Genomic DNA, 102,475 nt, shown 5'->3' on the forward strand with positions numbered 1-102,475 from the left:
AAAAGTATGCACAGCACCAGCAGCAGAAACTGGAAGATATTGACAGGTATGAAGAACGTTTCGAGGAAGCAAGACAAAATCTGACAAAGTCTCAAAAAAATCTGGAGGAAGTTTCGAATGTTCTTTCAGAAATCAGGAAAGAATACAGTAAGACTCTCACAGAGAAGATCATTGAGGGATTGAAAGACTTGAATTTCCTTGATGTACAGTTTGGAATTGATTTCAGACGCAGGGAAGAATATACTTCGGGTGGATTTGATGAAATTGAATATAAAATTTCCACAAACCCCGGAGAATCCATGAAACCACTGGGAAGAATTGTATCTGGCGGTGAGCTTTCAAGAATCATGCTGGCACTTAAGGCAATTCTTGCAGACCGTGACCAGATTGAAACGCTGATCTTTGATGAGATTGATACCGGTATCAGTGGAAGAACTGCACAGAAAGTATCCGAAAAAATGGCGGTCATCGGGAAGCATCATCAGGTACTCTGCATTACACATCTGCCGCAGATCGCAGCAATGGCGGATATTCATTTTGAGATTGAAAAACATCAGCGGGGAACGGAAACCATAACAGAAATACATTCGCTGGAGGGTGAGGATTCTGTGAGGGAACTTGCCAGACTGCTTGGCGGAGCAGAGATCACCCAGGCTGTTTATCAGAATGCAAAAGAAATGAAAGAATTGGCACAGGTACATAAAAATACAAGAGTCAAATAAAGTGAATCAAAGCATAATAAGAGAAGAAGGTCTGACAGAGATCTCTTCTCTTTTTTTACTTTAATGTTCCATAAAGTAAAAATATTACAAAAGAAAGGATGTGGCAGGGTGAACAGAAAAAGAAAGTATAGAATATGGATTCTGTGGTGTCTCGGACTGGATCTCCTGGTAATAGGGTGTATGGGATATCGATATCTGGATCGCAGGATCCCTGATGAGATTCATGTACAGAAAGAACAGGAAATAAAGCTTGAGCAGATTCTGGAACATCCTCTGCTGACTTTTGAGGATGCAGTTTCAGTCTCAGGAACAGGAAGTTATACGATAGGATGCAGTATTATGGGAGTGATCCCATTTAAAGAGATCAGAGTCATACCTTCTGAAAGCAGATCGGTATATGTCAGCGGAAGCACTGTGGGAATTTATATGGAAACAGATGGGGTACTTATTATAGACACAGGCGAGATTTTGTCAGAAGAGGGAATTTCCAAAGAACCGGCCAAAAACGTTGTAAAACCAGGAGACTACATTGTGGCATTTAATTCGCAGGTCATACATTCCAAGAGAGAATTGATTGAAGATATCAGGGCACTGGATGGTCAGGATGTAGAAGTAGAAGTGCTGAGAAACGACAAGATCATTCCGCTCACCCTCACTCCGGTGAAAGATGTGCAGGGGGCATATAAGCTTGGAATCTGGGTGAGAGATAATACGCAGGGAATCGGTACTCTGACTTTTGTAGATGAGGACGGAAGATACGGAGCACTGGGACATGGAATCAGCGATATAGATACAGGAAAGCTTTTGAAGATAGAAAGCGGAGCACTTTATCAGGCCGAGATTCTGGGAGTTCAGAAAGGAAGCAATGGAAATCCGGGAGAACTTGCGGGACTGATCCGTTACGATTCTGACAGGGTGATAGGTTCCATAAAAAAGAACGGGGAAAACGGAATTTATGGAAATTTCACCGGTCCGCTGGATCAGATCACGCTTATGAGAATGCCGATGGCTTATAAGCAGGAACTTGAAATCGGACCGGCACAGATATTGTGCTGTGTGGATGGACAGGTATCGGCGTATGATGCGGAAATTGTAAAGATCGATCTGAATCATGAAGATACAAATAAAAGTTTTGTCATCCATGTTACAGATCAGGAACTGATTGACAAAACAGGAGGAATTGTACAGGGAATGAGTGGAAGTCCGGTGATACAGAACGAGAAATTTGCAGGAGCTGTCACGCATGTATTTGTGCAGGATTCTACGAGTGGTTATGGGATATTTGCAGAAACTATGCTGGAGAATAGTGGAAAAAATCAGCAATGAGAGTCGATATAGAGATAAACTGTCTTCAAAACAGGGCAGAAAAATAAAAAAACTGATGGCATAAAAAGTCATCGGGAATGCCGCAGAAAAAAGGAAAAACAGAGATGTTTTATGCAGGCAGAGGCCGAAACAGGTAGATTTAATGTGAACGAAAATCCAGGCTTTCTCCCTGTTTCGGCTTGATTTCGCGGGGAAGTTTACACTATAATATGACCTGTTAACATATAAGGGTTTTTGATGAGCAAAGTCGAATGACAATAGGTTAGGAGGAAACGGACCTCATGGAAAAGTTAAATGTAGCAATTGCAGATGATAATGAAAAAATGGTAGAAATACTGGGTCGTATGATTGAAGAGGATAAGGATCTTACGCTGGTAGGTAAGGCACATAACGGAGAAGAAATCTGTAATATCATAAAAGAAAGACAGCCGGATGTTGTTGTTCTTGATATTATCATGCCGAAGATGGATGGACTTACCGTTATGGAAAACTGTAATCATGATCCAGGACTTAAGAAAACACCGGCGTTTATTGTAGTATCTGCTGTTGGACAGGAGAGAATTACAGAGGATGCATTTAATCTCGGTGCAGAGTATTATATGCTTAAGCCATTTGATAATCAGGTTCTTCTTAATCGCATTAAGAATTTAAGAAGAGGCAGTGACCGCAGAATCCGCGAAAATGTTCATCAGAATATTGTAAAAGAAGATACAGCAGCTTATATGACAAGAAATCTGGAAAGCGATGTCACCAATATCATTCACGAAATTGGTGTTCCGGCACATATTAAAGGTTATCAGTACTTAAGAGATGCGATCATCCTGTCAGTAAATGATATTGAGATGCTGAATTCTATTACAAAAATCCTGTATCCGACAATCGCAAAGAAATATCAGACCACGCCAAGCCGTGTGGAACGGGCAATCCGTCATGCGATTGAGGTGGCATGGAGCAGAGGCAAGATGGATACCATCGATGCGTTGTTTGGATATACTGTGAGTACGGGCAAGGGCAAGCCGACAAATTCAGAATTCATTGCACTGATTGCTGACAAAATTCGTCTGGAATATAAAAAACGCTCTTTCCAATAAGTGCATTATAGGGTATAATAAACAAAAAAAGCTGTTTCAGAATCGACTTATCTGTACAGCTTTTATAGAGATGGGAGCAAGGAGGGCCATTACAGATGAAAAATATTTTATTTGCAACATCAGAAGCAGTGCCATTTATTAAGACAGGAGGACTTGCCGATGTAGCAGGAGCACTTCCGAAATGCTTTGACAAGCGTTATTTTGACGTCAGGGTTATTCTGCCGAAATATGCCTGCATGAAACAGGAATGGAAAGACAGAATGGAGTATATCACTCATTTTTATATGGATCTGGGATATAAGAACTGTTATGTAGGAATCATGCATCTGGAGTATGAGGGAATTCACTTCTACTTTATTGACAATGAATACTATTTCAGCGGACCGAAACCATATGACAGTGCACCATGGGATCTTGAGAAATTTGCATTTTTCTCCAAAGCGGTTCTGTCTGTGCTTCCGGTAATCAATTTCCGTCCGGATGTGATTCACTGTCATGACTGGCAGACGGGTCTTGTACCGGTTTATCTGCATGATTCTTTCCAGCAGAACGAATTCTTCTGGGGTATTAAGTCAATCATGACAATCCATAATCTTAAATTCCAGGGCGTATGGGATGTAAAGACTGTGCAGGGAATCACTGGTCTTTCTGATTACTACTTTGCACCGGACAAACTGGAGGCTTATAAGGACGCAAACTTCTTAAAGGGCGGTATCGTTTTTGCAGATGCGGTGACTACTGTCAGCAATACTTATGCAGAAGAGATCAAAACACCGTTCTATGGAGAAAGACTGGATGGACTTCTCTGTGCAAGATCACATGATCTTCGTGGTATCGTCAATGGAATTGATTATGACGTATTTAATCCGGAGACAGATACATGCATTACTCAGAATTATAATGCCAAGACCTTCCGCAAAGAAAAGGTTAAGAACAAACTTCAGCTCCAGAGAGATCTCGGACTGAATGAGGATCCGAATGCAATGCTGATCGGTATTGTTTCCCGACTGACAGATCAGAAAGGATTTGACCTGATCGCATATGTTATGGATGAACTCTGTCAGGATGCTGTACAGCTGGTTGTTCTTGGTACCGGAGAAGAACGCTATGAAAATATGTTCCGTCATTTTGACTGGAAATATCATGGCAAGGTATCTGCACAGATTTATTATGATGAACCACTGTCACATCGTATTTATGCGGCATCTGATGCATTCCTCATGCCTTCATTATTTGAGCCATGCGGCTTAAGCCAGCTTATGAGCCTTCGTTACGGAACTCTTCCGATCGTTCGTGAGACAGGCGGTCTTAAGGATACGGTACAGCCATATAATGAGTTTGAGGGAACAGGAACAGGATTCAGCTTTACCAATTACAATGCACATGAAATGCTTGCCACTGTCCGTAACGCAGAGCGCGTATTCTATGACAACAAGCGTGAGTGGAACAAGATGGTAGATCGTGCGATGGCAGCTGATTTCTCATGGAACCATTCAGCAAAACAGTATGAAGAAATGTACAACTGGCTGATCGGAGACAAATAAAACGGATCAGTGCCGGAAAGCAATAAACGAATAGCTTTTTTTCGGGGGATACCAGATATAATGGTATCCCCCTTTGTCTGCAAAAAGGCGAAAAACGAAGAAGAATGGCGAAAAGTTTTCCTTGACATTAAAGGGGATTTATAATAGCATATAAGAAGAAAATACGAACATAGGTTTGCGAAACATAAGTTCGCATCAAACATATATTTATAAAAAGGAGATCCACAGATATGATGAACGAAGAGAAACAGAAAGCACTGGAAGCGGCACTTGGACATATTGAGAAGCAGTATGGCAAGGGCTCGGTGATGAAGCTTGGAGATTCCAGTGCGCATATGCAGATAGAGGCAGTTCCGACAGGTTCTCTTGGTCTGGATATAGCACTCGGAGTAGGCGGAGTGCCGAAGGGACGTATTGTTGAGATCTATGGACCTGAATCCAGTGGTAAGACAACCGTTGCCCTGCACATGGTAGCAGAGGTTCAGAAACGCGGAGGAATTGCAGGATTTATTGATGCAGAGCATGCACTTGATCCGGTTTATGCCAAGAATATCGGTGTGGATATTGATAATCTTTATATTTCACAGCCGGATAATGGTGAGCAGGCGCTGGAGATCACAGAAACTATGGTGCGTTCTGGTGCAGTGGATATTGTGATCGTGGACTCTGTTGCAGCCCTTGTCCCGAAGGCAGAAATCGAGGGAGATATGGGAGACAGCCATGTCGGACTTCATGCAAGACTGATGTCACAGGCTCTGAGGAAGCTTACAGCAGCAATCAGCAGATCCAATTGTGTAGTTATTTTTATCAACCAGCTTCGTGAGAAGGTTGGAGTTATGTTTGGCAACCCTGAGACCACTACAGGCGGACGTGCCCTTAAGTTTTATGCATCTGTTCGCATGGATGTAAGAAGAACAGAGACATTGAAACAGGGCGGCGAGATGGTTGGTAACCATACCAAGGTCAAGGTTGTCAAGAATAAGGTTGCACCGCCGTTTAAGCAGGCGGAATTTGATATCATGTTCGGTACCGGTATCTCCAGAGAAGGCGAGATCCTTGATCTTGCAGCGGAGTGCAACGTAGTAAATAAGAGTGGAGCATGGTATTCATACAATGGAGAGCGAATCGGACAGGGACGTGAGAATGTTAAGGTTTACCTCAAGGATCATCCGGAGATCTGTGAGGAGATTGAGAAGCAGGTAAGAATTCAGTATCATCTTCTTCCGGAGGAAGAAGGCACAACTCAGGCATCAGGCAAGGCAGCAACACCGGAAATTGAGACAGAAGAATAAGACATATGACAGATCATTATCAGGAACAGCAGCAGGCACGCAGGAAGGCACTCCGTCTTCTGGAACATATGGACAGGACGGAGCGTGGTCTTGCCGACAGACTGAAGCAGGCAGGCTTCTCTGAGAAAGCGACAGAGGACGCGGTATCTTATGTAAGAGAACTGGGGTATATCAATGATGAGAGATATGCATTTCATTACATTATGTATCGGATCCATAATAAGAGCCGTCAGAAGATCTTTCAGGAACTGCAGCAGAAGGGAGTAGACAGACAGACAATACAGTCAGCATGGGAAGAGGCAGAAGAACTGGAGACACCGGATGAGCATGCACTTCTTGTCAGTCTTATAGAAAAGAAATATCCTGCGGATTCAGAATTGGATGAGCGAGAGATGCGCCGCCTTATGGGATACTTTGCAAGACGCGGGTTCAGACAGGGTGAGATCAGTTCTGCACTGGAAGAATTAAATATTACATTCTGCGTAACTGCTCGCAGGTAATATTCCGCGAAAATATTCAAACAATATAGATAGAAAAACTTGACATAATTCTTAAAAACAGCTAAACTTGTATTGTTGTATTTGTACAATGAAAACTAAATAAGGAGGTGCTCCTGTGGCAAGCACAATTATTGTTGCAATTGTCGCTGTAGTGGTCGCACTGCTTATTGCGGTTCCTGTTACTTGCAAGGTTGCTGTCAATAACAAAGCTCAGAAAGATGCGGAAGTTGTTGGCACAGCAGAAGACAGAGCAAGAAGCATCATAGATGAAGCTTTAAAAACTGCTGAAACGAAAAAAAGAGAAGCATTATTGGAAGTAAAGGAAGAATCTCTCAGAACGAAAAACGAACTGGAGAAGGAAACCAAAGAACGTAGAAACGAACTGCAGAAGTATGAAAGGCGTGTATTATCAAAGGAAGAATCTGTTGATAAGAAGGCTGATGCAGTTGAGAAGCGTGAGGCAGAGTGTACAGCAAAGGTTGCTGAATTACAAAAGAGAGAAAAGAAAGTAGAAGAACTTGAACAAAAAGGAGTACAGGAACTGGAAAGAATTTCCGGTCTGACCTCCGACCAGGCAAAAGACGAGTTACTCAGAAGTGTAGAAGACGATGTCAAGGTAGACGTAGCCAGACTCTACAAGGAATTAGAGAACAGAGCAAAAGATGAAGCAGACAAGAAAGCAAAAGAATATGTGGTCAATGCCATTCAGAAATGTGCAGTAGATCATGTAGCTGAAACTACAATTTCAGTTGTGCAGCTTCCAAGTGATGAGATGAAGGGAAGGATCATCGGACGTGAAGGACGTAACATCCGTACACTGGAGACACTGACAGGTGTGGATCTCATCATCGATGATACTCCGGAAGCAGTTGTTTTATCAGCGTTTGATCCGATTCGCCGTGAGATTGCGCGAGTTGCTCTGGAGAAGCTTATTGTGGATGGACGTATCCATCCGGCAAGAATTGAAGAAATGGTAGAGAAAGCACAGAAAGAAGTAGAAGCACAGATCCGAGAGGATGGAGAGAATGCTGCAATGGATGTTGGTGTTCATGGTATTCATCCGGAGCTTCTGAAACTTCTTGGACGTATGAAGTTCCGTTCTAGCTATGGACAGAATGCACTGAAGCATTCTATCGAAGTGGCACAGCTTTCCGGACTTCTTGCAGGAGAAATCGGCGTGGATGTCCGTATGGCGAAGCGTGCAGGTCTGCTTCATGATATTGGCAAATCCATTGACCATGAAGTAGAGGGTTCCCATATCCAGATTGGTGTGGATCTTTGTAAGAAGTACAAAGAAGGACCGATCGTCATCAATACAGTGGCGTCACATCATGGAGATGTTGAACCAGAGTCTCTTATTGCATGTATTGTTCAGGCGGCTGATGCAATTTCAGCAGCAAGACCAGGTGCAAGAAGAGAGACACTTGAGACATATACAAACCGTTTGAAACAGTTGGAAGACATTACCAATGAATTCAAAGGTGTAGACAAGTCCTTTGCTATACAGGCGGGCAGAGAGATTCGTGTAATGGTAGTACCGGAACATGTGACAGATGCAGATATGGTTCTGCTGGCAAGAGATATTGCCAAACAGATTGAGGCTGAGCTTGAATATCCGGGTCAGATCAAGGTAAACGTTATACGAGAGAGCAGAGCAGTAGATTACGCTAAGTAATTATAGAAATACCCAGAAAGAGTGTGATACATATAAGTGTCATGCTCTTTTTTTGTTCTACTTTTTATAATAAATCCGTAGAATTGTACAGGGTGAAGCTATGAGAAAACATTCAGACTGGCACAGGACGAAAGGCTTTCCGGTACAGAGTCTGTTTATGGCCGGACTTGTTATAGGAATAGTCCTTCCGGATATTCTCTGGAGAATGGAGTGGCATCAGCAGACACTTTCGACAATGTATCTTTTGAGAACATTTGCAGCGGGGAGTGAAGATCAGACAGAATATTTGCTGCAGGTAGTTAAGATGAGAGGCAGTGTGTATCTTCTTGGAATGGGATGTGGGATTTCTGTATTTGGAGTACCATTTGCAGTGGCAGGAAGCGTTTATCTCGGAATGAAGTTGGGGTTACTTCTGACAATGTCTGTTCTGCAGTTTGGCTTGCAGGGCGGACTGGTTGGAGCAGGACTGTTATTTCCGCAGTATCTGTTTTATATTCCATCTGTTTTTTATCTCTGTGATCAAAGTTACAGGCAGTCTATGAAAATCTGGAAAAATAAAGGAATGATAACAGGCAGTGTATCGAGGTATTTTTTGCAGGTTATTCTGAGTGGAATCTTTTATCTGCTTGGTATGCTGACAGAGGTATATTGTAATCCGATCGTGCTGGAATGGCTGCTGGAAAAAGTTGGAATTTTCTGAAAAACAAGATATAGTATGGTTTACCATAATCTGAACAATATTTTGTATTCGACGTTGAAAACGTTGATTTTACATGAAAATTTGGAAAAAAACAAATTGATTTTATGTAAAATAGAAAGTATAATCAGAGTACATCAGATGTGGTGTGAACAGTGATCACCTGATAGAAAACATGAACTGACAGAAGTTGCTGTCGGACAGTGAAAGACATAGTACAAGGTTAGACAGGAAATAAAAGGAATGGAAAGAACACTCGCAGAATTTATCGCATATTTACATACGACTAAGAATACATCGGCTAATACAGAAATTTCATACCAGAGAGATTTACGGAAACTGATCCGATATCTGCAGGAACAGGATATCTGTGATTTTGTGGAGGTGACAAGTCTGGATCTCAAGGCATATCTCAGTGAACTTAAGAATGAGAATCTGGCATCCTCAACAATCTCCAGAAATATAGCGTCTATCCGTGCAATGTTTCAGTATCTTTTTAAAGAGGGAAGAATCAAAGCGGATCCTTCCGAGGATCTGAAGCCGCCTAAGGTAGAGAAGAAAATGCCGGAAATATTATCTGTTCAGGAGGTAGACCGCCTTTTGAAGCAGCCGAATATCAATACAGCAAAGGGACTTCGCGACAGAGCAATGCTGGAACTGCTTTATGCTACAGGCATGCGTGTAAGTGAACTGATTCATCTTCAGGTCTCGGATCTGAATCTTCAGTTTGGATATGTGATCTGTCATGATACAGACAGGGAGAGGATCATCCCGATTGGAAATGTCAGCAAGAGAGCACTTGTAGATTACATGGAGCATGGAAGAGGATATTTTGTAAAGAATAAGGCAGAAAATGCCCTGTTCACAAACTGTTCCGGCAGATCCATGAGCAGACAGGGATTCTGGAAAGTTCTCAAGAGCTATGCGGAAGCAGCGGGTATTTACCGAGACATTACACCACATACATTGAGACATTCTTTTGCAGTACATATGCTTCAGAATGGAGCTGATATCAAGAGCGTACAGGAAATGCTCGGACATTCGGATATCTCTTCCACCCAGATTTATCTCGGGATGAATGTAGCCAGGATGAGAGATGTTTATATGAAAGCACATCCGCGTCATTAAGTGGATCGTCAATAAAACAGAAAGACCGTGAATACAGAACTTATATAAAGAAGAGTCTGTATTACGGTCTTTTTACTTTAATAATAAAGCCAAAAATGAATTCAGTTTTAGCAGAGCTCTGCGATGGTGTAGAGAAGTTTCTCGGATTCTTCCCATCCGAGACATGGATCGGTAATGGATTTACCATAAATATGATCACAGCCAATCTTCTGATTACCTGGTTCAATATAGCTTTCAATCATCAGTCCTTTGACCAGCTTGTGAAGTTCTGGATCAACAATGCGGCTGTGCAGGATTTCTTTGGCAATACGAACCTGCTGTTCATACTGTTTGTTGGAGTTGGAATGGTTGGTATCTACAATGACAGCAGGATTTTTGAGATCTTTTTCCTGATATTTGTCAAGAAGAAGACGAAGATCCTCATAATGATAGTTTGGCATTGCCTCACCATGTTTGTTGACAGCACCACGCAGAATTGTATGTGCGAGGGGATTTCCGTCTGTCTCTACTTCCCAGCTTCTGTAGATGAAACGATGAGAAGCCTGAGCTGCAACAACAGAATTTATCATAACGCTGAAATCACCGCTGGTAGGATTTTTCATTCCGGCAGGGATATCCATACCGCTGACAGTCAGACGATGCTGCTGATCCTCAACAGAACGTGCACCCACTGCAACGTAGGAAAGAATGTCGGAGAGATAACGATAGTTTTCAGGATAGAGCATCTCATCCGCACAGGTAAAACCACTTTCCTGAATTGCATGAATATGCATCTTGCGGATTGCTATCAGTCCTGCCAGCATATCAGGTGCCTTTTCTGGATCAGGCTGATGGACCATACCTTTGTAACCCTCGCCTGTAGTACGTGGTTTATTCGTATAAACGCGAGGAATGATCAGAACCTTATCTGCTATTTTGTCCTGTACTTTGCGAAGGCGAAGAAGATAATCGCAGACCGCATCCTCATTATCAGCAGAACATGGACCAATGATCGCAAGAAATTTATCTGATTTCCCGGTAAAGACATCACGGATTTCCTGATCACGTTTCTCTTTTAAGGCCTGGATCTCAGCATCGATAGGGTACTGATTGCGAATCTCAGCAGGCGTAGGTAATTTTTTGATAAAATTAAATGCCATGTGTTCCTCCTTTGTGTGTTTTTATGCAACACCTTGTAATACAATACTCCAGTATCAGTGGAGAACCGGAGTTCTTTTGTTTAAAATTAAAGTATACAACGCTTTATTATAAACGATTCAAAACTTCTTGTCGATAGGAAATGCTTTGGAATTTTGCATAAGCAACGCATAAATATGAAGCCCGCTTAAAAGAATCTCGCTGAAGAGGATTCCGTACAGATAGCCGCGGATCCCGTAAACCGGAATTGCAAATACTACAAAAAGAATACGGGTCAAAATCCCGGCGGCACTATGAACAAGGCTTCGTCCGGTCTGCCCAAGCCCATGTAGGATGCTTGTCAGAGTTGTATTCAGGTACAAAAAGGGGCAGATAAAAGAGAGGGTCTGTATATAAGCTCCGGCAGTCGGACTTTGAAAAAGAAGATCCCCTATAAAGGCTCCGGCACAATAAAAAATAAGAGTACAGATGCAGCCGAGCAGCAGGCTGGCCCGAAGTGTCTGAACAGTAATATAATGTATCCTTTTTTTGTACCCAAGAGCCTGCATTTCTGCGACAGAAGGCATGAGCATTACGGAGGCAGAGTTGGTGATCGTGGCAGGAAACAGGATACAGGGAAGTGCGAGTCCGGTAAAAATACCGTAGATGCTGAGTGCTTCGCTGGAAGAAACTCCATACATCTGAAGCCTTTGCGGAATCAAAACGACTTCAATAGCGGCAAGCACGGAGAGAAGAAGCCGATTCACCGTAACAGGAAAGGCAGTACGGAGGATTTCATGTAAATCCGAAAAAGGTTTTGTAATCTGAAAAATCCTGTGCGAGCAGCTGCGAAAGTGAAGTGAGAGAACAAGCAGCGAAAGGATAGAGGCGGCGAGCTCTGAAGCAAGTGTGCCGCCGACAGCAATCATGGCGGTCACGGGAAGATTATTGGAAACACAGATCAGATACAGAAGGAAAGAAGAACCGACACGCACAAGCTGCTCAACAAACTGCATGCCGGATGGAAAAGCGGCTTTTTTGCGGGCAAAATAATAACTGTTGATACAGGAATGAAGAACAGCCAAAGGCAGGCTGAAAGCAAGAATGCGCAGGAGCTCTTCTGTACGTACTTCTCTGAGAATCTGTACAGCAAAAAAATCGGCTTTCAGAAACAACAGGGAAGAAGCCACACAGGAGAATAAAAAAGCAAGAAGCGTTCCAAGACAGAAGAAATCACGGGCTTTTTTGTGTTCTCCGGTTGCAAAGTGAGCGGCGATCAGACGCGAAAGGGCGGTCTGTATACCAGAAGAGGTTATGGCGAGCAGGAGAGTCTGGAGAGGGAGAACAAGCTGAAACAGGCCAATTCCCTCTGCACCAATTGTATGAGACAGGAATATCCTATAAAAAAAGCCCATAATGCGGCTTAAAAGTCCGGCGCAGGTGAGAAGAAAAGTTCCCCTGAAAAAAGTTTTTTTCGACATACAGAATACCTGGAGCTTTTTTGTCAGTATATGCGTAAAACTACCTTGACAGAACAAATGTATTCTGTTAAAGTAGGTTTTGAAATAAATCCGACTAAAACACTGGGAATTATGAAGAGGTGAGTGGATGAAACTGTCAACAAGAGCAAGATACGGTCTCAAAGCTTTGATTGATCTGGGTCTGCATTGTGAAACAGAAGCCGTTTCCATTCAGAGTATTGCGGTCAGACAGAATATCTCCGACAGTTATCTTGAGCAGCTTATGGCGAAACTCAAGAAGGCAGGTCTGGTAGAGAGCACCAGGGGAGCTGGCGGAGGCTACAGGCTTGGACGTCCGGCAGCAGAGATTTCTGTGGGTGATGTCCTGAGAGTGCTGGAGGGAAGTCTGGAGGCAGCACAGTGTTCCGGAATGGAAGATGAGAGCACCTGTGAGAATCATGACATCTGCGTGACGAAATATGTGTGGAAACGGATCAATGACAGTATCACACAGGCAGTGGATACCATGATGCTGGATCAGTTGATAGATGAAAGCCGGAAAAAACAAAAGGAAAAGATCTAAAATTCATTTTTTATCAGGAGGAAAAAACATGAATAAATTAATATATCTGGATAATGCGGCAACAACCAAAACTGCACCGGAAGTTCTTGAGGCAATGCTTCCGTATTTTTCCGAGTACTATGGAAACCCGTCCAGTATTTATGATTTTGGACAGAAGAGCAAAGAGGCAGTGACAAGAGGAAGACAGCAGATAGCGGATGTCCTGAATGCAAGGAAAGAAGACATCTACTTTACAGCAGGCGGAAGCGAGGCTGACAACTGGGCACTCAAGGCAACCTTTGAAGCATATAAATCCAAAGGAAATCATATCATCACAACCAAGATCGAGCATCATGCGATCCTGCACACCTGTGAATATCTTGAGAAGGAAAGAGGAGCAAAGATCACCTATCTCGATGTAGATGAAAATGGTATTGTACGTCTTGATGAACTGGAGAAAGCGATCACACCGGAGACAATTCTGATTTCTGTTATGTTTGCAAACAACGAGATCGGTTCTATTCAGCCGATCAAAGAAATCGGCCGCATTGCCAGAGAACATGGCATCCTGTTCCACACAGATGCAGTTCAGGCATTCTGTCAGGTTCCGATCGATGTAGAAGAGTGTAATATTGATATGTTAAGTTCCAGTGGTCACAAGATCAACGGACCAAAGGGAATCGGCTTCCTTTATATCCGTAAGGGCGTTAAGATCAGATCCTTTGTACATGGCGGAGCACAGGAGCGTAAACGCCGTGCAGGTACAGAGAATGTTCCGGGAATCGTAGGATACGGTGCAGCAGCAGAGCGGGCAATGAAAAACATGAAAGAGCGTACAGACAGAGAAATCGAACTGAGAGATTATCTGATCGGACGTATCACCAGTGAAATCCCATATGTAAGACTGAATGGTGACAGAGTAAGACGTCTTCCGAATAACGTAAATGTAAGCTTCCAGTTTATCGAAGGTGAGTCCATGCTCCTGATGCTTGATCAGAACGGTATCTGCGGTTCAAGTGGGTCTGCATGTACATCAGGTTCTCTGGATCCATCTCATGTACTTCTTGCTATCGGACTGCCTCATGAGATCGCACACGGTTCTCTGAGACTTACCCTGAGTGAGGAGACAACAAAAGAAGATCTTGACTTCACAGTAGATAAACTGAAAGAAATCGTACAGAATCTGAGAAGTATGTCTCCACTGTATGAAGATTTTATCAAAAATCAGAAATAATAATTAATGAAAAACAGAAACAGGAGGAATAAATATTATGTACAGCGAAAAAGTTATGGATCATTTTCAGCATCCAAGAAATGTAGGAGAAATTGAGGGCGCAAGCGGTGTAGGAACTGTCGGTAACGCAAAATGCGGTGATATCATGAGAATGTTCCTTGATATCGATGATGAGACACATATCATCAAAGAATGCAAATTTAAAACATTTGGCTGTGGTGCGGCAGTTGCAACCAGCAGTATGGCAACAGAAATGGTCAAAGGCAAAACTATTGAAGAAGCAATGCAGATCACAAACAAAGCCGTTATGGAAGCACTTGACGGACTTCCGCCGGTCAAAGTACACTGTTCTCTTCTTGCAGAGGAAGCAATTCACGCAGCACTGTGGGATTACGCTGAGAAACATGGTATTGTGATCGAAGGTCTGGATAAACCAAAGTCAGACATCAGCGAAGGCGAGGAAGAAGAAGAGTACTAAGAAACAACGGCTGTGAGGGGGAAACATAAATTTGAGGCTGCTGTCTGCAGGAAATGTCCCAAGAGGTGTTTTTGTATGCAGATAAATTGTGAGGTGAAATGTTGACAGGACTTACAGACGAACAGGTAAATGAGCGGATCGAGCAGGGCAAGGTTAATGCGGATGAAAATCCAAACACCAGGACATATAAACAGATCGTCAGAGAGAATACGCTGACCTTCTTTAACTTTTTGAACCTGGTACTTCTGGTACTTGTACTGCTGGTCGGTTCATATAAGAATGCATTTTTTGTATGTATCATTATTATCAATACACTGATTGGAATTGCACAGGAAATCCGTGCAAAGAAGACCATTGACAAGCTGGCGATTCTGACCGCGAAGAAATCAATTGTCATTCGTGAGGGAAAGAAGTGGACTGTCCCGACAGAGGAACTGGTTCTTGATGATCTGGTCTGTCTTAAGACCGGTGATCAGGTTCCGGCAGATGCAAAGGTACTGGAAGGCAGTGTAGAGGTAAACGAATCACTTCTGACAGGTGAATCAGATAACCTTCCAAAGAATGTAGGAGATGAACTTTTTTCAGGAAGCTTTGTAACAGCAGGAGAGGCCTGCTGTCAGATCATTCATGTCGGCAAGGATAACTATGCGGCACAGATCACCAGCGAAGCAAAGGAATTCAAGCGTCACAATTCAGAACTTAAGAATTCTCTGAATGCGATTCTGAAAGTGATCAGTATCATTATCGTGCCGCTGGGAGCACTGCTGTTTTATAAACAGTACTATATTGTAGGAAATACGTTCAAGGCTTCTGTTGTGAGTATGGTCGCAGGTGTTCTGGGAATGATTCCGGAAGGTCTGGTACTCCTCACCAGTGTGGCATTGACACTGGGAGCACTGGTTCTGGCCAATAAGAAGACTCTTGTACAGGAGTTATACTGTATTGAGACTCTGGCAAGAGTTGATACACTCTGTCTGGACAAGACCGGAACAATCACTGAAGGAACCATGTGTGTAGAGCGTGTGGAGTCGTGGTGTGAGAGTCTTCTCAGAAATCTGACAGAAGACAAAGAAGAGCCGGACGAAGGCAGAATGCTCCAGGATCAGGAAATACAGCCGGAAAATGCTGAAACACAGAATCCAGATACCGGTTCGCAAACGGAAGCGGATCAGGCAGAAACCATAGACGAAACGGCAGCTCTGCAGGATATTCATGAAATTGAGGACATGATGGGAAATCTCATGTATGTTCTTAAAGATCAGAATGCGACGATTGATGCCCTGCGTAAACGCTTTCCAACCAAAACATCTATGACGCCGGAGCATATTATTCCGTTTTCTTCCGACAGAAAATACAGTGGAGCTGTATTTGAGGATAGAGGAACTTATCTTATGGGAGCGGCACAGTTTCTTTTTCCAGAGGGAAGAGAAGAAATCCTGGATGTCTGCCAGAAATATGCACAGGAAGGACTTCGAGTCCTTACACTGGCACACAGCAGTCAGATGGCAGAAGGTACAGAACTTCCGGCCGATCTTGAACCGGTGGCACTTCTTCTTCTGACAGATGTGATCCGAGAAGAAGCTCCGGACACACTGAAATTCTTTGACAGCCAGGAAGTTGACCTCAAGGTGATCTCGGGAGATGATCCTGTCACCGTTTCTGCGATCGCGAAGCGGGCAGGTCTTAAGAATGCAGAAAGCTATGTGGATGCGACAACACTGGAAACAGAGGAAGATTTAGAAGAGGCTGTTTCGAAATACAGTGTTTTTGGTCGAGTGACACCGCAGCAGAAAAAAGAAATGGTACAGGCTCTTCAGAAACAGGGACATACCGTTGCCATGACAGGAGATGGCGTCAACGATGTTCTTGCTCTCAAAGAAGCAGACTGCAGTATTGCCATGGCACAGGGAAGTGATGCGGCAAAGAATATTGCCAACGTAGTTCTTCTGGATTCAAATTTTGCATCCATGCCACATATCGTGAATCAGGGACGAAGAGTCGTGAACAATATCCGTACAGCGGCATCCATGTTTCTGATCAAGACTATGTTTTCTGTCATGCTGTCACTTCTGACAATCTTTTTTGGAAACACGTATCCGTTCGAACCGATCCAGATGTCACTGATCAGTGCCTGCGCAGTCGGGATTCCAACCTTCCTTCTTGCACAGGAAAACAATTATGACAAGATCGATCATACGTTTCTCCGACATGTGTTCCTGAATGCGTTTCCGGCAGCAATCACTATTTCATCCTGTGTGTTTGCAATCATGCTTGTCTGCCAGAATGTATATCATTCCAATGCCATGCTGAGTACGGCCTGTGTACTGGTCACAGGATGGAACTATATGGCAGCATTAAAAACGGTTTATGCACCATTGAATACCTACCGTAAGGTAATCATTTATGGAATGCAGTTTATTTTCTTTGCCGCGGCAGTCATATTTCAGAAACTGCTGGCCCTTGGTTCCCTGGACTTCGGACTGATCATACTGGTATTTATCCTGATGACATTTGCACCGGTTCTGATCGATGTGATCACAAGCTGGCTCAAAGGGATTTATGCAAAGTCTCTGGATCAGGAAAAACCGGGAAAGTTTACAGGATTTGTGAATAAACTCAGCAGAAAAAAATAAATAACGATAAGTGAGAAAACAGCATTGCAGCGTGAAGCTATGATGCTGTTTTTTTTGCAAAATTTCGGCAGAATAGCTTTTGAAAAAACAAATTTGTGTAAAACCTATGCTAAGATGCTGAATATCAAAGAAAAGGAGGTGGAAAGAACAGAGGGATTTTTGAGGAAGATAGGACGAAAGACGATTACTGGAATTTAATCTGGGTTTCTACAATTGTATTTTGCGGAAACCCAGTTGAAATCCATGAAAACAGACCTGATACAAAAAAAGATGCCGAAAGTAAAAAGCTGTTTCTATTTAATGTATCACTTCATTTTTTTGGTTTCATTGATTGCATCAATCGTACATCGCAGATTAGATTCAAGCAGTGGATGATACTTGGGATCGACAGAATCCATAAGCAACATAAAATTATTTTTATGGACAGAATCATCATCAATACCCATAAGAATAAAATCGGAAGACACTCCCAAAACTTGGCAGAGTTTCTGGAGTGTGGATAAAGACATCCCTTTTTGACCGCATTCAATATACCCAAGAAAAAGAGTGGATATGTCCAGCTTTTCGGCAAGGGCTTCCCGGGAAAGATGAGCCTGTTTTCGTGCGAATCTGACCCGCTGCCCAATTTGAACGTTTAAGTCTTTTTTCAGCAGGAATCCCTCCTTTGAAATAATTATAAGATGATTATTCTTAATATTGTAAAAGGAATATAATTGACAAACAATTTACCGTCGGTAATAGAAAAAAATTACTAATAGTTGAATTGGTGGGAAAAATTCAAAGTATAAGTAATATATCAGAAGTCTTTTTATTTAACCAAAAAAATGAAATGTCATGTTTGTTTAATAATATTACTGTTAGTAATATGAAATAGTTACTATAAGGTTGATTTAAACGCACTAAAATTGTATAATAAACAAAAAAGAGAAACATATCTATTGCTTGTCCAAAAGATCGAAATCGGGCAATGTGTCTTCCGAATTGTATTACAAAAATCCTTTTACAAATAAGGAGTGAAAAAGAGAAATGTTTGACTTCAACAATAATTATCAGAAAATTCAAGAATTAATAAGAAATTATCGTGCAATAAAGAGAAGAGCAACGGAATTATTTGATGAAAGAGAAATCTATAACCATCAGAAAGCAGAACTTTTTGCACGTTTTGGAAATAGATATGGAAATGTTGCAGACAGTGAAGCCAGAATCTATACAGAGCAGGAATTAACACAGTTAAGACTTGAACTGGCGAACAGTGCAGGATTATGGCCTCTTATTAAGAGTATGCTTGGATTTGGGAAAAGTCAGAGAGAGGTTTACCGGGAGTTAATGGGGAAACTGACGGGGCTTCTTAACTTTATGGAAGACCAGATTCGGGACTGTCGAAGTGAGGCTGATGCAATCTGGTATAAGCTTCAGCAGATATCCGAGGAATATACACAGGCATATAAAAGTGCCATGTGTTATGGAGGATGTACCAGTGATTCTGACTGGACCAGTTATGTTATACCAGAAACTCTCGAGAATCCAAGAATTTTTCTGGGAGATCTCCTGAAACCTTTTATGACAGAAGAAGAACAGCGGGAACTGTCTGGTGATGGAAAGATTTTATTTAATCTGTGCAGGGATGGTGAGAAAATTGCTGTACCGTGGGGATTTTTATTGTCAGCACCGATACAGCTTAGCATTGACTATGGAACAAGGACCACAGACAGGGCAAGACAGATCCTTCAGTCAATCATTTATCAGACATTGCGCAGTATACCGCAGTACTATATGGAATTTCATTTTATGGATGCAGTTACATCCGGAAATGATTTCAGAGATTTTATCCGTTTACAGCAGGTAAAAAAGAACGATATTGTTATGCTGAACAGAAAGGTAACAGGTGGTTCCTATCATCTTGCACAGTCTTACCTTAAAAGTGAGGATATCAGCCGGGGACTGACAGCACTGGTGCAGAGGATGACAGCGGTTATTAATGAAAAGGCCGCCTATACAACTGTAACGGAATACAATGCGGAACAGGGAATGGACGCATGGATTCCATATCAGATGATAATCGTGCAGAATCTTCACGAAGGATATTCTGACAGTGATTTTAAGAATATCCAGTATCTGATCGAAAATGGAAGAAATCTGGGTGTCTTTGTAGTTATATTAAATAATGTAGACCGTTGGGAAAACGAATCCACACACAGCAGAAAACAAGATCTTGAGAGCTGTTTTTCAGCAGAGGCAATACAGAATCTTTTTCGGATTGATGTAGGGACAGATATTTCGTCAACATGTGTGAGGGGAGTCGAAAGTGATTTCCGACACTGGCAGACCGGTGGTTCTCATCTGGAATTTATCGAAAATATCGTAGAGCAGCTTGTGGCAGAAAAGAAGCTGGACAATGAATTTCAGCGTATTTTTGACATAAATGCTCCTTTCGGACAGATGGATTCCACAAATGGTCTTCATATTCCATTTGCAATCAACCAGAGAGGAGATATTATTTCATATTCACTTGGACAGGCATTGAATGCGCATGGTCTGATCTGCGGTGGTACCGGATCTGGTAAGAGTTCGCTTTTACATATGCTGATCAGTTCTATTGTGATGAATTATACTCCGGAAGACGTGGAAATCTGGCTGTCTGACTATAAGATTACAGAATTTTATTCTTACAAGACCAATACACCTCCACATATACGGTTTATTGGATTGTCAAAGACATCTGATTTTTCATACGCTTTTCTGGATAAGATCATAGACGAGATGAACCGCAGACAGACAATCATTGCACAGGCAGATTACGATTACAAAGCCGGAGGCGGTAAAAGCAATATTACTTCATTTGGTGATTACAGGAAAGTATATGGCAAGAACTCCATGACAAGACTGCTCATCATTGTAGATGAATTTCATGTGATGAGTCAGCATGCACAGCTGGAAACAGAATACAAGACAAAGCTGGAGAATATTCTGTCAGAGGCGAGAGCTCTTGGAATTATCCTGCTGCTTTCAGATCAGGCAATCGTAGATGGCCTGAGAGGACTTTCGGATAAGGGAAAGAAACAGATAAAAGCTAGAATCGCACTCTCTAATTACAAGGATGAACTAGAAGAAACTCTGAATGAAAAAGAAGCAGATAAAATTCGTTCTTTCATACATATGAAAGTCGGAGAGGTTGCGGTCCAGACGATTCAGGAAAATGAAGATCGTGAAGAGGTTCCGACAATCGAACGTGCCATGGCAATTTATATTAATGGAACGTGTCGTTATAATGTGAATGAGAAGGCAAGAACAATTTATCATGCAGAGGACTATGTGGCAGATGTTTTTGATGATCGTGTTGTGGATCCTATGAAAATCGAAGAGATCGATCAGTGGGAGAAGGAAAATGTGATTTCTCACAGAGATGGCAGCAAAGATTTTCATATTTATCTGGGACGACCTGTGAATCTCGGATTTGCACTTCATTTTCCACTGCTTCAGCGGAAGGGAAATAATATCATGTGTGCTTCTGGAACGGAAGAACAGCAGATGCGTATTCTGAGAGCAATTATTTCAAGCTTCGCACGACAGTCCGACTTTTCAGTTGATATTATGGCAGACAGTTATGCAAGTGTATATCGTGAATACAAACCGGAAATTCTGGAATTTGAAAAAAATTATCCGGAGATAAGGGTGCATGATGATCTGGAAGATATCTGTTACAAAATCGTTGAAACATTAGAAATCATAAAAGACAGGAGTAATACCAGAAAACAACTGATCGTATGGCTTGGGCTGGATTCTATGGCAGACATTCTGGCAGATGAAAGAAACAAAAGAACACCTGTACTAAAAAAAGCAGAAGAGAAAGCAACGCAGTCGGAAGTATCGGAGAGCGTTTCTGAGGAAGAATCAGAAAAAACAGATTTTAATGACTCGGCACTGGACGAATTCAGTGCTCTGTTTGGTGATATGGATCTGTTTGGAGAAGAAGATATTAATGAAGAAGAGCCGGAAACCGGGAAAGAAGCACAGACTTCTTATTTATATGATGCCAGAAATGATATAGCCAGAATTATACATCTGGGACCTACATGTAATGTATTTAATCTGGTGATCTACGATTCAGCTTCCGCACTGAGAGATTTCAGAGAAGTAAAGACACTGGATTTCAATCACAAAATTGCATTTCCGATGAGTGATTATGAAGCGGGAGAATTTCTTGATCAGCCAAGACTGATAAGAGAACTTTCCGGACAGCTTGCATACTATCATAATGGAAGAGCCGGAAACCGATTCGTTCCATACAAATTATAAACAGAAGAGGAAGGGGAAACAAAATGGTAGATATTGATCTTGAGACCGTCATCAACTTTTGTGATAAATTCGAAAAAGAATATCTGGAAATTCTGCATCAAAACGCACAAAGATTAAAGGTTGCTGCATCAAGTGTAACAGAAACTCTTAAAGGAACGGAAATGGCAACCAAGTCTTCTGTGAAGCTTGAAATGATTGCAGATGCATTGTATAAAGCCACACAAACAGGTGAGGAACGGATTTTGGAACTGAAAAAGAGAGCTCAAAGAGAACTTGATGAAAAAGAACGTATAGAAGGTCGAATCAGATAGGAGAGAATTGACATGGCTGGAAAGGTATTTGGAAATGCTTCAGAAGTAAGAAGCCTGGCGAAAATCACAAAGATGTGCATGGATGCAATTTCAGAAAACAATAACAGAGGAAGTACACTGTTGTCAACGATTGAAGGTGCTGAGTCTGATAAACTCTATGAGCAGGCAAAAGAGATTGTAGAGTATACAAAGAAAGTAGTAGAACTGGGCAAAGAACCTCTGGAGGATGTGAGTGGGGCTCTTGAGGAATATGCAGAATTTCTTGAGTCACATGGGAAACCCTGAAAATACATACAGATAGCAGGCTGATACAAAATGAGTGATGGAGTTTTAAAGTCAGATCCGGATGCAGTCTGGAATTATGTGGTTTCATTAAATGAGAATAAGGAATACGTTGATGAAGCTGTCAAAGGTGCAAAAGATGCACTGGAATCTCTGCTGCAGCGGCTGAACCAGAAACGGTCTTCTATTGCAGATAAGAGATCAGAGTGGGAAAATCAGATTCGTTTTTATGCAGATGAAAGCGAATCTGAGCAGGATCCGAAAAAACAGGAAGATTACAGGAAAAAAATAGAAGAAGCCAAAGCCAGGATAAGAAAGCTGGATATACAGGATGAAGAAATCATATCCATCATAAAAAAAATTCCTGACTATGTGGATCTGCTTACAAACGCACAAAGGAGAACTGGACGTTCATTTACAAAATCCAAAAGAATTCTGAATGCCTATCTCAAGATGGTAGAAGAATATAATGTAATGACCAGAATGAGGGAATGTGGATATAGTGGAACACCGGGAAAATACGGAGTAATGCAGTTTCGAGGAACTACATTTTACTGCAGTGGAAGTGCTTATGCACCAACAGAAGATAATCTGAAGCGAATGGAAAAGGGAAGAGCCCCGATAGGATACGATGGTGATCCGATAGAACTGCACCATCTGATTCAGTCCGAGAGCGGCAGTGTCGTAGAAATTTCAGGGAGCATGCACAGAGAGAATCATAAAACATTACATATTAATACGTCAGATATACCATCTGGAATTAACCGTTCCAGCTTTCAGATGCTCCGAAGTGCATACTGGAAGCGGCGGGCACAGACACTGAGGAAAGAAATGAGAAAATAAGATATGGACACAACAGTTTCTTATTATGTGAGAAAAAAAGTAAAAGATGATTTTGACAAGTGCAATTGGACAGACGGTGTGGGTAAGAAGTTTGAGGATGTTGCACTGACAGAAATGCTGAAAGCACTGGATGAACTGGAAACAGCACTGGAAGAAACAGAGAAGTTTTTTACAAACGCAGAAAGTATTCTGGCAGACACAAGACCGGAATAAGTGGGGAAAGACGAATGAAAGTAGTTCAGGGAAATTACCGACAATATCAGCTGGTAGATAAAACCAGAAAAAAGGATATAGATGGTATCAGATATCTTATTGCCGGTGAAAGAAACTTATGGGCAAAGCTGCTGAGAGATAAATCAGAGACCAAAAAAGCAGAAATTTATAACCTGATAACCAGAAATGGTTCTACAGGATTTGAGAGACCAATTGAATTACTGACAGATGAAAAAGGCAAATTTGTCGGATATACCTTTTATGGACCGGATATGGACATTGTCCCGGAAAAGAAACAGGATACGGGGATTCCGCCTGTTAATAATCCAGATATTCCGGACTTTTCGAAGCCGCCGGTTTCGACATCAGGATCAACGTCAGGAGTAACACAATTGATAATTCTTGTGGTTATAGGCGTTTTGATGCTTTTTATTATGAAAAATCTGCTGAACAGATATCTCCTGATTTTTATTTACGAGAATATTTCACAGGTGGCAGGTGAAGGATGTGCGAGACTTTCCTTTGATGGAATACTTCCGGGGGCTGTTGGAATTGCGGCACTGGTGCTGTATCAGCGCAAAACCGGAGGAGATATGGATACCATTCAGAAATACTGTTTAATGGCAGTATTAAGTTTTGCAGCAGGGGTTCTGATTACCTATGTGGTTATTGGTATAATCTGTGTTCTGGTAATTGGGATTTTCGGAGTGGTAAAAACCTATCAGTCGGTAATTTTTACAGTAATCATAGCGGCTGTGCTTATCAAAATGTTTTTGCCGGGTCGGAGAAGATAAAATATAATAACGAAATTCCTCTGTACAGAGGTTTCAATATAAAATTTACAAAAAAGGGGAAAAGAGTATGAGACACATGAAAAAAATTCTGACTGTTTTACTGGCAGCAGTGATGCTTATCTGTATGTCAGTAAGTGCAGTTTGGGCAGAAGGTGAAGAAGTGGCGCAGCAGACGACTGCGGATAACATGAGTTTTGATGTTATTTTTGCCATTGATGGAAGTGGCTCCATGAAAAAGTCAGATGCGTTGAAATTGAGGCTGACAGCAGGACGGCTGTTCACGGAAATGACATATTCTAACACATCAAGAGCTGGATTTGTGCAGTTCACTAATATTATTATGGATAGCCAGGGACTGACAGACCTGTCTACAGAAGACAGTAAAGCTTCATTCAGAGACCGCCTGTCAGGACTGCAGGATTCTGTAAAAGGAAGCTGGGATACAGATATTTCTCTGGGACTGACACAGGCTTTAAATCTGTTAAAAGAGGGTGATTCCTTCAATGGAGACAGAAATCCTATGATTATTCTTCTCAGTGATGGAAACACAGACCTTCCAAATGGACCGAGAACCGTAGAGGAATCCAATGCAGAATTGACAGGAACTCTTAGTGAGGCAGCTTCTCTTGGTGTTCCGATTTATTCTATTGGCCTTAACTATGATGGAAAACTGGATGTAGATTACATGCAGAATATTGCCAATCAGACAGGTGGAGCCTTTTATAATATCACTACCGCAACAGATTTCAACAAATATATGACAGATATTTTTGGAAATGTTGCAGATGGTGATCTGACAGGTCTGAATCCAGCGTATATAGATGGAAGATTTGTAACAGATTTTGTGATTGACAATGGCAGTGTACTGATGGCCAATATTGTTATTCTTACAGATAAAGGCGTAAGTGATCCGCAGCTTATAGATCCAACCGGAGCGGTGGTTCCTCTGGATGCAGACCATGGAGTGATTGTTTCGACGGATACTTCGGATGAGAATAAAGTATCGACGTATACGATCCTCAAAATCATGTATCCTGTACAGGGAGCATGGAAAGTCAGTGTAAAGGGTGAAGCCGACGATGCAGTACAGGTAAACCTTCTGACTACATATGATATTTCTTTTAAACTTCTCAACAGCAGGGATCCGATTGCAGGAAATGATATCAATATTTACGGAAAGCTTGTACGTGGAGATGAAAATATCACAGATTCAAACCTGCTTTCGGGAGCTATGGCAATCTGTACTATTATGGATAACAAGGGAAATATTGTCGGAGAGAATCTTCCGATGACTTACAATGAAGAAAAACATGTCTTCATTTGTAAAACGAATCTTGAAAAATCAGGAAACTACTATGTGACAGCACATCTGGAAGGCAAAGATGGAAGCTTCTCGAAAGAAGCTGCACAGTATCAGTTATCCATAGGAAGAGCCAAACTGACCGTATCTGGAAGACCAGATGTCAGCATGTGGTGCAATCCAATCAAAACAAAGGCCTCGGTTGATATCAGCCAGCATGTAAAGAGCGAGTCTCTTGCAGAACTGAACTGCAGTATAGAGGATAATGGAAATAATATTGTAACAGCAGATTACAACAAAGACACAGGAATGCTTAATATCACGCCACTGAGAACCGGCACAGGATATCTGAAGTTGATTTTTTCTGATGCATATGGTCAGAGTGCAGAGCTTACGGTATTCGTCACTGTAAAACCATCCTGGATCTGGTTTGTTGCAGCAATCGTAATTCTGGCAGTGATTGTGGCACTGATTGCTGGTATTATGAAAGCAACAAAACCGGTGCTTAAGGATTCGGTAACCGTAGAACTTTCTTTACCGCCGATGCTTGCAAATCTTACACCGTCACCGGCAACACTGGCAATGCCGGCTAAGAAATCAGAGGTAATTCTCGGAAAACTGATTCAGGGTGATACATTTGCACAGAGCACCCTGGGAAATCCGATCATGCAGGCAGGACTGACAACACTTGTAAATAAGATCAAACTGGTTGCATGCAAAGGAGACGCAGTTACAGTAAAAATCTTACCGAAAACACCGGGAATGATCATGATCAACAACCAGAATGTGGACAATGCAAAAGGAATTTCTTATCCAATGAACAAGGGAGACAGAATTGCAATTCAATTCTCAACAGATGGAAATTCAATCAGTACAGTAACATTACAGCTTGGCGGAGAAGGTGGATGGGATGGCAACTTTGAACCTGGCGGTGACATATTTGGTGGTGGTCAGAGTGGAAATCCATTTGGAAATAATGATTTTGGAAGCCCGTTTGGTGGCGGTGGTGCAGGCAATTTTGGTGATCCATTTGGTGGAAACACTGGAAATTTCGGAAATCCATTCGGCGGTGCCGGAGGATCTTATGGAAGTCAGCCAGGAGGCAGCAACATGGGTGGATTTGATGGAGGTCAGCCAGGAAACAACGGCATGGGTGGATTTGACGGAAACCAGCCGGGAAACAACAGTGCAGATGATTTTGGCACAGGAAATATGGCGGGAAATCCGAATGATTTTGGAAATTCATCACAGGATGACTTCGGCAGTGCAAACGATAATGCCGAAGAAAACAATAACTTCGATTTCGGTGGCGACAGTTCTGATAATGGTTTCGGGGGATTCATCTAAAATCCCCCTCCCTAAAGGGAGACTCTAATCAGAATATGAAGCAAACATCGCCTGAAAAGGATACAGAAAATCTACTTCAAAGTTTATTGAAAGAAGCATCTTTGATATATAGTTCCAGGAACTATAGTTACGATAGGAAGGCTGTTATATTGTATGTTCCTGCATCTGTGGGGAAACTCTATGATGTCACAAAAATTTCTTGAAAAGAAGAATTGAAGAAATAAAAGCAACAGCTGTTTCAGTTGGAATTGATTTGCAGCCAGAGCGCAAAGATATCCTGTTCGATGATGATATCGGAACAGACAGATCTGGAAAATAAAAAAATAATTACAATTACGATAAAAAGACAAGAAAGGAAAGTAAGGACATGGCAGAAGAAGTAAAGGTAAGCTTATTAGAAAAGTCATTAAGTCTTTCAAAAAATGGTGGCATCTATTATGGAGGGGCACGAGTAGAGGCTGACGAACGGACAGCGGTTTTGTTTGTTGGTCTTGGAGGAAGTGGCGCGGATGCTCTGCTTCGTATTAAAGATCAGGTAAAAACCAGAATGATCCTTCCGGCAGATAAGACAGGTGCTCCGGTTGCAGATCAGCCAAAAAATATTGGATATTTGGAAATCGATACAGACAACAGTGGTCAGGCAGCCACTTATGGAACTGCTCATTTTGATCAGTTTGGAAAAGAATTCTGTGATATTTCAGTAAAATCAACACCAGATGTAATCGCAGACATCAAAAAAGCAAAAGCCGCAGGTGAGGAATGCTGGCAGTGGTTTGATGATGATGTAAATCAGGTTGCAGGTTCCAAAGGAGCCGGTGGAATACGCCAGATTGGTAGAATGCTTCTGATGAACAATATTGCAAAGGTGATTAATTCTGTTTCAGGAAAGATTGATCTTCTGACTCAGAATAACCCGGATATTGAGAGATTGCTGGTTTATGTATTTTCAGGTATCTCAGGCGGAACTGGTGCAGGTACATTTCTGGATATGGCATATATTCTGAGAAAGATAGCCAAAGCCAAAAATCCAAATGTAAATATTATGGGATATCTGTTAATGACAGATGTGAATGAACTGAATGGCGGTAAAAAAGAGGCTTTGAGAACCAATGGATTTTCCTGTCTGAAAGAACTGGATTACTGGATGAATTCAGGAGAGCATGAAGACCGCTATTATCAGAAATTTCCAAATGGTTTTGAATTAAATGAGCACGATTGCCCATTTGATTTCTGTCATTTGCTGGATGCATCTGATGTTGGCGGACATAATTTCAACTATGACAAAATTTTAAGATCTGTAGCAGAAAATGTATTTGCCTATATTGCAGGCGAGGCAGGCGGCGATACTTCCACAAGCACGATGGCTTCTCTGTATGATAATATTCAGGGATATATTACAACACTTACTGCATCTGCAAAATATCCGGCAGGCTACAAGTTTCTCTCACTGGGAGCCTCCAAAATAGAAATTCCATATACTGAAATTTCAACATTGGTTGCTGCCAGAGTATTTCAGCGGCTTAATGCAGGAATGTTCAAAAACAGACCGACAGAAAATCAGTTTAATGTAAGTGTATTTAAGGATCTTGAGATGACGGAAGAGTGTATTCGAAGCACGCTTTATAAAAATGTGACTGCTCAGAGACCTCTTCTTGAAGTAAAAAATTATAAATATGCAGATATTTGGCCAAACAATGCCCCATATCAGGCAGTCCACAACTGGATTGCTATGTTCCAGAGATCTGTTGTGCCACAGGCAGCAAATCTTCCGGCGTACTTAGAGGGAAAATTAAAAGAATTTATAAAACGAAATCTCAAAGATAAGAAGACAGGACCAGTTTACCTCAGATATTACATGAAATCACAGCAAAATTATTGTCTGTATCATATGCTCGAGGGATTTCGTAAATATTGTTCCGAGCTGCAGACACAGTGTGAGTCAAAATCAAAAGAGCTGCGGGATAACATGAATCAGGCTTTTGCGGCAGGAAGCAATCTGGGAGCTTGGGATAGTAAAACTAAGGCTGTAGAGAGATATTTGAAGGCGTTAAATGCCTGGTACAGAAATGAGGAACATGGATTCCTGAATGAGAAGATTGTAGAAGTATTGGAGACTGTACAAAGCAGATTAGAACTGTACTATAACAATATCTTAAAACCGCTGACAGATATTTTAATGGAATTGCCGGATATTTTTGACAGAAATGTGGAATATATCAGAGTAAATTCCAGTAAAGTGGATGAAGGCACAGATATTCTGATCAATCCACTCGAGTTTGAACAGACCAGAAAGAATATGTTTGAAGCAGCAGTGGTACAGGCTGAGAATAATTTCCTGGAAAGTCTTTCTACAAATATTCGCAAATGGATAGGCAGAGATATTGATGGTGTTGATGCAAATATTGGGACGGGTATGGATATTTCCGGGTTTATTTCTAACTTTGTATCCGAAAACTTCCAGGCGTTGCTGACAATAAACATGCAATCTGTCATGAACAGCAAACTGAAAAATGGAGAAAGTCTGGAAAATTACATAAGGAACCGCGTAGAGGATCTTTTGAAATCCTCTTATCCAATGTATAAAGAATCTACCGGAATTTTAGGTGAAGTAGCAGAGTTTTCCATGATTTCCGTGCCGAGCAACTGTCCGATAATCTATAAAGTAGTAAAAGAGCATATTGAATCCAAAAATCTTGACAAGATAAAGGTAAAGAAGAGCAAGGAAGAAAGCCGTATGTATATCATCAAGATTACAAGCGGCTATCCATTATACTCTAATGATTACCTTCAGGAAATGGAAAAAGAATATGAAAAACAAATGGGAAATCAGAGTACTACCAGCGGAAAACATCTGAAACCGGAATGGAGAGATCAGCTGCCGTCTCCATGCATCCAGTTGGCCTGGAAATATCCGTATGAATGTCGAAGAACAAAAGAAAGAAATGAGAAATACAAAGCCCTGTTTGACAAATGTTACGCAAATAAGATCATTGACAGAAGAACAGACTGTTTCTTCCTGAGAAGATCAAATCCAGAAGTTGCAAAAAAAGTGAGCAGAGCAAATCTGACAGCTCCTACAATTCTTGAAAAGATGGAGCAGTTTGAAAAAATTAAGTCAAAACTGTGGGATGACAAAAACGGCATAAAATTATTTACCTGTGGTACTTATATGATAGGCAAGCCAGATGGAGAAATGCAGAACGTAAAAGAAAATATGCTTCGTTTTCCACTTATCCTGGATATTCTGGAAAAAGAAAGCGAGCTGGCAGACAGAATTGAGACAATTGAGGAAGAATTGCATTATCCGAAATATTTCTCAATGGCAAATATGAATCATATGATCCGGGTAAATAAGTATACGGGAGATACTTCTTATAAGAAAACAGATACAGATCCGTTTCCAGTCAAACTGACAGAAGGCCATGAAATGCATCCGGATTATAAAGAATATCAGATTTATCAGAGTTTTTGCAGAAGTCTGAATAAAGATATGAAGGAAGAAATTGAACTCCAGTATGACAACCTTAAGAAACGTATTGAAATGAGTCCGAGTGCACTGGAGGAATATATTGAGGAAATTCGAAAATATATTCAGACCTACGAGAAACAGACAGAAAAGGCTCGCAATGAGATGTACAACGCCGGAAAGGAAGAAAGACCGGCATTCCTTGAGAAAATTGAATTTTATCAGGGCTGCATTGAAGAATTAAAACGTATGCTTCCTATAGACATAGACCCAGAACCGGACCCAGTTCCAACACCAGAACCAGACCCAGTTCCAACTCCAGAACCGGACCCAGCACCAACTCCAGCACCATCACCAGCACCAACTCCGGCACCAGAACCGCAAACTCCACCAAGATACTTAAATCCACAGACATGGCAGCCAATTGAGAATCCACAGCCGGGTCAGCAGGTATTTGACACAAAACTGAGTCAAATGGTCACATATACACCGGAGGCACCGAAAGCACCGAGATATCTGAATCCACAGACATGGCAGCCAATTGAGAATCCACAGCCGGGTCAGCAGGTGTTTGATACAAAGCTGGGACAGATGATTGCATATACACCGGAGGCACCGAGATATCTGAATCCGCAGACATGGCAGCCAATTGAGAATCCACAGCCGGGTCAGCAGGTGTTTGATACAAAGCTGGGACAGATGATCGTATATACACCGGAGGCACCGAGAGTACCGAGATATCTGAATCCGCAGACATGGCAGCCAATTGAGAATCCACAGCCAGGACAGCCAGTATTTGATACACAGATAAATCAGATGATTTATTACAATCCATATCAGCAGCCAGTGCAGGGAGGCTATCCGGGAATGCCGGGTCAGCAGCCAGTGCAGGGAGGCTATCCGGGAATGGCACCACAGCAGCCGGTACAGGGAGGCTATCCGGGAATGGCACCACAGCAGCCGACTCAGGGAGGTTATCCGGGAATGCCAGGCGGCGATGAGAATAACCAGCAGTAAAAAAAATATATTTTAAATACCGGAAGGTAACACCGGTGAAGCATAACGCTGTCATAGAACACAGCGTTATGCTTCGTTTTCAGAAACAATTTGGGAGGAAACTTTCATGGGCAGTAACAATGCACAGACAGGAAGAAACAGAACAGAAGTTAAAGAAAAATTAGATCTGATTCTTGAATCTGCAGAAGCACAGCATCCATTCAGTAAGAAAAACTATGTTTTTATGCGAAAACTTGTTTTTTTGTGGATTGTTGGCAACGATAATCAGATAGTGCAGTATTTAAAATCAGAAATTCAGAGCATTGTTGAAGACAGACGCTCCATCTGGATCATACACAGTGATCCATCCGATATAACAGATAAAGATATTTATCACAAAATCTATGAAGGAATAGAATGTGCATCAACAAATTATCTTGGGGTAGATATGGATCATCTGATGGTCTGCCCGATCCTTCTTAAAGGCTGTTTTGAACAGAAAGAAAATGCAGAGCATTTTACACAGGCAGCTGTTTATGTGCAGGAAGAAATGAAAAAGAGACATCGTTACATTGAATGGAGTCCTTTTGTTCTGACAAGCGATGAAGACATTGATATGACAAGAAATCAGATTCAGTTTTCTGTTCAGTTTATGGAAAGAATCATGGAAGAAGGCAGAAAGGCTTTTCTGGACTGCTGTTGTCCGGCATGTGTGATTTCTGATGTGAATGAAATAGGGCAGGCAATTTCCATAGAGCAGGCAGCCAAAATTATAGTGATGCTTACCGTATTCAGAAATACAAGCTGTGAAAATGAAGATACTCTGGCATCAATTATGATGCCGGTTCAGGAATATGAAAAGGAATATTTCTTTTCTGCGAGAGCAGTTTCCATCTGCGAACCAGTGAAATCATTGATGCTGAATCGTCTGCTGGCAGTTCACAGATGCTTCCAGAATGGTCTGTTTCCGCAGCAGAAACTGTTCGACAATCTGGAACATTCTTTTTTTGAAGGGAAAGAATGGAAGGAACAACTGGATAAAGTTGCTCATGATCAGAATTATACAGTTCTGACAGAGTCTATTTACAGCAATATACCGCTTGCAGATAACAGAATGTATGAGCAGATGTTAAGAAAATTCTGCCAGAAATATTATTTTGAACCTCTTTCGGAGGAGAGAGAGCAATTATTAAAGAAATGGTGGAAATCATTTCTGGAAGAATTTTTTTTGCATTTGGCAGGCTCTATGGAGAGTCTGGACAAAATTGAAGAGAACCGGGAAAAAATTATAGATAAAGTACCGAAGCTGAATATAAATAGTCCACAGAACAAGTTTATAAATGACATGAGAAAGAGCTGTGAGGCCTGGCTGATCAATGAACTCAGAGTCTTTCCACAAAAGATGGTTGAGGAGGCAATGAAACCAGAAGGTATTTATGTAAGAGCGTTTCGTCAGAATAAAGAATTTCTGCAGGATATTTTTCAGAAGATGGAAGATGCGATGCAGCGAGAGATAAAACGTCTACAACAGACAGAATTATTGCTGAATACCGGTGGTGGTCATATTTCAAATGCACAGGATGAGGCAGAACATTGGTTTCAGGACTATAAGAACACTGTACCGACGAAAGTAAAAGAAGTTTACAAAGATTATCAGACAATATTGTGCAGGATGTTCCAGTCAAATGAGAATCATACCGGAACTATGAGCGGAAATCTTCTGGAAAATTACAGCAAGATTGTTTCCGGAAGTATTGAAAGCCGGGAAGCTTACATGAAAAAGAATCTGACGAATCTGGCAGCATCTGATATGGAACAGCTGCTCACAAAGCTGGAGCAGAACTGGCGGTATCCTCTCCGTATGATCGGAAGCGTAGATCAGAACAAAGAACAGAAACTGTATGTTATGGGAAACAGGGACAATTACCTGTGCAGAAGAATACGGGAGCAGGAGGGGCACTATCAGATCGCATTTAAAGAGTGCCCATTGGATGATCGTCTGGAAATTGTAAGGGTTTCTGACAGAATGACAGAAGGACAGATTATAACAAAAGAACAGGAGAGTGAGAAAGTTGAATTATAAACCGCTGAAAGGATTAAGAGGAATACAGATGCAGGCGGATTTTACAAGATTTCAATTTTCCTGGGATTCTGCCGGAAATGATTCCAGAGTTCATTTCATCTGGATATACAAAGAAGATGAGCTAAACAATCCAAGGATGTTTTCGTATGCACAGTGTATAGATAATCGTATACAGGTGGCATTTCAATACAACAATATTCCTATGCAGGAGATACGAAAAATCCGTTTTCTGGTTTTTCTGTCGGAAGATCAGAGAGCTCCTTCAAGAGAAGATCTTGCCAGCCTGTATCAGGATTCGGGATATATCTGCGAAGTATGCTGCGGGACCGGGGAGGTAAAATGGAGATGGTTACAGGAACCTGCAGGAATGACCCTTTTCATGAATAGCAACAAAAAAATACCGGAAAATATTCTGTATTATGAATATAGATATGGAAATAAAACATTTCAATTTGAAATACCGGGAGAAATAAATTACGGTGAAAACAGTTATAAAGGTATTTATTTTCCGGCTTTACAGGAACCACCGGTATTAAAGTCCAGAGAACCGAATATTATGCTCTCGGTTGGGAAAGAAAAACCCGGAAGCAGGGGAATTTTTGAAAAATTTGCAGATATGTTCAGAAAATAAGAGGAACAAGGAGAGAAAGCGATGGGATATTATCCGATTAAGTGTGTCCATTGTATGCGTTCTGTAGCGATGGATGAAAGATGCGTAAAAATGGTACCGGAAGAAGTTAAAACGTTCAATTCAAGACTCGACGGATCACAGCCGATAGTAGTCTTAAATAATAATAAGAAAAACAAGCAGATTGAGTACAAAAGTCTGAGAGAACTTCGAAACAGTCATGTTATCGAACATGAGGAAATTCATCCAATTAAGATTTCCGGGGAGTATCAGAACATTGAAGAATGTAGAAAAGATTTTGTTCAGTCGATTGATGTGAAGGATCTGGAAATTGATGGAACAAAGATGAGCGGTACGATTCGCAAATTTTATTGTCCATACTGTCATAATGAGATTATTTCAATGGCAGGCAAGCTGCCAATGTATCTGATCAGTATTATGGGACCGAGTTCTGCCGGAAAAACGGTATATCTTACAGTACTTCATAAGCTTCTGGGTGGAATAAATTATCCGCTGCCGCAGGGACATCTGTCATTCGATAATTTTGGAGAGATGAGTAATGAGTTCCGTAAATTTGCTCTTGCTCTTAACAGAACAGGAACTCTGCCAAGTACAACAACAGAAAACCGTAAAGATCCATATCTTCTGCGTGTGAATTATATTGCAGATGATAATTCTCAGGAAGTGAATAAACAGTGTCTTATCGGGCTGATAGATATGCGAGGTGAGATGCTTCATGGGGATCATGATGATGATCTGATGGATTTTAACCTTCCACAGTTTAAAGAAGCGAATGGATTTATCATGATGGTTGATCCGGAGACTCTGGAGGGCGTCTATAACCATCTTCCGGAACAGTATTTTGGGGGAAGAAGCATTGAACAGCTGGATGAGACTCTTGGGTCAATGAGACAGACGATCATAAACTGTATCACAGCAGAGATGGGATGTATTGAAAAACCAAGTGTAGTGGCACTTGCAAAGCAGGATATTCTTTGCAGAAATTACCAGCAGCTTGGAATCCCGCTTAACCAGCCGGTAATTGCACCAAATTTCAGACCAGTCAAAGGTACAAATCTTAAGGCATCTTACTATGAGCCGATGAGCAAATCAACCCGAGCCTGTATTTCACATCTTTCGGGAAGTTTTACATCGTTTCTGGAAACTACTTTTAAGGAACCGTATTTTGTATCACTTTCTGCATTGGGAAGCTTTGTAAATATAAGTGGAAATAAATTGGATAATGTTGCAAAGATACGACCAGTTCGTGTAGAAGAACCAATTCTTAAATTACTGATGGATTTTAATTTCCTTCCAAAGTTCTGCAGTGATGAATATTATGCGGATCCACAGGGAGTCATGAATGAGTGGGGAAAGACTTTTGCAGAAAACTGGGCAGAAAAAGAAGCAATGGATCAGCCAAAAAAACATTTGCCAAAAAAAAATTTTTGGAACAAAGGTAAAAAATAGGAGGGACTTGCCATGATAGGTCAGCATATATATTCCAGATGCCTGGAAGGATATTTCTCAAAATCTGGTCTGAATGCCGACAGTACAACTGTGACGATCAGCATGAATATGTTTGCGAGAGTGGAACAGGCAAAGCTGGTTGCAAAAGAATGTGAAAAAATAAGTACTCTGGAAGATATCCGTCCTGTTCCGCAGGAAATACAGGGAGCATATCGGGGAGTACTCAAAATCCGAAGATTAAACCAGCAGATTACAGTGGTGTGCCGTTCTTATCGCCTTCATTCCACAGGAAGCGGTGAAAGCAGAGATTTTACATATGGAAGCAGTTATATCCTTGCAGGAGATGATAAGGAACATTTCCTGGAATCACCGGAATATGTACTGAATATTCAGGATTTTGAGGCATATCCTTCAGTTATGCAGCGAATTCAGGAATCCAGAATGCAGGGAAACGGAGGAAAAATTGAGGCAAACGAAGAATATTCTCTGTTTCGCAGTAATGCTCTGGAAATTTCAACAGATATTTTTCAGAAAGCAGGTTTTACAAAAGAGCTTTTTGTAGAATATATTTCCAGTATTATTCAGAGGGTTTCTCTTTCACATTATTCAGGACATGAGAATGATAAGGTTCTTATAATTCTGCCGCGGGCGTATAACCAGGGATGGGAAAGAAGCGGTGGAAATGCCTATGCAGAAGAAATACTGGTGGCAACAATGAAACTTCTCCCGACATGTGTGGAAGAACAGCTGAATGCAACAACCGGTGGAAGAGAAGATCCAACGGCTCCTGTACTGGATGGATATCAGCTTGTATTTATGGAGCCATGTAATACAAAGAGCTGGAAACTGAGTGAATATTCTGTTATTGATCTGGATCAGCAGGAAAGCTGGATTTCTAAAGATCTGGATACATCGTATGGAGAATTTCTCTGGAATTATCTGAATGCTCCGGAAGTCAGAGAGAAGTTTGAGAAAGAATATGAAAGTCTGTTCAATGAAGGGAAAAGTGAGGAACAGGATCAGGCACCGGAGAAATTCAGTTTTCTTCTGGATCTGCACTGCCAGGAAACGGATGGATTTGCTGATATCCACAAGAGACACCGCCTGTTATTTGATCTGTTAGATTATAACGAAGAAGGCTGGACGGAGAGAAGTACATATGTTGCAGCTGAAATATTGAAACTGGAAATTCGGGAGCCACAGTATGATACCAGACTGGAGAATGCTCTTCTGGAACTGGCAGAGCAGGAAACGTGTCCGTCAGAGTTAAAACCGTTTATTGTAACCGTTCTTCTGCAGAATATTCTGAATGGTAATGGCAGGGAAGAAAGCATTCAGTGGATCTGCCGGGAAATACAGAACGATATGGTTGTGAGCAAACTCAGAGAAGCAAACCAGTATGTGCTGCAGAATGAAGACAGTATTATATGGTACGAAAAAAAATCACTCCTGAAGCTGTATATGGAAATCTGCAAAAATTCAGAACTTGGGGCAGATGAAGGTGTAAAAAGTGAGATTTTGTCAATTCTGACAGACTGGCATATACAGTTATTTATTAAAGGAGACTGGCAGAACTGTGCCACAATTATGAGCATTCTTGCGGCACAGCTGGAAAATCCGGAACTGAGAGAAGAAAACAGAAAAGAAATATATGAAAATCTTCTGGATGTACTGCTTTCCGGAGAGAAAGAAAGTGAAAAACAGATTTCGGATATTCTGAAACAGGAAGAACGGAAATTTACTGTATATCCGCGAAATCTGAAACTGTTCCGTGAGTGCTTTGAAAAGAAAGTCCGTGAAGACGGAATCAGTATAGGCGACGGAATAATCTGGCAGTTGACTTATCTTGCTGTGTCCGGAGATGAGGTTTATTTACATGAACACTGGAGACCACTTCACAAAGATCTTGTTGTTAAATACAGAAACATATATAAAAGAGAAATTTTTGAGGAAATCTATAAAGATTTTAGAGGATGGATATCTAACAGTGATGAGAAGAAACTTCCGCTGATATGCAGTGCGGTTGCGGTAACGGAAGCCAATAATCTGCTTTATGGATATCCGGAATATTGTCCAACTATGCAGAAACTGCGTTCGATAATGAAGTTCTTGGAAAATAATGGAAGATATCAGTCAGCAACAAATCTGCTTTACAGACGTTATAGTGTTCTGGAAGAAATGGAACAGAAAAAATCTTTCTTTATCAATGAATTGAACAGGGAAGAACAGTGGATGCTGCTCTTTAGCAATGAATTTTCCGATAATAAAGATGAACTGTTGAGTAAAGTAAAAGAAGAATTTGCAGGTATGCGAAAAGAATTCTTCAGTGTTGCGAAAAAACTGGAACTGATTGACAAAGAACAGTTAAAGAAAACAGCAGACATTTATTTTGAATTATGTGAGAAGTATATCAGAGAAAATAACAAAAATGCAGATGCACTGGATGCGTGGTGCTGGGTTTGCAGAAATGAAATTCATGAAATAGAAACTATTTCAAAGAATATAAGTTTTAATGCGTATGTTATCAAGCTGTTCCGTCAGAGAATGGCAGCGACATCACAGGAGTCAGCAGAGGCTCTGAGTATAGGTGATATTCTGTTCTTGAAAGAGAAAAAAATTCTGCCTCTGGGAGCAAACTGGGGATTTCTGGATGTGGTTGGCACTTTATATGATGCTGATCCGAATTATCAGTCAGAAGAATTCCTGCAGATTCGAAATAAAATTGTTCTTGAACATAATGATATAATAAAAAAAATATATCTGTCGGCTTTGACAGAAAAGCGTGAGATGCTCCTGAGAGATAACATAAAAAAAGAAATTACATATAATGTTGCTCTTCTGGAGGAGCAGATTCGTCAGGATCTGAAAGGCACAGAGAGGTCGGTTCTTGAAAGTGTGACAATGGCTGTCTGGAGAACCAGAATAGAGAAAGAAAAGATACTTACTGCATTTCAGTTACTGGAAATTATTCTGTGTTATGGAAATCAGAAAGACTATGGTGTATACGATGGTGAATATGTAAAAGAAAGTATTTTACGGGAATTGTTTGCGATAGCTCAGAATAAAATCGAGGTATTTGAGGATAAACAGCTGGTAAATGAATATCGAAAACTGAATCGTACAAACAAAATTCTTATGGAACAGTCCGGAATCATGCAGTGTCTGCAGGAACTGCCAAAAGAGTGGCAGCAGGACTATGCTGTCCGAAGCGAAAGAAATAAATCAGGATGGCTTCTTACAGGAATTTTGAGCGGTGTTTTTGTTTTGGCTGGAATTGCAGCAGAGGTTCTGTTTTTTATTTTTTATAATCATATAAACATAAACATTGCGGTTCTGACAGGCATCCTGTTGAGTGCAGCAGGTATAGTAGGAGCAATTGTAGTTCTTATCTGTATGCTGATTTCACTTAATCGATAGAAAGACGGATGAAGCAGGGAGGAAAAACTGCTGTGAAGGAAGAAAACAACACAGAAAAGAAAGAATTTCCAAAAGATATAGATTATGTAAACCCTTATGTGGGACTGGACAAAATCTATGAAAAAGATCCCTACAAAAATCTGGCGGACGGTTCTAAGAAAAAAAAGACGAAGCAGCCTGCTGAAAAACAAAAACCGGAAAAAAACAGAAAAAGCGGATGGATACTTGGCATAGTACTTGGTATTATGCTGGGCGTTGGCGGATATCTGTTTATCAGTGGAAACGGGAGCGAATTATTAAACCAAAGGTTACAGACCGGCAAAACAGCAAATACAGTAAAACAGGCCAGGGCACCGAGTCAGACTGCAGCGTCAGAACCAACAGCGACACCGGAACCAACAGCGACGCCAGAGCCGACAGCGACGCCGGAACCAACCGCAACGCCTGCACCGGACTGGCATTCAGCAGTTACGGATGAAGAGCAGGAAGCACAGATGAAAGAAGGTACATGGCTGGATCGAAATTATATGACCAGCCTGATGGATGCAAGTGGAGCAAGATATGGTGTCTATGTGATGGATCTTACCAATTATACCAATTATGCGATTGGAGAGGCAGATACTCCGCTTCCGGCATCTGCATTGATTGGAATTCCAATTATGTATACGATTGCAGAGGGAATAGACCGAGGGGGCTACAGTATGGATACGCTCATCAGATTTTCGTATACGTTTCAAAATGGACGGGGTGGATATACAGCACAGCAAAATGGACAGATGCTGACGATAAGAGAACTGCTGGTGGCAGGCCTGACATCCAGTGATAATAATGCCTGGAATTCCCTGATGGATTATCTGACCCGTGAGCAGATTAATACGATATGTTATCAATATGGATATGACAGTGTAGATCTTCAGCGGGCAATTATGAATGGTACATCATCACAGGAGAATTATATCAGTGCAAGGGATGCTGCAATGATGCTGAATGCCATCTATCAGGATAATTTCGATGAAATTGACAGTAACTTTTTAAGACTGTACTTCAGAATATCAGCAAGTGATACTGCCAACAAGGGAATGTATCCGGCATGTACAAATGCAGGCAATCTGCTGAATCTGAATGGTGTTACGCAGACACGATATAATGAAGTCGGTCTGGTTGAAAATGGAGATGAAGTGTTCATTATGGCAGCACTGACAATAGATGGAAAACAGGAAACATCAGCTCCATGTGTGACAAATGAAGCAGCCTACGTGCTGGCAAATCTGAAAAAGGGGGAAAGGTAAAGTGAATACGGAAACAAAAGGAAAGCCCATAGGAAAAATTCTCCTGATATTTTTTCTGGTTCTGGCATTTACAGGAATCGGAATTCTGCTTCAGGTTTTTGTAAGACAGTCGACGGATCTGACGGCAAAAAAAGATTCAGAAAGTGAAATTCAGAAGCAGATTGAAAATAAAAATAAGGAGATAGCTGGACTGGAAAAGGAAAAAGAAAAGTTAAATTCAAAATTACAAGAACAACAGAAAAAAGCAGCTGAGGAAGAGCAGCAGAAAGCTCAGCAGAAAGATCAGGAGGGATTACCGGGACTGCGGGACAAAATAACTTCAGTATTAGAAGGACAGGCAGGAACATGGTCTGTATATGTGAAGAACCTGGAGAATGGACAACCTGAGAAGTATAACGATGCACAGATGAAGGGGGCAGGGCTTTTGAAGCTTTATGTTATGGGAGCTGCCTATGCCTACACTCAGAACCAGAATGATTCTATCCAGGCAGATGAGAAATTTGTGGAGTCGATACATACAATGATTGGAAAAGCTGATAATGAAGACGCAAATCAGATACTGAGTCAGATTGGTGGTATAGAGTATGTAAACCAATATATAAAAGAGAATGGTTATGAAGAAACTATACTGGAGGATCAGTTTGGAGACGGCAGCACTACATCTGTGACAGATTGTGGAAAGTTTCTGGAAAACGTTTATAACAATAGTGAAAGTGACGGAAAAGCAGGGGATTCTGCATCGGAAAATATACCTGACAAAATGATGGCAGACCTCAGAAATCAGGCAACATCAGGCAAAATCCATGAAGGACTTGAACAAGAAGGAGGATTTGCAAATAAGACCGGAGATCTTGACGGGGTAGAAAATGAAGTGGCAATTGTATTCAATGAACATGGACCAGACTATATTATATGTATTATGTCTCAGGATGTAAATAAGGAAGCTGCGCCGGTTGTTATTCAGAGGCTGTCTTCAGAAGTCTATAATTATTTTTACACAGATGAATCCGGGGAGGCAACAGATCCTGAGAACACAGAAGAAGCAAATTCTGATGACACAGAGACAACAGATTCTGAGAATCCATAAGGCAGGAAATAGCCTGTGGCTGAAAGGAACGACATCTGAAAATTAAAAGGAAAGGTAACTTTGTTATGACAAAAAAGAAAAAAAGCAGAATCAGAATTATCCTGGGTCTGGTTCTTTGTGTTCTGCTCCTGGCTGGTACAGCAGGGCTGGCCGTGGCAGACAAAAAAGTAAATAATAATCTGCAGAAAGTATCAAACAGCATTGAAAATAATCCAGAACTGACTGCTGCAGAGGAGAGATACAACAATTTGAAAGCAGAAGTTGAGGACTTAGAAAAACAGGTAAAACCAGAATAGAAAGAATAACGGACGGCAAAACGAGGGGATATTATGGCACTTTTAGGAAAAAACAAAAAGGCAGATACACAAAACGGATTTGGAACAGCTTCTTCCTTCCAGAATCAGCCAGAGAATGCGAACTGGGGAAATTTTGGAAATGATTATGGAAATACAAATGGAAATCCATTTGGGAATAATTATGGAAACGGGGCGGATAACTTTGGTGGTTCACCATTTGGCGGAACTGGAAGTTTTGGCGGGAATGATGGATTTGGTACGGTTAATTATAATATGACTGGTGGAAGGCCGTCGCTCCAGCAAAAAACAGAAACGCATTTTTCAAAAATCTTTTTGATTGTTTCTATCATAGCATCAGTGATTTTTTTTCTTCTGGGAGAGGTTATTTACAGAACACTTATTACAGATGTGAACTCTGTGTTTTTTATGGGAGTTTACTTTGCTGTGTTCGGACTGATTTTGTCATCTGCATTTTTTATTGTATCCAGAGTGATTGGTTTGGATATCACCTCAAAGAAAATTCTGGTTTCAGGGATCTGCATTCTTATGCTTCTGGTATTGGGGATTTTTTTTGAATTTATTTATGAACTGAACTTTGGTTCTACAATGGTTCAGACAGATAAATATATTTTTGCGATTGATAATTCTGGGTCTATGCAGGATAATGACCCAAATCAGGAAAGAGTGGCGGCAATTAAGAAGCTTCTGGCTAATCGTGAAGACAATGCACAGTTTGCAGTGTATTCATTTGGAGATGTGATTCAATGTATACGTGAACTGAATCCGATTTCCAATGGAATAGATGATTTTGCAACGTCACCTTCAGGAGGAACTCCGATCGTAGGTGTTTTGAGCAAAATTATGGAAGATATGGAATCTGGAACTCTGCCATATGATGAGGGATGCCAGGTAATCCTTCTCACGGACGGATATGCTACAGATACCAGCTTTTTAAATTTTGAATTAAATAAAACGTTGAAGAAATTCAATAAGAAAAAAATCAGTATCAGCACGGTAGGTCTGGGATATGTAGATGAAAAGTTACTGAATAATATTTCCGGAAAAACCGGTGGAATCAGTGTAACAACAGATAATGTAGATGAACTGGAGAAAGCAATGGCATCTGCAGTGTGGGTGACTGACAGTAGCAGAAATCTTCTGTCATCAAGGGCAAGGACGGATCATAACTGGCTGTATGCACTTATGAGAATTGTATTTCTGATTATTCTGGGTGCAGGATTTCTGGGAATTAAACTTGCAGCTACAGATGATACAACCAATGTAAAAATGATCTGCATTTCCTCAATTATCGGAATTGTGGCAGGAGCCATGGTTATGGAAATTGGTCTAAATCTGATTCTAAGTGAATTTTTTGCCCGTCTCTTGATGTCAGTACTGTTTGGGCTGATGATAACCACAATTGAGAAAACTGTAATGACCATGAGTCAGGGCGGAATTGGTGATATCGGTATAAGGTCTTTCTGAGTCGTGAAATAAATATAGTCAGCAGAGGAGTTTCAAATGAAAAAGTGCAGTATATGTGGCTGCGAGGTAAATGATAAATTTGCATATTGTCCTCAATGCGGAAATAAACTCAAAGAAGAAAATACAGATGCAGTCTGGCCGGAATTTCCGGAAACAGATCCGTATAATCAGGATGGATTTTATAATGATGACAGTGTGAATTCAAATGAAGAAAATATAAAAGAGGGTACTGAAGAAAATCCGCAGGAACAAGGTAGCGCAGAAGAGCAATCGGCAGATATTCCTCAGGAGGAAGAAGATTCTTCGTTTTCCTGGCCTTCTTATAACAACTGGCAGACATATGAGGATCCTTACAAAAAGGTAAACATACATGAGTCAGGGAATGCAAACAAAAAGTTTAATAACAGTAAACATGATGACGAATCTGCTGAACCGGCAAAAAGAAACAGTATTTTTGTTCCTGCCGCAATATGTGTAGGAGTGGCGGTAGTGGTATGCTCAGTCCTAATGGCATTAAATGGGGGGAACAAGACTGAAAAACAGCAGGCAAAGGCACTTGTCTCAAATACAGAGAAGGAAGAAAGCGGTGAAAAAGTTCAGGAAGATAATAATGCAAACACAGAAGTAACTATGCCGCCAGAAAAAGAAGAAGTAGTTACTCCAACACCTGAACCAACGGATACGCCAACTCCGACACCTGAACCAACAGCTACACCAACTCCGATGCCTGAAATAACAGCCAGGCTTATAGACGCCAGTGAAGTGAATCTGGAAGGATTTAATGAGAAATTTTTTAATTCTGCACTTGCATCGTCTGTAATTCAACAGGAGAAAGTAAGTAATGATCCGATTTATGCATTTGATGATGATATACAGACGAGTTGGCAGGAAGGTGTGGTAGGATCTGGAATCGGAGAATCTATTGTAGGATACTTTTCTGAAAGCTGTAAGGTTAAATATTTGATGTTCCGTCTGGGAAACTGGAAAACAGACAGGTATTTTTATGGAAATAACAGACCATCTTGTCTTAGAATTCAAATGGAAGATTTCAGTACAGAAATTAATTTTCCAGATAAATATCAGGAATTTTGGGTGGAACTGAGTTACCCATATGAGACAGAATATCTGAGCCTGACGATCGAGGGGGTTCATGCAGGAACTAGTTGGGACGATACTCCGATTACAGATGTCAGGGCTTTTGGAATATAAGAGGGAGGCGCGTGAAAATGAAAAAAAAGATTCTGGAAATTTTTATGTGGGTAATCTGCATTGTTGCTCTGGCGGTAATGAGTACTGTGGTAGTAAGAGAATATCAGAAAAGCCAAAATTCTCTGGAAATCATACAGCAGCAGATAGAGACAATTGCAACACAGATCGAAGAAGTGAATAAGGCCAATGATAATCTGGAGAAAAGAATCACAGAACTCGAGAAGAAACAGGAAGAAGATAAAAACAGAGAAAGTATAGAAAAGACCACAGTAGAGGATCAGGAACAAAATGAATCAGTTGACGGACAGATCACACAGAGTGGACAAAGTGGAATTACAGATCTGGAAGTGGGGAGCATTGTAGATGCTTCCAAGATAAGCTGGTCAAGCCTGGACAGTTATTTTCAGGCGTATGAAATTGTAGAGGGAGATGCAGTTTACAACAGAATTATCGGAAAATCATACAGAGAAAATAACGATATAGGATTGGCAGATCTCAGATACTTGAAAGTTCTGCATTATAATTTTAATGGAAATGTGCAGGTAGGAGAAGTGATTGTCAACGCACAGCTTGCCGAAGATTTTCTCAGTGCATTTAAATCATTATATGAAGAACATTATGAAATCCAGAGTATGTATCTTATTGACAATTATTGGACAGGAGATGGCGCCACCAGTGACAATGCATCCATTGAAGTGAATAATACATCCGCGTTTTGTTACAGAACCGCAACGGGGAGCAGTAAACTTTCAAATCATGCGTATGGCTGTGCGATTGATATCAACTCGCAGCAGAATCCGTATGTGACATATGATGGAAATGGAAGCTGTTATCATGAGAATGCACAGCAATATCTGGACAGAACAAGTGGGCTGGATCATGTAATAACACATGAGGATATCTGTTACCAGGTATTTACAAACCTCGGATTTTCCTGGGGTGGTGACTGGAGTAACGGAATAAAAGATTTTCAGCATTTTGAAAAGCCGTTATACTGATAATGGTGACAGTATAGAAAGGTTCTTGGATTTACATGTCTAATATTATTAACAAAGGAATCAGAAAAATTGTTGCAGTTATTGTCATAGTATTATTGGCATCTTCTTTTAGAGAAATGATGTCGGATAAAGAGTTTTACACAGCATTTGGCGGTCTTATGGGAACATTGCCATTTGCAAAGCAGATTACAGATATAGTATGTAAAATATTGAAATATCAGAATAATATTCCGGTATTTTCAAATGTAACAATATTGGAAGATATATTGAAATTGGCGATTATGGCATTCCTTCAGCCGTTCGCCGGAACTGCCCTGACAGGTCTTTTTCTTAAAGTACCGAGTAATTATAAAGAACGGGAAGAATACATGGAAGGCACAGTCTACAAAATGAAAGAACTGGCTGTTAATGTGATTTCAGCCCCGATACTGGCGTTGTTGGCAGCGTATCTTACAACGATGATTATAGAATACATTAAAAATAATCTGGGCAACATCAGTTCTGTAATCGTTGCGGTTGCTTCAGTAGTGGGGGTGTTTGCGGTATCGCTTATTCCATTGATAAAATCTGGCGTATCTATGTTAAAAGCATTTTTGTGGAGACTGACAGGAATGCTTGTGGGCGGTATGATAAAATCTTATGGAATCAATGCTATGAGTCTGGCTTTGTATATTGGCATTTTAAAGGGAATGCCAGGGATGATTGGTGGTTCTGTACTTGGATTGATTATCTGGTTAATTATCTTTGATGTAGGAATGAAACTGATCAGAGAATCAATAGTAAGCTTGTGATTGTGACAAAAGATAGCAGCCTATGTCAAAGGTTTGATGAAAGGAACAGGAAGTAGTATGAATAATTTAAAAAGATTTACAGAAGCACAGTATCGTGATTATGAACAAGCTCTTAAAGAAATTAAAAATGGAAGAAAAGAAAGTCATTGGATGTGGTATATTTTTCCGCAGTTGAAAGGTTTGGGACGAAGCTATACTTCAGATTTTTATGGCGTAGTGGATTTGGATGAGGCAAAGGCATTTTTGCAGGATCCATATCTGGGAAAGCATTTACAGGAAATTTCAGAAGCATTATTAAATCTGGACAATGACAATGCAACTCAGATCATGGGAAGACCGGATGACATGAAACTGAAATCTTCCATGACCTTATTTGCCTGTGCAGATCCGGAAAATGCTGTTTTTGAGAAGGTACTGGAAAAATTTTATAATGGACATAAAGATGGGCGGACATTAAAAATGCTTTCAAAAGAAAATGGATAATACGAAAATGCAGTAGACAAGCGGAAGCAAATTTATTGCTTATGAAATTTTTTACGTAAATTGCAAATAATCAGCTAAAAAAGAACAAAATTGCATAATCGTTGTGTTAAACTATATTTACAGATAAAGAATAGCAATTGTTACAAAAAAGTATCAATTCAGAAGGAGTGATGGGAATGATTTATAAGGCTACAAAACTTATCAAAGAAGAAATGGATAGACAGGAACTGAAGTACAGTGTTCAGGAGAGTGATACTTCATCATTTATCGTGGCAGGTTTTTGTATTAAGAATGGCCCAAATGCCAGAGTTCAGTTTATTTCGCAGGATGATGATAATGATGTTGCAGTTCGGTTGTTTGGCATTGTCAATGACGTGTCGGAAGATAAAGAAGAAGCAATGCTGCGGGTTATTAATGAGTGTAATAATAAATTCCGCTATCTGAAATTCGTATTAGATAATGAACGTGACATTAATGTTGAGTATGATATGCCGGTCAGATCAGATGACTGCTGTATTGGGGCACAGGCATGTGAGATCTTTATTCGCACAATGAAGATTATAGACGAGTGCTACCCGAAATTTATGAAGGTAATGTGGTCATAAGATTAAAAAGATATTAAAACAGGCAGGTTTGAGAATCATAATTTGTATCGATTCTCAGACCTGCCTTTTCTATTCTACAGTAGATTCTGGTGTATTTTATTTCTTCCGTCTGCACAGCCAGAAGCATCCGAATGCAGGGATCTGCACTCCTTTGGCTTCGAGTTCGCGGCCGGAGATCAGGTCGGTGTACATGCCGTCGTCCTCATTGATCCATGCAACCTTGTCAAATTCACTGAAATTATAGATACCGATGAATTTCTCATCATCGTTTTCACGCACGAGAGCAAGGATAGAATCATCCCAGGTATCAATAGTGCGGATCGGTACATCACTGTTGAATACGCTGTGTTCCATACGGAGATGTTCCAGCTTGTCAAGTACAGGGAAGAGTTTGCCCTGTACAGTTTCCGGACGATTACGGTTCTCGGCGAGATCCCATCGGAAGTTTCCTCTGTGGAGGTAACGGGAATCGGCAGCTTTGTCCGGATCATCCTTGTAGGAGTAATCGTTGAGCTGTGCAATCTCATCACCGCTGTAAATGACCGGAATACCGGACTGTGAAAGCATGAAAGCGTGCAGGGTGATGTCATAGCGGATCGCACGGTCAACGCCTTCTTCATTCTGTTCAAATCCAAAACGTTCAATTCCGCAGAGGGAAGCGGTGGTACCGCAGAGTCTTGCATCGCCAAGACGCGGATCGTCATTGTACAGTTCACCTCTTGCGAAAGAATCCGGGTACTTTCCGGTAAGGAAATCATTCAGATATTTCTTATGAGGAATTTCCTGGATTCCGAAGTTCTCAAGGTAGTCATAATCCAGCCCCCAGCCGATATCATCATGGCAGCGGAGATAGTTCTGGAATACGTAATCTCTCGGAAGTCCTGCTACAATATCAAGCTGACGGCGGAGCAGAGAAACATCTCTGGTTGCGACGGTATGCCAGGTGCTCGCCATGGTTGTTACGTTGTAGAGAAGATGGCATTCCGGTTTATCTACAGTCCCGAAATATGGAACCACCTTTTCAGGAGCCATAACGACTTCTCCGAGAAGAAGGACACCCGGGCAGACGATCTCGCAGATCATACGCATCATACGAACGATAGTGTGTACCTGCGGCAGGTTACGGCAGTTGGTTCCAAGCTGTTTCCAGATATACGGTACGGCATCGAGACGAACAATGTCCACACCCTGGTTTGCAAGATACAGCATGTTAAAGATCATTTCATTGAGAACGATCGGATTGCGATAATTCAGATCCCACTGATAAGGGTAGAATGTAGTCATAACATGTTTATGGATATCATCCAGCCATGTGAAGTTTCCAGGTGCAGTGGTCGGGAATACCTGTGGGCAGGTCTGCTCGTACAGAGACGGAATATCATAGCTGTCAAAGAAGAAGTAGCGGTCCTGATATTCTCTTTCACCGGCGCGTGCACGTTTTGCCCATTCATGATCCTCAGAAGTGTGGTTCATAACAAAGTCCAGGCAGACACTGATTCCACGTTTGTGGCATTCGGAAGTCAGATGTGCAAAATCATCCATGTTTCCGAGCTCTTCCTGTACCTTACGGAAGTCAGCAACTGCATATCCGCCATCGCTGCGTCCTTTAGGGGACTCAAGAAGAGGCATAAGATGGAGATAATTTACATTGCATTCTTGTACATAATCCAGCTTCTTTTCCAGATTGGAGAGCGTACCTGCAAAAGCATTGACATACATCATCATTCCGGTAAGATCATTGCGTTTGTACCATTTCGGGTCTTTGGCACGGCGGATATCGGACTCTTTGAGGTCATTGCTTCTCATATCATAGAATTTCTTGAGTACGGTAAGAAGGTCATTGAGATGCATGGTAACATATGGATTATCCTGATATAACTCGCAGTAGAGCCATTTCAGCTCATCGAGATGTCTGGAAAGACGCTCACAGTAGATGGCATCATCGTCTCTTACAGGGATTTCGGCAGCCGGTTTCTGGGAAGAAACTTTCGGTGCGTCAGTCTTTGTGGTTTCAACTTTGACAGTGTCCTCTTTATGAGACTCAATCTTTGGCGCGTCAGTCTTTTTAGTTTCGACTTTGACTGGCTCCACTTTTTTAGTTTCAACTTTTGGTGCTTCCGTCTTTGTGGTCTCAACCTTAACAGGCGCCACTTTCTTAGTTTCAACTTTTGGTGCTTCCGTCTTTGCAGTTTCGACCTTAGCTGGCTCCATCTTTTTTGTTTCAACTTTAGCCGGCTCAGTCGTAACAGCTTCTGTTACAGGTGTGGTAGTTTTTGGTGCAGCAGTTTTGGTTGCCTCACGTTTTTTCTGAAGGCGTTTTTTTGCCATGATTATTCCTCCTTAAAAACTTCTTATCTGAAAGTCGGAATCATAATTTGATAAATTCCGGCTTACGGTCTTTGAATACAGTATAATATGTAAATCCACAGTCGACAAGAATATCGGCAGCCTTGTCGAAGGCGTAGGAAATTTTGTCCGGACTGTGTGCGTCAGCACCGATCGTGATGATCTCTCCGCCAAGCTGACGGTAGCGGCGAATGATCGCACGGCAGGGATTAGGTTCGCCAAGTCCATAATGGAATCCACCGGTATTCAGCTCGATTCCGCAGCCCCTGGAAATGATCGTTCGCAGGATCTCGTCCAGGATATCCTGGTATCGGCCGTAAGAATACTCTCGGTTCTGATTCGGACCATATCTTACCACATAGTCGATGTGACCGTAAACATCCATTTCGGAAAATACAGCCAGATTTTCCAGGATGGATTCGAAATATTCCATATAACATTCGGATTCTCTGCGGTTCTTAAAAAATTCCTTATAATAAGGATCATACCCGTGAACTACATGAGAAGACCCGATCACGAAATCAAAAGGAACCGTTTCCAGAAGTTCTCTGAAAGAAGCTTCCAGATGAGGCTGGAGCCCCAGCTCGATCCCATAATGAATCTCCAGTTCTGAACGATATTTATCCCTCAGTGCATAGAGCGTATTCTGATAACCGGCAAGATCCAGCTCAAAAGTTTCGTTATCCGGCGTTGGTGGGTAATCCGGATCCAGATGCTCCGTAAAACAGATGCCATGAAGCCCCCGCCGGATCGCTTCCAGGATCATATCTTCCATGGATGTGTCAGAATCGGCAGAAAAAGAAGAGTGCATATGACAGTCCCATAAGATTTGATTTGACATTTTTTGGCCTCCTTTATATGGACTGCACCTATTATAGCATGAGAAAAGAGTTCGTGCCATGGTTTGATTTCCAATTAAATACATTTTTTATCATGTTTTTTCTAAAATGCACTTGAATTTTTGTACGAGATTCGATACAATATGCAATAGGTTGACGTTTCTTTAACAAACGCCATAAATCAACCATTTAATTCATAGGAGGAATTTATCATGGCAGTAAAAGTTGCAATTAATGGATTTGGCCGTATCGGTCGTCTGGCTTTCCGTCAGATGTTTGGAGCAGAAGGATTTGAAATCGTTGCTATCAACGACCTTACATCCCCGAAAATGCTGGCTCACTTATTAAAATATGATTCAACACAGGGAAGATATGAACTGTGCGACAAAGTAGAAGCTGGTGAAGATTCCATCACAGTTGACGGAAAAGAAATCAAAATCTATGCAAAAGCTAACGCTGCAGAACTTCCTTGGGGAGAAATCGGTGTAGACGTAGTTCTCGAGTGCACAGGTTTCTATACTTCCAAAGACAAAGCTCAGGCTCATATCGATGCAGGTGCTAAACACGTTGTTATTTCCGCTCCGGCTGGAAACGACCTTAAGACAATCGTTTACAATGTAAACCATGAAGGTCTTACAAACGAAGATAAAATCATCTCCGCAGCATCCTGTACAACAAACTGCCTTGCACCAATGGCTAAGGCTCTTAACGATCTTGCACCGATCAAATCCGGTATCATGTGCACAATCCACGCTTACACAGGCGATCAGATGACACTTGACGGACCGCAGAGAAAAGGTGATCTGAGAAGATCCCGTGCAGCTGCAGTTAACATCGTTCCGAACAGCACAGGTGCTGCTAAAGCAATCGGTCTGGTTATTCCGGAACTGAACGGTAAACTTATCGGATCCGCTCAGCGTGTACCAACCCCAACAGGTTCTACAACAATCCTTACAGCAGTAGTTGAAGGAAACGTTACAAAAGAGCAGATCAACGCAGCTATGAAAGCAGCTTCTAATGAATCCTTCGGATACAACGAAGATGAGATCGTATCCAGCGATATCGTTGGTATGAGATTTGGTTCTCTGTTCGATGCTACTCAGACAATGGTTCTGCCACTTGAGAACGGCACAACAGAAGTACAGGTTGTTTCATGGTATGACAACGAAAACTCCTACACAAGCCAGATGGTTCGTACAATCAAACACTTTGGCAAACTTCTTGGAGCATAATTGATCCAATAAGTCAGAGTATGGAGCAGGTTATTGTGACCAAGCAATAACGTTATAGACTCAGTCAGGGTCCGGTCTGATTTGGACCGGGCCCATTTTTTATGAATTCGGAGGAACATTAGCATGGGATTAAACAAAAAATCCGTTGATGATATCAATGTAAAAGGCCAGAGAGTTCTGGTAAGATGCGACTTTAACGTACCGCTTCAGGACGGCAGGATCACAGATGAGAACCGTCTGGTAGCAGCTCTTCCTACAATTAAGAAACTGATCGCAGATGGCGGAAAGATCATTCTTTGCTCTCATCTTGGCAAACCGAAGGGAGAACCAAAACCGGAATTATCTCTTGCACCAGTTGCAAAACGTCTCACAGAGCTTCTTGGACAGGAAGTTAAATTCGTTCCGAGTCCGGTTGTTGTTGATGACACTGTAAGAGCAGCAGTAGCTGATATGAAAGACGGAGATGTTATTCTTCTTGAGAATACACGTTACCGTGCAGAAGAAACAAAGAATGGCGAAGAGTTCAGCAAAGAACTTGCTTCCCTTTGTGATGTATTCGTAAATGATGCATTTGGTACAGCTCACAGAGCACACTGCTCCAACGTTGGTGTTACCAAATATGTAGATACAGCTGTAGTTGGATATCTGATGGAAAAAGAAATTGCATTCCTTGGAAATGCAGTAGAAAATCCGGAGAGACCATTCGTAGCTATCCTTGGTGGAGCTAAAGTTTCCAGCAAGATTTCTGTTATCAATAACCTTCTTGACAAGGTTGATACTCTGATCATCGGTGGTGGAATGTCCTATACATTCTCCAAAGCTCTTGGCGGACACATTGGTAATTCCCTCTGCGAGGATGATTATCTTCAGTATGCATTAGATATGCTTAAGAAAGCAGAAGAAAAAGGCGTTAAACTTCTTCTTCCTGTTGACAACAGAATCGGAGATGCCTTCTCCAACGATTGCAATATCCAGGTTGTAGACCGTGGATGCATCCCGGATGGCTGGGAAGGAATGGACATCGGACCAAAAACAGAACAGATTTTCTGCGATGCTGTAAAAGATGCCAAGACTGTTGTATGGAACGGACCGATGGGTTGCTTCGAAATGCCGAACTTTGCTCATGGTACAGAAGCAGTTGCAAAAGCTCTTGCTGAAACAGAGGCTACAACTATCATCGGTGGTGGTGATTCCGCAGCAGCTGTTAATATCCTTGGTTATGGTGACAAGATGACTCACATCTCTACAGGTGGCGGAGCATCTCTGGAATTCCTGGAAGGTAAGGAGTTACCGGGCGTAGCAGCAGCTAACGATAAGTAAGAAACAGCGTATATAATCCAGACACTGTGTTAGATGCGGCTCGACGTACCAGCTTTTGTACGACTTTGCCGCATCTGCCTTGTGTCTGAAATCATATCCGCAGTTTCTTGTGGATGAAAATATACATTTTGACTCGTAATTGTGAGGGTACTGAGCAGTTACAAAGTTCGGTGAATTTGAGTACAACTTCATCGAACTTCCTTATAAATAAAAAAGGAGATAATAAAAATGGCAAGAAAGAAAATCATCGCTGGAAACTGGAAAATGAACATGACTCCAAGCGAAGCAGTTAAATTAGTAGAAACTCTGAAACCACTCGTAGCTAACGAAGAAGTTGACGTAGTATTCGGTGTTCCGGCTATCGACATCGTTCCGGTTGTTGAAGCATGCAAAGGAACAAACATTGAAGTAGCAGCAGAGAACATGTACTTCGAAGAAAAAGGTGCATACACAGGCGAGATCGCTCCGGCTATGCTGGTAGACGCTGGTGTTAAATATGTTATCCTTGGACATTCTGAGAGAAGAGATTACTTCGGAGAAACAAACGAAGACGTTAACAAGAAAGTCCTCAAAGCATTTGAGCATGGCATCACACCGATCATGTGCTGTGGAGAATCTCTTGAGCAGAGAGAACAGGGAATCACAATGGACTGGATCCGTCAGCAGGTTAAAGTTGGCCTTCAGAATGTAACAGCAGACCAGGCTAAAACTATGGTTATCGCTTATGAGCCAATCTGGGCTATCGGAACAGGTAAAACAGCTACAAGCGAGCAGGCTCAGGAAATCTGCAAGGGTATCCGTGAGTGCGTAGCTGAGATCTATGATACAGATACAGCAGAAGCTATCCGTATCCAGTACGGCGGATCTGTAAACGCAGGAAATGCAGCAGAACTGTTTGCTATGGCTGACATCGACGGAGGTCTTGTTGGTGGAGCATCCCTCAAACCAGACTTCGGAAAGATTGTTTGCTACAAATAATCAACAATAAGCTTACAAAGCCGGATATTTCTTACCGTAAGGGAAGAAATATCCGGCTTTTTTGACGCGTACAAATGTCCGTGCTTGACAAATTCCATTTTCTGCCATACTATTAAAAAATAGTGTTACAATATTCCCTTAAAACAGGGACGAGGAGAAAGGAGTCCATTCCAATGGAAAAAAAAGTGATTCGAGCAGCCCTTCTGGGTCTGGGTACGGTAGGAACAGGTGTTTATAAAGTGCTGAAAAGCCAGAAAGAAGAAATGATTCCAAAGCTGGGAAGTGAAATAGAGATCAGTAAAGTCCTGGTGCGTAATCTGGAAAAAGCAGCATCAAAGGTTGAGGATCCAAAGATTCTGACAAACAACTGGGATGATATTGTAAATGATCCAGAGATTGATATTGTGATTGAACTGATCGGAGGCATTGAGCCAGCAAGAACCTATATCTTATCCGCTTTGAATGCAGGAAAGCATGTAGTTTCTGCAAACAAGGATCTGATCGCTGTTCATGGCAAGGAACTTCTGGATGCAGCGGAAGCACATCATGTAGATTTCCTTTTTGAGGCAGCGGTTGCAGGTGGAATTCCGATCATCCGTCCGCTCAAAGAATGTCTGGCCGGCAATCATATGGCTGAAGTCATGGGAATCGTCAATGGAACCACAAACTTTATTCTTACTAAGATGACCCAGGATGGTATGGAATTTAAGGATGCACTGGATCTGGCAACAGAGCTTGGCTATGCAGAGGCAGATCCGACTGCAGATATTGAGGGTCTTGATGCTGGACGTAAGGTAGCAATCCTTTCCTCTGTGGCATTTAACTCCAGAGTTGTTTTTGACGATGTATATACGGAGGGAATCACTAAGATCACATCCAAAGATATTAAATATGCAAAAGAAATGGGCTGTGATATCAAGCTTCTTGGAATGGCAAAGAATACCGAAGATGGAATCGAGGCATATGTCTGCCCGATGCTGATTCCGAGTAATCATCCGCTTGCCAGCGTGAATGATTCTTACAATGCTGTTTTTGTAAATGGCGATGCAGTCGAAAACGCAATGTTCTATGGTCGTGGAGCAGGAGAACTGCCGACTGCAAGTGCTGTTGTAGGAGATCTGTTTGATATTGCCAGAAATATCAGTGCTGGCTGTTGTGGACGAATCGGATGTACCTGCTACAAAGAAATCCCTGTAAAGAAAATGGCAGACACTCACAATCGTTATTTCATGCGTCTGATCGTAGAGGATCGCTGTGGTGTGCTGGCTGAGATGACAGCAGTATTTGCAAAATATGGAGTCAGTGTGGCACAGATCATCCAGAAAGCAGCACGCGAAGCGGGCAGTGCCGAGGTTGTTGTAATTACAGCGAAAGTCCGTGAGGGAGATTTCCGTACTGCAATGGAAGAACTGAGTGAAAGAAAGTCTGTACGCAAGATCAGCAGTATGCTTCGTGTTTACGGTGAATAGATAGTATTTTCCGATAAAATCCTTGAAAAAATCTGGATTTTTGGTACTATATAATAGGAAGAAACACATAGATGTATTCTGCAGGAATACAGAGAAATTTATACAATAAAGGAGAATATTATGAGCAAGAAACCAACCGTTTTAATGATCCTGGATGGTTATGGTCTGAATGACAGACATGAGGGAAATGCAATCTACGAAGCAAAAACTCCTGTTATGGATAAATTAATGGAGGAATATCCATTTGTTAAAGGAAATGCCAGTGGACTTGCAGTAGGTCTGCCGGATGGACAGATGGGTAACTCTGAGGTAGGACATATGAATATGGGTGCGGGACGCATCGTATATCAGGAACTTACCAGAATCACCAAAGAAATCAATGATGGAGATTTCTTCAAAAATGAAGCACTTCTTACAGCAATGAAGAATGCAAAAGAAAGCAATTCTGCAATCCACTTTATGGGACTTCTTTCCGACGGCGGTGTACACAGCCACAACACTCATCTCTATGCACTGCTTGAGATGGCCAAGAGAGAGGGTCTTACAAAAGTTTATGTACACTGTTTCCTTGACGGACGTGACACACCTCCGGCATCCGGTAAAGAATTTATCGAGCAGCTGGAAGCCAAGATGAAAGAAATCGGTGTTGGTGAGATTGGTGTTGTTTCCGGACGTTATTATGCAATGGACAGAGATAACCGCTGGGATCGTGTAGAACTGGCATACAAAGCACTGACAGCAGGTGAGGGAGTCAAGGGCACAGATGCAGCTGCAGCAGTCCAGACTTCTTATGATAATGACAAGACAGATGAATTTGTTCTTCCGACAGTCATTGAGAAAGACGGCAAACCAGTTGCAACTATTCAGGACAAGGATTCTGTAGTATTCTTTAACTTCCGTCCTGACCGTGCTCGTGAGATCACCAGAGCATTCTGTGATGATGAATTCAAGGGATTTGAGAGAGCTAAGAAACTGGATCTGACTTATGTATGCTTCACAGATTATGATGAAACTATTCAGAACAAGCTGGTTGCATTCCATAAGGTTCAGCTCAAGAACACATTTGGTGAGTATCTTGCAGCACATGATATGACTCAGGTTCGTATTGCTGAAACTGAGAAATATGCACATGTGACCTTCTTCTTTAACGGTGGTGTTGAGGAACCGAACAAAGGTGAGGACAGAATCCTTGTGAAATCTCCAAAGGTTGCCACCTATGATCTCCAGCCGGAGATGAGTGCACCGGAAGTATGTGACAAACTGGTAGATGCGATCAAGTCCGATAAATATGATGTGATCATCATCAACTTTGCAAACCCGGATATGGTAGGACATACTGGCGTTCAGGCAGCTGCTGTCAAAGCAATTGAGACAGTAGACGGATGTGTTGGAAGAGCAGTAGAAGCACTCAAAGAAGTAGATGGACAGATGTTTATCTGTGCAGACCACGGAAATGCTGAACAGCTTATTGATTATGAGACAGGTGAGCCATGGACAGCACATACAACAAACCCGGTTCCATTTATTCTTGTAAACGCAGATCCGAAATACACTCTAAAAGAGAACGGATGTCTGGCAGATATCATTCCTACACTGATTCAGTTAATGGGAATGGAACAGCCGGCAGATATGACAGGAGAAAGCCTTCTGGTTGAGAAATAGTGAAATAATAGATAAATATATGCAAGTTCAGACAAAAATTTGTTGAATATGTAAAAACAGAGACGCAGGGTACCAATCAGGTATCCGGCGTCTCTGTGATTTCCGGGAATATATGTTAACCGGAAAATTTGTTACTGCGAAGAGTTACGAAAATTCTTAAAAAAAGATAGAATTTAGGATGCAAAAAGGCAGAAGTATGTTATAATAAAAACGCTACCGAAAAACGGAAGCAGTGAGAAATGACAGAAATCATTGTTGATTTGAGGAGTATAGAAATGAGTAGCGAAGAAAAAAAGGGGAGATTGTCGGAAGATGATGTAGGTACCGCAGAAGAGACCACAAACTTTGAAGACAGAATCAATGCAACATTGGACAAAATTCTGGATGATGAGGACGATGAGCTTGATGACATAGTAGTTGATTATGAGGATTCTGGAGAAGCAGAAGAAGACGTTGATAATCTTGACAAAACTATTGAGGTTAGCAAGGATAATGGTGAATTCCAGGAAGACTATGAAAAAACAATAGTATGGAATGGTCCTTCCGAACAGGATTCCGAAGAAGAAATATATGAGGAGCCTGAGGAAGAAGAGGAAAAGCCGATAGTCCGAAACAAACACAAATCCGCAAGACCGGCTCCGGTAATTTATGTTCCTGTGGATGACATTGATCAGGAGGTGCCTGTTCCTGAGAATGTAAAGCAAAACAAAAAACACGGATACAAGGGACTCAGAATTTTTGGACTTTTAGTACTGATGATAGCAGTTCTGGGCGGATGTGCCTATGGTGGAATCAGCTATTATTTTTCAAATCGTTTCTTTGAAGGAACCTGGATCAATGGGATAGACTGCTCACAGAAGACTGCTTATGAAGTAGAAGAGCTTATGAAGGAAAAGCTCAGTGAGTATTCCATCGAGGTTTCATCCAGAGATGTGGCTGCGCAGACGATCAAAGGTGAGGATATTGATTACAAATATATGTCCACAGGGGAAATCTTGCAGCTGCTCAGGAAACAGAAACCGTATGAGTGGATTAAGGGACTTTATGAACAGAAGAGTTATACGGTAGATGAGAACGTAGGCTACAATAAGACTCTTCTTCAGGAACAGCTGAAATCTCTGAACTGTGCACAGGCTGAGAATCAGACAGAACCTGAGAATGCGTATGTGGCATTTCAGAACAATGCGTTTGTGATCGTGCCGGAAACAGAGGGCAGCAAGCTTAATATCAAAGAGGCATACAAGGTCCTTAATGCAGCGGTGGAGGCCAATGAGCCTGCTATAGATTTCAGTAATACACCTGAGGTATATGTATCAGCATCTGTGACCAAGGATGATCCGGAACTTCAGGCGGCACTGGAGGCGTGTAACAACTACACGAAGGCAAGTATTACTTATACATTTGGAGATCAGAGCACGACACTTGACGGAAATACGATCAAAGACTGGCTGCAGTTTGATGAGAAGGGTCAGCTGATATGGGATGATAATTCTTTCCAGCAGCATGTTGCAGAATATGTTGCACAGCTTGCAGCAACTTATGACACAGTAGGAACAGAGAGAGAATTCCAGGCAACGAGTGGAAGAACTGTATATGTTTCCAGTTCGATATATGGATGGAAGATCGATCAGGCAGCAGAGGCTGCTCAGCTCAGTCAGGAAATCCAATCAGGAACACAGACGACCAGAGAACCGATTTATGCTCAGACAGCAAATGCATATGGGGTAAATGATCTTGGAAATACGTACATTGAGGTAGATTTAAGCGAACAGCATATGTACTATTATCAGGATGGTGCAGATATTTTTGAATCTGATTTTGTTTCCGGAAATATGAGTTATGCAGACCGTCAGACACATGCGGGAATCTTTACTTTATATTATAAGAAGAGTCCGGACGTTCTGAGAGGTGGACAGAAGGGAACGGCGAATTATTATGAACAGCCGGTACAATACTGGATGCCATTTGATGGAGGTATCGGATTCCATGATGCGAACTGGAGAGATGATTTTGGCGGTGATATTTATCTGACAAGCGGTTCTCATGGATGTATAAATCTTCCTCCGGAGAATGCAGCAGTGCTGTATGATTTGATTCAGTACGATGTTCCGATCGTATGTTTTTATTAAAAATGACAGGAGAAAATAATGGGAAGATCATTTGATTTTTTACTTGCGGGAGCTGCCCTGATCGTAGGAATTCTGCTTCTGACAGGACATGGAGAGATTTTTCTGAAGGGTGGAAATACACAGCTTCGCAAAGCAAAGTATGACGAAGACAAGATGTCAAAGGGATCCGGAGTGGCACTCATTCTGATTGGTATTATGACATTTATTGATTCTTACACAGAGACCCTGGCGGCGAAACTTATTTATGTCGCACTTTTGATAGTGATCATGGTAGGTCTGGGCTTCTATGTGAAGCTTAAATGTACAAAAACACCGGAAACCAAAGACAAAATTTCAAAAAAGAATAAATAAACAGAACAAGAGCGTGGAAGGCAGTTTTCCACGCTCTTGTTATTACTTCAGAAAAATTTGTTTTAATAATAAAGAGAAACAAGGTCCATTGGTTTCTGAATGACTGCATCTGGGTCAGGAACCTCGCCAAAACCGTAAGATGCAAAAACAAAAGGAACACCGGCCTTGCGGCAGGAAAGAAAATCACCCATGGTGTCACCGACATAGACAGGAGAATTCATATGATAAGTCTGTGCGATCAGGGCAATATTAGATCCCTTGTCCAGTCCATTATCACCATTGCACAGATGCCCCTTGAAATATTTACTGAAACCGGTGGTCTTAAGAAAGACCTCAATATAACCGGCTTCACAGTTGCTTACTATATACAGAGAATATTTTTCAGACAGAAGCTGCAGGGTCTTTTCCAGATCCTCGTAAAGAGGAGCGCATTCTGCAAGAAGTGCTATATGTTCTGCCTGACAGCAGCTGTCTATCAGACGAAGCTGTTCCGTCTCGGAAACATTCGGAAAAATCTGACGGGCAATATCAGGGAGTGGCCGCCCGAACATAGAAGAAAGAAGCTCAGCAGTCAGAGGAATATCCAAATGTTCTTCTTCGCTGAGATAACGTTTCCATGTTTTTGCTATGATTGCTGTAGAATTCCATAAGGTTCCGTCAACATCAAAAATAATACTGTCCATAATAGAGTCCTTTCAGGAAAAATGAAATATAGTTATTGTTAAGCTGACTTCTATTCTATATGGTAAAATTCAAAAAATCAACTGTCTTTTGGCTGGATTTATGTTATACTAATACGGCATATAAGAAAAGACCAGACAGGATGAAAAAATGCTGAATGATATTGTAATTCCATTGACGCAATGGTACAGACAGAATAAGAGAAGCCTTCCGTGGAGAGACAGACATAATGCCTATTATACCTGGGTGTCTGAAATCATGCTGCAGCAGACCAGGGTAGAGGCAGTAAAGCCGTATTTTCAAAGATTTATTGAAGAACTTCCGGATGTGGAAGCACTGGCTGAATGTCCGGAGGAGAAGCTTTTGAAATTGTGGGAAGGACTTGGATATTACAACCGTGTCCGAAATATGCAGCTTGCAGCACAGACTGTTATGCAGGAATATCTTGGAGTATTGCCGGCTTCATACGAGGCACTTCTTTCACTTAAGGGAATTGGAAGCTATACAGCGGGTGCGATCGCATCCATCGCATACGATATTCCGGTTCCGGCGGTGGACGGAAATGTACTTCGTGTGATAACCAGAATTACAGAGAACGATGGGGACATTCTTAAGCAGTCCGTGAAACACAAGATTGAAGAGCAGCTTAAAGAAATCATGCCAGAGGAATCTCCGGGTGATTTCAACCAGGCTCTTATGGAACTGGGAGCGGTTGTCTGCGTGCCGAATGGAGAAGCGAACTGTGAGATATGTCCGGTGTCATTTGCCTGTAAAGCTATGAGACATGGGACGATCGATCATTTTCCTGTAAAGACCCAGAAGAAAGACAGAAAACTGGAAGACAGAACAATTCTGGTGATTCAGGATGGAGAGAAGACGGCAATCCGCAGACGCCCATCGAGGGGACTCCTGGCAGGATTGTATGAATTTCCGAATGTCAGCGGACATCTGTCAAAAGAGGAAACACTGGAAATGATCAGAGAAATGAATCTGGATCCACTGTATATTGAACCTCTTCCGGATGCGAAGCATATATTTTCACATATTGAATGGAGGATGACAGCCTACAGAGTCAGGGTTTCTTCACTGGAAGACAATAACCGTGCAAACCTGCTTTTTGTCAGCAGGAAGCAGTCAGACAGGCAATATGCGATTCCATCAGCATTCAGTGCATACACGAGATATATCGAATAAAAGCCGTGGAAAACCACAAAGGAGGAATACCGATGAAAATTTTAAGTATTGCAATTCCGTGTTATAATTCAGAAGCATATATGGAGAAATGTATAGAATCTCTTCTTGTAGGAGGAGAAGATGTTGAGATCCTGGTTGTGAATGACGGATCCTCTGACCGCACTGCAGAGATTGCAGATGCCTATGCAGAGAAATATCCGACAATTGTCAAAGCAATCCATCAGGAGAACGGCGGTCATGGAGAGGCGGTCAATGCAGGTATCCGAAATGCCACAGGACTCTATTTTAAAGTGGTAGACAGTGATGACTGGGTAAATGAGGAGGCATATCACCAGATTCTTAAAACGCTGGAAGAGCTGATCCGCGGACCAAAGACAGTAGATCTTCTGATCAGCAATTTTGTATATGAAAAGCAGGGAGCAGACAGAAAGAAAGTTATGCAGTACAGACATTGTCTTCCTGTAAATGAAATTTTTGAATGGAACAGTGTGCATATGTCAAGGGGAAAATATCTCCTGATGCATTCGATGATTTACCGAACCAAATTACTTCACGAATGTGGACTGGAGCTTCCGAAACATACATTCTATGTAGATAATCTGTTTGCATTTGAGCCACTTCCATATGTCAAAAATATGTATTATCTGGATGTGAATTTTTATCGTTATTTTATCGGAAGAGATGATCAGTCAGTAAACGAAAAAGTCATGATCAGAAGAATCGATCAGCAGATCAGAGTAAACAAGCTGATGGCAGATGCATTCCACAGATGTCAGTTCAATAATAAACATCTGAAGAAATATATGCTCAGCTATCTGGATATCATTACAACCGTTTCTTCCATCATGCTGGTGCGTGCCGGAACCCAGGAAGCACTGGACAAGAAAAAAGAACTTATGGAATATATCCGGGAACAGGATCGCTGGCTGTATCACAAACTTCGTTACAGCATTCTGGGACGTGCTGCAAACCTTCCGGGAAAAAGCGGAAGAAAAATGTTCGTGGCTGCCTATAAGGTATGTCAGAAATTCTATGGATTTAACTGAAACAAGCAATATATAAGAAAGGCTTTCGGCAGAATGAGAGAAAATTTTGCCGGAAGCCTTTCGTTATTTCATTATTATGGAAGAATGATCTTTACGGGTTCTTTATTGACAGAAACAGAAAATGTTTTCTGGATTCCGGCGGATTCACCGTCTTTATGTACAGCAAGAGGGACAGAACTGAAAACTTCAACATTCTTGCAGCGGAAAATATGAATTCCGGTGAATTGCGTATGTTTACCAAAAAAAGCAGTTGGAAGACAGCATAGAACCTTAAGTTTACTAAGCCCGTCAACCACGATCACATCAAGATATCCGTCGGATGGATCGGCAGAGGGACAGAATTTGAATCCACCGCCCTCGTATTTCTGATTCATGATCGCAGCAAAATATACCTTCTGAAAAGGATAAATTCGTTCTTCATCCATTCGAAGTGTCACAGGAACCGGTCTCATAAACAACAGTTGTTTCAGAGCGACAAAGAGATATACAAGTTTGCCGAGACCAATATGATTGAGAACCTTTTTCATAGGGGTCACACTGACCTCGTGACATACTGCTGCATCAAATCCGATCCCACAGCTGATCGCAAAGCGGCTTTTGTGCCCCTTAATAGAGATTACAGGGACATCTACGAATGCGATGTGCTTTTTCTTAAGAATACAATCCAATGCCTCATGAGGATCCTGGGGAAGCTTCATGCTGCGGCAGAAATCGTTTCCGGAACCTGTGGGAATATAGCCGAAATAGATATTTGTCAGATCTTTGACACCGGAAAGAACCTCCTGGATCGTACCATCACCACCCACGGCGATCAGACAGAGAGGACGATCCGGAGAAGTCTTTTCTGTAAGGGCTGCGGCAAGTTTCACAGCATGACCGCGATATTTGGTAAAAACTACTTTGTAAGAAATGTGTTTCTGCCTGAGAACCTGTCGAAGCTCTTTCCATATAAGTTCACCTTTCCCCGAACGAGAATTGGGATTAACGATAAAATAGTACATAATATCCTCCAAAATGATTCTTTTTTTATGATAGCATTGTTTCTGGAATTTTACAATCCGGTTTTACCTTTACAAAGATTTAACAGTGAAAAGACTAAAAATTTTACGAAGTCCACGTATACTTGGGAAAGATTGAAAACAGAGAGGTAAAAAAGGATGATTTATTTAGTAGAGGATGACGAGAGTATCCGTGAACTTGTAGTATATACATTAAAGAGTCAGGGGATGGAGGCAAAGGGCTTTGAACGTCCGTCTCAATTCTGGAAGGAACTGGATAAAGAGATCCCTTCGCTGATATTGCTGGATGTCATGCTTCCGGAGGAGGATGGAATTTCCATACTCAAGAAGCTCCGTACAAGACCTGACACCAGAAAGCTTCCAATTATTATGCTGACTGCAAAGGGCAGTGAGTATGATGTTGTGATGGGACTGGACAGTGGAGCTGATGATTATATTCCAAAACCGTTTCGAATGATGGAACTGATCTCCAGGATAAAGGCAGCACTGAGGCGTGCCGAAGATAAAGGAGCAGAGGAATATCGCCTGGAAAATCTCTATGTATCTCCGATGAAGCATGTTGTGATGGTGGATCAGGAACCGGTCAGTCTGACTTTGAAGGAGTACGAGATGCTGTGTCTGTTATTGAAAAACAGTGGAATGGTACTTTCCAGGACACAGCTTCTGAATCAGATCTGGGGATATGAGTTTGATGGTGAAAGCAGGACTGTGGATGTACATATCCGAACCTTACGGCAGAAACTTGGGAGTGCGGGGGATCTGATCGAAACGGTTCGAGGGGTAGGATACAAAATAGGCAAATGAAATGAACAGCAGAATGGAAAGGGAGGATGAAAATCTTCCTTTTTTCTTGTTCAAAACAGAATTTATATGCTATACTCAATACCAGAAAAAACTTCTGAGAGGATTTTGAATAAATGAAATCATTGGTAATCGCGGAGAAACCGTCTGTTGCAAGAGATATTGCAAGGGTTCTCCATTGTAATCAAAAGGGAAACGGAGTTCTGGAAGGAAAGGATTACGCAGTGACCTGGGCACTGGGACATCTGATCACACTGGCTGATCCTGAAGAGTACGACAAGAAGTATATGAAATGGGAGATGCAGACCCTTCCTGTGATGCCGGACAAAATGAAACTGGTCGTCATCCGTCAGACATCCAAACAGTATCAGGCTGTAAAGACACAGCTTTTCCGAAAAGATATCGGAGACATCATCATAGCGACAGATGCAGGGAGAGAGGGAGAACTTGTTGCGAGATGGATACTGGACAAAGCAGGATGCCGCAAACCAATCCGACGACTGTGGATTTCCTCTGTAACGGATAAGGCGATCAGGGACGGATTCCAGAATCTTAAGGATGGAAAAGAGTACAACAATCTGTATAGAGCTGCGGTTGCGAGAGCGGAAGCAGACTGGCTGGTGGGAATCAACGGAACACGGGCACTTACCTGTAAATATAATGCACAGCTTTCCTGCGGACGTGTGCAGACCCCGACACTTGCAATCATAGCAATGAGAGAAGAAGAAATCCGAAACTTTAAACCAAAGGATTATTTTGGAATCTCTGTGCAGGCAGGGGAAGTTCAGTGGACCTGGAAAGATACCAGAAGCGGAAGCTTCCGCACCTTTCAGAAAGAAAAGGCAGAAGAAATCCAAAGAACAGTGCAGAACGGACAGATGGAGATCACTTCAGTTGTCAAAAAGCCAAAGAAGACAATGGCACCGGGACTTTATGATCTGACGACCCTTCAGAGGGAGGCCAACCAGAAATATGGATTCTCTGCCAAGGAAACACTGAATATTATGCAGAGACTTTATGAGAACCACAAGGTTCTGACTTATCCAAGAACTGATTCCCGCTATATCGGAAAAGATGTGGTTCCGACTATTAAAGAAAGACTCAAAGCCTGCGGAACAGGGCCATACCGCAAACTGGCAGGTGCATTGCTCAGTAAGCCAATTCATACAAATGGAAGTTTTGTGGACGATAAGAAGGTCAGTGACCATCATGCGATCATTCCGACAGAGCAGTTTGTGCAGCTGGATCATATGACAAACGAAGAACGCAAGATTTATGATATGGTAGTGAGACGTTTCTTAAGTGTTCTCTATCCTCCGTTTGAATATGAACAGACTGCAATGGAAGGACAGGCAGAGGGATATACCTTTGCCGCAAATGGAAAGACGGTTCTGCGTGCAGGCTGGAAAGAAGTTTACGAAGATAATTTCCAGGAAGATGAAGAGACAGAAGAGGAGAAACTTAAGGATCAGAAGCTTCCGGTCTTTGAAAAAGGCCAGAAACTTCGTATTACACAGGTACACATGAATTCCGGAAAGACAAAGGCACCGGCGCGTTTTACCGAAGCAACGCTCCTTGCAGCAATGGAGAATCCGGTGAAATATCTGTCCACAAAGGATAAGCAGGCCGCAAAGACTCTGGGAGAGACAGGCGGACTTGGAACGGTGGCTACCAGAGCAGACATCATAGAGAAGCTGTTCCACAGTTTCATGATGGAAAAGAAGGGAAATGAGATTTATCTGACTTCCAAGGCAAAACAGCTTCTGGAATTAGTGCCGGAGGACTTAAAGAAACCGGAGCTGACAGCAGACTGGGAAAAGAAGCTTTCTGATATTTCGAAAGGAAAATTAAGACAGGATACGTTTTTAAGTGATATCCGTGAATATACGAATGAGATTGTCAGCGAGATAAAAACAGGACAGGGAACCTTCCGACATGATAATCTGACGAATAAAGTCTGCCCGAACTGCGGAAAACGTCTTCTCGCAGTCAATGGAAAGAATAGCAAGATGCTTGTGTGTCAGGACAGAGAATGTGGATACCGGGAAACAATTTCCCGAACTACAAATGCACGCTGCCCGAAGTGTCATAAGCGTATGGAAATGCTGGTCAAAGGAAAAGAAGAAACCTTTGTATGTGCCTGCGGATATAAAGAAAAACTGTCTTCTTTCCAGGCAAGACGCGAGAAAGAGGGCGCAGGTGTAAAAAAACGAGATGTTCAGAGATATCTGAAACAGCAGCAAAAAGAAGCAAATGAACCGGTAAACAATGCATTTGCCCAGGCTCTGGCAGGGCTTAAGCTTGACTGAGACAAGATACTATCAGCGAGATAAAGGGGGACAACAGTATGCCTGTATTTGATTTCAGCAACACAACAACAGAGAAAAAAGATCCGGAATGTACTTATACAGTATTCCGCTCCAATGAAACAAACCCGTCACCACAGAAGCCAATCCTTGTACTGGATAACACCAGCCGCCGGTGGAAGCATCATTCCTGTGGCGTGTTTTCAAATCCGAATCAGAAATCTTCTTTTGAATTTAAAGAAGAGGATGGCGTATTTCCGGCAGACATTCTCAAGATAGATGCCCGTTTTGTAAGTCTTGTGAAATGGCTTGGAGAAAACCATATAAATGTACGATTATCCGGACAGAATACAGAGGATGGATATGCAGTCTATAAGATTCGAGAGACAGCCTTCGGTGGCGGAACCAAGCTCTCGGCAGAGGATGGATTTCTGCAGTTTATGATCGAACGTCTTCTTGCAAGCAATGCGCCGACAGAACTTCCCGAAAATGAAGATGAAGGTGAAGATGGAGATAATATGAAGCTCACCAGCATCCAGAGCATTACAGACTTTATGACCTGCGCAGGAAGAACCATGCCGGACAATATTCGGCTCTGGGCGAGAAGAAATCTTGCAGTAGCCCGTTCTCATGAGGTATCTCAGGAAGAAAGGCGACATGCACAGCGAGCGTTGTCTATCATGATGAACATTCAGTGGAAGAATGATTATTTTGAATCGATTGATCCTGTGGAGACACGCCGTATCCTGGATGAAGAACTTTACGGAATGGAGAAAGTAAAACAGAGAATCATTGAGACGATCATTCAGATCAACCGTACTCATACACTGCCAGCTTATGGCCTTCTTCTTGTAGGCCCGGCTGGAACCGGTAAATCTCAGATCGCATATGCCGTGGCACGTATTCTGAAACTTCCGTGGACAACTCTGGATATGAGTTCCATCAATGATCCGGAACAGCTGACAGGAAGTTCTCGTGTATATGCCAATGCAAAACCGGGAATTATCATGGAGGCATTTTCCATGGCTGGTGAATCTAATCTGGTATTCATCATTAACGAACTGGATAAAGCAACGAATGGAAAGGGAAATGGAAATCCGGCAGATGTACTTCTCACACTTCTGGATAATCTGGGATTTACAGACAACTATATGGAATGTATGGTTCCGACAGTTGGTGTCTATCCAATTGCAACAGCGAATGATAAGGCACAGATCAGTGCACCGCTGATGTCCCGCTTTGCGGTCATTGAACTTCCGGATTATACAGCAGAAGAGAAAAAGGTGATATTCTCAAGATTTGCTCTTCCGAAAGTTTTAAAGAGGATGAATCTTAAAGAAGAAGAGTGTGTGATTGCACCGGACGGACTGGAGGCAGTGATCGAACAGTTTGCGGATACGACAGGAATCCGTGATCTGGAGCAGGCGGCAGAGCATATCGCAGCACATGCACTGTATCAGATAGAGGTAAATAAGGTGGCATCCGTAACTTTCGATGCTGAGATGGTAAAGAAATTATTTGAGTAGATAATACAGTAACATAAAAAACAGGGGATGTGTAAAGAAGAATACACAATACCCTGTTTTTTGCTTTAGTGTAATATGTTTGTTTTGTTCTGATGCCTGTAATTCCCGGGATGGATCAGTGGAAGCTCTTGAGCCAGTTTACAAGAGAATCGTGCCAGACATTATCATAGACAGTTTTTTTCATCTGATCGGTAACAGGTCCATTGTTTGCCATTCTGGAAAGAATGGACGCCTGCAATTCTTCTACAGTCATGTCTTCCGGAGATTTGTTCGGATCAACCTTTACAGGTTCTTTTTCTTCGGCATTTTCATCGGATGCAGAGACCGCAACAGTTTCTGATGCTTCCTGTACAGTTTCTTCAACGGAAGATACTTCTTCAGCAGAAGAAATATCAGTTACAGTTTCCTCAGCTTCTGCCTGTTCAGATGTCGGTTCGGAAATTGGAATAACTGGTCTGGAAGCAGTCTCTTTAATCTGTACAGGGGTATATTCAGGCATCTCACAGGCAGGCACCCAGATTTCGCCGCTGTTTCCATGAAGTGTCACATTGATTCGGCCATTTTCTACAGAAACTTTCTGTCCGGTAAGTGTTCCGACATATTCGGCTGCATTTCCGGCAGGAAGATTCATTCCGGCATCATTGTCATCGTTATTTACGGTGACGATCACGCGGATGCCATCAAGATCACGTGCAAATGCAAACTGACGGTTTGTAAGCATAAGTTCTGCATAGCTTCCGTAACTTAAGGCAGGAGTGTTCTGTCTGATCTTTCCAAGTGCAGAAATCAGGGCCGTGCAGGAATTAGTCTTTACTGCATCTGCATAGTCCTTAAGCTCCAGGGCAGGTCTCAGACTATCATCAGAAGATCGTTCCTTGCGTCCTTCAATTCCGAACTCAGAGCCATAATAGATACTTGGAACTCCGGGAAGAGTATAAAGAAGTACATGAACTGGGTTGAAATGCGCTTTATTGGACAGCTTGGTATAGATTCGTTCTACATCATGATTGTCTACGAAGTTGTAAAGATCGAGATTTCCCATATTCTGGAGATATTTCACGGTATGAGCGATCTCAAAATAGTTGTGGTCATTATGTCCGCTGTAAAGAGCTTTGTGAAGCGCGTAGTTTGTAACACTGTGAAGAGTCTCTCCATTTACCCAGCGGCTGTAATCACCATGAATAACTTCACCCATCAGCCAGAAGTCAGGTTTGACTTCCTCGGCAGTACGGCGAAGGGCACGCATGAAATCAAAGTCAAGGACATCGGCAGCATCGAGACGGATTCCATCGACATCAAACTCAGAAACCCAGTAGCGGATCACATTACAGATATAATTCTGTACTTCAGGATTTCTCTGATTTAACTTGACAAGAAGATTATATCCTCCCCAGTTATCATAGGAAAATCCGTCATTATATTCGTTGTTTCCCCAGAAATTAACGTTACAGTACCAGTTAAGATATCTGGAATGTTCACGATTCTGCTGGATATCTTTGAAAGCGAAGAAATCACGGCCGGTGTGGTTGAATACGCCGTCAAAAATAACCTTAATGTTTTTTTCATGACATGCCTTTACAAAGGCAGTCAGATCTTCGTTGGTTCCAAGACGGGAATCCAGTTTCTTATAATCTGTGGTTTCATATCCGTGTCCGACACTTTCAAAAAGTGGACCAATGTACAGAGCAGTACATCCGATTTCTTTGATGTGATCAATCCAGGGAAGAAGAGTATTCAGACGGTGCACAGGTTCGCTGTAATCATTCTGCTTTGGAGCACCCGCAAGGCCTAAAGGATAAATATGATAAAAAATAGCTTCGTTATACCAACTCATGTCTAATCATCTCGTTTCATAGTATTTATGATAAAAAAAAGCATGGGGCTGTCGATAAACGGCAGCCCCTGGGTTTTGCTAATGGTTATGAAATTATAACTGAGGACCAGCAGCAACAAGTGCTTTGCCAGCTTCATTTCCTTCATATTTAGCGAAGTTCTTGATGAATCTTGCAGCAAGATCTTTTGCTTTTTCTTCCCACTGAGCAGCATCTGCGTATGTGTCACGTGGGTCAAGGATTCCTGTATCAACGCCTGTAAGTTCTGTAGGAACTTCAAAGTTGAAGTATGGAATTGTCTTGGTAGGAGCGTTGTTGATATCTCCGTTGAGGATAGCATCGATGATACCACGAGTGTCTTTAATGGAGATACGTTTGCCTGTTCCATTCCATCCTGTGTTAACGAGGTAAGCTTTTGCTCCGCTCTGTTCCATTTTCTTAACAAGCTCTTCTGCATATTTTGTTGGGTGCAGTTCCAGGAATGCCTGGCCGAAGCAAGCTGAGAATGTAGGTGTAGGCTCTGTGATTCCACGCTCTGTACCAGCAAGTTTTGCTGTGAATCCGGACAGGAAGTAGTACTGTGTCTGAGCTTCTGTCAGGATAGATACTGGAGGAAGTACGCCGAATGCATCTGCGGACAGGAAGATTACGTTCTTAGCTGCCGGTGCAGAAGAGATCGGGCGAACGATTTTTTCGATGTGGTCGATCGGATAGGAAACACGAGTGTTCTCTGTTACGCTCTTATCGTTGAAGTCAATCTTTCCGTTTGCATCAACTGTTACGTTCTCAAGAAGAGCGTTACGTTTGATTGCATTGTAGATGTCCGGCTCAGAGTCTTTGTCAAGGTTGATAACCTTAGCATAGCATCCGCCTTCAAAGTTGAATACACCGTTGTCATCCCAGCCGTGCTCGTCATCACCGATCAGGAGACGTTTCGGGTCTGTGGAAAGAGTTGTTTTACCTGTTCCGGAAAGTCCGAAGAAGATAGCTGTGTTTTCGCCATTCATGTCTGTGTTAGCAGAGCAGTGCATAGCTGCGATGCCTTTCAGTGGAAGGAAGTAGTTCATCATAGAGAACATACCTTTCTTCATTTCTCCGCCGTACCATGTGTTGATGATAACCTGCTCTTTGGATGTAATGTTGAACATTACAGCTGTTTCAGAGTTGAGGCCAAGTTCTTTGTAGTTTTCAACTTTTGCTTTGGAAGCATTGTATACAACGAAATCTGGCTCAAATGTCTCAAGTTCTTCAGCTGTTGGCTGGATGAACATGTTTGTAACAAAGTGTGCCTGCCATGCAACTTCAACGATGAAACGGATAGCCATACGAGTATCAGCGTTAGCACCGCAGAATGCGTCAACTACGAAAAGTTTCTTGTTGGAAAGTTCTTTCTGAGCAAGTGCTTTACAAGCTGCCCAAGCTTCCTGTGTTGCAGGATGGTTGTCATTCTTGTATTCATCAGAAGTCCACCAAACGGTATCTTTGGAGTTCTCATCCATAACGATGAATTTATCTTTAGGAGAACGTCCTGTATAGATACCTGTCATAACGTTAACAGCGCCAAGTTCTGTTTCCTGTCCTACTTCGAAGCCTTCAAGACCTGCTTTAGTCTCTTCCTCGAATAATACTTCATAAGAAGGATTGTATACAACTTCTGTTGTACCTGTGATGCCATACTTAGTTAAATCGATTTTTGCCATCTTACATTTACCTCTCTTCTTTATTGGAGCCATCTATATGCTGGCTACTTTAACCTCTAAGAAGTGGAACACTCCGACTTCTCATAGAGATTATTATACATAATTCATCAATAAAAGCAATAAAAAAACAATTAAATTTTGAAAAATGATAATAATTTAACAGTTTGTGACAGCTTATGGAAGCAGAAAATAAAAAAGCAGCTACCGGATGGTAAGTTTCCGGTAGCTGACAGCAAAGTAAATGATTTCCGCGATGGCCGTGATGACCCAAGAAAAAAAGTAAAGAAGATATAATCCCGGGATAGTATGGAAATAAACAAAAACTGTATAGACCCATACAATTCGAAAAACACAGGAACCAAGAATGATAATGATCGTCGGTACGATGGTCTTTCCGATTCCGCGTGATGCTGCAAGTGAAGCATCCATAAAAGCGGACACAGCATAAGAAAAAGACATGATGCGGATCCTCTGCATCCCCGCTTCGATGACTGCTTCATCGGTGGCAAACAGAGAAAGGAACTGATGCCCAAAAAGAAACAGCAGAAGACCAAGTATGGCACCGGCAGTAAAAGCATAAAACAGACTTATAAAATAACTCTGAAGTATTCTTTTTTTATTACCTGCACCGAAGTTCTGACTGATGAAACTGGAGCATCCGGTGTAAAAGGCATACATGACATTAAAAATCAGTGTGTCTGCATTTGTAGCGGCCGCACTTCCGGAGACCATAACGGTATCAAAAGAGTTGACGCCGACCTGTACAAACAGATTGGCAATCGCAAAAATCGCATTCTGGATCCCCGCCGGAATTCCGATCATCAGAATTGAAACCGCAATGTTTTTGTGTAACCGGATATTCTTTAAACTGACATGACATTCATCCCTGCGTCGAAAAAGATGGTTCATGATCAGGGCAGCAGAAACATATTGTGCAATGGCACTGGCGGCCGCAACTCCGGCAGCAGCCATATGAAGAACAATGACAAAAAACAGGTTCAGAATAACATTCAGAACACCTGCAAATGCGAGATAATAAAGCGGACGCCGGGTTTCTCCCCGGGCACTTAAAATGCCGTTGCCGAAGTTATAGATTCCCATTGCAGGAAGTCCGAACGCATAGATCTTAAGATAAAGCGTTGCCTGTTGGAGCAGATCATCCTTGGTGTGCAAAAGCATGAGCATCCATTCTGAAAAGAAGAAACAGACAGTTCCCATCAGCAGTCCCATCAATGCACAGAGCAAAAGGGACGTATGTACGTTTTCTATGGTGCGCTGCTCATCTCTGGCACCAAGTGTGTGTGCAACACAGACATTGACACCACTTCCCATACCGATCAGAAATCCGACAAATAAAGTTACCAGCAGGGTAGTAGAACCGACGGCACCAAGTGCCCTATAATCAGCGAATCTTCCAACGACAGCCACATCACTTAAATTGAACATGACTTCGAGAAGTTGAGAGCACATCAGCGGGATGCTGAAAAGAAAAAGATTACGCCACAAAGAGCCCGTCGTCATAGTAATGGAACGGGCTTTTTTCTTTGAATTATCACACATAACACAAACCTCAATATTGATTTTCTCATCTGTCTTTAAGATACCCCAGTATCTGGACTTTGTAAAGAGAGTACACAAAAAAAGTAAGAGGAAAAAATGCTTTTTGTATTGTGGAAGCGTGCCCAGTAAAGCTGGGGCACACCAGTCGGTGAAAGTCCGACTATGGTAATCACCAGTGAGCCATATAGTCAAATCCGGTGCGTTGTAGTAATACAGGGTACTAAGCGGATGGGTAATGTAGCTTCATAAGAAGTGCTAACAATCATACAGACCGCAATATAAAGTGAATAAAAAATCTGTTGCTTTTCGTCTGAGAGAAGTTCTTTGATGGTCTCATAATAATCCGGGTAGTAGGTTTTTCGTAACTTTTAATGCAGCTTTTGCAGATGGAAGAATAAGAAGCGTCAGTAGACATGGAAATTAAACTGCGATTAAATGGAATCATGATAACAAAAAAATTATAAAAAACAGAAAAAAATGCAACCAAACAGAAAAAAATACGTTATATATACATAGAAAACATTAATATGGCTCACTGCAAATAATTTACCTGCATAAAAACACTAATATACAGGGGAGAAATGTGATATGGAAGATACACATATTATAAATTTATTTTTAGAAAGATCAGAAGATGCAATTCGCCAGGTAGAAGTAAAGTACGAAAAATTTTGCTTTAAGATTGCATGGAATATTTTATATAACACAGAAGATTCAGAAGAATGCGTAAATGATACGTGGCTGATAACGTGGAATAAGATTCCGCCCAAAACGCCAACAAAATTAGCTGCCTTTCTGGGAAAAATAACTAGAAATTTAGCATTGGATAATTTCAGAAAGAAAAATGCTTCAAGAAGAGCAGATACACATATGATGGATATTTGTGGTGAAGTGAAAAAACTGGAAAATACAATAAAGGATTATGTGGAAGAGGATATAAAGAAAAAGGAGATTTTGAACAGGGAACAGGTTCTGTAAGTCTTCATATCTGTTTTGGAGAAGAACTCAAAGTGATCGACCAGAAATGGCTGCTCAGGACAAAATATCAGAAAAAAGAATAAGAAATATAAAATAAGCAGATTGTCTGATGATAAGATGATATAATTAAGAGAGACATATTCAGAATACTGAAAGGAAGATGAAATATGAGTCGTTTGATTTTTCATATAGATGTAAACAGTGCATTCCTTTCATGGGAATCTGCGCGGAGAGTAAAAGAAGGTTTGCCGGATCTGAGGGATATTCCGGCTTGCATCGGAGGAGATCCAAAGAAACGGACAGGAATCGTAGTGGCAAAATCAATTCCGGCAAAGAAATATGGGATTCAGACGGGAGAGCCGATGGCAATGGCCCTCCGCAAGTGTCCGGAGCTTGTGATCGTGCAGAGCGATTTTGAACTCTATGTAAAATGCTCCAGAGCTTTCAAAGAAATCTGTGCATCTTACACACCAATCATGGAATCATTTTCTATTGATGAGGTTTTTCTGGATATGACAGGAATGTCATTGCTTTATCCGGATCCGATCGCGGCTGCTCATGAAATCAAAGACAGGATACACAGAGAACTGGGATTTACTGTAAATGTGGGAATTTCCACAAATAAATTACTGGCCAAAATGGCCTCTGATTTTGAAAAACCAGACAAAGTCCACACTCTGTTTCCGGAGGAGATTGAGTCCAGGATGTGGCCGCTTCCGGTGAGAAATCTGCTTTTTCTTGGGAAAGCTTCAGAGAAGAAACTGAACGAAGTCGGAATCCATACGATTGGAGATCTGGCTCGCGTAAAAGAATCAGATATCCAGATATTGCTGGGCAATAAAAACGGACATCAGCTTTACCAGTATGCTCGCGGAATTGATGATTCACCGGTCAGGGAACAGGCTGATGAGGCAAAGGGTTTCAGTGCAGAGACGACATTTAACGAAGATATTATCTCATTGGAACAGGTGTTTCCGATTCTTCTGGAGCAGTGCGATATTGTAACAACAAGAATGCGCAGGCAACAGAAAAAATGTCTGTCTGTAGCTGTTACTTTCCGTACATTGGACTTCAAAAAGAGATCACATCAGGCTACCTTTCAGAATGCAACCGATGTGACAGATGAAATCTACAGGATGGCAAAAAAATTATTCAGAGAGTTCTGGAAGGGTGAACCACTTCGATTGATCGGAGTAGCATTGACGAATCTTTTTGATGATGGGTACGAGCAGCTATCATTGTTCGAAAATACGGAAAATAAAGAACGTCACAGAAAATTAGATGCAGCACTGGACAGTATCCGCCAGAAGTACGGTAATGACAAAATCACCCGTGCGAGCATTATGAACAGCAATTCAGGTATTGCACGAAAAGCCCGTGCACAGATGCAGAATGAACTCGAAGTAAGACATAGAAAACAGGCAGAGAAAGGCAAAGATAATGGAAATATTTGATATCATAGACGAAAACGGAAATCCCACAGGCAAAACAGTAACCCGCGAAAAAGCCCATACAGATGGAATTCCACACAGAACAGCCCATATCTGGATCATCCGTAAAAAAGACGGCAGAGTACAGGTTTTGCTTCAGAAACGTTCCATGAATAAAGATTCCTTCCCAGGTAAATTTGATACCTCATCTGCGGGGCATATACAGGTCGGTGATGAGCCGCAGGAATCTGCAATCCGTGAACTGCATGAGGAACTGGGAATCCAGGCTTCACCGGATCAGCTGGAATTTGCGGGAACTTTTCCAATCTCCTTCGAAAAAGAATTTCATGGAAAAATGTTTCGCGATGAAGAAATTGCATTTGTATATATCTATGATCAGCCGGTAGATATCAGCAAGCTGGTTTTGCAGAAAGAAGAGGTAGAAGCTGTAGAATGGTTTGATTTTGAAGAAACATGTGAGGGATGCAGAAAAAACAGAGACAAATTCTGCGTGCCGAGTGGTGGATTTGAGGTGGTGAAGAAATATCTGGAGAGGCAGAATCAGCAGATAAAAGAATAACTTTATGGTCAGAATGATTTTATAAGGCAATTTGTGGATAAACCTCAAGAAGTCTCTCTCATGTTAATTTTTGGGTTACTTTTTCAGGGTTTTATGTTAGACTGTCAATGTATATTAAAAAAGAGTGGAGGGAAACTCGAGTATGAGTAAAAAACAAGGAGAAGGTTTGAAATCATTCAACAAGGGATTTCAGGTTCCGGATACCTACATTATTATCTTTTTTGTAGTTGTTATCGCGGCAGTTATGACATTCCTTGTGCCGAAGGGCTACTACGAAACACAGGATGTTTCGTACATGATCAACGGGGTTGAGAAGACCCGTACCGTAATCAAAGACGGAAGTTTTCAGTATCTGAAGGATGATGCGGGAAATGTAGTGACTGAGGGTGTTGCGCTTTTCAGTGGAGATGGCGGAACAGGATTTTTCAATTACATGTACAATGGAATTGTAAACAGTTCTGCTATTGAGATCATTGCATTTCTTATGATTGTTGGTGGTGCGTTTGGTATTATGATCCGTACAGGTGCGATCGAAGCAGGTCTGATCGGACTGATACGTAAGGCAAAGGGAGCAGAAAAACTGCTGATTCCAGTACTTTTTGTACTGTTTTCTCTTGGCGGTGCTGTTTTTGGAATGGGCGAAGAGGCTCTTCCATTTACTATGATTCTTTGTCCGTTGTTTGTCGCAGTCGGATATGATACAGTAATTGCAGTACTGGTTACTTACGTTGCAACACAGATCGGTTTCGGTTCATCCTGGATGAATCCATTTTCTGTAGGTATTGCACAGGGTATTGCTGGTATCGATGTATTTTCCGGCGCAGGCTTCCGTATGGTGATGTGGGTTGTTTTCACAGGACTTGGATGCGGAATGACAATCTTTTATGCAGCCAAAGTAAAAAAGAATCCGAAAATTTCTGTTGCGTATGAATCTGATCAGTACTTCCGTGATCAGAACGAAAAAACTGGTATTGATGAGGGCCATTCTTTTGGTATCGGACATATCCTGGTTCTTCTGACACTGGCTGCTACGGTAATCTGGGTAATCTGGGGCGTTATGACCCAGGGTTATTATATGCCTGAAATTGCCACACAGTTCTTTATTATGGGAATCGTTTCCGGTGTGATCGGAGTCATCTTTAAATTAAATGACATGAGGATGAATGACATTGCAAGTTCCTTTAAGGACGGTGCCAAAGACCTGATCGGTGCGGCTCTTGTTGTTGCTATGGCACAGGGTATCATGCAGGTTCTCGGTGGTTCTGATCCGACAACACCAACTGTTATCAATACGATCATGTATAATATTTCCAATGCACTGGCAGGTGTTTCCGGAGCAGTTGCAGCAGTACTTATGTATCTGTTCCAGTCTGTATTTAACTTCTTCGTTGTTTCCGGAACAGGACAGGCTGCTATCACAATGCCGATCATGGCACCGCTGTCTGACCTGTTAGGCGTTACACGTCAGACTTCCGTACTTGCGTTCCAGCTCGGTGATGCATTTACAAACCTGATCGTTCCGACATCAGGATGTCTGATCGGTTCCCTGGCAATTGCAAAGATTGAATGGTCCAACTGGATCAAATTTATGTGGAAATTCCTTGGTGTATTGATGATCGGTGCTGTTATAACAATACTGATTGCCGTTGCAATCGGATTTTAATTGAGAGTGAGATTATGATGAAACTAATTCAGAATATTGATGTATATGCTCCGCAGCATCTGGGAACAAAGGATGTACTTGTGATCAATGACAAAATCGTAAAAATTGCAGATGCAGGTACGATACTGGCAGAGGGATTTCTTGCTGACGCAGAGGTGATCGACGGAAGTAATCTGCTTTTGACACCAGGTTTTATTGACAGTCACGTTCATGTACTTGGAGGTGGTGGAGAAGGTGGATTCGCAAATCGTACTCCGGAAGCAACTCTTGAAGGGCTTACGAAATTTGGCGTAACAACAGTTGTTGGTTGTCTGGGTACAGATGGAATCGGCCGGGATATGTGTGCTCTTGTCGCAAAGACAAAGGGATTGAATGAACAGGGAATGTCAGCTTACTGCTATACAGGAAGCTATCAGATTCCGGTTCACACACTGACAGACAGCATAACGAAGGATATCATGATGATCCAGGAAATCATCGGAACAGGAGAAATCGCTATTTCGGATCATCGTTCTTCACAGCCGACATTTGAGGAATTTACACGTGTAGTTGCAGATACGCGGCTTGGTGGTGTCCTTTCCGGGAAAGCCGGTATAGTAAATGTTCATCTCGGTGACAGCAGGAGATGTATGGATCTTATTGATCGTGTGATCGATGAGACAGAAATACCGGCATCCCAGTTTCTTCCGACACATATCAATCGAAATGAAATGCTTTTCTGTAAGGCAATCGAGTATGCGTTGAAGGGTGGAGCAGTCGACTTTACCGGGAACGAGGATATTGATTACTGGGAGACAATCTGTGATGAGGTGCGTGTATGCAAGGGCATGAAGCGTATGCTGGAGGCCGGCGTTGATCCAAAACGAATGACGATTTCTTCTGATGGACAGGGAAGTCTGCCAATGTACAGTAAAGATGGAGAATTCCTTGGAATGGGAGTGGGTCAATCCAGCTGTCTTCTGAAGGAAGTAAAAGAATGTGTATTTAAGGCAGAAATCCCACTGGAAATCGCACTTTCCACGATCACATCAAATCCGGCAGAAATCCTTCATCTCAATGGCAAAGGTAAAATTGAGGAAGGATACGATGCGGATCTGTGTATTCTGGACCAGAGCCTGCAGCTTGTTGAGGTAATAGCCAGAGGCAAAACAGTATATACAAAGTAAATTAAGAGTCATAATTAAAATATCCGGTGCAGAACATATACGTTATGAACCGGATATTTTTTTGCTTTAGAAATTAGTCTACAATGTTCTGATGAAGGCAGATTAAATCTATTCCTTTCTTTTTTTCTTAAGCTTGCGGTAAGTTCCGGCAGTCATGCCGCAGGATTTACGAAAACTCTGGGACAGATAACTCTGGGAAGAGAATCCTACAAGATGTGCAATGTCTGAAATTCCGTAATCGGTATTTTCCAGGAGTTCTTTACACACGTCAATTCGTTTTCGACTCAGATAATTTATGGGAGAGATTCCGTAATATTTTGTGAATTCATGACTTAGATAGTACTTGTTCAGATGACTGAGTGCAGACAGATGATCAAGGTTAATATTCTCACTATAATTAGAATCAAGATAACGTTTGATATAAGCACATTCCTTACTGGGGTGTTGTGCGGTGATCAGTTCAAAAGGAGAATCTGTAATTCGCTGAAGCTGCAGAATCAGAATGTGCAGCAGGTAGTTGCAGATTTTTTCGTATCCTTCGGACTGCTTATCCAGTTCCTGAAACAGGGAGTTAAAGTAAAAAAGCAGATCTGCCTCTTTTTTTCTGCAGTTGAAAATGCGATATTCTTTCTGATCATTAAAAGAGAAGCATACCCCTTCTACTCCTACGGTGAAATAGCTGAGAGGCGGTGTCCCTTTGGAAATCTCCGTGTGGTTGATGTGAGGATTGACAATGATCAGATCATCTTTGGAAATAGGATAGATCTTGTCCTCAAGCAGAAATTCACCTCGTCCATCTCGTACATAAAACAATTCAGTAAATGCATGAGAATGGGGAATGCTTGGCCAGTCACCTTCGTAGCGGGAAGAAGATGCATTCAGAAGTGTGACATCCTGTGAATCGGTATCCTCAGGGCTGAAACGAAGAGAGTGTGAGCTCATAAAAGGTTCCTCCTTTCATCAAAAATCTTATGCTGATTTCCCAGTTTATTGTGCTCGTTGACAATTTAGTAATTTTGTTCGAAATAAAAATACAAATAAAAATATAATGATAATAACATATTTCGTGTTCAGATGAAAAAATTGAGGTAAATGCACAAAAAATATAAAAAGATAAAAATATAATAGGCTATTATGGCTAAAAATAGATTGCTTATAAAAATAATAATAACGTTTTTGGATATAATATCATAATCTTGTTCGAAGAGCAAGATTTCTAAAAAACAAAGCAAAAAGTGAATTGAAAAAGGAAGGTAAAGAACGTATTCTATAAACAGTGAAAAGAAACAGAAAGTTCTACTTAATTTTCCAGGAGGAGATAAAATGAAAAAAGGTCGTGTAACAATACCAACTAATTTAGATGTAGTACCGCAGACACTGGAAATGCTCGATGAGTGGGGAGCGGACGCGATCCGCGACTGTGATGGAACAGAGTTTCCACAGGAATTAAAAGAAACTGGTGCCAAGATATATGCAACTTATTATACAACCCGTAAGGATAATGCCTGGGCAAAGGCAAATCCGGAGGAAATCCAGCAGATGTATATCATGACATCTTTCCATACAGCTACATCGGATAAACTGGAGATCCATCTGATGGATCATCTGTATCCGGATATGCTGGCAGTAAATACGAGAGACGATATTTACAGATGGTGGGAAGTTATGGATCGAACCACCGGAGAAGCAGTGCCGACAACTCAGTGGAGCTATGTCGAAGAAACAGGTAATGTAGTACTCAGAGCTGCAAAGCCATTTCATGAATATACGGTAAGTTTCCTGGCATATATTATGTGGGATCCGGTACATATGTACAATGCAGTAGTAAATGAATGGAAGGATGTGGAACCACAGATCACATTTGATGTGCGTCAGCCGAAAACAAGAGCATATTCTATGGAGCGTCTGCGCAGATTTCTGGACACACATGAGTATGTAGATGTCGTACGATTTACTACTTTTTTCCATCAGTTTACCCTTATATTTGATGAACTGGCAAGAGAAAAATATGTAGACTGGTTTGGATATTCTGCATCTGTAAGCCCATATATCCTGGAGCAGTTTGAGAAAGAAGTGGGTTATCCTTTCAGACCGGAATATATCATTGATCAGGGATATATGAACAACACATACAGAATTCCATCAGCAGAATTCAAAGATTTCCAGGCATTCCAGAGACGGGAAGTAGCGAAGCTTGCCAAAGAAATGGTAGACATTGTTCACGAGTACGGAAAAGAAGCAATGATGTTCATGGGAGATCATTGGATCGGTATGGAACCTTTCATGGATGAATTTGCATCTATCGGACTGGATGCAGTAGTAGGAAGTGTTGGAAACGGTGCAACCTTACGTCTGTTCAGCGATATTAAGAATGTGAAATATACAGAAGGAAGATTTCTTCCGTATTTCTTCCCGGATACTTTCCATGAAGGGGGAGATCCTGTAAAAGAGGCAAAAGTAAACTGGGTAACCGCAAGAAGAGCAATTCTGAGAAGCCCGATCCAGAGAATCGGCTACGGTGGATATCTGAAGCTCGCACTGGAATTTCCGGATTTTGTACAGTATATCAAGGAAGTTTGTGATGAATTCCGTACCTTATATGACAACATTCAGGGAACAACTCCTTATTGCGTGAAGAGAGTAGCGGTTTTGAACTGCTGGGGAAAAATGCGCTCTTGGGGAAATCATATGGTGCATCATGCGATCTATTATAAGCAGAATTATTCTTATTTCGGAATTATAGAAGCATTGAGCGGGGCACCGTTTGAAGTATCCTTTATCAACTTTGATGATATCCGTGAGAACAGAGATCTGCTGAAGAATTTTGATGTTATCATCAATGTCGGAGATGCAGATACCGCACAGTCAGGTGGTGAAAACTGGATCGATGAAACGGTCATCACTGCGGTCAGAGAATTTGTATATAATGGCGGAGGTTTTATTGGAGTAGGTGAACCGGCAGCTCATCAGTGGCAGGGTAAATTCTTCCAGTTGGATGATATCCTTGGTGTGGAAGAAGAGCGAGGATTTAATCTTAATACGGATAAATATAACTGGGAAGAACACAGAGAGCATTTTATCCTGCAGGATACTGACGGAGATGTTGACTTCGGCGAAGGCAAGAAGAACATCTATGCATTGCCGGAAACAGACATTCTGATCCAGAAAGATCAGGAAGTGCAGATGGCTGTGAAGAGTTTTGGAAAAGGAAGAGGCGTATATATCAGCGGCCTTCCATACAGTTTCAAAAACAGCCGTGTACTCTATCGTGCGGTTCTCTGGTCTGCGTCTGCTGAGAAAGAACTTCATTGCTGGTACTCCACGAACTATAATGTGGAAGTACATGCTTATGTGAAGAATGGTAAGTACTGTGTGGTTAATAATACTTATGAGCCACAGGATACGACTGTTTACAGAGGCGACGGAAGTAGTTTTGAACTTCATCTGGAAGCAAATGAAATTAAGTGGTATCAGATCTAAAAGAAAAATCAAATATATAATAAGAAAAAGATGGTTATCATTAGCCATCTTTTTTCTTTGGGTAAAAAAATGAAAATATACAAAGTTTATGTGTTTTCTGGTACAATTAAAATAAAAATGATGGAGAAAGAGATGGGGGAAATAATGCAGGCTTACACATATGTTTCAGAAGGAAAATTTGAATTAAGAGAAAAACCAAAACCAGTGCTTATGCATGAAAGAGATGCAATCGTAAAAGTAACACTTGCCAGTATCTGCTCAAGTGATCTGCACATCAAACATGGGAGTGTTCCTCGTGCGGTTCCGGGTATAACAGTTGGACATGAGATGGTAGGAATCGTGGAGTCAGTTGGCAGTGCTGTAACTAAAGTAAAACCGGGAGATCGAGTGACGGTAAATGTAGAAACTTTTTGTGGAGAATGTTTTTTCTGTAAAAAAGGCTATGTAAATAACTGCACAGATAAGAATGGTGGCTGGGCGCTGGGCTGTCGTATTGATGGGGGACAGGCGGAATATGTGCGAGTGCCTTTTGCAGATCAGGGGCTGAATAAGATCCCGGAAGAGGTTACGGACAGACAGGCGTTGCTGGTAGGGGATGTTCTCGCTACCGGCTACTGGGCTGCACGTATTTCTGAGATCACAGAGGAAGATACGGTACTGGTTATCGGTGCAGGTCCTACAGGTATCTGTACCTTGCTTTGTGCTATGCTGAAGAATCCGAAGCGTATTATTGTATGTGAAAAGGATGAAAACCGTATCTGTTTTATTAGGGAACATTATCCGGAGATTCTTACAGTTTCTCCGGAAAAATGCGAGGAGTTTGTTCGGGATAACAGTGATCATGGAGGAGCAGATGTGGTTCTTGAAGTTGCGGGTGCAGAATCCACATTTCGTCTGGCCTGGGAATGTGCAAGACCAAATGCGGTCGTAACAGTGGTTGCACTTTATGATAAAGCACAGACCTTACCTCTTCCGGAAATGTATGGCAAGAATCTTACATTCAAAACAGGCGGCGTGGATGGCTGCGACTGCGAAGAAACATTAAAGCTGATCGCAGAAGGCAGAATCAATACAGAACCACTGATCACACATACCTATCCACTCAGCAGAATTGAAGAGGGATATGATCTTTTTGAAAATAAGAGAGATGGTGTGATCAAAGTGGCAGTGGAATGCTGATAAAGAAGCATGTAAAGGAGAAAAAATCTGAAATGAATGAAATTATAGAGAGTTTATATCGCAGAAAGTCAGTGAGGGTATATGAAGACAGAGTAATTCCGGAAGAAATGAAGGATATGATACTGGAAGCTGCAATGCAGGCTCCGACAGCAGGATGTCAGCAGTTATATACAATTCTGGATATTACAGATCAGGAGTTAAAAGAAGCACTGGCAGAAAGCTGTGATCATCAGCCGTTTATCGCAAACGCACAGATGGTTCTGGTATTTTGTGCGGATTGTAAGAAATGGTACGATACTTATCGGGAAGCCGGCTGTGAACCGAGAAAGCCAGGTGTGGGTGATCTGATGCTTGCAGTGACGGATACTGCCATTGCAGCACAGAATGCTGTGGTGGCGGCAGAAAGTCTTGGGATTGGTTCTTGTTATATCGGTGATATTATGGAAAATTACGAAGAACAGAGGAGACTTTTGCAGCTTCCCGGATATGTATTTCCGGCAGTCATGCTGGTATTTGGCTGGCCGACTGAGCAGCAGGTACGGCGGCAGAAGCCGGAACGATGCGAGCGGAAACATATCGTGCACGAAAACGGATACCGCAGTATGGATGGAGATGAACTGAGGGAAATGTTTGCGTATAAGCATAAAAATCATACCTATGAGGAATGGTGCAGTGCATTCTGCAAACGCAAGTATAATTCCGACTTTTCAAAAGAAATGAGCAGATCGGCAGCAGAATATCTGGATCAGTTTGAAAAATAAAAAGCGTTCCGAATTCTTTGCGTATAGAAAAAAATGAATAACTCCAGGCAATAAGCAAGTTATGAAAGAAAAATAGTAATAATTACTAATATTATATTGACATCTATTTCAAATAGATATATAATCTTATCAGACAATAACTTATAACAAAAGCAAACTTAGCGTCAGCTATAGAAGACAGAAATTACAAATATTCTATGTATAAATTTTGCAAAGATAGTAAAGGAGGAACTTATAATGAAATATGTATGCGATGTTTGTGGTTGGGAATATGATGAAGAAGAAGGATATCCGGAAGGTGGTATTGCACCAGGAACAAAATGGGAAGATGTTCCGGATGATTTCGAATGTCCATTATGCTCTGTTGGAAAGGATCAGTTCTCAAAAGTTGAAGACTGAAAATTCAGCATATTTATAAGGTCAAGGATGCCTCATTGGAAAACCAGTGGGGCATTTTATTTTTGGTAAAATAGATAGAGGACACTTGATTAATTTTGGAGGATTTGATACATTGACTCTATCAATACAAACAGATTCTGTACTTTGAAGGGATGAGGGGGGATATAAAATAATGGTCACAGATTTTACAAAAGAGCATCCTGACCGAACATTATGGAAATTCTGGCTTCCAATGATGTTCAGCGTGATGTTTCAGCAGATATACAATATTGCGGACAGTATGATCGCAGGAAAATTCGCCGGGGAAGATGCGCTGGCGGCAGTAGGAGCCTCCTATCCGATCACAGTTATTTTTATGGCCTTTGCCGTGGGAATGAACCTTGGTGCATCGGTAATAGTATCCAGATTATTTGGTGCAGGTGATCGAAAAGGTGTGAAGCGTGCGGTAACGACGGCATTTGCTTCGTCACTGGGACTTGCAGCAGTACTTACTGTCTGGGGATATTTTTTCTGTAGAAATATGATGGAATGGATACATACCCCGCAGAATATTATGGCAGATGGAGTTCTGTATCTGAAAATCTATGTGTTCGGACTGATTTTCCTGATGCTTTATAATGTATGTACTGGTGTGTTTACAGCATTGGGAGATTCCAAAACACCATTGTATTTTCTGTTGGGATCATCTGCCGGTAATATTGTCCTGGATCTGATATTTGTGGCTCAGTTTCACTGGGGTGTCAGTGGTGTTGCCTGGGCTACTTTTATTGCACAGGGAATTTCAGCGGTGCTTGCACTGCTTACATTGTTTTCCAGACTTAAGGCTTTTGCGGGAGAAGAAAAACAGCCTTTTTTTGACAGTAAATATTTTAAACAGATATTTGCGATCGCAGTACCAAGTATTATGCAGCAGAGTGTCCTGAGTGTCGGAAATCTTTTTATTCAGGATATTGTAAATCGCTATGGATCGGCAGTTGTTGCAGGATATTCAGGTGCTATTAAGCTGAACACTTTTGCCATAAATATTTTTATGACGCTGGGATCCTGTCTTTCAAGTTATACCGCCCAGAATATTGGTGCTGGTAAAGCAGAAAGGATACCGTTGGGATTTCGGACTGGTTTGAAACTTTCAGCGGTGGCAGCTGTACCGTTTGTTGTTCTGTATGTTGGTTTCAGCAGACTGATGATGGGGCTGTTTCTAAATGCAGAAAGTGAAGAGGCGATCAGAGCTGGAATGGAATTTCTTCAGATTGTTGCACCCTGGTATCTTATGATCGTGGTAAAACTGATGACAGATGGAATTATCAGAGGTGCCGGCGCAATGATGTATTTTGTAGCTGCGACAGTACCTGATCTGATCTTCAGAATTCTGTTTGCACTACTGTTCAGCAGAAAATTTGGAAGTACCGGAATCTGGATGGCATGGCCATTTGGCTGGATTGCCGCTACAGTGCTGACATTGGTTTTCTATAGAACTATAAATGAGCAAATTTGAAAAAATGCACAAAACTATCCTGCTAATTTCATAAACGCTTCAAAATTAATACTGGATTTTGCACATTGAAACAGATATTGATACTTTTCCTGCTGAATGGTACTGCGAATCAGTTGATATCCTTCCTGGAAAGACTGATATCGTCCAGTGCCTATAACACAGATATAATGTGCCATTGACATCAGCAGCCAGTATCTTTGGATCCCTTCTCTGTTACCGATAATTCAGCAGCAAGTTCGCTGAGCTTCTTTTTCATTCCTGACGGGTACAGCAGGCGGTTTGTTTTTAAAGCTCCAATGGTATGGAACCCCTTCTGTACAAATGTGTTAATTAATTTTTCAGAAACATACCAGCAGTCACAAAGGAAATACGACATGACTGGAGGTTCTGGCAGTTCCTTTGCAATGCTCTGCACAATACCATTTCTGGCAAGGCTTGGAGCTGTGGCAGTTAATACTGGACTCAATTACGTATTAATATTTGGAAAGGCCGGATTTGCATCTATGGGAATAAAAGGTGCGGCGACGGCAACTCTCGTTTCACAGTTGTTAAATATGTTTCTTATCCTTATTGGCTTTATTATTTGTATAAAGAATGATGAAAATAAGCCAGTGATGTCATTGCATTTCAGAAAGATTACCATTTGGGAATATTTTATAATGATTATGCCGATTTTAATCAGTGAGTTTCTGTGGAGTCTGGGGCAGAATGTAGAGTCTGCAGTATATGGTCATTTAGGGACAACAAGCCTTGCTGCCTATACTATTACGTGTCCGATACAGAGTCTTATTATCGGGGCATTGAGCGGTTTGTCTGCGGCATCTGGAGTTATGATAGGAAAGCGCCTGGGAAAGAAACAGTATGATGATGCTTATACGGAATCCAGAAAAATCATGTATGCAGGGTTATTCGGCTCATTTTTGGTATTATTGTTACTTATATTGTTTGCAGGAACGTATGCAGGATTTTATCGTGTGGATCAAAGTGTTAAAGAAACTGGAAAAATGCTGCTTATCGTTTTTGCTCTGTATGCTCCAGTTAAAGTTGAAAATATGATTCTTGGTGGAGGCATTATAAGAAGTGGTGGTAATACAAAAATTATTATGATCATAGATATTATTGGAACCTGGTGTATTGGGATTCCGTTGTGTATTATTGCTGCGTATGTTTTTCAGTGGGGAATTGTAGGCGTATATGCATTGTTTACCACTGAAGAAATTTTTAGGTTGATCATATCACTCATTATTTTCAGAAAACGCAAATGGATGCGCAGCTTATCATAACTGACGTGAGATATCAAACTGGTGCTCTTTCTTTATTTCGATAGTCAGTGGGAGTCATCTTATATGCTTTCTTGAACGTTCGGCAAAAATGATCCACGTTGTTAAATCCGGTGTTATTAGAGATTGTGGCTATTTTTTCTTCTGTATTTATCAGAAGAAGTGCTGCTTGTTTAAGGCGATAGTTGATAAGATACTTAACCGGTGTCAGTTTAAGATTATTCTGAAAAAGATGAAGGGCAGTACTCTTGCTGATATTTGCAGTTCTGGCAATATCCTCAAGTGTTATATTTTCCGAATAATGTGCATGAACGTATTGCATCATCAGCTGAAGCCGTGTTCTGGAAATTACAGCGCCCATGTTTTCAAATTGATCAAAAGTCAGATTTTCTAAAAGTAATATCCAGAGTTGCTGAACTGACATAGATACAATAATCTCACGGTTAAATTCTGTTTCCTGTACTGCAATTATTGTTTTTATGATTTCAAGAACTTTTTTCTGCCAGGGAATATCTGGTTGAAAAACGAGATATTCAAGAGAAGATGAAATTACAGGATTGATATATTTTTTATAAATGAGACTGTCCTGTGGTGCAATAAATGAAGGCTGAAACAGAAAATTGGGAATGATGGCATCGCTTGAGGACTGTAATCGATGGAGAATTTTGGAATTGATCATTATGCCGTTACCCTCATTAAGTTCAAAGTGAACCGTACCAATATCAAAAACCACATTTCCGCTTTCGATATATATAAATTCCAGCTCACTGTGCCAGTGCCAGTCGATGCACTTAAAATCAAACAGAGCTATATTTTCATAATAGTAGCGAAAAGGATACTCGGCGCTTCCATGATGGACGGTTTCCATTAAGTTGGCATCCGTTGTTATTTTGGTGAATTGATTTTGAAAACTCATGGCTATTAATACCTCATATAATTGAACAATGCGATATATTACAATAAAATATGAAAAAATTACAATGAAATTAGTATCTACATATTATATAATACAAACAAATATTATTCAAGGAGCATCTTACATGAAGAATTATAAAAAAACCAAATTGGCCTGTTATCTTGGATTTATAACACAGGCGATCGCTGCTAATTTCGCACCGCTTTTATATTTGAAGTTTCATGCGGAATACAATATTACACTTGGAAATATTGCACTTATTTCCACCTGTTTTTTCTTTACCCAGCTTATAGTTGATTTATTTTGTGCCAAATTTGTTGATAAAATAGGGTACAGAATCTGCATTGTAGCTTCGGAAGCCTGCTCGGCCCTGGGGCTTATAGGACTGGCTTTTCTTCCGGGAATTCTCCCGAATCCTTTTGCGGGAATTATAATAAGTGTAATTATATATGCAATAGGCAGCGGGCTTATTGAAGTGCTTTGCAGCCCGATCATTGAGGCATGTCCATTTGACAATAAAGAAGCAACTATGAGCTTGCTTCATTCTTTTTATTGCTGGGGAGCAGTAGGAACAATTCTTGTTTCAACAATTTTCTTTGCAGTATTTGGAATCGACAGCTGGAAATGGCTGGCAGTTCTGTTAGCCCTGATTCCGACAGTAAATATCTATAATTTTGCAACCTGTCCTATTGAATATCTTGTAGATGAGAACGAGGGAATGAGCATATCAGCACTTTTTAAAATACCATTATTCTGGATTGCTATTATTTTGATGGTATGTTCAGGTGCTTCTGAATTATCTATGGCACAATGGGCCTCTGCATATGCTGAGGCAGCGCTTGGCTTAAGTAAAACAATGGGAGATCTTCTGGGACCATGTTTATTTGCTGTCTCCATGGGAATCAGCAGAATACTATATGGAAAATACGGAGAAAAAGTAGATCTGTCAAAGTTCATGCTTGGTTCAGGTGCGTTATGCGTAGTATGTTATGTTCTTGCATCACTCTTTTCAAATCCTGTAGTCGGACTTACAGGATGTATCCTGTGTGGCTTTTCTGTTGGAATCATGTGGCCGGGTACATTAAGTATCTCATCTAAGAAGTTTCCGGCAGGTGGTACTGCAATGTTTGCACTTCTTGCCATGGCTGGAGATCTGGGAGGAAGCATCGGTCCTGGTATTGTTGGACGAGTAACCCAGATGGCGGGAGATAATATAAGGAGCGGCATGTTGGTCGGCCTGATCTTTCCCGTGGTAATGGTAATCGGACTCTTATTTTTTGATAAGATAAAGTCCAGATAACTTTTCAAAATTGGTCTACAGAAAAGAGATGAAAATACGAATGGAAACAAAACAAATTATTCTTGAAACAAGGACGGATGAGGATGTTATAGAAATAACACTGGCAATGATTGATCTACAAGTGCCTGTATTACATGAACCACGATATACTGATTTGGGTTATGAAAGTTGTTTTTTGTGTGGGAAAGACTTGCAAATGCGTATAATTCATAGAAAAATAATTATATAAGAACTCTTTTGAAGAATGTCTGATTTACAAGGCTTAGGAACTTCTTGACAGTGATATTGATTTGATATATGATTGTACCAAATAAAGGGGAGTAACCTACGCTTTTAAAATCTGCGTTTGAGGTATCGTCAGTACGGTGGAAACATCCGGTGCCGCAAGAAAATGGTGAGACTTTTATTGCATTTTTGTTATGCAATAAAGGTTTCTTTTTTTATACATTTTTATCGAAAAGATCTTTCATTGCATAAAAATCCAATAGACATTTATGAAAAGAGGAGGCATAAGTGATGAAAGAAATTTATCAACAGACAGTAGAAGAAGTATTTGAGCGAGTGAAAGGCAATATATCAGGCCTTACGAGTGAACAGGTGAAATCTTCCAGAGAAAAATGCGGATGGAATGAACTTGCAGAAGGAAAGAAGAAAAATATCCTGCAGATTTTTTGGGAACAGTACAGACGGTAAAAGCGGAACAATCCCTACAGAGTTTAAAGAAGCTTTCTGGTCCGGAGGCAAAGGTACTGCGTGATGGATCTGCTGTTCAGATTCCAGCCAGGGAACTGGTCATTGGAGCTGTGATACTGCTCGAAGCTGGAGATATGATCCCGGCGGATGGAAGATTGATTGAAAATGCAAGCCTCAAGGTTGATGAGAGTGCACTCACTATTTCTTGCCGGACAGTGTCTCGAAGCCATAATTCTGGGCTCCATGTTTGTTGTTACATTGAGTATATTAAAAATGCCATATGCACTTTTGATTGGAATTTTGGTTGCATTTACGGCATTGATTCCTATCTTTGGAGCTTTTATTGGATGTGCAGTGGGTAGTTTTTTGATCTTCATGGTAAGTCCAGAACAAGCAGTTTTATTTATTATTATATTTTTACTCTTACAGCAGATTGAAAGTAATCTGATCTACCCGCATGTTGTTGGCGGATCTGTTGGCCTTCCGTCGATTTGGGTGCTGGCGGCAGTGACAATCGGTGGAAATCTTATGGGAATAGTAGGTATGCTCATTTTTATTCCTACTGTATCGGTGTTTTATACTATTTTTCGCGAATATGTCTATTTGCGTCTGAAAAAACAGAATATAAAACGAGTAACGCGGACAGAAGTGGAAGAATATGATAAGAGGATGTAATTGAGTGATGAAACTGGCAGAATTAAGACGTAGGGAAACTTACGTCTTTTTTTAATGTGACATACATCACGGAAAATGATAAACTTTTTAATTATAATACAAAAGGAAAGCAAGACAGAAGCAGTTTATTATCAATGACTGTAAAAGTTATGCCAGCGAGGTTGATAAAATGGGATATATAACGATCAGAGAACTGGAGAATATGGATTTTTTTAAAGAAATACCAAAGGATATTCTGCAGAATCTGCTTAATGAAAGTAAGGTTGTTTCATATAAGAAAAAGGAAGTGATTTTTCATTCACGCAGCAGAACGAAAACAGTATATTTCGTGTATTCTGGGGAAGTGATGCTTTACAATCTGACCAAGCACGGAAATAGAAAGGTGATTTTTATCCTGGGAAAAGGACAGCTTTTAAATCAGAGTATTGTAAGCAAAAAGCCAAATGCACTTTTTTGTGAGGCTACCTGTCCAGTGAAGGTAATAGAAATTGCAGAAGAACAATTCCTTCAGCTTATGGAGCAGAGCCATGCTTTAACAAGAGCTGTTCTGAGAGAATATGAAAGAAATCTCTGGCGAATGGGTCACCAGTTAAAAAATACGACCGGAAACATGCAGATGGAGCGAAAAATAGCTGCAAAATTATGGAAGCTAGGTCGTGATTTTGGTGTGGATACGGAAGATGGGGTGATGATAGATATTGATCTTACTATTACCCTGATGGCGGACTTAGTTGGTGCACCAAGGGAAAATGTTTCCCGTGCCTGTAAAGTTCTTACGGACAGAGGTTTGATTCGTTATGGTAATAAGAGGTTTACACTGACAGATTCTGATGGTCTTGCAGACTTTTATAAAATGTGATTATGAGAAAGGGGTATCTGATGGGAAAACGACTCAACAGTGATGAGATGCAGAAGATTTTTGAAATTCTGCAGAAATCGTACGATATCTTTGGACCGAAAATTTACCGGGGAGCAGGCTGCTTTTCAGATACAGATATAGTTCGTTATGGTTTGCTGAACAGTTGGGAAGAACTTGTCTGGAATCAGAAGTCAGATTACAGTTTTAAGGAAGTGCTGCTTCCGGTTTCGGAGACAATTCTTTATTTTACGGAAAACGAGACAAAAACCGCAGATGAAGCGGCAAGACAGCGATTGGTTTTTGTGAAAAGCTGTGATTTTCATGCTCTGAAACGTCTGGATGAGATATACATGAAAAACGGTGCAGAAGATTATTATTACAGAAGAATGCGGGAAAATACAGTTTTTGCTGTGATGGGTTGTAAAGAATCTGGAAAAAATTGTTTCTGTGTAAGTATGGGGACAAATCGTTGTGAAGAATATGATATGTATATTTTCCAGGATGAAAAGGGCTGTTATATGGAACTGAGATACAGAGAACTGGAAGAATTATTATGGGATTATGGACAGAATGCACAGGAGAAACTGACTTTTGTGGAAAAGAATGAGATACATGTAGAGATTCCGGAGAAACTCCCAGATGCAATTCATCAGGATCCTATGTGGCAGGAATATGGCAGCCGCTGTATTGGCTGTGGCCGCTGCAATTTTGTCTGTCCGACATGTACCTGTTTTACTATGCAGGATATTTTTTATAAAGATAATCCAAAGGCAGGAGAGCGGCGCCGTGTATGGGCTTCCTGTCAGGTGAATGGATATTCTGACATTGCAGGAGGACACAGCTTCCGTCAGAGTCAGGGTGAAAGAATGCGCTTTAAGGTATTACATAAAATTTCGGATTATAAGAAAAGATTTGGATACCACATGTGTGTTGGATGCGGACGTTGTGAAAATGTGTGTCCGGAATATATTTCCTATGTTGCATGCCTTCAGAAACTGAATGAAAAGGAGGGGAAATAAGATGACAAATGAATATATTCCTTTCTTATCTAAGATAAAAGAAATTGTGAAGCATACAGAGACAGAATATACATTTCGTATGACATATGTGGGTGAAGTAAAACCAGGACAGTTCTTTGAAGTTTCTATTCCTAAATATGGTGAGGCACCGATTTCTGTCAGTGGCATAGGAGAAGATTATGTTGATCTGACAATACGTAAGGTTGGTAAGGTAACCGGAGAAATTTTTGAACTGAATGAGGAAAGCAGCTTTTTTATGCGTGGTCCTTATGGAAAGGGTTTTGAAAAAGAAAATTATCAGGGAAAAGAGCTGATCGTAGTAGCAGGTGGAACAGGAGTATCTCCTGTGAGAGGCGTGATCAGTTACTTCGGTGAGCATCCGGATGAAGTAAAAAAATTACATACAATACTTGGGTTTAAATCTCCGGCAGATATTTTATTCCGTGATGATTTGAAGAACTGGGAACAGCAGATGGATCTGATTCTGACGGTGGACTCATCCGATGTCCCTTTCTATAGAACGGGGCTTGTTACAAAATATATTCCAGAACTTGAACTTGATAATATTCATGAAACTGCAGCTATTGTTGTCGGACCGCCGATTATGATGAAATTTGCAGTAGCAGAGCTTTTAAAGATGGGAATGCAGGAAGAACAAATCTGGATCTCGCAGGAACGAAAAATGTGCTGTGGATTTGGTAAATGTGGGCATTGTCGAATGAATGACACATATATTTGTCTGGATGGTCCGGTATTCTGTTATTCAGAAGGTAAAAAATTGTTTGATTAGGGAGGAAATTATAATGGATATCAATACAAAGAAACTGAAGAAAAATGCCTTCCGTGTATCAAAAGTCCGTGGGCTTACGGCTTCCAGAGTGCGTGTTCCGGGAGGCTGCTGTAATGCGGATGTCATGCAGCAGGTAGTAGATATTGCCAGAAAATATGGAAATGGCCAGATTCATCTTACCACCCGTCAGGGATTTGAAATTGAAGGAATCCATATGGAAGATATGGATAAAGTTAATGAGATGCTTCAACCGATCATTGATAATCTTCAGATCAATCAAAATGAAGCAGGTACCGGGTATCCGGCATCAGGAACCAGAAATGTCTGTGCATGTATCGGAAACAGAGTCTGTCCTTTTGGAAATTATAATACAGCAGTCTTTGCAAAGAGAATTGAAAAAGCTATATTTCCTAATGATCTTCATTTTAAAATTGCACTTACAGGTTGTGCTAATGACTGTATCAAGGCGAGAATGCATGATTTTGGAATTATTGGTATGACAGAGCCACAATATGACCCTAACCGTTGCGTTTCCTGTGGTGCATGTGTAAAAGGCTGTGATAAGCTTTCGGTGGATGCATTAAAGATGGAAAACTACCGGATCGTGCGCAATGAGGAAAAATGTGTGGGATGTGGAGTCTGCGTGACAAAATGTCCGACCAGAGCATGGACCAGAAGTGCAAAAAAATACTATCGTCTGACACTTATGGGACGAACAGGAAAGAAAAATCCACGTCTGGGAGAAGATTTTCTGATCTGGGCAGATGAAGACACCATCATCAAAGTTATCCTGAATACCTATAAATTTGTGAAAGAATATATTGATCCAAATGCGCCTGGCGGTAAGGAACATGTGGGGTATATTATTGACCGTGTGGGTTTTGCGGAATATAAAAAATGGGCGTTGGATGGTGTAGAGATTCCACCTGAAACAGTCGTGAAAGACAATATTTACTGGAGCGGTATACATTACAGATAATTCAGGTTTGCTGCATGGATATGCTTTGAATCAATATTCCATTGTATGGGATTCGCACAAAAGAAAAGAGGAAGATCAGAAATATGAGACAGGAAAATAGAGAAATAAAAGAGTTTAATGAAATCATAGAAGTTATGAAAAACTGTGATGTGTGCAGACTGGCACTTAACGATGATGACTATCCATATATTTTACCATTGAATTTTGGAATGGAAATAGTTGATGGAAAAGTTAATCTGTATTTTCACAGTGCTCTTGAAGGTTATAAAGCAGACCTTATTAAAAAAGATAACAGAGCGTCATTTGAAATGGATTGCAAACATCAGCTTCAGTATTTTGAGGAAAAAGGTTACTGTACAATGGCATATGAAAGTGTGATTGGCAGAGGACGCATTAAAATTCTTGATGAAGAAGAAAAAATGGATGCACTAAAGAAACTTATGGATCATTATCATATGGGAAAAGATGCTTATTTTAATCCGGAAGCAATTTCCAGAACACTTGTATACGTTTTGGAGGTAGAAAAAATGACAGGAAAAAGAAAGAAACCGAAGTAATAGAATCACTCAATAAAGCCGATGCGGGATTTGGAAATCCGGTATCGGCTTTGTTGATTTTATAAAGGTTTTGAAAAATTTATTTGCTGTGGTTCATCAGCATTTTGATGTCTTCTTCCGGTGTGGTGATCGGTGCAATACCATAATTTTCCACCAGAAAGTTCAGAATATTAGGAGACAAAAACGCCGGAAGTGAAGGACCAAGACGGATATTTTTAATGCCAAGATGCAGGAGCGTTAACAGGATGCAGACTGCTTTCTGTTCGTACCAGGAGAGAACGAAGGAAAGCGGAAGCTCATTTACGGAACATCCAAATGCATTCGCAAGTGCCACGGCAACCTGGATCGCACCATAAGCATCATTACACTGTCCCATATCCATCAGTCGTGGCAGACCACTGATTTCTCCCAGATCGAGGTCGTTGAAACGGAATTTACCACATGCCAGGGTGAGAACGATACTGTCAGAAGGTGTCTGTTTCACAAATTCGGTGTAATAGTTTCGTCCCGGTTTAGCACCATCACAGCCGGCAACCAGGAAGAAATGGCGGATCGCACCTGATTTTACAGCTTCTACTACAGTATTTGCATGGGACAGGATAGCAGCATGACCAAAACCGGTTGTCACTTTTGTTCCGCCATTGATGCCTGTGAGTATCTGATCTTCTTTGTAACCACCCAGTTCCAGTGCTTTTTCAATAACCGGCGTAAAATCTTTTTTTTCATCAATATGAACGGCACCTGGGAAAGCAACTACTTCTGTTGTAAATACTCTGTCAGCATAACTGCTTCTTGGGGGCATCAGACAGTTGGTGGTGTAGAGAATCGGAGCCGGAAGATGATCAAATTCTTTCTGCTGATTCTGCCATGCGGTTCCGAAATTTCCTTTTAAGTGAGAGAATTTCTTTAAAAGTGGATAGGCATGGGCAGGAAGCATTTCACCATGAGTATAGATGTTGATGCCTTTCCCCTCTGTCTGTTCAAGCAAAAGCTGCAGGTCTTTCAGATCATGACCGGTCACGACAATAAAAGGTCCTTTTTCTATCGTAAGTGTAACATCAGTTGGTTCTGGCGTTCCATAGGTTTCTGTATTTGCCTTATCAAGAAGTGCCATACACTTCAGGTTGATTTCTCCTACTTTCAGTACTGTAGGGAGCAGAGTCTCCGCACTTTCTTCATATCCAATCTTAAATAATGCCTCGCAGAAGAAACGATTGATTTCAGCATCTTCATAATTCAGAACACTTGCGTGATAGGCATAGGCTGCCATTCCGCGAATCCCGAAAAGAATAAGAGACTTCAAAGAACGGATATCTTCATCGGCATTCCACAGCTGCTGCATATCGTATTCGTCTGTTTTACCGCACGGTGACTGACATTTGCCGCAGTCAGGAACCAGTCTTTCTCTTTCTGCTCTGACTTTTTGTATCATATTTTTGATTGACGCATCATCAAAACTTACATTTGTAACTGTAGTAAACAGCCCTTCGATCATTACCTGCCAGGTACTTTTGGAAATAGTTTCTGCGCCATCGACAGCTCTTGCAAGACTGATCAACGCACCTGTCAGTTCATCCTGTAATTTAGCTGTATCTGCCTTTTTTCCACAGACACCGGCATTTCCTGTACAGCCGGTACATCCGACTGTCTGTTCACACTGAAAGCAAAACATTTTTTTATCCATTATTGTATTCTCCTTTTTTATTCTATATTTTTCCCATCAATACTTATCGTTATAACCTGCCATGGGATAAATTTTTCACTATTTTGAAGTGCTTTTTTTGCTGCCATCTCCAGACCACCACAGCATGGAACTTCCATTCTTACAATTGTCACACTTTGAATGTTGTTGTTTTGAATAATCTTGGTCAGTTTCTCACTATAATCCACCTGATCTAATTTTGGACAACCAATTAAAGTTACCTTATTTCGAATAAAATCCTGATGAAAGCTTGCATATGCGTAAGCAGTACAATCAGCTGCGATTAAAAGCTTTGCACCATTAAAATATGGTGCACTGACTGGAGCCAGCTTAATCTGTACCGGCCAGTTCTGAAGTGTTTTTTTCTGTGCTTCTTTCACGGCTTCTTCATCATATTCAGGTGCTTCTCTTTCTTCAAAAGAAATGGCACCTGTGGGACATTCCGGGAGACAATCGCCTAGTCCGTCACAGAAATGTTCTCTTACCAGTTCGGCTTTTCCGTTAATGATATCAATAGCACCTTCGTGGCAGGCATCTGCGCAGGCACCGCAGCCGTTACATTTTTCTTTATCAATCCGGATAATCTTTCTTATCATTTTTACCTCCGTCAATAGTATTTACCTTTTGTTTCTGTTGGAATTATAGTATGATAACTACAACTTGTATGTTTGATTTCCAACAGGAGGAATGATTTTGAAAAAATATTTACCCATTCTAAGAAAAAGTCCATTTTTTAAAGGTCTTACGGATAACGAGATATTATCTATACTCCACTGTGTAGAAGCAACAACAATTTCAAAAGAACGAGATTCTTATATTTTCAGAGCAGGAGATTCTACTGAAGTAATGGGACTTGTGGTGTCAGGCTGTGTTCTTGTTATTCAGGAAGATATCTGGGGACATCGGAATATTCTGTCGAAATGTCATGCCGGAGATTTTTTTGGAGAACCATATGCGGCAAGCCCAGGGGCTGTTCTGAATATCAGTGTGGTAGCAGATGAAGATTGTGAAATTGTTTTTCTAAATGTCCAGAGGTTGCTGGTTACTTGTTCAACTGCATGCGAGCATCATCAGAAGTTGATTCGTAACCTGGTCAGTGTCCTTGCAAATAAGATACTGATTCTGAACGATAAGATTACACATGTTGGCAAGCGAACGACAAGGGATAAACTATTGTCATATCTGTCAGCAGAATCCATCAGACATTCATCGTTATCTTTTGACATTCCTTTTGACCGGCAGCAGCTGGCGGATTATCTCTGCATAGACCGTGCGGCAATGTCTACGGAGATATCAAAGTTACAAAAAGAAGGCTTTATAAAAACAAATCGAAATCATTTTGAACTGAATGTATATAATGGCACAGACTTAAAGAATCTCCATTTTACAAGATGACAAAGGAACAGTTCCGGGAGTCGCAAATACCTGATAAATATATTGCCAAAAGTAAGCAATGACTTGATTTATTAGTTGTATCTGCATATAATTTGTTCCGTAATGTAACTTAATGCTTATGTTTCGAAGGTACAAAATAAATTCTGATGAAGGGAAGAATAGATGAAAATACGAATAGTATCTTGCTTGTTTTGTCACGAATGCTTCGGACAAAAAGCAGAAAACAGTGGAGGTTATTGATAATGTCAAAAGATGAGTATTTAATCACAGATGCGCCTCTTAAAGCGCTGACGGTTTTTGCAATGCCAATGATTCTCGGCAGCTTTTTTCAGCAAATATACAATATGGCTGACTCCATCATTGTCGGTCAATTTGTTGGTTCCTCTGCACTGGCAGCTGTCGGTGCCTGTGCAGCGTTGACCAATGTTTTTATTTGTGTGGCACTGGGAGCCGGTGTCGGAGCCGGTGTGCTCGTGAGCCGCTATTTCGGTGCCAGGGAGTACGGAAAAATGAAAACCATCGTGTCAACGTCTTTGCTTAGTTTTCTAATTTTAAGCATAGCCCTTGGTGTTTTTGGCTTTTGCTTTTCTCACTCGATGATGAGTGTTTTACAAACACCCGTTGATATACTGGATGACGCAGTGCTGTATTTGCGGGTCTATTTTGTGGGCTTTCCGTTTCTGTTTATGTATAATATTCTTTCTACCATGTTCACTTCCATTGGTGAATCAAAAATTCCACTAGGACTCCTGATATTCTCGTCAATCTTAAATATTATTATGGATCTTTGGATGGTTGCTGGCCTTGGTCTCGGTGTGTTTGGTGCAGCTCTTGCGACTCTCATAGCACAGGGGATTTCGGCAGTGTTTTCACTTTTGATTTTCCTTAGTCGGATGCGGCAATATAAAAGTCATTTTGACTGGTTTGACAGGCGGGAGTTACATGCCATGCTTCAAATTGCTGTACCTTCGATTCTTCAGCAGTCTACAGTGTCCATCGGTATGATGATCGTACAGGCAGTTGTAAATCCTTTTGGCACACAGGCACTCGCGGGGTATGCGGCGACGATGCGGGTAGAGAATGTTTTTTCATTGATTTTTGTATCCATTGGTAATGCAGTTTCGCCATATGTTTCCCAGAACCTTGGTGCAAAGAAAATTGAACGTATCAAAAAGGGGTATCACGCTGCGCTGGTGTTAGATATATGTTTTGCAGTTCTTGCTTTTATAGTCATAGAAACACTGCATACTCAAATTTCCTCGCTGTTCCTTGGTAAAGACGGAACCGTCCTGGCTTATCAGGTATCCGAGGATTATATGAGATGGCTCGGTTACTTCTTTATCTTTATGGGAATCAAAATGGCAACCGATGGAGTCCTTAGGGGTCTAGGAATCATGCGCCCGTTCCTCATTGCAAACATGGTGAACCTTGCGATTCGTCTGTCTGTTGCTTTGATTTTTGCACCGCGTTTTGGCATTGTATTTGTCTGGATTGCTGTACCAGCCGGTTGGTTTGCAAACTTTTTAATATCCTATGTGGCTCTCAGGAGATCATGGTCGACTGATAAAGTGGCGTCATCTCGATAACTTAGAGCAATTCACAAGGAGAAATTTATAATGAGTATATGATGTTATAATTTTATTGTTGAGCTGATAGAAAGGGTATCGATATGAGAAAAGCAATCGTATATGCATCTGTGCATCATGGAAATACAGAAAAATTAGTAAAAAGCATAGCAGAAGAGTGTCAGGTCGATTTGATTGATGCAGTAAAACAGTCAGATACAGATCTGAGCAGGTATGATATGATCGGGTTTGCATCAGGAATCTATTTTTCAAAGTTTCATCAGTCGATATTGAAATTTGCTGAAAAGAATTTACCAGATGACAAAAAGGTATTCCTGATCTGTACTTATGGTGGAAGTGCGAATTATAAATCCATAGAGCAGGTTTTGGATAAAAAACATGTCAGCGTAGTGGGAAAATTTGGATGCAAAGGATACGATACATTTGGCCCGTTCAAACTGGTCGGAGGTATTGCGAAGGGACATCCAGATGATAAAGATATTCAAAATGCAGTGGAATTTGTAAAAGACTTATAAACACGTAAAGAAGAGGCGCAGGAAAATGGAGGTTATCAACAGTTAAATATAAATTATAAAATCATATAAGTACATGTTGAGATTTATAAGAAATTAGAATAGAATAATATTGAAAGGAGTTGATACTTTGAGTAAATATTATTCTATACATGAATTTTCAAAAATTATAGGCGTATCTGCCCAGACATTACGAAATTGGGATGCCAATGGAAAACTCCATCCGCATCATACTACAGTAAGTGGCTATAGATATTATTCTGATGAGCAACTTAACCAGGTAATAAATGTAAAGCCTAAAAACCGCATTATAATTGGATATTGTCGCGTTTCCAGCTATAAACAGAAAGATGATCTGGAAGGACAGATTGATAATGTTAAAACATATCTTCTGGCAAAAGGACAGCCATTTGAGATAATAAGTGATATCGGTTCCGGGATTGATTATAAGAAAAAAGGGCTTCAGGAATTGCTCAGACGAATATCTCAAAATCAGGTTGAAAAGGTTGTTGTTTTATATAAAGACCGGCTATTGCGATTTGGTTTTGATTTGATAGAATATATCGCTTCACTTTATAATTGTGAGATTGAGATTATTGATCATACTGAAAAATCTGAACAGCAGGAACTTGTCGAAGATCTGGTTCAAATAATCACAGTATTCAGTTGCAAATTAAAAGGAAAACGAGCGAATAAAGCTAAGAAACTTATCCGGGAACTGATACAGGAGGAAACAGATGGTAAAAGCCATAAAAGTAATGCTGCTACCAAACAATGTACAGAAAACTAAGATGTTTCAGTACGCAGGTGCTTCAAGATTCGCTTATAACTGGGCTTTGGCCAGGGAAAAAGAGAACTATGAAAAAGGCGGCAGATTCATTTCAGATTCAGAACTCAGAAAAGAATTTACAAAGCTTAGACATTCTGATGAATATGCATGGTTATTGAATATTTCAAATAATGTAACTAAACAGGCGATCAAAGATGCCTGTACTGCTTATAAGAATTTTTTCAAAGGTTTGCAGAAATTCCCAAGATTCAAGTCAAAAAAGAGATCAATGCCGAAGTTCTATCAGGACAACGTGAAGATACGATTCAGTAGTACCCACATTAAATTTGAAGGCTTTTCCTCCAGCAGGAAAGCAAATAAACAAAAAATAAACTGGGTAAGACTTGCAGAACATGGACGTATTCCGACAGATGCTAAATATATGAATCCGAGGATATCCTTTGACGGATTGAACTGGTGGATCAGTGTATGTGTGGAATTTCCTGACTGCAGGGAAACACTTCATGATGACGGAGTCGGCATAGACTTAGGAATCAAAGATTTTGCTGTCTGCTCTGATGGCGTTAAGTATAAGAACATCAATAAGAGTCAGAAAGTAAGGAAATTAGAAAAACAGAAACGCAGATTACAGCGTAGTATATCTCGTTCTTACGAGAAAAATAAGAAAGGAGAAAGTTACTGTAAAACAAATAATGTAATCAAAAAGGAAAGACTTTTATTAAAGCTAAATCACAGATTAACAAATATTCGTAAAAACTATTTGAATCAGACCATATCTGAGATCGTAAATCGAAAACCAAGATTTATATGTATTGAAGATCTGAATGTTAGCGGAATGATGAAAAACAGACATTTATCCAAAGCAGTTCAGGAACAGAAATTTTTTAGGTTTAGAAAACAGCTTGAATATAAGTGCAGCGATAAAGGAATCCAGCTTATTGTGGCTGATTGGTTTTATCCATCATCAAAACTTTGCAGCTGTTGTGGAAACATCAAAAGAAATTTGAAGTTATCTGACAGAATTTATAGATGTGAGTGTGGGAATATAATGGATAGAGATTTCCAGGCAGCTATAAATCTCAAGGCTTATGGAGAAAGATTTGCAGGCTGACACTGAAACGTCAATGCAAATATGTACGGATACGTTAGTCCG

The 102,475-nt window shown here is 41.2% G+C and carries 83 protein-coding genes and 2 pseudogenes (1 of these 85 only partly in view); 71 read left to right on the forward strand and 14 right to left on the reverse strand.

What is annotated here, in order from left to right:
* From recN to xerD, 9 genes are all read left to right on the forward strand, one after another.
* Window positions 1-722: the final stretch of a DNA repair protein RecN gene (recN, locus tag GT674_RS02155; protein WP_161284163.1), read on the forward strand. The gene continues 970 nt to the left of window position 1, outside the view; the window shows 722 of its 1,692 coding nt (coding positions 971-1,692); its start codon lies off the left edge, out of view; the stop codon is at window positions 720-722.
* A gap of 108 nt (window positions 723-830) precedes the next feature.
* On the forward strand, window positions 831-2,048 hold the full coding sequence (spoIVB, locus tag GT674_RS02160; protein ID WP_330585435.1) for a SpoIVB peptidase: 1,218 nt from the start codon (window positions 831-833) through the stop codon (window positions 2,046-2,048).
* Between the two features lie 281 nt (window positions 2,049-2,329).
* Complete coding sequence (gene spo0A, locus GT674_RS02165) at window positions 2,330-3,139, forward strand: sporulation transcription factor Spo0A (RefSeq protein ID WP_161284165.1); 810 nt, start codon at window positions 2,330-2,332, stop codon at window positions 3,137-3,139.
* A gap of 95 nt (window positions 3,140-3,234) precedes the next feature.
* Window positions 3,235-4,683 carry a glycogen synthase GlgA gene (glgA, locus tag GT674_RS02170; RefSeq protein WP_161284166.1) on the forward strand — a complete coding sequence of 483 codons (1,449 nt, stop codon included), beginning with the start codon at window positions 3,235-3,237 and terminating at the stop codon, window positions 4,681-4,683.
* Between the two features lie 230 nt (window positions 4,684-4,913).
* Window positions 4,914-5,975: a recombinase RecA gene (gene recA, locus GT674_RS02175; protein ID WP_161284167.1), complete on the forward strand. Its 1,062-nt coding sequence runs from the start codon at window positions 4,914-4,916 to the stop codon at window positions 5,973-5,975.
* A 5-nt stretch (window positions 5,976-5,980) separates the two neighbouring features.
* Window positions 5,981-6,475: a regulatory protein RecX gene (locus tag GT674_RS02180; protein ID WP_161284168.1), complete on the forward strand. Its 495-nt coding sequence runs from the start codon at window positions 5,981-5,983 to the stop codon at window positions 6,473-6,475.
* A 115-nt stretch (window positions 6,476-6,590) separates the two neighbouring features.
* On the forward strand, window positions 6,591-8,150 hold the full coding sequence (rny, locus tag GT674_RS02185; protein WP_161284169.1) for a ribonuclease Y: 1,560 nt from the start codon (window positions 6,591-6,593) through the stop codon (window positions 8,148-8,150).
* A gap of 100 nt (window positions 8,151-8,250) precedes the next feature.
* Window positions 8,251-8,850 carry a stage II sporulation protein M gene (locus GT674_RS02190; protein WP_161284170.1) on the forward strand — a complete coding sequence of 200 codons (600 nt, stop codon included), beginning with the start codon at window positions 8,251-8,253 and terminating at the stop codon, window positions 8,848-8,850.
* A gap of 240 nt (window positions 8,851-9,090) precedes the next feature.
* Window positions 9,091-9,975: a site-specific tyrosine recombinase XerD gene (xerD, locus tag GT674_RS02195; protein ID WP_161284171.1), complete on the forward strand. Its 885-nt coding sequence runs from the start codon at window positions 9,091-9,093 to the stop codon at window positions 9,973-9,975.
* 107 nt (window positions 9,976-10,082) lie between these two features.
* Here xerD and GT674_RS02200 read toward each other — a convergent pair whose 3' ends face one another.
* Together GT674_RS02200 and GT674_RS02205 are read right to left on the reverse strand one after the other, a co-directional pair.
* Window positions 10,083-11,114 (reverse strand): 3-deoxy-7-phosphoheptulonate synthase, encoded by a 1,032-nt coding sequence (locus GT674_RS02200; RefSeq protein WP_161284172.1) that lies wholly within the window; start codon window positions 11,112-11,114, stop codon window positions 10,083-10,085.
* 117 nt (window positions 11,115-11,231) lie between these two features.
* Window positions 11,232-12,572 (reverse strand): polysaccharide biosynthesis protein, encoded by a 1,341-nt coding sequence (locus GT674_RS02205; RefSeq protein ID WP_161284173.1) that lies wholly within the window; start codon window positions 12,570-12,572, stop codon window positions 11,232-11,234.
* Between the two features lie 127 nt (window positions 12,573-12,699).
* On the opposite strand from GT674_RS02205, the gene GT674_RS02210 reads away from it, so the two are divergent.
* From GT674_RS02210 to GT674_RS02225, 4 genes are all read left to right on the forward strand, one after another.
* Window positions 12,700-13,134 carry an RrF2 family transcriptional regulator gene (locus GT674_RS02210; protein WP_161284174.1) on the forward strand — a complete coding sequence of 145 codons (435 nt, stop codon included), beginning with the start codon at window positions 12,700-12,702 and terminating at the stop codon, window positions 13,132-13,134.
* Between the two features lie 28 nt (window positions 13,135-13,162).
* Window positions 13,163-14,347: a cysteine desulfurase NifS gene (nifS, locus tag GT674_RS02215; RefSeq protein ID WP_161284175.1), complete on the forward strand. Its 1,185-nt coding sequence runs from the start codon at window positions 13,163-13,165 to the stop codon at window positions 14,345-14,347.
* A 37-nt stretch (window positions 14,348-14,384) separates the two neighbouring features.
* Window positions 14,385-14,825: a Fe-S cluster assembly scaffold protein NifU gene (gene nifU / locus GT674_RS02220; RefSeq protein WP_161284176.1), complete on the forward strand. Its 441-nt coding sequence runs from the start codon at window positions 14,385-14,387 to the stop codon at window positions 14,823-14,825.
* 98 nt (window positions 14,826-14,923) lie between these two features.
* Complete coding sequence (locus GT674_RS02225) at window positions 14,924-17,458, forward strand: HAD-IC family P-type ATPase (RefSeq protein ID WP_161284177.1); 2,535 nt, start codon at window positions 14,924-14,926, stop codon at window positions 17,456-17,458.
* 305 nt (window positions 17,459-17,763) lie between these two features.
* Here GT674_RS02225 and GT674_RS18210 read toward each other — a convergent pair whose 3' ends face one another.
* Complete coding sequence (locus tag GT674_RS18210) at window positions 17,764-18,183, reverse strand: helix-turn-helix domain-containing protein (RefSeq protein ID WP_161284278.1); 420 nt, start codon at window positions 18,181-18,183, stop codon at window positions 17,764-17,766.
* A 301-nt stretch (window positions 18,184-18,484) separates the two neighbouring features.
* On the opposite strand from GT674_RS18210, the gene GT674_RS02235 reads away from it, so the two are divergent.
* From GT674_RS02235 to GT674_RS02335, 21 genes are all read left to right on the forward strand, one after another.
* On the forward strand, window positions 18,485-21,754 hold the full coding sequence (locus tag GT674_RS02235; RefSeq protein WP_161284178.1) for an FtsK/SpoIIIE domain-containing protein: 3,270 nt from the start codon (window positions 18,485-18,487) through the stop codon (window positions 21,752-21,754).
* Between the two features lie 23 nt (window positions 21,755-21,777).
* The gene (locus tag GT674_RS02240; protein ID WP_118251930.1) at window positions 21,778-22,065 is read left to right on the forward strand and encodes a hypothetical protein; all 288 of its coding nucleotides are present in this window, start codon (window positions 21,778-21,780) and stop codon (window positions 22,063-22,065) included.
* Between the two features lie 12 nt (window positions 22,066-22,077).
* Complete coding sequence (locus tag GT674_RS02245; RefSeq protein WP_118251929.1) at window positions 22,078-22,350, forward strand: hypothetical protein; 273 nt, start codon at window positions 22,078-22,080, stop codon at window positions 22,348-22,350.
* A 30-nt stretch (window positions 22,351-22,380) separates the two neighbouring features.
* A complete protein-coding gene (locus GT674_RS17070) occupies window positions 22,381-23,190 on the forward strand; it encodes an HNH/ENDO VII family nuclease (RefSeq protein WP_178636800.1) in 810 nt (269 codons plus the stop codon).
* 3 nt (window positions 23,191-23,193) lie between these two features.
* Window positions 23,194-23,403, forward strand: a complete 210-nt coding sequence (locus GT674_RS02255) for a hypothetical protein (RefSeq protein WP_118251928.1) — start codon at window positions 23,194-23,196, stop codon at window positions 23,401-23,403.
* 14 nt (window positions 23,404-23,417) lie between these two features.
* Window positions 23,418-24,197 carry a hypothetical protein gene (locus tag GT674_RS02260; protein WP_118698999.1) on the forward strand — a complete coding sequence of 260 codons (780 nt, stop codon included), beginning with the start codon at window positions 23,418-23,420 and terminating at the stop codon, window positions 24,195-24,197.
* A 67-nt stretch (window positions 24,198-24,264) separates the two neighbouring features.
* Window positions 24,265-26,844: a VWA domain-containing protein gene (locus tag GT674_RS02265; protein WP_161284179.1), complete on the forward strand. Its 2,580-nt coding sequence runs from the start codon at window positions 24,265-24,267 to the stop codon at window positions 26,842-26,844.
* A 367-nt stretch (window positions 26,845-27,211) separates the two neighbouring features.
* Window positions 27,212-31,327 carry a tubulin-like doman-containing protein gene (locus GT674_RS02270; RefSeq protein WP_161284180.1) on the forward strand — a complete coding sequence of 1,372 codons (4,116 nt, stop codon included), beginning with the start codon at window positions 27,212-27,214 and terminating at the stop codon, window positions 31,325-31,327.
* Window positions 31,328-31,433: 106 nt separating this feature from the next.
* A complete protein-coding gene (locus GT674_RS02275; RefSeq protein WP_161284181.1) occupies window positions 31,434-33,389 on the forward strand; it encodes a hypothetical protein in 1,956 nt (651 codons plus the stop codon).
* Window positions 33,379-34,020, forward strand: a complete 642-nt coding sequence (locus tag GT674_RS02280) for a hypothetical protein (protein WP_161284182.1) — start codon at window positions 33,379-33,381, stop codon at window positions 34,018-34,020. The genes GT674_RS02275 and GT674_RS02280 overlap by 11 nt, the downstream gene beginning before the upstream one ends.
* Window positions 34,021-34,041: 21 nt before the next feature.
* Complete coding sequence (locus tag GT674_RS02285) at window positions 34,042-35,487, forward strand: TRAFAC clade GTPase domain-containing protein (protein ID WP_161284183.1); 1,446 nt, start codon at window positions 34,042-34,044, stop codon at window positions 35,485-35,487.
* Window positions 35,488-35,499: 12 nt separating this feature from the next.
* Window positions 35,500-38,904, forward strand: a complete 3,405-nt coding sequence (locus tag GT674_RS02290; RefSeq protein ID WP_161284184.1) for a hypothetical protein — start codon at window positions 35,500-35,502, stop codon at window positions 38,902-38,904.
* A gap of 32 nt (window positions 38,905-38,936) precedes the next feature.
* The gene (locus GT674_RS17720) at window positions 38,937-40,193 is read left to right on the forward strand and encodes a serine hydrolase (protein WP_161284185.1); all 1,257 of its coding nucleotides are present in this window, start codon (window positions 38,937-38,939) and stop codon (window positions 40,191-40,193) included.
* A 1-nt stretch (window position 40,194) separates the two neighbouring features.
* A complete protein-coding gene (locus tag GT674_RS17725) occupies window positions 40,195-41,280 on the forward strand; it encodes a serine hydrolase (RefSeq protein ID WP_161284186.1) in 1,086 nt (361 codons plus the stop codon).
* Window positions 41,281-41,432: 152 nt separating this feature from the next.
* Window positions 41,433-41,576 carry a hypothetical protein gene (locus GT674_RS02305; RefSeq protein ID WP_161284187.1) on the forward strand — a complete coding sequence of 48 codons (144 nt, stop codon included), beginning with the start codon at window positions 41,433-41,435 and terminating at the stop codon, window positions 41,574-41,576.
* A 33-nt stretch (window positions 41,577-41,609) separates the two neighbouring features.
* Complete coding sequence (locus GT674_RS02310; protein ID WP_161284189.1) at window positions 41,610-43,061, forward strand: vWA domain-containing protein; 1,452 nt, start codon at window positions 41,610-41,612, stop codon at window positions 43,059-43,061.
* Window positions 43,062-43,097: 36 nt separating this feature from the next.
* Window positions 43,098-44,270 carry an NADase-type glycan-binding domain-containing protein gene (locus GT674_RS02315; protein ID WP_161284191.1) on the forward strand — a complete coding sequence of 391 codons (1,173 nt, stop codon included), beginning with the start codon at window positions 43,098-43,100 and terminating at the stop codon, window positions 44,268-44,270.
* A 17-nt stretch (window positions 44,271-44,287) separates the two neighbouring features.
* Window positions 44,288-45,268, forward strand: coding sequence for a M15 family metallopeptidase (locus GT674_RS02320; protein WP_243149028.1), 981 nt, complete (start codon window positions 44,288-44,290; stop codon window positions 45,266-45,268).
* Window positions 45,269-45,303: 35 nt separating this feature from the next.
* Window positions 45,304-46,059 carry a hypothetical protein gene (locus GT674_RS02325; RefSeq protein ID WP_161284193.1) on the forward strand — a complete coding sequence of 252 codons (756 nt, stop codon included), beginning with the start codon at window positions 45,304-45,306 and terminating at the stop codon, window positions 46,057-46,059.
* A gap of 57 nt (window positions 46,060-46,116) precedes the next feature.
* Window positions 46,117-46,542 carry a DUF1810 domain-containing protein gene (locus tag GT674_RS02330; protein ID WP_243149029.1) on the forward strand — a complete coding sequence of 142 codons (426 nt, stop codon included), beginning with the start codon at window positions 46,117-46,119 and terminating at the stop codon, window positions 46,540-46,542.
* Window positions 46,543-46,718: 176 nt separating this feature from the next.
* Window positions 46,719-47,147 carry a YbjN domain-containing protein gene (locus GT674_RS02335; protein ID WP_161284195.1) on the forward strand — a complete coding sequence of 143 codons (429 nt, stop codon included), beginning with the start codon at window positions 46,719-46,721 and terminating at the stop codon, window positions 47,145-47,147.
* A gap of 96 nt (window positions 47,148-47,243) precedes the next feature.
* Here the strand turns inward: GT674_RS02335 and GT674_RS02340 are convergent, their stop codons facing one another.
* Together GT674_RS02340 and GT674_RS02345 are read right to left on the reverse strand one after the other, a co-directional pair.
* Window positions 47,244-49,475, reverse strand: coding sequence for an alpha-amylase family glycosyl hydrolase (locus GT674_RS02340; RefSeq protein WP_192925967.1), 2,232 nt, complete (start codon window positions 49,473-49,475; stop codon window positions 47,244-47,246).
* A 40-nt stretch (window positions 49,476-49,515) separates the two neighbouring features.
* On the reverse strand, window positions 49,516-50,334 hold the full coding sequence (locus GT674_RS02345) for a histidinol-phosphatase HisJ family protein (RefSeq protein ID WP_173902073.1): 819 nt from the start codon (window positions 50,332-50,334) through the stop codon (window positions 49,516-49,518).
* Window positions 50,335-50,544: 210 nt separating this feature from the next.
* Between GT674_RS02345 and gap the strand changes: the two genes are divergently transcribed.
* The 7 genes from gap to GT674_RS02380 all read left to right on the forward strand — a co-directional run bounded on the left by gap (window position 50,545) and on the right by GT674_RS02380 (window position 59,473).
* Window positions 50,545-51,564: a type I glyceraldehyde-3-phosphate dehydrogenase gene (gene gap / locus GT674_RS02350; RefSeq protein ID WP_161284197.1), complete on the forward strand. Its 1,020-nt coding sequence runs from the start codon at window positions 50,545-50,547 to the stop codon at window positions 51,562-51,564.
* Window positions 51,565-51,687: 123 nt separating this feature from the next.
* Entirely contained in the window at window positions 51,688-52,884 is a 1,197-nt protein-coding gene (locus GT674_RS02355; protein WP_161284199.1) for a phosphoglycerate kinase, read from the forward strand.
* 228 nt (window positions 52,885-53,112) lie between these two features.
* Entirely contained in the window at window positions 53,113-53,862 is a 750-nt protein-coding gene (gene tpiA, locus GT674_RS02360; protein ID WP_161284201.1) for a triose-phosphate isomerase, read from the forward strand.
* Between the two features lie 173 nt (window positions 53,863-54,035).
* Window positions 54,036-55,331 (forward strand): homoserine dehydrogenase, encoded by a 1,296-nt coding sequence (locus GT674_RS02365; RefSeq protein ID WP_161284202.1) that lies wholly within the window; start codon window positions 54,036-54,038, stop codon window positions 55,329-55,331.
* A 120-nt stretch (window positions 55,332-55,451) separates the two neighbouring features.
* A complete protein-coding gene (gpmI, locus tag GT674_RS02370; protein WP_161284204.1) occupies window positions 55,452-56,993 on the forward strand; it encodes a 2,3-bisphosphoglycerate-independent phosphoglycerate mutase in 1,542 nt (513 codons plus the stop codon).
* Window positions 56,994-57,268: 275 nt separating this feature from the next.
* A complete protein-coding gene (locus GT674_RS02375) occupies window positions 57,269-59,122 on the forward strand; it encodes a L,D-transpeptidase family protein (protein ID WP_161284206.1) in 1,854 nt (617 codons plus the stop codon).
* Window positions 59,123-59,140: 18 nt separating this feature from the next.
* Window positions 59,141-59,473: a DUF3784 domain-containing protein gene (locus GT674_RS02380; protein WP_161284208.1), complete on the forward strand. Its 333-nt coding sequence runs from the start codon at window positions 59,141-59,143 to the stop codon at window positions 59,471-59,473.
* A 62-nt stretch (window positions 59,474-59,535) separates the two neighbouring features.
* Here GT674_RS02380 and GT674_RS02385 read toward each other — a convergent pair whose 3' ends face one another.
* Window positions 59,536-60,156, reverse strand: coding sequence for an HAD family hydrolase (locus tag GT674_RS02385; protein ID WP_161284210.1), 621 nt, complete (start codon window positions 60,154-60,156; stop codon window positions 59,536-59,538).
* 148 nt (window positions 60,157-60,304) lie between these two features.
* Here GT674_RS02385 and mutY point away from each other — a divergent pair, with 148 nt between their 5' ends.
* Both mutY and GT674_RS02395 read left to right on the forward strand, forming a co-directional pair.
* Window positions 60,305-61,348: an A/G-specific adenine glycosylase gene (gene mutY, locus GT674_RS02390; RefSeq protein WP_161284211.1), complete on the forward strand. Its 1,044-nt coding sequence runs from the start codon at window positions 60,305-60,307 to the stop codon at window positions 61,346-61,348.
* A gap of 32 nt (window positions 61,349-61,380) precedes the next feature.
* Entirely contained in the window at window positions 61,381-62,394 is a 1,014-nt protein-coding gene (locus GT674_RS02395; RefSeq protein ID WP_161284212.1) for a glycosyltransferase family 2 protein, read from the forward strand.
* 74 nt (window positions 62,395-62,468) lie between these two features.
* Here the strand turns inward: GT674_RS02395 and GT674_RS02400 are convergent, their stop codons facing one another.
* Entirely contained in the window at window positions 62,469-63,395 is a 927-nt protein-coding gene (locus tag GT674_RS02400) for a diacylglycerol/lipid kinase family protein (RefSeq protein WP_161284214.1), read from the reverse strand.
* A 156-nt stretch (window positions 63,396-63,551) separates the two neighbouring features.
* Between GT674_RS02400 and GT674_RS02405 the strand changes: the two genes are divergently transcribed.
* From GT674_RS02405 to GT674_RS02415, 3 genes are all read left to right on the forward strand, one after another.
* Window positions 63,552-64,217 carry a response regulator transcription factor gene (locus GT674_RS02405; RefSeq protein ID WP_161284216.1) on the forward strand — a complete coding sequence of 222 codons (666 nt, stop codon included), beginning with the start codon at window positions 63,552-63,554 and terminating at the stop codon, window positions 64,215-64,217.
* A gap of 113 nt (window positions 64,218-64,330) precedes the next feature.
* Complete coding sequence (locus GT674_RS02410) at window positions 64,331-66,523, forward strand: DNA topoisomerase III (protein WP_161284218.1); 2,193 nt, start codon at window positions 64,331-64,333, stop codon at window positions 66,521-66,523.
* A 38-nt stretch (window positions 66,524-66,561) separates the two neighbouring features.
* Complete coding sequence (locus GT674_RS02415; RefSeq protein WP_161284220.1) at window positions 66,562-68,046, forward strand: AAA family ATPase; 1,485 nt, start codon at window positions 66,562-66,564, stop codon at window positions 68,044-68,046.
* A 115-nt stretch (window positions 68,047-68,161) separates the two neighbouring features.
* On the opposite strand, the gene GT674_RS02420 is transcribed toward GT674_RS02415, so the two are convergent.
* The 3 genes from GT674_RS02420 to GT674_RS02430 all read right to left on the reverse strand — a co-directional run bounded on the left by GT674_RS02420 (window position 68,162) and on the right by GT674_RS02430 (window position 73,138).
* Window positions 68,162-69,880, reverse strand: a complete 1,719-nt coding sequence (locus GT674_RS02420; RefSeq protein ID WP_161284221.1) for an alpha-amylase family glycosyl hydrolase — start codon at window positions 69,878-69,880, stop codon at window positions 68,162-68,164.
* Between the two features lie 93 nt (window positions 69,881-69,973).
* A complete protein-coding gene (gene pckA, locus GT674_RS02425; protein WP_118699011.1) occupies window positions 69,974-71,578 on the reverse strand; it encodes a phosphoenolpyruvate carboxykinase (ATP) in 1,605 nt (534 codons plus the stop codon).
* Window positions 71,579-71,779: 201 nt separating this feature from the next.
* Entirely contained in the window at window positions 71,780-73,138 is a 1,359-nt protein-coding gene (locus GT674_RS02430; protein ID WP_161284223.1) for an MATE family efflux transporter, read from the reverse strand.
* Window positions 73,139-73,726: 588 nt separating this feature from the next.
* Between GT674_RS02430 and GT674_RS02435 the strand changes: the two genes are divergently transcribed.
* The 5 genes from GT674_RS02435 (at window position 73,727) to iadA (ending at window position 78,955) form a co-directional block, all read left to right on the forward strand.
* Entirely contained in the window at window positions 73,727-74,116 is a 390-nt protein-coding gene (locus GT674_RS02435) for an RNA polymerase sigma factor (RefSeq protein WP_243149030.1), read from the forward strand.
* Between the two features lie 167 nt (window positions 74,117-74,283).
* A complete protein-coding gene (locus tag GT674_RS02440) occupies window positions 74,284-75,570 on the forward strand; it encodes a DNA polymerase Y family protein (RefSeq protein WP_161284225.1) in 1,287 nt (428 codons plus the stop codon).
* Window positions 75,557-76,126 (forward strand): NUDIX hydrolase, encoded by a 570-nt coding sequence (locus GT674_RS02445; protein ID WP_161284226.1) that lies wholly within the window; start codon window positions 75,557-75,559, stop codon window positions 76,124-76,126. The genes GT674_RS02440 and GT674_RS02445 overlap by 14 nt, the downstream gene beginning before the upstream one ends.
* 142 nt (window positions 76,127-76,268) lie before the next feature.
* A complete protein-coding gene (gene yfcC / locus GT674_RS02450) occupies window positions 76,269-77,789 on the forward strand; it encodes a putative basic amino acid antiporter YfcC (RefSeq protein WP_161284228.1) in 1,521 nt (506 codons plus the stop codon).
* Window positions 77,790-77,806: 17 nt separating this feature from the next.
* Window positions 77,807-78,955: a beta-aspartyl-peptidase gene (gene iadA / locus GT674_RS02455; RefSeq protein ID WP_161284287.1), complete on the forward strand. Its 1,149-nt coding sequence runs from the start codon at window positions 77,807-77,809 to the stop codon at window positions 78,953-78,955.
* Window positions 78,956-79,063: 108 nt separating this feature from the next.
* On the opposite strand, the gene GT674_RS02460 is transcribed toward iadA, so the two are convergent.
* A complete protein-coding gene (locus GT674_RS02460) occupies window positions 79,064-79,897 on the reverse strand; it encodes an AraC family transcriptional regulator (RefSeq protein ID WP_161284231.1) in 834 nt (277 codons plus the stop codon).
* Window positions 79,898-80,278: 381 nt separating this feature from the next.
* Here GT674_RS02460 and gnpA point away from each other — a divergent pair, with 381 nt between their 5' ends.
* The 6 genes from gnpA (at window position 80,279) to GT674_RS02490 (ending at window position 87,552) form a co-directional block, all read left to right on the forward strand.
* Window positions 80,279-82,435 (forward strand): 1,3-beta-galactosyl-N-acetylhexosamine phosphorylase, encoded by a 2,157-nt coding sequence (gene gnpA / locus GT674_RS02465; protein ID WP_161284232.1) that lies wholly within the window; start codon window positions 80,279-80,281, stop codon window positions 82,433-82,435.
* 144 nt (window positions 82,436-82,579) lie between these two features.
* On the forward strand, window positions 82,580-83,614 hold the full coding sequence (locus GT674_RS02470; RefSeq protein WP_161284289.1) for an alcohol dehydrogenase: 1,035 nt from the start codon (window positions 82,580-82,582) through the stop codon (window positions 83,612-83,614).
* Between the two features lie 32 nt (window positions 83,615-83,646).
* On the forward strand, window positions 83,647-84,375 hold the full coding sequence (locus GT674_RS02475; protein WP_161284234.1) for a nitroreductase family protein: 729 nt from the start codon (window positions 83,647-83,649) through the stop codon (window positions 84,373-84,375).
* Between the two features lie 237 nt (window positions 84,376-84,612).
* Window positions 84,613-84,774, forward strand: coding sequence for a rubredoxin (locus GT674_RS02480; RefSeq protein WP_161284236.1), 162 nt, complete (start codon window positions 84,613-84,615; stop codon window positions 84,772-84,774).
* A 172-nt stretch (window positions 84,775-84,946) separates the two neighbouring features.
* The gene (locus GT674_RS02485) at window positions 84,947-86,269 is read left to right on the forward strand and encodes an MATE family efflux transporter (protein ID WP_161284237.1); all 1,323 of its coding nucleotides are present in this window, start codon (window positions 84,947-84,949) and stop codon (window positions 86,267-86,269) included.
* Window positions 86,270-86,643: 374 nt separating this feature from the next.
* Entirely contained in the window at window positions 86,644-87,552 is a 909-nt protein-coding gene (locus GT674_RS02490) for an MATE family efflux transporter (RefSeq protein WP_243149031.1), read from the forward strand.
* Between the two features lie 13 nt (window positions 87,553-87,565).
* Here the strand turns inward: GT674_RS02490 and GT674_RS02495 are convergent, their stop codons facing one another.
* On the reverse strand, window positions 87,566-88,465 hold the full coding sequence (locus tag GT674_RS02495; protein ID WP_161284239.1) for a helix-turn-helix transcriptional regulator: 900 nt from the start codon (window positions 88,463-88,465) through the stop codon (window positions 87,566-87,568).
* Between the two features lie 124 nt (window positions 88,466-88,589).
* Between GT674_RS02495 and GT674_RS02500 the strand changes: the two genes are divergently transcribed.
* From GT674_RS02500 to GT674_RS02540, 9 genes and pseudogenes are all read left to right on the forward strand, one after another.
* A complete protein-coding gene (locus tag GT674_RS02500) occupies window positions 88,590-89,765 on the forward strand; it encodes an MFS transporter (protein ID WP_161284241.1) in 1,176 nt (391 codons plus the stop codon).
* 40 nt (window positions 89,766-89,805) lie between these two features.
* On the forward strand, window positions 89,806-89,994 hold the full coding sequence (locus tag GT674_RS02505) for a hypothetical protein (protein ID WP_044925941.1): 189 nt from the start codon (window positions 89,806-89,808) through the stop codon (window positions 89,992-89,994).
* A 287-nt stretch (window positions 89,995-90,281) separates the two neighbouring features.
* Window positions 90,282-90,658 (forward strand): annotated as a pseudogene (locus GT674_RS17875) (P-type ATPase); the annotation flags it as partial.
* A pseudogene (locus GT674_RS02515) lies at window positions 90,645-91,133 on the forward strand (AI-2E family transporter); the annotation flags it as partial. The pseudogenes GT674_RS17875 and GT674_RS02515, both read left to right, overlap by 14 nt.
* A 169-nt stretch (window positions 91,134-91,302) precedes the next feature.
* Window positions 91,303-91,992, forward strand: a complete 690-nt coding sequence (locus GT674_RS02520) for a Crp/Fnr family transcriptional regulator (RefSeq protein WP_161284243.1) — start codon at window positions 91,303-91,305, stop codon at window positions 91,990-91,992.
* A 20-nt stretch (window positions 91,993-92,012) separates the two neighbouring features.
* On the forward strand, window positions 92,013-93,011 hold the full coding sequence (gene asrA / locus GT674_RS02525; RefSeq protein ID WP_161284245.1) for an anaerobic sulfite reductase subunit AsrA: 999 nt from the start codon (window positions 92,013-92,015) through the stop codon (window positions 93,009-93,011).
* Window position 93,012: 1 nt separating this feature from the next.
* Window positions 93,013-93,801 (forward strand): anaerobic sulfite reductase subunit AsrB, encoded by a 789-nt coding sequence (gene asrB / locus GT674_RS02530; protein WP_161284246.1) that lies wholly within the window; start codon window positions 93,013-93,015, stop codon window positions 93,799-93,801.
* Window positions 93,802-93,814: 13 nt separating this feature from the next.
* Window positions 93,815-94,780 (forward strand): sulfite reductase subunit C, encoded by a 966-nt coding sequence (asrC, locus tag GT674_RS02535; RefSeq protein ID WP_161284248.1) that lies wholly within the window; start codon window positions 93,815-93,817, stop codon window positions 94,778-94,780.
* A gap of 83 nt (window positions 94,781-94,863) precedes the next feature.
* Window positions 94,864-95,337, forward strand: a complete 474-nt coding sequence (locus tag GT674_RS02540) for a pyridoxamine 5'-phosphate oxidase family protein (RefSeq protein ID WP_161284250.1) — start codon at window positions 94,864-94,866, stop codon at window positions 95,335-95,337.
* Window positions 95,338-95,416: 79 nt separating this feature from the next.
* On the opposite strand, the gene hcp is transcribed toward GT674_RS02540, so the two are convergent.
* Both hcp and GT674_RS02550 read right to left on the reverse strand, forming a co-directional pair.
* Window positions 95,417-97,021 carry a hydroxylamine reductase gene (gene hcp / locus GT674_RS02545; protein ID WP_161284252.1) on the reverse strand — a complete coding sequence of 535 codons (1,605 nt, stop codon included), beginning with the start codon at window positions 97,019-97,021 and terminating at the stop codon, window positions 95,417-95,419.
* Window positions 97,022-97,038: 17 nt separating this feature from the next.
* On the reverse strand, window positions 97,039-97,635 hold the full coding sequence (locus GT674_RS02550) for an ATP-binding protein (protein ID WP_161284254.1): 597 nt from the start codon (window positions 97,633-97,635) through the stop codon (window positions 97,039-97,041).
* A 97-nt stretch (window positions 97,636-97,732) separates the two neighbouring features.
* On the opposite strand from GT674_RS02550, the gene GT674_RS02555 reads away from it, so the two are divergent.
* The 5 genes from GT674_RS02555 (at window position 97,733) to GT674_RS02575 (ending at window position 102,433) form a co-directional block, all read left to right on the forward strand.
* Window positions 97,733-98,434 (forward strand): Crp/Fnr family transcriptional regulator, encoded by a 702-nt coding sequence (locus GT674_RS02555; RefSeq protein ID WP_161284256.1) that lies wholly within the window; start codon window positions 97,733-97,735, stop codon window positions 98,432-98,434.
* A 242-nt stretch (window positions 98,435-98,676) separates the two neighbouring features.
* Window positions 98,677-100,020, forward strand: coding sequence for an MATE family efflux transporter (locus GT674_RS02560; RefSeq protein ID WP_161284258.1), 1,344 nt, complete (start codon window positions 98,677-98,679; stop codon window positions 100,018-100,020).
* 83 nt (window positions 100,021-100,103) lie between these two features.
* Entirely contained in the window at window positions 100,104-100,535 is a 432-nt protein-coding gene (locus GT674_RS02565) for a flavodoxin family protein (protein WP_161284260.1), read from the forward strand.
* 127 nt (window positions 100,536-100,662) lie between these two features.
* Entirely contained in the window at window positions 100,663-101,322 is a 660-nt protein-coding gene (locus GT674_RS02570; RefSeq protein WP_161284261.1) for an IS607 family transposase, read from the forward strand.
* On the forward strand, window positions 101,270-102,433 hold the full coding sequence (locus tag GT674_RS02575) for an RNA-guided endonuclease InsQ/TnpB family protein (protein WP_161284263.1): 1,164 nt from the start codon (window positions 101,270-101,272) through the stop codon (window positions 102,431-102,433). Before GT674_RS02570 ends, GT674_RS02575 begins: the two co-directional genes overlap by 53 nt.
* Window positions 102,434-102,475: the final 42 nt, after the last annotated feature.

This window comes from Blautia sp. BIOML-A1 (assembly GCF_009883055.1).
GTDB lineage: Bacteria > Bacillota > Clostridia > Lachnospirales > Lachnospiraceae > Blautia_A.

Bases quoted from the DNA above. Each gene is read 5' to 3' on its own strand.
- GT674_RS02270 (WP_161284180.1), top strand. From the start codon at position 27,212: ATGGCAGAAGAAGTAAAGGTAAGCTTATTAGAAAAGTCATTAAGTCTT.
- asrC (WP_161284248.1), top strand. From the start codon at position 93,815: ATGGATATCAATACAAAGAAACTGAAGAAAAATGCCTTCCGTGTATCA.
- GT674_RS02395 (WP_161284212.1), top strand. From the start codon at position 61,381: ATGAAAATTTTAAGTATTGCAATTCCGTGTTATAATTCAGAAGCATAT.
- GT674_RS02255 (WP_118251928.1), top strand. From the start codon at position 23,194: ATGGACACAACAGTTTCTTATTATGTGAGAAAAAAAGTAAAAGATGAT.
- asrB (WP_161284246.1), top strand. From the start codon at position 93,013: ATGACAAATGAATATATTCCTTTCTTATCTAAGATAAAAGAAATTGTG.
- tpiA (WP_161284201.1), top strand. From the start codon at position 53,113: ATGGCAAGAAAGAAAATCATCGCTGGAAACTGGAAAATGAACATGACT.
- GT674_RS02575 (WP_161284263.1), top strand. From the start codon at position 101,270: ATGGTAAAAGCCATAAAAGTAATGCTGCTACCAAACAATGTACAGAAA.
- GT674_RS02560 (WP_161284258.1), top strand. From the start codon at position 98,677: ATGTCAAAAGATGAGTATTTAATCACAGATGCGCCTCTTAAAGCGCTG.
- GT674_RS02500 (WP_161284241.1), top strand. From the start codon at position 88,590: ATGAAGAATTATAAAAAAACCAAATTGGCCTGTTATCTTGGATTTATA.
- GT674_RS02490 (WP_243149031.1), top strand. From the start codon at position 86,644: ATGACTGGAGGTTCTGGCAGTTCCTTTGCAATGCTCTGCACAATACCA.
- GT674_RS02485 (WP_161284237.1), top strand. From the start codon at position 84,947: ATGGTCACAGATTTTACAAAAGAGCATCCTGACCGAACATTATGGAAA.
- iadA (WP_161284287.1), top strand. From the start codon at position 77,807: ATGAAACTAATTCAGAATATTGATGTATATGCTCCGCAGCATCTGGGA.
- GT674_RS02210 (WP_161284174.1), top strand. From the start codon at position 12,700: ATGAAACTGTCAACAAGAGCAAGATACGGTCTCAAAGCTTTGATTGAT.
- hcp (WP_161284252.1), bottom strand. From the start codon at position 97,021: ATGGATAAAAAAATGTTTTGCTTTCAGTGTGAACAGACAGTCGGATGT.
- GT674_RS02550 (WP_161284254.1), bottom strand. From the start codon at position 97,635: ATGATAAGAAAGATTATCCGGATTGATAAAGAAAAATGTAACGGCTGC.
- asrA (WP_161284245.1), top strand. From the start codon at position 92,013: ATGGGAAAACGACTCAACAGTGATGAGATGCAGAAGATTTTTGAAATT.
- GT674_RS02260 (WP_118698999.1), top strand. From the start codon at position 23,418: ATGAAAGTAGTTCAGGGAAATTACCGACAATATCAGCTGGTAGATAAA.
- GT674_RS02380 (WP_161284208.1), top strand. From the start codon at position 59,141: ATGGGAAGATCATTTGATTTTTTACTTGCGGGAGCTGCCCTGATCGTA.
- glgA (WP_161284166.1), top strand. From the start codon at position 3,235: ATGAAAAATATTTTATTTGCAACATCAGAAGCAGTGCCATTTATTAAG.
- gpmI (WP_161284204.1), top strand. From the start codon at position 55,452: ATGAGCAAGAAACCAACCGTTTTAATGATCCTGGATGGTTATGGTCTG.
- GT674_RS02410 (WP_161284218.1), top strand. From the start codon at position 64,331: ATGAAATCATTGGTAATCGCGGAGAAACCGTCTGTTGCAAGAGATATT.
- GT674_RS02325 (WP_161284193.1), top strand. From the start codon at position 45,304: ATGTCTAATATTATTAACAAAGGAATCAGAAAAATTGTTGCAGTTATT.
- GT674_RS02440 (WP_161284225.1), top strand. From the start codon at position 74,284: ATGAGTCGTTTGATTTTTCATATAGATGTAAACAGTGCATTCCTTTCA.
- GT674_RS02520 (WP_161284243.1), top strand. From the start codon at position 91,303: ATGGGATATATAACGATCAGAGAACTGGAGAATATGGATTTTTTTAAA.
- GT674_RS02340 (WP_192925967.1), bottom strand. From the start codon at position 49,475: ATGGCAAAAAAACGCCTTCAGAAAAAACGTGAGGCAACCAAAACTGCT.
- GT674_RS02240 (WP_118251930.1), top strand. From the start codon at position 21,778: ATGGTAGATATTGATCTTGAGACCGTCATCAACTTTTGTGATAAATTC.
- recA (WP_161284167.1), top strand. From the start codon at position 4,914: ATGATGAACGAAGAGAAACAGAAAGCACTGGAAGCGGCACTTGGACAT.
- GT674_RS02495 (WP_161284239.1), bottom strand. From the start codon at position 88,465: ATGAGTTTTCAAAATCAATTCACCAAAATAACAACGGATGCCAACTTA.
- GT674_RS17070 (WP_178636800.1), top strand. From the start codon at position 22,381: ATGAGTGATGGAGTTTTAAAGTCAGATCCGGATGCAGTCTGGAATTAT.
- GT674_RS02290 (WP_161284184.1), top strand. From the start codon at position 35,500: ATGATAGGTCAGCATATATATTCCAGATGCCTGGAAGGATATTTCTCA.
- GT674_RS02235 (WP_161284178.1), top strand. From the start codon at position 18,485: ATGTTTGACTTCAACAATAATTATCAGAAAATTCAAGAATTAATAAGA.
- yfcC (WP_161284228.1), top strand. From the start codon at position 76,269: ATGAGTAAAAAACAAGGAGAAGGTTTGAAATCATTCAACAAGGGATTT.
- GT674_RS02505 (WP_044925941.1), top strand. From the start codon at position 89,806: ATGGAAACAAAACAAATTATTCTTGAAACAAGGACGGATGAGGATGTT.
- GT674_RS02540 (WP_161284250.1), top strand. From the start codon at position 94,864: ATGAGACAGGAAAATAGAGAAATAAAAGAGTTTAATGAAATCATAGAA.
- nifS (WP_161284175.1), top strand. From the start codon at position 13,163: ATGAATAAATTAATATATCTGGATAATGCGGCAACAACCAAAACTGCA.
- GT674_RS02445 (WP_161284226.1), top strand. From the start codon at position 75,557: ATGGAAATATTTGATATCATAGACGAAAACGGAAATCCCACAGGCAAA.
- nifU (WP_161284176.1), top strand. From the start codon at position 14,385: ATGTACAGCGAAAAAGTTATGGATCATTTTCAGCATCCAAGAAATGTA.
- GT674_RS02265 (WP_161284179.1), top strand. From the start codon at position 24,265: ATGAGACACATGAAAAAAATTCTGACTGTTTTACTGGCAGCAGTGATG.
- GT674_RS02480 (WP_161284236.1), top strand. From the start codon at position 84,613: ATGAAATATGTATGCGATGTTTGTGGTTGGGAATATGATGAAGAAGAA.
- GT674_RS02205 (WP_161284173.1), bottom strand. From the start codon at position 12,572: ATGTCGAAAAAAACTTTTTTCAGGGGAACTTTTCTTCTCACCTGCGCC.
- xerD (WP_161284171.1), top strand. From the start codon at position 9,091: ATGGAAAGAACACTCGCAGAATTTATCGCATATTTACATACGACTAAG.
- GT674_RS02275 (WP_161284181.1), top strand. From the start codon at position 31,434: ATGGGCAGTAACAATGCACAGACAGGAAGAAACAGAACAGAAGTTAAA.
- GT674_RS02565 (WP_161284260.1), top strand. From the start codon at position 100,104: ATGAGAAAAGCAATCGTATATGCATCTGTGCATCATGGAAATACAGAA.
- GT674_RS02400 (WP_161284214.1), bottom strand. From the start codon at position 63,395: ATGTACTATTTTATCGTTAATCCCAATTCTCGTTCGGGGAAAGGTGAA.
- GT674_RS02385 (WP_161284210.1), bottom strand. From the start codon at position 60,156: ATGGACAGTATTATTTTTGATGTTGACGGAACCTTATGGAATTCTACA.
- GT674_RS02335 (WP_161284195.1), top strand. From the start codon at position 46,719: ATGATTTATAAGGCTACAAAACTTATCAAAGAAGAAATGGATAGACAG.
- gap (WP_161284197.1), top strand. From the start codon at position 50,545: ATGGCAGTAAAAGTTGCAATTAATGGATTTGGCCGTATCGGTCGTCTG.
- GT674_RS02180 (WP_161284168.1), top strand. From the start codon at position 5,981: ATGACAGATCATTATCAGGAACAGCAGCAGGCACGCAGGAAGGCACTC.
- GT674_RS02200 (WP_161284172.1), bottom strand. From the start codon at position 11,114: ATGGCATTTAATTTTATCAAAAAATTACCTACGCCTGCTGAGATTCGC.
- mutY (WP_161284211.1), top strand. From the start codon at position 60,305: ATGCTGAATGATATTGTAATTCCATTGACGCAATGGTACAGACAGAAT.
- GT674_RS02415 (WP_161284220.1), top strand. From the start codon at position 66,562: ATGCCTGTATTTGATTTCAGCAACACAACAACAGAGAAAAAAGATCCG.
- GT674_RS02430 (WP_161284223.1), bottom strand. From the start codon at position 73,138: ATGTGTGATAATTCAAAGAAAAAAGCCCGTTCCATTACTATGACGACG.
- GT674_RS02365 (WP_161284202.1), top strand. From the start codon at position 54,036: ATGGAAAAAAAAGTGATTCGAGCAGCCCTTCTGGGTCTGGGTACGGTA.
- GT674_RS02470 (WP_161284289.1), top strand. From the start codon at position 82,580: ATGCAGGCTTACACATATGTTTCAGAAGGAAAATTTGAATTAAGAGAA.
- GT674_RS02355 (WP_161284199.1), top strand. From the start codon at position 51,688: ATGGGATTAAACAAAAAATCCGTTGATGATATCAATGTAAAAGGCCAG.
- pckA (WP_118699011.1), bottom strand. From the start codon at position 71,578: ATGGCAAAAATCGATTTAACTAAGTATGGCATCACAGGTACAACAGAA.
- gnpA (WP_161284232.1), top strand. From the start codon at position 80,279: ATGAAAAAAGGTCGTGTAACAATACCAACTAATTTAGATGTAGTACCG.
- GT674_RS02285 (WP_161284183.1), top strand. From the start codon at position 34,042: ATGGGATATTATCCGATTAAGTGTGTCCATTGTATGCGTTCTGTAGCG.
- GT674_RS02420 (WP_161284221.1), bottom strand. From the start codon at position 69,880: ATGAGTTGGTATAACGAAGCTATTTTTTATCATATTTATCCTTTAGGC.
- GT674_RS02475 (WP_161284234.1), top strand. From the start codon at position 83,647: ATGAATGAAATTATAGAGAGTTTATATCGCAGAAAGTCAGTGAGGGTA.
- GT674_RS02435 (WP_243149030.1), top strand. From the start codon at position 73,727: ATGGAAGATACACATATTATAAATTTATTTTTAGAAAGATCAGAAGAT.
- GT674_RS02405 (WP_161284216.1), top strand. From the start codon at position 63,552: ATGATTTATTTAGTAGAGGATGACGAGAGTATCCGTGAACTTGTAGTA.
- GT674_RS02245 (WP_118251929.1), top strand. From the start codon at position 22,078: ATGGCTGGAAAGGTATTTGGAAATGCTTCAGAAGTAAGAAGCCTGGCG.
- GT674_RS02190 (WP_161284170.1), top strand. From the start codon at position 8,251: ATGAGAAAACATTCAGACTGGCACAGGACGAAAGGCTTTCCGGTACAG.
- GT674_RS02310 (WP_161284189.1), top strand. From the start codon at position 41,610: ATGGCACTTTTAGGAAAAAACAAAAAGGCAGATACACAAAACGGATTT.
- GT674_RS02460 (WP_161284231.1), bottom strand. From the start codon at position 79,897: ATGAGCTCACACTCTCTTCGTTTCAGCCCTGAGGATACCGATTCACAG.
- GT674_RS02315 (WP_161284191.1), top strand. From the start codon at position 43,098: ATGAAAAAGTGCAGTATATGTGGCTGCGAGGTAAATGATAAATTTGCA.
- GT674_RS02320 (WP_243149028.1), top strand. From the start codon at position 44,288: ATGAAAAAAAAGATTCTGGAAATTTTTATGTGGGTAATCTGCATTGTT.
- GT674_RS02345 (WP_173902073.1), bottom strand. From the start codon at position 50,334: ATGTCAAATCAAATCTTATGGGACTGTCATATGCACTCTTCTTTTTCT.
- GT674_RS02225 (WP_161284177.1), top strand. From the start codon at position 14,924: ATGTTGACAGGACTTACAGACGAACAGGTAAATGAGCGGATCGAGCAG.
- spo0A (WP_161284165.1), top strand. From the start codon at position 2,330: ATGGAAAAGTTAAATGTAGCAATTGCAGATGATAATGAAAAAATGGTA.
- GT674_RS02375 (WP_161284206.1), top strand. From the start codon at position 57,269: ATGAGTAGCGAAGAAAAAAAGGGGAGATTGTCGGAAGATGATGTAGGT.
- GT674_RS02330 (WP_243149029.1), top strand. From the start codon at position 46,117: ATGAATAATTTAAAAAGATTTACAGAAGCACAGTATCGTGATTATGAA.